This is a genomic window from Pseudomonas sp. MHK4 (genome assembly GCF_054600775.1).
Genome location: NZ_BAAIAK010000012.1, coordinates 1 through 108,693 on the forward strand (window position 1 = coordinate 1; position 108,693 = coordinate 108,693).

The 108,693-nt window shown below is 61.5% G+C and carries 114 protein-coding genes and 6 pseudogenes; 50 read left to right on the forward strand and 70 right to left on the reverse strand.

Annotated elements, in window-relative coordinates; all coding sequences use genetic code 11:
• The 4 genes from ACYP2Q_RS24555 to ACYP2Q_RS24570 form a co-directional block, all read right to left on the reverse strand.
• Nucleotides 1–152, reverse strand: a 152-nt coding sequence (locus ACYP2Q_RS24555) for a hypothetical protein (protein WP_459733030.1), incomplete at its 3' end; no start/stop codon positions are given.
• Nucleotides 153–161: 9 nt separating this feature from the next.
• The gene (gcvH, locus tag ACYP2Q_RS24560) at nucleotides 162–545 is read right to left on the reverse strand and encodes a glycine cleavage system protein GcvH (RefSeq protein ID WP_459732849.1); all 384 of its coding nucleotides are present in this window, start codon (nucleotides 543–545) and stop codon (nucleotides 162–164) included.
• 404 nt (nucleotides 546–949) lie between these two features.
• Complete coding sequence (locus tag ACYP2Q_RS24565) at nucleotides 950–2,458, reverse strand: sigma-54-dependent transcriptional regulator (protein WP_459732850.1); 1,509 nt, start codon at nucleotides 2,456–2,458, stop codon at nucleotides 950–952.
• A gap of 69 nt (nucleotides 2,459–2,527) precedes the next feature.
• Entirely contained in the window at nucleotides 2,528–3,442 is a 915-nt protein-coding gene (locus tag ACYP2Q_RS24570; RefSeq protein WP_459732851.1) for a LysR family transcriptional regulator, read from the reverse strand.
• 151 nt (nucleotides 3,443–3,593) lie between these two features.
• On the opposite strand from ACYP2Q_RS24570, the gene speB reads away from it, so the two are divergent.
• From speB to ACYP2Q_RS24595, 5 genes are all read left to right on the forward strand, one after another.
• A complete protein-coding gene (gene speB, locus ACYP2Q_RS24575) occupies nucleotides 3,594–4,595 on the forward strand; it encodes an agmatinase (RefSeq protein WP_459732852.1) in 1,002 nt (333 codons plus the stop codon).
• Between the two features lie 65 nt (nucleotides 4,596–4,660).
• Nucleotides 4,661–6,172 (forward strand): aldehyde dehydrogenase family protein, encoded by a 1,512-nt coding sequence (locus ACYP2Q_RS24580; RefSeq protein WP_459732853.1) that lies wholly within the window; start codon nucleotides 4,661–4,663, stop codon nucleotides 6,170–6,172.
• A gap of 225 nt (nucleotides 6,173–6,397) precedes the next feature.
• Nucleotides 6,398–7,972 (forward strand): purine-cytosine permease family protein, encoded by a 1,575-nt coding sequence (locus ACYP2Q_RS24585; protein ID WP_459732854.1) that lies wholly within the window; start codon nucleotides 6,398–6,400, stop codon nucleotides 7,970–7,972.
• A gap of 2 nt (nucleotides 7,973–7,974) precedes the next feature.
• Entirely contained in the window at nucleotides 7,975–9,663 is a 1,689-nt protein-coding gene (betA, locus tag ACYP2Q_RS24590; protein WP_459732855.1) for a choline dehydrogenase, read from the forward strand.
• Nucleotides 9,664–9,849: 186 nt separating this feature from the next.
• Entirely contained in the window at nucleotides 9,850–10,305 is a 456-nt protein-coding gene (locus ACYP2Q_RS24595; protein ID WP_459732856.1) for a GNAT family N-acetyltransferase, read from the forward strand.
• Between the two features lie 15 nt (nucleotides 10,306–10,320).
• Here ACYP2Q_RS24595 and ACYP2Q_RS24600 read toward each other — a convergent pair whose 3' ends face one another.
• The 3 genes from ACYP2Q_RS24600 to ACYP2Q_RS24610 all read right to left on the reverse strand — a co-directional run bounded on the left by ACYP2Q_RS24600 (nucleotide 10,321) and on the right by ACYP2Q_RS24610 (nucleotide 11,802).
• Nucleotides 10,321–10,512, reverse strand: coding sequence for a hypothetical protein (locus ACYP2Q_RS24600; protein WP_459732857.1), 192 nt, complete (start codon nucleotides 10,510–10,512; stop codon nucleotides 10,321–10,323).
• Nucleotides 10,509–11,297, reverse strand: coding sequence for a DUF2092 domain-containing protein (locus ACYP2Q_RS24605; RefSeq protein ID WP_459732858.1), 789 nt, complete (start codon nucleotides 11,295–11,297; stop codon nucleotides 10,509–10,511). Before ACYP2Q_RS24605 ends, ACYP2Q_RS24600 begins: the two co-directional genes overlap by 4 nt.
• Nucleotides 11,298–11,475: 178 nt before the next feature.
• On the reverse strand, nucleotides 11,476–11,802 hold the full coding sequence (locus tag ACYP2Q_RS24610; protein ID WP_459732859.1) for an NIPSNAP family protein: 327 nt from the start codon (nucleotides 11,800–11,802) through the stop codon (nucleotides 11,476–11,478).
• 366 nt (nucleotides 11,803–12,168) lie between these two features.
• Between ACYP2Q_RS24610 and ACYP2Q_RS24615 the strand changes: the two are divergent.
• Nucleotides 12,169–12,309 (forward strand): annotated as a pseudogene (locus tag ACYP2Q_RS24615) (SDR family NAD(P)-dependent oxidoreductase); the annotation flags it as partial.
• A gap of 65 nt (nucleotides 12,310–12,374) precedes the next feature.
• On the opposite strand, the gene ACYP2Q_RS24620 reads toward ACYP2Q_RS24615, so the two are convergent.
• Nucleotides 12,375–12,776 carry a cupin domain-containing protein gene (locus ACYP2Q_RS24620; RefSeq protein WP_459732860.1) on the reverse strand — a complete coding sequence of 134 codons (402 nt, stop codon included), beginning with the start codon at nucleotides 12,774–12,776 and terminating at the stop codon, nucleotides 12,375–12,377.
• Between the two features lie 18 nt (nucleotides 12,777–12,794).
• A complete protein-coding gene (locus tag ACYP2Q_RS24625) occupies nucleotides 12,795–13,541 on the reverse strand; it encodes an SDR family oxidoreductase (RefSeq protein WP_459732861.1) in 747 nt (248 codons plus the stop codon).
• A gap of 166 nt (nucleotides 13,542–13,707) precedes the next feature.
• Here ACYP2Q_RS24625 and ACYP2Q_RS24630 point away from each other — a divergent pair, with 166 nt between their 5' ends.
• A complete protein-coding gene (locus ACYP2Q_RS24630; protein WP_459732862.1) occupies nucleotides 13,708–14,091 on the forward strand; it encodes a c-type cytochrome in 384 nt (127 codons plus the stop codon).
• A 28-nt stretch (nucleotides 14,092–14,119) separates the two neighbouring features.
• Here ACYP2Q_RS24630 and ACYP2Q_RS24635 read toward each other — a convergent pair whose 3' ends face one another.
• The 6 genes from ACYP2Q_RS24635 to ACYP2Q_RS24660 all read right to left on the reverse strand — a co-directional run bounded on the left by ACYP2Q_RS24635 (nucleotide 14,120) and on the right by ACYP2Q_RS24660 (nucleotide 18,757).
• Nucleotides 14,120–15,004 carry a ChaN family lipoprotein gene (locus ACYP2Q_RS24635; protein ID WP_459732863.1) on the reverse strand — a complete coding sequence of 295 codons (885 nt, stop codon included), beginning with the start codon at nucleotides 15,002–15,004 and terminating at the stop codon, nucleotides 14,120–14,122.
• Between the two features lie 45 nt (nucleotides 15,005–15,049).
• Nucleotides 15,050–15,817, reverse strand: coding sequence for a heme ABC transporter ATP-binding protein (locus ACYP2Q_RS24640; RefSeq protein ID WP_459732864.1), 768 nt, complete (start codon nucleotides 15,815–15,817; stop codon nucleotides 15,050–15,052).
• Nucleotides 15,817–16,800 (reverse strand): FecCD family ABC transporter permease, encoded by a 984-nt coding sequence (locus ACYP2Q_RS24645; RefSeq protein WP_459733031.1) that lies wholly within the window; start codon nucleotides 16,798–16,800, stop codon nucleotides 15,817–15,819. The genes ACYP2Q_RS24640 and ACYP2Q_RS24645 overlap by 1 nt, the downstream gene beginning before the upstream one ends.
• Before the next feature lie 50 nt (nucleotides 16,801–16,850).
• The gene (locus ACYP2Q_RS24650; RefSeq protein ID WP_459732865.1) at nucleotides 16,851–17,750 is read right to left on the reverse strand and encodes a heme/hemin ABC transporter substrate-binding protein; all 900 of its coding nucleotides are present in this window, start codon (nucleotides 17,748–17,750) and stop codon (nucleotides 16,851–16,853) included.
• Complete coding sequence (locus tag ACYP2Q_RS24655; RefSeq protein ID WP_459732866.1) at nucleotides 17,750–17,884, reverse strand: hypothetical protein; 135 nt, start codon at nucleotides 17,882–17,884, stop codon at nucleotides 17,750–17,752. The genes ACYP2Q_RS24650 and ACYP2Q_RS24655 overlap by 1 nt, the downstream gene beginning before the upstream one ends.
• Before the next feature lie 87 nt (nucleotides 17,885–17,971).
• Nucleotides 17,972–18,757: an SDR family oxidoreductase gene (locus ACYP2Q_RS24660; protein WP_459732867.1), complete on the reverse strand. Its 786-nt coding sequence runs from the start codon at nucleotides 18,755–18,757 to the stop codon at nucleotides 17,972–17,974.
• A gap of 214 nt (nucleotides 18,758–18,971) precedes the next feature.
• Here ACYP2Q_RS24660 and ACYP2Q_RS24665 point away from each other — a divergent pair, with 214 nt between their 5' ends.
• Nucleotides 18,972–19,421, forward strand: coding sequence for a winged helix-turn-helix transcriptional regulator (locus ACYP2Q_RS24665; RefSeq protein ID WP_459732868.1), 450 nt, complete (start codon nucleotides 18,972–18,974; stop codon nucleotides 19,419–19,421).
• A 125-nt stretch (nucleotides 19,422–19,546) separates the two neighbouring features.
• Here the strand turns inward: ACYP2Q_RS24665 and ACYP2Q_RS24670 are convergent, their stop codons facing one another.
• From ACYP2Q_RS24670 to ACYP2Q_RS24690, 5 genes are all read right to left on the reverse strand, one after another.
• The gene (locus ACYP2Q_RS24670; protein ID WP_459732869.1) at nucleotides 19,547–20,989 is read right to left on the reverse strand and encodes a catalase; all 1,443 of its coding nucleotides are present in this window, start codon (nucleotides 20,987–20,989) and stop codon (nucleotides 19,547–19,549) included.
• 107 nt (nucleotides 20,990–21,096) lie between these two features.
• On the reverse strand, nucleotides 21,097–21,477 hold the full coding sequence (locus ACYP2Q_RS24675; RefSeq protein WP_459732870.1) for a response regulator transcription factor: 381 nt from the start codon (nucleotides 21,475–21,477) through the stop codon (nucleotides 21,097–21,099).
• Nucleotides 21,478–21,631: 154 nt separating this feature from the next.
• Nucleotides 21,632–22,162, reverse strand: a complete 531-nt coding sequence (locus ACYP2Q_RS24680) for a hypothetical protein (RefSeq protein ID WP_459732871.1) — start codon at nucleotides 22,160–22,162, stop codon at nucleotides 21,632–21,634.
• A gap of 125 nt (nucleotides 22,163–22,287) precedes the next feature.
• Nucleotides 22,288–22,992, reverse strand: a complete 705-nt coding sequence (locus ACYP2Q_RS24685; protein ID WP_459732872.1) for an AraC family transcriptional regulator — start codon at nucleotides 22,990–22,992, stop codon at nucleotides 22,288–22,290.
• Nucleotides 22,993–23,038: 46 nt separating this feature from the next.
• Nucleotides 23,039–24,415 carry a sensor histidine kinase gene (locus ACYP2Q_RS24690; RefSeq protein WP_459732873.1) on the reverse strand — a complete coding sequence of 459 codons (1,377 nt, stop codon included), beginning with the start codon at nucleotides 24,413–24,415 and terminating at the stop codon, nucleotides 23,039–23,041.
• Here ACYP2Q_RS24690 and ACYP2Q_RS24695 point away from each other — a divergent pair.
• Complete coding sequence (locus tag ACYP2Q_RS24695; protein WP_459732874.1) at nucleotides 24,405–24,563, forward strand: hypothetical protein; 159 nt, start codon at nucleotides 24,405–24,407, stop codon at nucleotides 24,561–24,563. The two genes, ACYP2Q_RS24690 and ACYP2Q_RS24695, sit on opposite strands and share 11 nt — an antisense overlap.
• A 121-nt stretch (nucleotides 24,564–24,684) precedes the next feature.
• Here ACYP2Q_RS24695 and ACYP2Q_RS24700 read toward each other — a convergent pair whose 3' ends face one another.
• From ACYP2Q_RS24700 to ACYP2Q_RS24720, 5 genes are all read right to left on the reverse strand, one after another.
• Nucleotides 24,685–24,945, reverse strand: a complete 261-nt coding sequence (locus ACYP2Q_RS24700; protein WP_459732875.1) for a transmembrane sensor/regulator PpyR — start codon at nucleotides 24,943–24,945, stop codon at nucleotides 24,685–24,687.
• Nucleotides 24,946–25,002: 57 nt separating this feature from the next.
• The gene (locus ACYP2Q_RS24705; RefSeq protein ID WP_459732876.1) at nucleotides 25,003–26,205 is read right to left on the reverse strand and encodes an NAD(P)/FAD-dependent oxidoreductase; all 1,203 of its coding nucleotides are present in this window, start codon (nucleotides 26,203–26,205) and stop codon (nucleotides 25,003–25,005) included.
• A gap of 158 nt (nucleotides 26,206–26,363) precedes the next feature.
• On the reverse strand, nucleotides 26,364–26,738 hold the full coding sequence (locus tag ACYP2Q_RS24710) for a response regulator transcription factor (RefSeq protein ID WP_459732877.1): 375 nt from the start codon (nucleotides 26,736–26,738) through the stop codon (nucleotides 26,364–26,366).
• Between the two features lie 98 nt (nucleotides 26,739–26,836).
• On the reverse strand, nucleotides 26,837–27,490 hold the full coding sequence (locus ACYP2Q_RS24715) for a response regulator transcription factor (RefSeq protein WP_459732878.1): 654 nt from the start codon (nucleotides 27,488–27,490) through the stop codon (nucleotides 26,837–26,839).
• A gap of 75 nt (nucleotides 27,491–27,565) precedes the next feature.
• Nucleotides 27,566–29,020, reverse strand: a complete 1,455-nt coding sequence (locus ACYP2Q_RS24720; protein WP_459732879.1) for a sensor histidine kinase — start codon at nucleotides 29,018–29,020, stop codon at nucleotides 27,566–27,568.
• Nucleotides 29,021–29,398: 378 nt separating this feature from the next.
• On the opposite strand from ACYP2Q_RS24720, the gene ACYP2Q_RS24725 reads away from it, so the two are divergent.
• Entirely contained in the window at nucleotides 29,399–30,373 is a 975-nt protein-coding gene (locus ACYP2Q_RS24725) for a LysR family transcriptional regulator (protein ID WP_459732880.1), read from the forward strand.
• Here the strand turns inward: ACYP2Q_RS24725 and ACYP2Q_RS24730 are convergent.
• From ACYP2Q_RS24730 to ACYP2Q_RS24750, 5 genes and pseudogenes are all read right to left on the reverse strand, one after another.
• Nucleotides 30,349–30,474 (reverse strand): annotated as a pseudogene (locus ACYP2Q_RS24730) (nuclear transport factor 2 family protein); the annotation flags it as partial. The gene ACYP2Q_RS24725 and the pseudogene ACYP2Q_RS24730 sit on opposite strands and share 25 nt — an antisense overlap.
• Nucleotides 30,467–30,577, reverse strand: a pseudogene (locus tag ACYP2Q_RS24735) (hypothetical protein); the annotation flags it as partial. The pseudogenes ACYP2Q_RS24730 and ACYP2Q_RS24735, both read right to left, overlap by 8 nt.
• Nucleotides 30,578–30,594: 17 nt before the next feature.
• On the reverse strand, nucleotides 30,595–31,164 hold the full coding sequence (locus tag ACYP2Q_RS24740; RefSeq protein ID WP_459732881.1) for a chorismate mutase: 570 nt from the start codon (nucleotides 31,162–31,164) through the stop codon (nucleotides 30,595–30,597).
• Between the two features lie 103 nt (nucleotides 31,165–31,267).
• Nucleotides 31,268–31,552, reverse strand: coding sequence for a DUF7693 family protein (locus tag ACYP2Q_RS24745; RefSeq protein ID WP_459732882.1), 285 nt, complete (start codon nucleotides 31,550–31,552; stop codon nucleotides 31,268–31,270).
• Nucleotides 31,553–31,707: 155 nt separating this feature from the next.
• A complete protein-coding gene (locus ACYP2Q_RS24750) occupies nucleotides 31,708–32,109 on the reverse strand; it encodes a hypothetical protein (RefSeq protein WP_459732883.1) in 402 nt (133 codons plus the stop codon).
• 236 nt (nucleotides 32,110–32,345) lie between these two features.
• Here ACYP2Q_RS24750 and ACYP2Q_RS24755 point away from each other — a divergent pair, with 236 nt between their 5' ends.
• Both ACYP2Q_RS24755 and ACYP2Q_RS24760 read left to right on the forward strand, forming a co-directional pair.
• Nucleotides 32,346–34,019, forward strand: a complete 1,674-nt coding sequence (locus ACYP2Q_RS24755) for a tetratricopeptide repeat protein (protein ID WP_459732884.1) — start codon at nucleotides 32,346–32,348, stop codon at nucleotides 34,017–34,019.
• A gap of 181 nt (nucleotides 34,020–34,200) precedes the next feature.
• A complete protein-coding gene (locus tag ACYP2Q_RS24760) occupies nucleotides 34,201–35,136 on the forward strand; it encodes a Ppx/GppA phosphatase family protein (protein WP_459732885.1) in 936 nt (311 codons plus the stop codon).
• Nucleotides 35,137–35,170: 34 nt separating this feature from the next.
• Here the strand turns inward: ACYP2Q_RS24760 and ACYP2Q_RS24765 are convergent, their stop codons facing one another.
• Both ACYP2Q_RS24765 and ACYP2Q_RS24770 read right to left on the reverse strand, forming a co-directional pair.
• Nucleotides 35,171–35,863: an RES family NAD+ phosphorylase gene (locus ACYP2Q_RS24765; protein ID WP_459732886.1), complete on the reverse strand. Its 693-nt coding sequence runs from the start codon at nucleotides 35,861–35,863 to the stop codon at nucleotides 35,171–35,173.
• The gene (locus tag ACYP2Q_RS24770; protein WP_408597362.1) at nucleotides 35,857–36,261 is read right to left on the reverse strand and encodes an antitoxin Xre-like helix-turn-helix domain-containing protein; all 405 of its coding nucleotides are present in this window, start codon (nucleotides 36,259–36,261) and stop codon (nucleotides 35,857–35,859) included. The genes ACYP2Q_RS24765 and ACYP2Q_RS24770 overlap by 7 nt, the downstream gene beginning before the upstream one ends.
• Before the next feature lie 234 nt (nucleotides 36,262–36,495).
• On the opposite strand from ACYP2Q_RS24770, the gene ACYP2Q_RS24775 reads away from it, so the two are divergent.
• The gene (locus ACYP2Q_RS24775) at nucleotides 36,496–36,939 is read left to right on the forward strand and encodes a hypothetical protein (RefSeq protein ID WP_459732887.1); all 444 of its coding nucleotides are present in this window, start codon (nucleotides 36,496–36,498) and stop codon (nucleotides 36,937–36,939) included.
• A 64-nt stretch (nucleotides 36,940–37,003) separates the two neighbouring features.
• Here ACYP2Q_RS24775 and ACYP2Q_RS24780 read toward each other — a convergent pair whose 3' ends face one another.
• Nucleotides 37,004–37,438: an MAPEG family protein gene (locus tag ACYP2Q_RS24780; protein ID WP_459732888.1), complete on the reverse strand. Its 435-nt coding sequence runs from the start codon at nucleotides 37,436–37,438 to the stop codon at nucleotides 37,004–37,006.
• A 15-nt stretch (nucleotides 37,439–37,453) separates the two neighbouring features.
• Nucleotides 37,454–38,407, reverse strand: coding sequence for a hypothetical protein (locus ACYP2Q_RS24785; protein WP_459732889.1), 954 nt, complete (start codon nucleotides 38,405–38,407; stop codon nucleotides 37,454–37,456).
• A gap of 160 nt (nucleotides 38,408–38,567) precedes the next feature.
• On the opposite strand from ACYP2Q_RS24785, the gene ACYP2Q_RS24790 reads away from it, so the two are divergent.
• Nucleotides 38,568–39,524, forward strand: a complete 957-nt coding sequence (locus ACYP2Q_RS24790) for a cupin domain-containing protein (RefSeq protein WP_459732890.1) — start codon at nucleotides 38,568–38,570, stop codon at nucleotides 39,522–39,524.
• A 68-nt stretch (nucleotides 39,525–39,592) separates the two neighbouring features.
• Nucleotides 39,593–40,456 carry a diguanylate cyclase domain-containing protein gene (locus tag ACYP2Q_RS24795; protein ID WP_459732891.1) on the forward strand — a complete coding sequence of 288 codons (864 nt, stop codon included), beginning with the start codon at nucleotides 39,593–39,595 and terminating at the stop codon, nucleotides 40,454–40,456.
• Between the two features lie 6 nt (nucleotides 40,457–40,462).
• Here the strand turns inward: ACYP2Q_RS24795 and ACYP2Q_RS24800 are convergent, their stop codons facing one another.
• The gene (locus tag ACYP2Q_RS24800) at nucleotides 40,463–41,380 is read right to left on the reverse strand and encodes a LysR family transcriptional regulator (RefSeq protein WP_459732892.1); all 918 of its coding nucleotides are present in this window, start codon (nucleotides 41,378–41,380) and stop codon (nucleotides 40,463–40,465) included.
• 126 nt (nucleotides 41,381–41,506) lie between these two features.
• Here ACYP2Q_RS24800 and ACYP2Q_RS24805 point away from each other — a divergent pair, with 126 nt between their 5' ends.
• From ACYP2Q_RS24805 to ACYP2Q_RS24830, 6 genes are all read left to right on the forward strand, one after another.
• Complete coding sequence (locus ACYP2Q_RS24805; RefSeq protein WP_459732893.1) at nucleotides 41,507–42,265, forward strand: 5-oxoprolinase subunit PxpA; 759 nt, start codon at nucleotides 41,507–41,509, stop codon at nucleotides 42,263–42,265.
• 92 nt (nucleotides 42,266–42,357) lie between these two features.
• Nucleotides 42,358–42,603, forward strand: coding sequence for an acetyl-CoA carboxylase (locus ACYP2Q_RS24810; RefSeq protein ID WP_459732894.1), 246 nt, complete (start codon nucleotides 42,358–42,360; stop codon nucleotides 42,601–42,603).
• Nucleotides 42,604–42,612: 9 nt separating this feature from the next.
• The gene (locus ACYP2Q_RS24815; RefSeq protein WP_459732895.1) at nucleotides 42,613–43,986 is read left to right on the forward strand and encodes an acetyl-CoA carboxylase biotin carboxylase subunit; all 1,374 of its coding nucleotides are present in this window, start codon (nucleotides 42,613–42,615) and stop codon (nucleotides 43,984–43,986) included.
• Complete coding sequence (locus ACYP2Q_RS24820) at nucleotides 43,983–44,855, forward strand: 5-oxoprolinase subunit B family protein (protein WP_459732896.1); 873 nt, start codon at nucleotides 43,983–43,985, stop codon at nucleotides 44,853–44,855. The genes ACYP2Q_RS24815 and ACYP2Q_RS24820 overlap by 4 nt, the downstream gene beginning before the upstream one ends.
• The gene (locus tag ACYP2Q_RS24825) at nucleotides 44,852–45,826 is read left to right on the forward strand and encodes a 5-oxoprolinase subunit C family protein (RefSeq protein ID WP_459732897.1); all 975 of its coding nucleotides are present in this window, start codon (nucleotides 44,852–44,854) and stop codon (nucleotides 45,824–45,826) included. Before ACYP2Q_RS24820 ends, ACYP2Q_RS24825 begins: the two co-directional genes overlap by 4 nt.
• A gap of 110 nt (nucleotides 45,827–45,936) precedes the next feature.
• Nucleotides 45,937–47,259 (forward strand): purine-cytosine permease family protein, encoded by a 1,323-nt coding sequence (locus ACYP2Q_RS24830; RefSeq protein ID WP_459732898.1) that lies wholly within the window; start codon nucleotides 45,937–45,939, stop codon nucleotides 47,257–47,259.
• A gap of 44 nt (nucleotides 47,260–47,303) precedes the next feature.
• Here the strand turns inward: ACYP2Q_RS24830 and ACYP2Q_RS24835 are convergent, their stop codons facing one another.
• Nucleotides 47,304–47,729 (reverse strand): hypothetical protein, encoded by a 426-nt coding sequence (locus tag ACYP2Q_RS24835; RefSeq protein WP_459732899.1) that lies wholly within the window; start codon nucleotides 47,727–47,729, stop codon nucleotides 47,304–47,306.
• Between the two features lie 145 nt (nucleotides 47,730–47,874).
• Between ACYP2Q_RS24835 and ACYP2Q_RS24840 the strand changes: the two genes are divergently transcribed.
• Complete coding sequence (locus ACYP2Q_RS24840) at nucleotides 47,875–48,558, forward strand: TetR/AcrR family transcriptional regulator (RefSeq protein WP_459732900.1); 684 nt, start codon at nucleotides 47,875–47,877, stop codon at nucleotides 48,556–48,558.
• 295 nt (nucleotides 48,559–48,853) lie between these two features.
• On the opposite strand, the gene ACYP2Q_RS24845 is transcribed toward ACYP2Q_RS24840, so the two are convergent.
• Together ACYP2Q_RS24845 and ACYP2Q_RS24850 are read right to left on the reverse strand one after the other, a co-directional pair.
• Nucleotides 48,854–49,738 (reverse strand): DUF2950 domain-containing protein, encoded by an 885-nt coding sequence (locus ACYP2Q_RS24845; protein WP_459733032.1) that lies wholly within the window; start codon nucleotides 49,736–49,738, stop codon nucleotides 48,854–48,856.
• Nucleotides 49,739–49,773: 35 nt separating this feature from the next.
• Complete coding sequence (locus ACYP2Q_RS24850; RefSeq protein WP_459732901.1) at nucleotides 49,774–51,297, reverse strand: DUF3300 domain-containing protein; 1,524 nt, start codon at nucleotides 51,295–51,297, stop codon at nucleotides 49,774–49,776.
• 323 nt (nucleotides 51,298–51,620) lie between these two features.
• Between ACYP2Q_RS24850 and ACYP2Q_RS24855 the strand changes: the two genes are divergently transcribed.
• On the forward strand, nucleotides 51,621–52,256 hold the full coding sequence (locus tag ACYP2Q_RS24855) for a DUF502 domain-containing protein (RefSeq protein WP_459732902.1): 636 nt from the start codon (nucleotides 51,621–51,623) through the stop codon (nucleotides 52,254–52,256).
• 87 nt (nucleotides 52,257–52,343) lie between these two features.
• On the opposite strand, the pseudogene ACYP2Q_RS24860 reads toward ACYP2Q_RS24855, so the two are convergent.
• From ACYP2Q_RS24860 to ACYP2Q_RS24875, 4 genes and pseudogenes are all read right to left on the reverse strand, one after another.
• Nucleotides 52,344–52,547, reverse strand: a pseudogene (locus ACYP2Q_RS24860) (hypothetical protein); the annotation flags it as partial.
• Between the two features lie 357 nt (nucleotides 52,548–52,904).
• Nucleotides 52,905–53,086 (reverse strand): annotated as a pseudogene (locus ACYP2Q_RS24865) (chorismate mutase family protein); the annotation flags it as partial.
• 102 nt (nucleotides 53,087–53,188) lie between these two features.
• Nucleotides 53,189–53,623 carry a GFA family protein gene (locus ACYP2Q_RS24870; protein ID WP_459732903.1) on the reverse strand — a complete coding sequence of 145 codons (435 nt, stop codon included), beginning with the start codon at nucleotides 53,621–53,623 and terminating at the stop codon, nucleotides 53,189–53,191.
• 59 nt (nucleotides 53,624–53,682) lie between these two features.
• The gene (locus ACYP2Q_RS24875) at nucleotides 53,683–54,624 is read right to left on the reverse strand and encodes a carbon-nitrogen hydrolase family protein (RefSeq protein WP_459732904.1); all 942 of its coding nucleotides are present in this window, start codon (nucleotides 54,622–54,624) and stop codon (nucleotides 53,683–53,685) included.
• Between the two features lie 105 nt (nucleotides 54,625–54,729).
• Here ACYP2Q_RS24875 and ACYP2Q_RS24880 point away from each other — a divergent pair, with 105 nt between their 5' ends.
• Nucleotides 54,730–55,413, forward strand: coding sequence for a winged helix-turn-helix transcriptional regulator (locus ACYP2Q_RS24880; protein WP_459733033.1), 684 nt, complete (start codon nucleotides 54,730–54,732; stop codon nucleotides 55,411–55,413).
• Between the two features lie 17 nt (nucleotides 55,414–55,430).
• Here the strand turns inward: ACYP2Q_RS24880 and gltS are convergent, their stop codons facing one another.
• Nucleotides 55,431–56,645, reverse strand: coding sequence for a sodium/glutamate symporter (gene gltS, locus ACYP2Q_RS24885; protein WP_459732905.1), 1,215 nt, complete (start codon nucleotides 56,643–56,645; stop codon nucleotides 55,431–55,433).
• A 223-nt stretch (nucleotides 56,646–56,868) separates the two neighbouring features.
• Here gltS and ACYP2Q_RS24890 point away from each other — a divergent pair, with 223 nt between their 5' ends.
• On the forward strand, nucleotides 56,869–57,327 hold the full coding sequence (locus ACYP2Q_RS24890) for a metallophosphoesterase family protein (protein WP_459732906.1): 459 nt from the start codon (nucleotides 56,869–56,871) through the stop codon (nucleotides 57,325–57,327).
• Nucleotides 57,328–57,350: 23 nt separating this feature from the next.
• On the opposite strand, the gene ACYP2Q_RS24895 is transcribed toward ACYP2Q_RS24890, so the two are convergent.
• From ACYP2Q_RS24895 to ACYP2Q_RS24920, 6 genes are all read right to left on the reverse strand, one after another.
• A complete protein-coding gene (locus ACYP2Q_RS24895) occupies nucleotides 57,351–58,244 on the reverse strand; it encodes a LysR family transcriptional regulator (RefSeq protein ID WP_459732907.1) in 894 nt (297 codons plus the stop codon).
• A gap of 63 nt (nucleotides 58,245–58,307) precedes the next feature.
• Entirely contained in the window at nucleotides 58,308–59,363 is a 1,056-nt protein-coding gene (locus ACYP2Q_RS24900; protein ID WP_459732908.1) for an alpha/beta hydrolase, read from the reverse strand.
• 56 nt (nucleotides 59,364–59,419) lie between these two features.
• Nucleotides 59,420–60,364, reverse strand: a complete 945-nt coding sequence (locus ACYP2Q_RS24905) for an alpha/beta hydrolase (protein ID WP_459733034.1) — start codon at nucleotides 60,362–60,364, stop codon at nucleotides 59,420–59,422.
• A 127-nt stretch (nucleotides 60,365–60,491) separates the two neighbouring features.
• A complete protein-coding gene (locus tag ACYP2Q_RS24910) occupies nucleotides 60,492–61,262 on the reverse strand; it encodes a carboxymuconolactone decarboxylase family protein (protein ID WP_459732909.1) in 771 nt (256 codons plus the stop codon).
• 67 nt (nucleotides 61,263–61,329) lie between these two features.
• Nucleotides 61,330–61,803, reverse strand: a complete 474-nt coding sequence (locus ACYP2Q_RS24915; RefSeq protein ID WP_459732910.1) for a (R)-mandelonitrile lyase — start codon at nucleotides 61,801–61,803, stop codon at nucleotides 61,330–61,332.
• Nucleotides 61,804–61,896: 93 nt separating this feature from the next.
• Entirely contained in the window at nucleotides 61,897–62,886 is a 990-nt protein-coding gene (locus ACYP2Q_RS24920) for an aldo/keto reductase (protein ID WP_459732911.1), read from the reverse strand.
• A 237-nt stretch (nucleotides 62,887–63,123) separates the two neighbouring features.
• On the opposite strand from ACYP2Q_RS24920, the gene ACYP2Q_RS24925 reads away from it, so the two are divergent.
• Nucleotides 63,124–64,332 (forward strand): patatin-like phospholipase family protein, encoded by a 1,209-nt coding sequence (locus ACYP2Q_RS24925; protein WP_459732912.1) that lies wholly within the window; start codon nucleotides 63,124–63,126, stop codon nucleotides 64,330–64,332.
• A 19-nt stretch (nucleotides 64,333–64,351) separates the two neighbouring features.
• Here the strand turns inward: ACYP2Q_RS24925 and ACYP2Q_RS24930 are convergent, their stop codons facing one another.
• The 5 genes from ACYP2Q_RS24930 to ACYP2Q_RS24950 all read right to left on the reverse strand — a co-directional run bounded on the left by ACYP2Q_RS24930 (nucleotide 64,352) and on the right by ACYP2Q_RS24950 (nucleotide 67,966).
• Nucleotides 64,352–64,624, reverse strand: a complete 273-nt coding sequence (locus ACYP2Q_RS24930) for a hypothetical protein (RefSeq protein ID WP_459732913.1) — start codon at nucleotides 64,622–64,624, stop codon at nucleotides 64,352–64,354.
• A 130-nt stretch (nucleotides 64,625–64,754) separates the two neighbouring features.
• Nucleotides 64,755–66,413 (reverse strand): arylsulfatase, encoded by a 1,659-nt coding sequence (locus ACYP2Q_RS24935; RefSeq protein WP_459732914.1) that lies wholly within the window; start codon nucleotides 66,411–66,413, stop codon nucleotides 64,755–64,757.
• A gap of 309 nt (nucleotides 66,414–66,722) precedes the next feature.
• Nucleotides 66,723–67,172, reverse strand: coding sequence for a hypothetical protein (locus ACYP2Q_RS24940; RefSeq protein WP_459732915.1), 450 nt, complete (start codon nucleotides 67,170–67,172; stop codon nucleotides 66,723–66,725).
• Between the two features lie 82 nt (nucleotides 67,173–67,254).
• Nucleotides 67,255–67,518: a hypothetical protein gene (locus ACYP2Q_RS24945; protein WP_459732916.1), complete on the reverse strand. Its 264-nt coding sequence runs from the start codon at nucleotides 67,516–67,518 to the stop codon at nucleotides 67,255–67,257.
• A gap of 175 nt (nucleotides 67,519–67,693) precedes the next feature.
• Nucleotides 67,694–67,966 (reverse strand): hypothetical protein, encoded by a 273-nt coding sequence (locus ACYP2Q_RS24950; RefSeq protein WP_459732917.1) that lies wholly within the window; start codon nucleotides 67,964–67,966, stop codon nucleotides 67,694–67,696.
• A gap of 295 nt (nucleotides 67,967–68,261) precedes the next feature.
• Between ACYP2Q_RS24950 and ACYP2Q_RS24955 the strand changes: the two genes are divergently transcribed.
• The 4 genes from ACYP2Q_RS24955 to ACYP2Q_RS24970 all read left to right on the forward strand — a co-directional run bounded on the left by ACYP2Q_RS24955 (nucleotide 68,262) and on the right by ACYP2Q_RS24970 (nucleotide 72,262).
• Nucleotides 68,262–69,623: an MATE family efflux transporter gene (locus tag ACYP2Q_RS24955; RefSeq protein ID WP_459732918.1), complete on the forward strand. Its 1,362-nt coding sequence runs from the start codon at nucleotides 68,262–68,264 to the stop codon at nucleotides 69,621–69,623.
• Between the two features lie 192 nt (nucleotides 69,624–69,815).
• Nucleotides 69,816–70,475, forward strand: a complete 660-nt coding sequence (locus ACYP2Q_RS24960) for a phosphoribosyltransferase (protein ID WP_459732919.1) — start codon at nucleotides 69,816–69,818, stop codon at nucleotides 70,473–70,475.
• Between the two features lie 125 nt (nucleotides 70,476–70,600).
• Nucleotides 70,601–71,170 carry a YceI family protein gene (locus tag ACYP2Q_RS24965; protein ID WP_459732920.1) on the forward strand — a complete coding sequence of 190 codons (570 nt, stop codon included), beginning with the start codon at nucleotides 70,601–70,603 and terminating at the stop codon, nucleotides 71,168–71,170.
• Between the two features lie 39 nt (nucleotides 71,171–71,209).
• Nucleotides 71,210–72,262, forward strand: coding sequence for a DUF2235 domain-containing protein (locus tag ACYP2Q_RS24970; RefSeq protein ID WP_459732921.1), 1,053 nt, complete (start codon nucleotides 71,210–71,212; stop codon nucleotides 72,260–72,262).
• 54 nt (nucleotides 72,263–72,316) lie between these two features.
• Here the strand turns inward: ACYP2Q_RS24970 and ACYP2Q_RS24975 are convergent, their stop codons facing one another.
• Nucleotides 72,317–75,739, reverse strand: coding sequence for an Ig-like domain-containing protein (locus ACYP2Q_RS24975; protein ID WP_459732922.1), 3,423 nt, complete (start codon nucleotides 75,737–75,739; stop codon nucleotides 72,317–72,319).
• 315 nt (nucleotides 75,740–76,054) lie between these two features.
• Between ACYP2Q_RS24975 and ACYP2Q_RS24980 the strand changes: the two genes are divergently transcribed.
• The 3 genes from ACYP2Q_RS24980 (at nucleotide 76,055) to ACYP2Q_RS24990 (ending at nucleotide 80,127) form a co-directional block, all read left to right on the forward strand.
• Nucleotides 76,055–76,564, forward strand: a complete 510-nt coding sequence (locus ACYP2Q_RS24980; RefSeq protein ID WP_459732923.1) for a sigma-70 family RNA polymerase sigma factor — start codon at nucleotides 76,055–76,057, stop codon at nucleotides 76,562–76,564.
• A gap of 3 nt (nucleotides 76,565–76,567) precedes the next feature.
• A complete protein-coding gene (locus ACYP2Q_RS24985; RefSeq protein WP_459732924.1) occupies nucleotides 76,568–77,521 on the forward strand; it encodes a FecR domain-containing protein in 954 nt (317 codons plus the stop codon).
• Between the two features lie 116 nt (nucleotides 77,522–77,637).
• Entirely contained in the window at nucleotides 77,638–80,127 is a 2,490-nt protein-coding gene (locus ACYP2Q_RS24990) for a TonB-dependent siderophore receptor (RefSeq protein ID WP_459732925.1), read from the forward strand.
• A gap of 163 nt (nucleotides 80,128–80,290) precedes the next feature.
• Here ACYP2Q_RS24990 and paoC read toward each other — a convergent pair whose 3' ends face one another.
• The 3 genes from paoC to paoA are packed head-to-tail and all read right to left on the reverse strand — an operon-like array spanning nucleotide 80,291 to nucleotide 84,074.
• Entirely contained in the window at nucleotides 80,291–82,489 is a 2,199-nt protein-coding gene (gene paoC, locus ACYP2Q_RS24995; RefSeq protein WP_459732926.1) for an aldehyde oxidoreductase molybdenum-binding subunit PaoC, read from the reverse strand.
• On the reverse strand, nucleotides 82,486–83,442 hold the full coding sequence (locus ACYP2Q_RS25000; protein WP_459732927.1) for an FAD binding domain-containing protein: 957 nt from the start codon (nucleotides 83,440–83,442) through the stop codon (nucleotides 82,486–82,488). Before ACYP2Q_RS25000 ends, paoC begins: the two co-directional genes overlap by 4 nt.
• Nucleotides 83,439–84,074: an aldehyde dehydrogenase iron-sulfur subunit PaoA gene (gene paoA / locus ACYP2Q_RS25005; protein ID WP_459732928.1), complete on the reverse strand. Its 636-nt coding sequence runs from the start codon at nucleotides 84,072–84,074 to the stop codon at nucleotides 83,439–83,441. The genes ACYP2Q_RS25000 and paoA overlap by 4 nt, the downstream gene beginning before the upstream one ends.
• A gap of 195 nt (nucleotides 84,075–84,269) precedes the next feature.
• On the opposite strand from paoA, the gene ACYP2Q_RS25010 reads away from it, so the two are divergent.
• Nucleotides 84,270–84,950, forward strand: coding sequence for a GNAT family N-acetyltransferase (locus ACYP2Q_RS25010; RefSeq protein WP_459732929.1), 681 nt, complete (start codon nucleotides 84,270–84,272; stop codon nucleotides 84,948–84,950).
• A gap of 115 nt (nucleotides 84,951–85,065) precedes the next feature.
• Here ACYP2Q_RS25010 and ACYP2Q_RS25015 read toward each other — a convergent pair whose 3' ends face one another.
• Entirely contained in the window at nucleotides 85,066–85,518 is a 453-nt protein-coding gene (locus ACYP2Q_RS25015) for a hotdog fold domain-containing protein (RefSeq protein ID WP_459732930.1), read from the reverse strand.
• Nucleotides 85,519–85,663: 145 nt separating this feature from the next.
• Here ACYP2Q_RS25015 and ACYP2Q_RS25020 point away from each other — a divergent pair, with 145 nt between their 5' ends.
• Nucleotides 85,664–86,287, forward strand: a complete 624-nt coding sequence (locus ACYP2Q_RS25020) for a TetR/AcrR family transcriptional regulator (RefSeq protein WP_459732931.1) — start codon at nucleotides 85,664–85,666, stop codon at nucleotides 86,285–86,287.
• A 387-nt stretch (nucleotides 86,288–86,674) separates the two neighbouring features.
• Here ACYP2Q_RS25020 and ACYP2Q_RS25025 read toward each other — a convergent pair whose 3' ends face one another.
• Nucleotides 86,675–87,805: a DmpA family aminopeptidase gene (locus ACYP2Q_RS25025; RefSeq protein ID WP_459732932.1), complete on the reverse strand. Its 1,131-nt coding sequence runs from the start codon at nucleotides 87,803–87,805 to the stop codon at nucleotides 86,675–86,677.
• A gap of 52 nt (nucleotides 87,806–87,857) precedes the next feature.
• Nucleotides 87,858–88,961 carry a polyamine ABC transporter substrate-binding protein gene (locus ACYP2Q_RS25030; RefSeq protein WP_459732933.1) on the reverse strand — a complete coding sequence of 368 codons (1,104 nt, stop codon included), beginning with the start codon at nucleotides 88,959–88,961 and terminating at the stop codon, nucleotides 87,858–87,860.
• 111 nt (nucleotides 88,962–89,072) lie between these two features.
• Here ACYP2Q_RS25030 and ACYP2Q_RS25035 point away from each other — a divergent pair, with 111 nt between their 5' ends.
• On the forward strand, nucleotides 89,073–89,849 hold the full coding sequence (locus ACYP2Q_RS25035; RefSeq protein ID WP_459732934.1) for a helix-turn-helix transcriptional regulator: 777 nt from the start codon (nucleotides 89,073–89,075) through the stop codon (nucleotides 89,847–89,849).
• On the opposite strand, the gene ACYP2Q_RS25040 is transcribed toward ACYP2Q_RS25035, so the two are convergent.
• The gene (locus tag ACYP2Q_RS25040; protein WP_459732935.1) at nucleotides 89,833–90,774 is read right to left on the reverse strand and encodes a class I SAM-dependent methyltransferase; all 942 of its coding nucleotides are present in this window, start codon (nucleotides 90,772–90,774) and stop codon (nucleotides 89,833–89,835) included. The two genes, ACYP2Q_RS25035 and ACYP2Q_RS25040, sit on opposite strands and share 17 nt — an antisense overlap.
• 276 nt (nucleotides 90,775–91,050) lie before the next feature.
• Here ACYP2Q_RS25040 and ACYP2Q_RS25045 point away from each other — a divergent pair, with 276 nt between their 5' ends.
• The 5 genes from ACYP2Q_RS25045 to ACYP2Q_RS25065 all read left to right on the forward strand — a co-directional run bounded on the left by ACYP2Q_RS25045 (nucleotide 91,051) and on the right by ACYP2Q_RS25065 (nucleotide 94,065).
• On the forward strand, nucleotides 91,051–91,668 hold the full coding sequence (locus ACYP2Q_RS25045; protein ID WP_459732936.1) for a cytochrome b/b6 domain-containing protein: 618 nt from the start codon (nucleotides 91,051–91,053) through the stop codon (nucleotides 91,666–91,668).
• Nucleotides 91,665–92,450 carry a molybdopterin-dependent oxidoreductase gene (locus ACYP2Q_RS25050; protein ID WP_459732937.1) on the forward strand — a complete coding sequence of 262 codons (786 nt, stop codon included), beginning with the start codon at nucleotides 91,665–91,667 and terminating at the stop codon, nucleotides 92,448–92,450. The genes ACYP2Q_RS25045 and ACYP2Q_RS25050 overlap by 4 nt, the downstream gene beginning before the upstream one ends.
• A 46-nt stretch (nucleotides 92,451–92,496) precedes the next feature.
• Nucleotides 92,497–92,763: a pentapeptide MXKDX repeat protein gene (locus ACYP2Q_RS25055; RefSeq protein ID WP_459732938.1), complete on the forward strand. Its 267-nt coding sequence runs from the start codon at nucleotides 92,497–92,499 to the stop codon at nucleotides 92,761–92,763.
• Nucleotides 92,764–92,943: 180 nt separating this feature from the next.
• Entirely contained in the window at nucleotides 92,944–93,351 is a 408-nt protein-coding gene (locus ACYP2Q_RS25060) for a response regulator (RefSeq protein ID WP_459732939.1), read from the forward strand.
• Nucleotides 93,352–93,450: 99 nt separating this feature from the next.
• Nucleotides 93,451–94,065 (forward strand): HAD-IA family hydrolase, encoded by a 615-nt coding sequence (locus tag ACYP2Q_RS25065; RefSeq protein ID WP_459733035.1) that lies wholly within the window; start codon nucleotides 93,451–93,453, stop codon nucleotides 94,063–94,065.
• A 106-nt stretch (nucleotides 94,066–94,171) separates the two neighbouring features.
• On the opposite strand, the gene ACYP2Q_RS25070 is transcribed toward ACYP2Q_RS25065, so the two are convergent.
• Both ACYP2Q_RS25070 and ACYP2Q_RS25075 read right to left on the reverse strand, forming a co-directional pair.
• Nucleotides 94,172–94,831, reverse strand: coding sequence for a methyltransferase family protein (locus ACYP2Q_RS25070; protein ID WP_459732940.1), 660 nt, complete (start codon nucleotides 94,829–94,831; stop codon nucleotides 94,172–94,174).
• A 27-nt stretch (nucleotides 94,832–94,858) separates the two neighbouring features.
• Nucleotides 94,859–95,803: a GlxA family transcriptional regulator gene (locus tag ACYP2Q_RS25075; RefSeq protein ID WP_459732941.1), complete on the reverse strand. Its 945-nt coding sequence runs from the start codon at nucleotides 95,801–95,803 to the stop codon at nucleotides 94,859–94,861.
• A 125-nt stretch (nucleotides 95,804–95,928) separates the two neighbouring features.
• On the opposite strand from ACYP2Q_RS25075, the gene ACYP2Q_RS25080 reads away from it, so the two are divergent.
• Nucleotides 95,929–96,720, forward strand: a complete 792-nt coding sequence (locus ACYP2Q_RS25080; RefSeq protein WP_459732942.1) for an SDR family NAD(P)-dependent oxidoreductase — start codon at nucleotides 95,929–95,931, stop codon at nucleotides 96,718–96,720.
• Between the two features lie 72 nt (nucleotides 96,721–96,792).
• On the opposite strand, the gene ACYP2Q_RS25085 is transcribed toward ACYP2Q_RS25080, so the two are convergent.
• Complete coding sequence (locus ACYP2Q_RS25085; RefSeq protein WP_459732943.1) at nucleotides 96,793–97,101, reverse strand: DUF2388 domain-containing protein; 309 nt, start codon at nucleotides 97,099–97,101, stop codon at nucleotides 96,793–96,795.
• A 101-nt stretch (nucleotides 97,102–97,202) separates the two neighbouring features.
• Entirely contained in the window at nucleotides 97,203–98,222 is a 1,020-nt protein-coding gene (locus tag ACYP2Q_RS25090) for a GlxA family transcriptional regulator (protein ID WP_459732944.1), read from the reverse strand.
• Between the two features lie 294 nt (nucleotides 98,223–98,516).
• On the opposite strand from ACYP2Q_RS25090, the gene ACYP2Q_RS25095 reads away from it, so the two are divergent.
• Nucleotides 98,517–99,446: a LysR family transcriptional regulator gene (locus ACYP2Q_RS25095; protein WP_459732945.1), complete on the forward strand. Its 930-nt coding sequence runs from the start codon at nucleotides 98,517–98,519 to the stop codon at nucleotides 99,444–99,446.
• A gap of 126 nt (nucleotides 99,447–99,572) precedes the next feature.
• Here ACYP2Q_RS25095 and ACYP2Q_RS25100 read toward each other — a convergent pair whose 3' ends face one another.
• A complete protein-coding gene (locus ACYP2Q_RS25100) occupies nucleotides 99,573–99,887 on the reverse strand; it encodes an NIPSNAP family protein (protein ID WP_459732946.1) in 315 nt (104 codons plus the stop codon).
• 12 nt (nucleotides 99,888–99,899) lie between these two features.
• A complete protein-coding gene (locus ACYP2Q_RS25105; RefSeq protein ID WP_459732947.1) occupies nucleotides 99,900–101,066 on the reverse strand; it encodes an iron-containing alcohol dehydrogenase in 1,167 nt (388 codons plus the stop codon).
• 155 nt (nucleotides 101,067–101,221) lie between these two features.
• On the opposite strand from ACYP2Q_RS25105, the gene ACYP2Q_RS25110 reads away from it, so the two are divergent.
• From ACYP2Q_RS25110 to ACYP2Q_RS25125, 4 genes and pseudogenes are all read left to right on the forward strand, one after another.
• A complete protein-coding gene (locus tag ACYP2Q_RS25110) occupies nucleotides 101,222–102,010 on the forward strand; it encodes an SDR family oxidoreductase (protein WP_459732948.1) in 789 nt (262 codons plus the stop codon).
• 258 nt (nucleotides 102,011–102,268) lie between these two features.
• Complete coding sequence (locus tag ACYP2Q_RS25115) at nucleotides 102,269–103,582, forward strand: MFS transporter (RefSeq protein WP_459732949.1); 1,314 nt, start codon at nucleotides 102,269–102,271, stop codon at nucleotides 103,580–103,582.
• Nucleotides 103,579–103,683, forward strand: a pseudogene (locus ACYP2Q_RS25120) (outer membrane lipoprotein carrier protein LolA); the annotation flags it as partial. The gene ACYP2Q_RS25115 and the pseudogene ACYP2Q_RS25120, both read left to right, overlap by 4 nt.
• A gap of 92 nt (nucleotides 103,684–103,775) precedes the next feature.
• Complete coding sequence (locus tag ACYP2Q_RS25125) at nucleotides 103,776–104,369, forward strand: DinB family protein (protein ID WP_459732950.1); 594 nt, start codon at nucleotides 103,776–103,778, stop codon at nucleotides 104,367–104,369.
• Here the strand turns inward: ACYP2Q_RS25125 and ACYP2Q_RS25130 are convergent.
• Together ACYP2Q_RS25130 and ACYP2Q_RS25135 are read right to left on the reverse strand one after the other, a co-directional pair.
• Nucleotides 104,290–105,210: a LysR substrate-binding domain-containing protein gene (locus ACYP2Q_RS25130; RefSeq protein WP_459732951.1), complete on the reverse strand. Its 921-nt coding sequence runs from the start codon at nucleotides 105,208–105,210 to the stop codon at nucleotides 104,290–104,292. The genes ACYP2Q_RS25125 and ACYP2Q_RS25130 overlap by 80 nt on opposite strands.
• Before the next feature lie 100 nt (nucleotides 105,211–105,310).
• Entirely contained in the window at nucleotides 105,311–106,291 is a 981-nt protein-coding gene (locus ACYP2Q_RS25135) for a LysR substrate-binding domain-containing protein (RefSeq protein WP_459732952.1), read from the reverse strand.
• Nucleotides 106,292–106,407: 116 nt separating this feature from the next.
• On the opposite strand from ACYP2Q_RS25135, the gene ACYP2Q_RS25140 reads away from it, so the two are divergent.
• The 3 genes from ACYP2Q_RS25140 to ACYP2Q_RS25150 are packed head-to-tail and all read left to right on the forward strand — an operon-like array spanning nucleotide 106,408 to nucleotide 108,662.
• The gene (locus tag ACYP2Q_RS25140; protein ID WP_459732953.1) at nucleotides 106,408–107,424 is read left to right on the forward strand and encodes an aldo/keto reductase; all 1,017 of its coding nucleotides are present in this window, start codon (nucleotides 106,408–106,410) and stop codon (nucleotides 107,422–107,424) included.
• Between the two features lie 2 nt (nucleotides 107,425–107,426).
• The gene (locus tag ACYP2Q_RS25145; protein WP_459732954.1) at nucleotides 107,427–108,224 is read left to right on the forward strand and encodes an SDR family NAD(P)-dependent oxidoreductase; all 798 of its coding nucleotides are present in this window, start codon (nucleotides 107,427–107,429) and stop codon (nucleotides 108,222–108,224) included.
• A 27-nt stretch (nucleotides 108,225–108,251) separates the two neighbouring features.
• Nucleotides 108,252–108,662: an SRPBCC family protein gene (locus ACYP2Q_RS25150; protein WP_459732955.1), complete on the forward strand. Its 411-nt coding sequence runs from the start codon at nucleotides 108,252–108,254 to the stop codon at nucleotides 108,660–108,662.
• Nucleotides 108,663–108,693: the final 31 nt, after the last annotated feature.

The window sequence follows — 108,693 nt, forward strand, 5'->3', positions numbered from 1 at the left end:
CTGGTGCCCTTGATGCTGTCGGGGATGACGCTGGCGCTCAGGGCTTGGAGGGAGTCGAAACCGAGGGTGTTGAGCATGGCCTGCTCGTCACCGGCGCGGGGGCCGATGTGGCGGGCGATGAATTCGTCATGGGTGTCGAGGCGGATGGTCATGGGTCATCCTCACGCGTCGGTCTGGTCTTGGATCAGGCGCTCGTAGGCGGCCTGGTCCAGCAGTTGGCTGACCGCGGCAGCGTCAGCGGGCTGGAAGCGGAAGAACCAGCCCTGGCCCAGCGGGTCTTCGTTGACCAGTTCAGGGGTGCTGTCCAGTTCCAGGTTCACTTCCAGCACCTCGCCGTCCAGCGGCATGCCGATGCTGCTGGCGGCTTTCACCGATTCCAGCACCGACACTTCGGCACCGGCATCAAAGCTGCCTAGCTCAGGTACCTGGACGAACACCACATCCCCCAAGGCCTGTTGGGCAAACGCCGTGATGCCAACGGTGACAGTGCCGTCAGCTTCGGTGCGCAGCCATTCGTGATCGACGGTAAAACGCAATTCGCTCATATCAACTCCTCATTGTTCAGACTCATCCGCTGCAGGTGGCGGAGGGCGATGGGCAGGCTCGTGTTGGAGCTTGGCTGGAGGAGAGATAGCAAGGGCGGTGCCAAGGTTGATTAATTGTTTTAAATCAATAACTTAGTGTTGAATAAGCTGATTGTAGGCGCAGCTGCCGTATTGAAATCAATACAGGCATGCGAAGGGAAGGCGCTGAAGCCCGGTCCAGACAGGTTGAGAGGGTTTTGTCTTGATTTCGATACGCTGTATCGATTTGCGTACTGTGGGAGCCAGCCTGCTGGCGATGCGGTGTGACAGGCAGCAAAGATGTTGCCTGACATGGCCCTATCGCCAGCAGGCTGGCTCCCACAGGAGTTTGGTGTTGATGGTGGAAATGTGTTTCGGCAATGAGATCAAGGTTTATTGGGTATGCCGTATTTGCGCAGCCGAATGGCAATCGCACTATGGGAAGTTTGCAGGCGCGCCGCGAGTAAGCGGCTGGAGGGATAACTTTGGTAAAGCTGTTCCAGCAGATTCCGTTCAAACCCTTCGACAGCTTCTTCCAGGCTACCCACCTCTCCATCGTTCTTGCGCTCCACCGCCGTGCGCGCAATGTCCAGATCATCAATATCCACCAACGGGTTCTCGCAAATCGCCGCCGCGCGAAAGATCACGTTTTGCAATTGCCGCACGTTCCCCGGCCAGCGGTTGCCGAGCAGGGCGGGAAAGGTGCTGGGCGCCAGGCGGCAGACCGGGCGCTGGATCTGCGCGCAGGCCTGTTGCATGAAGTGCTGGGCCATCAACAGGATGTCGTGGCCCCGTTCGCGTAGCGGCGGTACCTGCAGGTTGAGCACATTGAGGCGGTAGAACAGGTCTTCGCGAAAGTGCCCCTCGCTGACCATCTTTTCCAGGTCGCGGTGGGTCGCACTGAGGATGCGCACGTTGACCTTGACCTCACGATCGCCACCGACACGACGGAAGCAGCCATCGCTCAAGAAGCGCAGCAACTTGGCTTGCAGATACGGCGACATTTCCCCGACTTCGTCGAGAAATACCGTGCCTTGGTCGGCCAGTTCCAGCAGCCCGAGCTTGCCGCCCCGTTGCGCGCCGGTGAAGGCGCCGGGGGCGTAGCCGAACAGCTCGCTTTCGGCCAGGCTTTCAGGCAGCGCCGCGCAGTTCAAGGCCAGGAAGGGCTTGTCACGGCGACCACTGATGGCGTGACAGGCGCGGGCCACCAGTTCCTTGCCGGTGCCGGTTTCACCCTGGATCAACAGCGGAGCATCGAGGGCCGCCACCCGTTGCGCGCGGGCCTTGAGCGAGCGGATCGGCGGCGATTCACCGAGCAGCGCATCGAAACCTTCGGCGTGATCATGGTGCAGCGCCGACAGGCGTTCGCCGATGCGGTTGGGTTGATACAGGGTGAGCAGGGCGCCAGCATCGGTGATCGGCATGGCATCGAGCAGCAAGGTGTGGCCGCCGAGGCTGACCTCGTGCATGGGCAGGCGGAAGTGGTGGGCGATCAAGGTGCGTTGCAGATCGGCGTCGTCGAACAGCGCGCTCAGCGATTCACCGGCCGGTTCGCGACCGCACAAGGCGATCAACGCCGGATTGGCCAGCAGCACGTGACCGCGATCGTCCACCGCCAGCACCGGGTCGGAACTGGCGGCGAGCAGGGCGTCCAGTTGCAAGCGTCGACGTTGCCCCGGAAGGATGTCGACCATGGTCACCGCCTGCACGCCGCGCACGCCGAACAGTGCCTCGCGCAACTCTTCCAGTACTTCGGCGCCGAGGGTCGGGGCATCGATGTAGACGTTCGGCGGCACCATCTCCACGGCGTCCAGGTTGAAGCTGCGACCGCCGAGCAGGGCCAGCACTTCCTGGGTGATGCCGACGCGGTCGATGAAGGTGACGTGGATGCGCATGACGGACCTGCAAAAGTGGCAAACGAAAATCAGTATGCCGGGGCGAATTTGAATTTGGCGAGCGTCATGTCATCCGCTGGCCGTTTTGCGCGCACTGGCCGCCAGGTCCTCGAGGAACGCCTGCAGGATTGGCGGCGGTGCCACGCCGCGCCGGGTGATCACGTCGAACGGTGATCGCAAGCGCAAACTTCCCGGGGCCAACTGGTGCATCTCGCCACTCTTGACCCATTGGGCGGCGAAGTGCTCCGGCAGGAAACCCAGGTAGGCGCCGGAAATGATCAGGATCGCCGTGGCTTCGATGTTGTCCACGGTGGCGGCCGCCTTGCTGACGCCCAGGTGTTCGAGGTCGTATTGCTGCATGTAGCCGCGCACGACGATCCGCCCGGCGGCGACTTCTTCCAGCAGTTCCTCACCTTCAGCCTGGCTGCCATATAGCGGATGCCGGCGCCCGCAATACAAGCCCAGCGCTTCCTGGTACAGCGGCGATTGCAGCAGGCCCGGCACATGGATGGGAAAGTGCCCGATGGCCAGGTGCAGGCGGCCGTCGAGCACCCGTTCTTCCAGCTCGGCGGGGGTGCCGACGTACACGTTCAGGTGCACATCATGCCCGCGCGATACGAAGCGCTGGGTGGTGCGCGGAATGGGCGAGTCCGGGTCGGTGATGGTGGTGTCGATGATCCCCAGGTTGAGCTTGCCGCTGATGTGCTGCTTGAGCACGTCGGCGTCCATGCAGAAATTTTCCACCGCCGACAGCAGGCGCTGGGTGGCCTCGTGAATCGCCACCCCTTGCTCGGTCAGGCGGAAACCGCTGCGCCCGCGCTGGCACAGCTTGACCCCAAGACGGGTTTCCAGATGGGTCATCTGCTCGCTGATCGTCGACTGCCCGGCATTCAACGCCGCCTGGGCGGCCGAGAAACCGCCGCAGCGGACAATCGTGGCAAACACCCTGAGCAACTTCAGATCGACATCGTGCAGTTGAATCACGTTGACCTCCGGCCTGTGCATGCATCGGTAATACCGATATGAGTATCTGATGTTTAGCATTTTTTCCACGAAAACCTGCGCCCATAGTCACTCCAACGGCGGTCGCCTTGCAGTTCCGCCAAGCCGATAACAAAAAGTGGAGAGGCTAGAAATGTCGAACAACGGTTATGAATCCGGTCGTCTGAACCTGCCATTCGTGGGTCATTGCACCTTTGGCAAATCCCCGGTGTGCACCGATTGGGATGCCCTGGATGCCGACGTCGCGGTGCTCGGTGTGCCCAACGACATGGGCACCCAATGGCGCTCCGGCGCACGCTTCGGACCACGCGGGATTCGCGAAGCATCGACGCTGTTTTCCTTCGGCCACGCCGGCGCCTACGATCACGAAGATGACGTGATGTACCTCACCGCCTCGGACGTGCGCATGGTCGACGTCGGTGATGCCGACATCGTCCACACCGACATGGCCACCAGTAACAAGAACACCGAATACGCCGTGCGCAAGATCCTCGATGCCGGTGTGATGCCGGTGGTGCTCGGTGGCGATCACTCGGTGCACGCGCCGGTGATCAAGGCTTTCGAAGGCCGCGGCCCGATCCACATCATCCACTTCGATGCGCACCTGGACTTCGTCGACGAACGCCACGGCGTGCGTTACGGCCACGGCAACCCGCTGCGCCGCGCCTCGGAAATGAACCACATCGTCGGCATGACCCAGATGGGCATCCGCAACGTCTCCTCGTCCAACCGCGACGACTACGAAGCGGCCCACGAAGCCGGTTCGAAGATCCTCTCGGTGCGCGATGTGCGTCGCCTCGGCGTCGACGGCGTCCTCGCGCTGATCCCGCAGAACATCAACTACTACATCACCATCGACATCGACGGTTTCGACCCGTCCATCGCCCCTGGCACCGGCACTCCGAGCCACGGCGGCTTCCTCTACTACGAAGTGCTGGAAATCATCCAGGCCCTGGCCAAGCGCAGCAAGGGCAATATCGTCGGCATGGACCTGGTGGAGGTTGCACCGGTGTACGACCCGACCGGCATGACTTCGATCCTCGCCGCGCAGCTGCTGCTCAACAGCATCGGCTTCATCTTCCACGAGCGCGGCAAGGTGCGAGCGGCCGCCGAGAGTGAAACGACGCTGGCTTAAGAGCAGGCCTGAACATCGAAACCCATACCCCGGCAGTGCCTGACTGTCGGGCAGAGAGAATAAAAATGGACACGATCGTCAAGAGTTACCTGCAGAAGTTTGGCGTGAGCGAAGCCACCCAGACCTTCCTCAGCAAAGTACAGAAGATGTTCATTGGCGGTGCCTGGGTCGAAGCCAGCGATGGCCAGACTTCCGATGTGATCGAACCCTCGACAGAAGGCCTTATCACCCGCATTCCCATGGGCACCACCGCTGACCTGGACCGCGCCGTGCAAGCCGCACGCGCGCAGTTCGACGGTGGCGAATGGAGCCAGGCCAAACCGGCGCAACGGGAACGCCTGATCCAGCGCCTGGCGGATCTGATCGAACATAACGCCGCCGAACTGGCGCAGATCGAATCGATCGACATGGGCAAGTCGGTCGCCTTCGCCAAGGACGTCGACATCCAGGGCACCGTCGATACCCTGCGCTATTTCGCCGGTTGGGCCACCAAGCTCCATGGCCGTACCGTCGAGCCTTCGCTGCCGGGCAATTACCTGGCCTATACCCGCAAGGAAGCGGTGGGCGTGGTGGGTGCCATCGTGCCGTGGAACTTCCCGCTGCAAACCATGGCCTGGAAACTCGGCGCGGCGCTGGCCACCGGTTGCACCGTGGTGGTCAAGCCCGCCGAGCTGACCTCGCTGTCGGCCCTGCGTTTCGCTGAACTGGTGCAGGAAGCGGGCATTCCCGACGGCGTGATCAACATCGTCACCGGACGTGGCAGCGTGGTCGGTGCGGCCATGACCACCCACCCCGGCATCGACAAATTGACCTTCACCGGTTCGACCCCGGTCGGCCTTACCGTTGGCCGCGCGGCACTGGACGACATGAAGCGGCTGACCCTGGAACTGGGCGGGAAATCACCGGTCATCGTGTTTGCCGATGCCGACATTCCAGCCGCAGCGCAAGCGGTCGCCAACGGGGTATTTTTCAACTCCGGACAGGTATGCGACGCCGGCACGCGGGCCTATATTCATAGCAGCGTCTACGACGAGTTCCTGCGTGAGCTGATCGCCTACACGCGCACCCTGAAAATGGCCCCGGGCCTGGACCCGGACTGCTTCATCGGCCCACTGGTGTCAGCCCTGCAAAAGCAGCGCGTGACCGAGTACATCGAGACCGGCAAGGCCGAAGGCGCCGAACTGGTCTACGGCGGCCAACCGGTCGATGGCCCTGGCTTCTTCGTCGAGCCGACCATCTTCGCCAATTGCCGCAACGACATGCGCATCGTCCAGGAAGAGATTTTCGGCCCGGTGCTGGTCACCGCACCGTTCGAGGATGAGGAGGAGGCGCTGACCCTGGCCAATGACTCGGTCTACGGCTTGGCGGCGGCCCTGTATTCCAACGACCTGGGCAAGGTGCACAGCCTGATTCCACGCTTGAAAGCGGGCTCGGTCTACGTCAACGCCCACGGCACCCTCGACCCGTCTATGCCGTTCGGCGGCTACAAGCAGTCCGGGTTCGGCAAGGACCTGGGTGCGGAGCAGCTCGACTACCTGCTCGAAACCAAGGCCGTGTGGATCACGCTGCCAGCCTGACGCCAGCCCTTTGTAGGAGCGAGCTTGCTCGCGATGGTCGTTAACGAAAACGCGTGCTTGCCAGTTAAACGCGGCGCACTCGAGTTCATCGCGAGCGAGCTCGCTCCTACAGGTTTCACGCCATTTGCAATGTTGAAATTCAGAACGGCAAGGAGGCTCCCCGGGCGTCGTTCACCCGAAGAATGCGGTTATCTCGTCATGATCTTCCAACAATAAGAGTCCATCATGAACACAAACGCCAAGTCCGCCACGAGTGTGTCCTCCCTCGATGACAAGTCCGTCGTCGAGGGGCATTCGATTGACTTCATCCCCGAGGACGAACGCACCGACAAGCTGTCGAGCCAGGGCCCGTTCTGGTTTCTCGGCAACTTCACCTTCTTCACCATGACCATCGGCTTCGTCGGCCCCAGCGTCGGCCTGACCGCGCTCTGGACCACACTCGCCGGCACCCTGGGCATCATGTTCGGCACGCTGTTCATGGCGTTTCACGGATCCCAGGGCCCGCACCTGGGCTTGCCGCAGATGATCCAGTCCCGCGCGCAGTTCGGTTACCGCGGCGTGATCCTGGTGCTGCTGGCGACGCTGTTCGTGTTCGCCGGGTTCAACATCGTCAACCTGGTCCTGATGATGCAGGGCCTGCACACGCTGTTCGGTTTCAACCCCGCGGTGATCGCGGTGGCGGTGACCCTCCCGGCGGCGGTGTTGGCCATCCTCGGCCATGACTGGATGCACCGCAGCTTCAAATGGGCGTTGTACCTGTCGCTGCCGCTGTACGGCCTGGTGACCCTGGCGGTGGTGATGGGCTGGGTGCCGGATGCGGTCTTGCCGGCACTGGCGGAAGGCGAAGTGGCCCCGGCGCCGCTGGGCTTCAACTGGACCGGTTTCATCGCCCAGTTCGCGGCGGCGGCGAGCTACAACATCGCCTATGCCCCGTACGTGTCGGACTACTCGCGCTACCTGCCGAAGAACACCTCCAGCGGCAAGCTGATTGCGGTGGTGTTTCTTGGCGCTTCGCTGTCCGGTGCCTGGATGATTTCCGTCGGCGGCTGGCTGGCCGATCACCTGCATTCAACCGATGTGCTGGTGGCCCTGGGTCAAGTCGGCAATACCGTGTCGCCTTTGATCGGCACCGCGGTCGTGGTGGTGACCATCCTGGCGTTCCTGCCGGTGATCGCGATGAACATCTACAGCGCCAAGCTGACCACCCTGACCTGTGTCGATTCGATCAAGCACATCGAGCCGACCCGCAAGGCGCGGATCCTCGCCATCGCCTTCGTGATCCTGCTGCAACTGGGCGTGGCCCTGAGCATCCAGAGTTCCGGCAAAGGCCTGTCGGTGCTGGGTATCTACCTGGTGGTGATGCTGTACTTCCTGGTGCCCTGGACCTCGGTCAACCTCACCGACTACTTCTTCGTGCGCAAGGGCCGCTACGCCATCCCGCACTTCTTCATGCCCCACGGCAACATCTACGGCAGCTGGGGCCTGCGCGGTATCGCCGCCTATGCCATCGGCTTCATCTCGATGATTCCGTTCTTCTACATCTACGACGGCGTCGAACAGCGCGAAGTCTATGTCGGTCCGCTGGCCAAGGCGCTGGGCAGCATCGACATCGCCTGGCTGGTGGGGCTGATCGTCTCGGGCCTGGCGTACTACTGGCTGAGCCGTTCGATTGACCTCAAACGCGAAGAAGCGGTGATCCAGCAGATCGAGAAAAGCTCCCCGCAATACACCACCGGCGACACGCTGACCCACAAACAGTCACCACAACCGGTATTCACTGAATCGACGGTCGGGAGATGACCATGACTACGCAAAAATACGACTACATCATCATTGGCGCAGGCTCGGCAGGTTGTGTGTTGGCCAACCGCCTGAGCGAAGACCCGGCCACCTCGGTGCTGGTCCTGGAATTCGGCGGCAGTGACAAGAGCGTAGTGATCCAGATGCCCAGCGCATTCTCGATCCCGATGAACACCAAGAAGTACAACTGGCGCTACGAAACCGAGCCGGAAACCTTCCTCAACGGCCGGCGCATCCACTGCCCACGGGGCAAGGTGCTGGGTGGCTCCTCGTCGATCAATGGCCTGGTGTACATCCGCGGCCACGCGCTGGATTTCGACGAATGGGAATCCCTCGGTGCCCAGGGCTGGGGCTACAAGAATTGCCTGCCGTACTTCAAGCGTGCCGAAAGCTACGAGTCTGGTGGCGACAGCTATCGCGGGCAGACCGGGCCGCTGCACACCACCAACGGCAACAACATGAAGAACCCGTTGTACGGGGCCTGGGTCGAAGCCGGTGCCGAGGCGGGCTACATCAAGACCGAAGACTGCAACGGCTACATGCAGGAAGGTTTCGGCGCGATGCACATGACCGTGAAGAACGGCGTGCGCTGCTCCACCGCCAACGCCTATCTGCGCCCGGCCATGGGCCGTGCGAACCTGACAGTGATCACCCACGCGATGACCCGCCAGGTCATCCTCGAAGGCAAGCGTGCGGTAGGGGTCATGTATGACCACGGTGGCCAGACCCACCAGGTGTATTGCAACCGCGAAGTGCTGATCTCGTCCGGGCCGATCGGTTCGCCGCACCTGCTGCAACGCTCGGGCATCGGCCCGGCCGCGGTCCTGCGCAAGGCCGGGATCGGTGTGCGTCATGACCTGCCGGGCGTCGGGGAGAACCTGCAGGATCACGCCGAGGTGTACATCCAGTTCGGCTGCAAGGAACCGGTGACCCTCAACAGCAAGATGGACCCGCTGAGCAAGTTGATGATCGGTTTGCGCTGGCTGCTGTTCAAGGACGGCCTGGGCGCCACCAACCACTTCGAGGCCGGTGGTTTCATCCGCTCCGAGAAGGGCCTGCGCTGGCCGGACATCCAGTTCCACTTCCTGCCGGCAGCGATGCGCTACGATGGCAACAAGCCGATCAAAGGCCATGGTTTCATGGTGCTCACGGGTCCCAACAAACCGAAAAGCCGGGGTTATGTGCGGGTGCGTTCGGCCGACCCATACGAGCACCCGGAAATCCGCTTCAACTACCTGGAGCGCGAAGAGGACCGCGAAGGCTTCCGCCGCTGCATCCGCCTGACCCGCGAGATCATCGGCCAAAAAGCAATGGACCGCTTCCGCGACGGCGAAATCGCCCCCGGAGCGCTGGTGACCAGTGACGAAGACCTCGATGCCTTTGTCCGTGACAACCTCGAAAGCACTTACCATCCGTGTGGCTCGTGCCGCATGGGCGAGGACGACATGGCGGTGGTGGATTCCGAGCTGCGGGTGCATGGCATACAAGGGTTGCGGGTGATCGACTCTTCGGTGTTCCCGACCGAACCGAACGGCAACCTCAATGCGCCGACCATCATGCTCGCCGAGCGGGCTTCGGACCTGGTGCGCGGGGTGCAGATGTTGCCAGCGGCGGATGTGCCGGTAGGGCTGGTGGAAAACTGGGAGAACAGCCAGCGCACGACGTTGCCGGGGCGTAACGTGCGGGTCTGACTGCGACCGGCGCTCCAATGTGGGAGCCAGCCTGCTGGCGATGAGGACTTCAGATTCAACAGTGATGTTGACTGACAGTTCGCTATCGCCAGCAGGCTGGCTCCCACAGGAGGCGCGGTGCTTTCAGGAATTTTTTCGTGGCGGTTGCTAGGCTGTAGATCCCTGAGACCGCAATGGAGCACCCTCATGCCAATCAAGGCCCTGCGCGCCGACGCCTCGCACATCGAAAAAATCGCCCCACTATTCGACGCCTATCGCGGCTTCTACGGCCAGCCGTCGAACCTGCCACAGTCGCGCGACTTCATTGCCGAACGCATCGCCCGCGACGAGTCGGTGATTTTCTTCACCGAGGACAGCCACGGCGAAACCCTGGGTTTCGTGCAGATGTTCCCGACCTTTTCCTCCATCGACGCGCATCGCACCTGGCTGCTCGGCGACCTGTTCACCACGCCCGCCGCCCGGGGCAAAGGCGTTGGCACGCTGCTGATGAACACCGCCCGCGACTTTGCCCGGTTGATGGGTGCCAAGGGCATGACCCTGGAAACCGCTATCGATAACTTCAGTGCCCAGCGTTTGTACGAGTCACTGGGGTATGTGCGTGATCCGGGCTACTACACCTATTGCCTGGACTTGCAGCGTTGATCGTTTTGCAGGCTGTTAGTCACGCCGCGACGAGCGCCTCGCGACCCCGGCAACGCTGACCGGCGAGAGAGGACGCCCGACCACCGCCTCGGCTTGGGGAATAACACTGTGCACCCCGGGGATCGACAAGGTTTCTCCAAGCTCCAGCGCACACACTGCGACCAATCCCACCAGCAGGAAGCCGCAGGATTTCATCAAGAGGTTCATTTGGTTTTTCCTCGCACAAAGTTGCTGGGCAGGTCTTCGGCATTGGGCAGGTCTTTCAGATCGATTTTCTGCGCATTGGTCGAGTTGTTGAAAGCGAAATCATCTGCCGGGGCGGCATCGCCACTTTTAAAGTCGCTGAGCTGGATGCTGTACTGCGGACTACCGGTAATGGTTTTTGAAGTGATGGAATAACGGCAAGGGTAGGGTTTGTCGCCTTGTGCGATCCAGATCTGCCAATCCACCTCTTTCTTCCTGAAAGCCAGGTGATCGCATTCGGTACCGCCGATAACACCACTGCCCAGATCCTTGATGTCGGTCACGCCCGCCATCAATTGATCCTGGGGATCGGACATGAACAGGTCAGCGCCGGGAAGCGGCCTGTTGTATTTATCCCGCAGCGTATCGAGCAGATGATCCAGCGTGCCCGGTACTTCGACCTGGGTATAGATGTTCTTGCCTTTTCCCAAGAGGGTCAGGGTCTTGCCATCAAACACCATCTCCAGGTCGGCAAAACCACTGGCGCGGGTACTGCGTAACTTGTCAGGCCGGGTGAGAGCGAGTGTGCCGGAACCTGCCAGCGCCAGTCGTTGTTTATCTTTGGTGACAACTTCAAGGATGGTGTCGTAATTGAACGATATATTTTTTTGCGCTGACATATAGTCGGACATCTTCTTGATCAAGGTCCTGGCATAGGCCTCATCGGCCTGTGCCGCTAACGGTGTACTCAATCCAATGATCAGGGTTAGAACGGAAATGGCGTGCAACTTTGGGGCGAACTTTTCCATGGGAGGTCACCGCTGGAAGAATGCCGGGTGGGTAATGCGGACTTATAAAGTTAGCCCCATCAACAGCAACTCGCCGGGTATTGGCTGACCATTCATCTGACGTTTTATCAGGCGGTGCCCCCCCATGTTCGGGTAATAAAAAATGCCGCCAGATCGGCGACATTTTCGTTGACTAGAATCACGCGGTTTGCTGTTCCGGCTCACCGAACACCGGCCGGAAGAAGGAGCGTTCATAACTGAGGATGCAGCGGGTTTCTTCTGCATACTTGAAGGCCGCGATGCATTCCGGGTCCTTCATCGACTCTTGGCGATAGGTTTCGTAGTCCGCGAGGCTAGGGAAGGTGAACATGGCCAGGGCAATGTTGTTGGCTCCTTCGGACGGCAGGAAGTAGCCATGATGCTGGCCGCCGAATTTCTCCACCAGTGGAATCCACAGTTTGCCATAGTGTTCGAATGCTTCGAGCTTGGACGGGTCCAGCACATATTTCAGGTAACAGGTGACCATCGTTTTTCTCACTGACTGGGTTGATGAAGTGCTCGCCGCCGATGGTAGACAACAGACCTGGTGGACGCCACGGCGCAGAGCGATTTTGTGGGAGCTGGCTTGCCGGCGATGGCGACCTGACAGACGACCCATCGCTCGCGGCCGTGCCCGATCTTCTTGTAGGAGCTGGCTTGCCAGCGATAGCGCTCGAAAGACCAACACAATGCCCAAGGCCCCCTTCGCCGGAACGCCGCCCGCAGCAAGCCGGCGCCTACAATGGATTGCCCCCCCGAGCAGCACGGGCAAAGTCGATGAAAGCCTTGAGCGCTGCCGGCACATGCCGTCGGTTATCTGTGCCTTGACCATGTCCTCGAAGACGTAAGCCACGCCTACATGGGCTGGGGTGTGTAGGGTTCCACCAAGTTCGCGGTGGAGGGCATCACCGAGGCGCTGCACCAGGAACTGGCGCCGCTGGGCATCCACGCCACGGTGGTCGAACCTGGCTTCTTCCGTACCGATTTCAAGGACTGACTGCTGGCGCAATAAAAAATCCGGACCCCTTCACAGGGTTCCGGAATTTTTGTACAGGTGAATCAATCGACCGGAAGGACCGGCGGCTTGTTCTGATCCTTCAACAGAAAGACGACAAATTTCGCCGGCTTGTCCTTGCTCGCATTGCGGCCCACCGTGTGGATGTCATTGGGGCCTTCATGGAAGCTTTGCCCGGGCATCAGCGTGACTTCCTTGCCACCCTTGACCCCCATGACGATCGAGCCTTCGAGCACATAGATGAAACCGTGGGCGTCGTGCCGATGAACCGGGTCGGCACCGCCCGGTGGGTACTCGACGGTGAGCATCAGCACTTCCTTGCCGGGATAATCGGCAAGCGCGGTGACCGACACCTCCTTGACGTCCGGGGGCGGAGCGTCGGCGGCCAGGACCTGGGGCGGCAGGGTGGACAGTGCAAGCAGGGCGAGGAGAACGTGGGTTCGCATGGGACGCTCCTGATGAGATTAGCCGGCGCTCTTGATCCATTGATCGAAGTGAGTCTTGCCGAGTATGGGACTGGCGCCCGGGGTCAGTGACTGGTCGTTGATGATCGCGCCGAAGTAGCCGGCATTGTCATCGGTAATCACTTCCCGCTGATCCTTGTTGTGTTGCAGCCAGGTCTTGGCGAACGAGACCAGCGGCTGCTTGTCCGGACCTGCCACTTCCGAGGTCTTGTTGGTGGGTGCCGCCACGGCAATGGTTGCCAGTGCCGCGGCGACGTCGGCCGAGGCGATGGGTTGCAGCGCGGCAGAAGTCAGGTGAACGCTGTCGCCTTGTGCACCGGATTGCGCAATGGCGCCGATGAATTCGAAAAACTGCGTGGCACGCAGGATCGAATAGGGCACGCCGGCTTTCTTGATCAATTGCTCCTGGGCCATCTTGGCGCGGAAGTAGCCGCTTTCCAGCATCCGCTCGGTGCCCACCACAGAGAGCGCGACATGGTGCTTGACCCCGGCGGCCTTCTCGGTGGCGGCGAGGTTATGCCCGGATTTTTCGAAGAATTCGAGCACGGCGGCATCTTCGAACGATGGGGAGTTGGCGACGTCGACCACCACGTCGGCGCCTTGCAGGGCGGCCTGCAAGCCTTCCCCGGTCACTGCATTGACCCCCGATCTGGGCGAGGCGGGCAGGACATCATGCCCACCCTCGCGCAGTAATTCGCAGAGCTGGGTGCCGATCAACCCGGTTCCGCCGATAACGACAATTTTCATGATATTTGCCTCCGTCTGTTGGGGCCATCTGATGGAGATGGACTGACTTTCCAGTCTAGGCGGGGATAGCAGCGCCATGTATTGGCGGGATGGACGGCGGGCATTCATTTCGCGCGCGGCCGGATCATGATCAAATGGCGGCCATTTTTGCGTGGGTACAGGCTTGATGAACAAAACAGCGATGATGACGCTTGCCCTGAGCCTGGGCCTGTTCGGCATGCAAGCGAACGCCCAGGGTGATGCCGAGGCGGGCGGAAAACTGTTCAAGCGGGTGTGTGGCGGCTGCCATCAAATCGGCGAGGGTGCACGGCCGTTTTTTGGACCGCAGCTCAACGGCATTGTCGGACGCACCGCCGGGAGCACCACCGACTATCAATACTCCGACGCCATGAAGTCATCCGGAATCGTCTGGACCCGGGAAAAACTCGCGGCGTACATCGAGGATCCGAAGGCGGTGGTGTCGGGCACGCGGATGATTTTCTGGGGGATCAGCGATCGGGAGAAAATCGATGATTTGCTGGCCTACTTGCAGACCTTCCAGGCACCGTAAACCTGGCGGCAGCTCCACAGGGATCGTTTTAACGACGAAAATTCGCGCAGTGATCCTGCTCCGGTTGCGCCGCCGTATACCACACGTAATCCGCGCTATCGGCGCTTACCGTCTTGCCCACCTCGGCCAAAATCAGCACCGCGTTACCTTGGCCAGCGCCAAGATCCTTCAGGTGCAACGGCACGCCCAGGTCCTTGCGCACATGAAACGCCCCGGCCAGCAACAGGGCTGGCGTCGGTGCCGCCAACAGGCGCTCGGCCATGCGTCGGTCACGCTGCTGTTGCACGACGAGCATCGCCGGCATCTGCGCTTCGGGCAGCATGCCGCAATGGGATTCGCGGATGTCGTCCAGTAATGTCGCTTGCACCTGTTGGGTGGTGGACGCTTCGCCGCTGAGCGTCGGACGCTGTTTATAGATCTGCATGATCTGCGCCCGGTCGAGGTTGGCCGACAGCAGCGGGTAGGGTTGACGCAGGGCGTAAGTCACCAATGCGCCGTAGACGCTCCAATCCCAACTGGCTTGCCAGGACACTGCTTGATAGGGATCGGCCGACGGCTGACCGGCACGGTTGGCAGCCTGTGCCGCATCGACTTTTGCCTGTTGGTCGGGGTTGAGCATTTCCAGCAACAGGCTGCCTTGCGGACGTTGCGCCGCCAGTTGGCGCAGCAGCCACAGTTGCAAGGCATGGTGATCGGGATTGTCGTGCTGTTCACCGACCAGCACCCGCGGCGCAGCCGCCAGGCGCTCGACCAGTTCTTGCGGGGTGAGGGTGCGCCCGCTGGCGAGTTCGCGGATGACTCCGAGATCGGCGTGAGCTCGCCCTTGCGGGGAAATCGCTGGCGGTGGCGGTGCGACGTCATGGGATTGGCAGGCGGTTAGCAGGCCGATCAGGCATAGCAGCAGGATGCGCATCGGATCTCCTTGTTGGACACTTCTTACAGCAGGACGGTACGGGCGTCAGCGCGCGATAATCAACGGATGACCGCGTTCCGGGTGCCGCTGAATCAGCACTTGCAGCCCGTACACCGCTTGCAGTGCATCGACGGTCAGGACTTCATCCGGTGGCCCGTAGGCGTGCGCACGACCCTCATGCAACAGCAGCAACTGATCACAATATCGTGCAGCCAGATTCAGGTCGTGCAGGATCACCAGCACCGCCGCACCGCGCCCGGCGAAGTCGCGCACCGCTTGCAGAATGGTGTGCTGGTGCAGCGGGTCGAGCATCGAGGTCGGTTCGTCGAGCAGCAGGGTCTGGCCCTCGGCACCCGGCCACAATTGCGCGAGCACCCGTGCCAGGTGCACGCGCTGGCGCTCGCCACCGGAGAGGGCCAGATAACTGCGCCCCGCCAGGTGCAAGGCATCGGCGGCGCTCAGGGCTTGAGCGACGATTTCGGCATCGCGCACACGCCCGCTGGCATGGGGCAAACGACCCATGCCCACCACTTCATTCACCGAGAACGCGAAGTTCAGGCTAGAACTTTGCGGCAGTACCGCCAGGCGCCTGGCCCGTTCCTGACCGGGCCAGTCGGCCAGTGCGCGTTCGTCGAGGCTGACTGCGCCTACGCTGGCCGGCAACTCATCGCAGAGGGCGGCGAGCAGGGTGCTTTTGCCGGCACCGTTGGGCCCCAGCACGCCGAGGACCTGACCCGGATTCAACTGGATATCGATGTCCGCCAGCACGGTGCGACTGCCGCGCCGCACCAGCAAGTTATTGGCCCGCAGCATCAGGAACGCCCCCGTACCAGCAGATAAAGGAAGAAGGGGGCACCGATGAGTGCGGTGACGATGCCGATCGGCAGCTCCGCCGGTGCCAGCAACAAGCGGGCGACCAGGTCGGCCAGCAACAACAGGCTGGCCCCGGCGAGCAACGACGCCGGCAACAACACCCGATGATCCGGGCCGACCAGCAGGCGCATCAGGTGCGGCACCACCAGACCGATAAAGCCGATCAGGCCCGCCGCCGCCACGGCGGCACCGACGCCCAGCGCCGTGCACAACACCAGCTCAAGCTTGATCCTCTCGACATTGAAACCCAGGTGCCGGGCCTCGGATTCTCCCAGCAGCATCGCATTGAGCGCCGCCGCGCGACGCGGCAACCACAACGCCACGCCCACCGCCACGATCAACAACGGCCACAGGCGCGAGTAGCTGGCGCCGTTGAGGCTGCCCAGGTTCCAGAAGGTCAGGGTGCGCAACGTGGCGTCGTCAGCCAGATAGGTGAACAGGCCAACCCCGGCCCCGGCCATGGCCGTCATCGCCACGCCCGCCAGGAGCATGGTGGCGACGTTGGTCTGGCCATTGCTGCGGCCGAAGCGATACACCACCGCCGTGACGATCAGGCCACCGACGAAGGCGCTCACCGACAGCAGGTACGGTTCGATGGCCGGCGGCAATCCGCCCATCAGGCTGCCGCCGACAATGGCGACAGCCGCGCCCAGCGCTGCGCCGCCGGATACACCGACCAGACCCGGATCCGCCAACGGGTTGCGGAACAACCCCTGCATCGCCACGCCCGAGAGAGCCAGTACCGATCCGACCGCAATGCCCAGCAAACTGCGCGGCAGGCGGATCTGACCGAGGATCAGCTGCGCCTGTTGCGTGTCGCCACCATCAACCGGCATCCCAAGCAAGCGCAGCCCGGCCAGCAAGGTATCGCCCAACGGCAGGCTGACCGGCCCCAGGGCCAGGGACAGCCAGAACACCAGCAGCAATAACAGACCCAGGACAATCAGCATCGGCCGTGGCCGAACGATGGCCGTCATTGGTGGCTCTCGGTTGTCTGGCGTTCGGCAGTCTGCACCTGTGCCGACGGATAAAATGCCTTCGACAGCGTGTTCAGCGCGTCCGGCACGCGCGGACCCAGGCCGCCGACCAGTAGTGTCGGGTCGATCACCAGCACCCGGCCTTCGCGACCGGCCGAGGTTTGCGCCAGGATCGGATTCTGCTCGAGCAGCGCTGCCCGCGCGCCATCGCCTTCCAGCTTGGCACCGGCGAAAATGATCACCTGTGGGTCCAGGGCCAGCATGGCTTCGTTGGACACCGGCTTGTAGCCGTTGTGCTCGGTGAGGTTTTTCCCGCCGGCCCGCTCGATCATCCAGGCGGCCAGGGTGTCCTTGCCCGCGGCCTGGAGGCTGGCGCCGGCATGGCTGAGCACCAGCAACACCCGAGGGGCGGGGTTTTGCTGTTGTGCCTGCCTCACCCACGCTGCCTGCTGCTCCAGACGCTGCTGATAATCGGCCATCAGCGCCTGTGCTTGCGCCGGTTTGCCGAGCAGTTGCCCGAGTTCGGTCAGGTTATGTTGCAGCGAAGGCACATCCGGGCTGGCCGACAGTAGTTCGATGCGCACACCGGCGGCCTTGAGTTGCGCCAAAACCGGCGGCGGACCCATTTCGGCGCTGCCCACCAGAATGTCCGGCTTCAACGCCAGAATGCCTTCGGCCGCCAGCGCCCGCTGGTAACCGATGCTCGGCAGGTTGTGCAAGGAGCGCGGGTGCTGGCTGGTGCTGTCGACGCCCACCAGTTTGCCCTCGCCACCCAGGGCCACCACCCACTCGCTGAACGCGCCACCGGCGCTGACCCAGCGCTGGGGCAGGGCGTCGGCCAGGGCCATTTGGCTCAGGAGCATGCCGGCGCAGGCCAGCAGTGATTTGATACGCATCAGGACGCTTCCTTAGTCGATCTGGACGGTGGCGGTTTCGGCCAGTTTGCGCCGAACCACGGGATGACCCGTTCACCGTCGGCATCGAAACCTTCGAAGCGAGTGATGATGCCATCGACGCTCGGCTGGCGCACCCGTGATCCTGATATCCCATGGATCCTGTGGGAGCAGGCTGGCTCCCACAGGTCATGTTGTTCACCGGCCGAATGAGCGCCAGTGCCTCAAGCCTCCCAATTTTTCCGGTGAGCCGGTGCGCCCAAGGGAGCGCCTGTGGCGCCGCCATCCACCACGATCTCCGTACCCACGACGTTGCTCGAATCGCTGGACGCGAGGAACAGCGCCACTGTCGCCACTTCTTCGGCCTCGCCAATGCGACCGAGGGGAATGGTGGTCACCAGTTTCTCTTCCAGTGCATCCATGGCTGCCGAACTTGAGGCGAGCGGGTTCCACACCGGCGTACGCGCAGCGCCAGGAGTGATCTGATTGACCCGGATCCCGCGAGGGGCGAACTCTGCCGCCATGACCCGGGTCATCGAGCGCACCGCGCCTTTAGTCGCCGCATAAGCGCTGTAGCCTGGCCAGCCCATGTCGGCATGCACCGAGCCGTTCAAAATGATCGAGGCGCCGCGATTGAGGTGCTCTGCAGCGGCTTGCACGGTAAAGAAGGTGCCGGTGAGATTGGTCTGGATGATGCTCTGGAAGACCTCCAGGGTGGTCCCGCCGACAGGCGTCAGGTCGGCAATCCCCGCGTTGGCGAACACCACATCCAGTTTGCCGAACACCGCGACGGCCTCGGCCACGGCGCGCTCGATCGCCTTGACATCGGTCAGGTCGGCCTGAATCGCCAGCAGGTTCGGGCCCAAGGCTTCCCGCGCTTCATCCAGGGTTTTTTGACTGCGACCGGTGATGGCCACTTTGGCGCCTTCGGCGATGAACAGCCTGGCGGTCGCCAGGCCCAGGCCGCTGTTGCCGCCGGTGATGAATGCGGTTTTTCCTGCCAGTTTCATGGGGTGATTCCTAGTTCTGTTGGTTTCATGATGCAACCATTGAGGGCCATGCAAAAAGGTGCACCTGGCACCGGCTTCAATGGAGGGATCGGGCTTGTGGTTTTATAATAAAACCACTGGTGGAGATTATTAGCACTAGAGGTTGTATTATGCAACCACTAGCCGAGCGGCGTGGTTTGCGTCGATCCGGCAATTCATGGGTGGAGAACGTTAAGTGAAGCGCAAAAGCTTGCAGGGTGATCCTTGTCCGGTTGCCCGGTCCCTTGATCTGATCGGCGATTGGTGGTCGCTGCTGATCATTCGCGACGCCCTGGCCGGCACACGGCGATTCAGCGATTTCCAGAAAAGCCTGGATGTGGCGAAAAACATCCTCAGTATCCGCCTCAAAGGCCTCGTGGCGCAGGGTGTGATGGAAATGGTCCCGGCGGCGGATGGCAGCGTCTACAAGGAATATGTATTGACCGAAAAGGGCCGCGCCTTGCAGACCGTGCTGATTGCGTTGTCCCAGTGGGGTAATGAATTCATGTATGAACCGGGTGAACTCGGCTCGGTCATGGTCGATGCGAAAAATCGTAAACCGATCCAGAAGCTCGAGCTGGTTGCGGCGGACGGGCGGCATCTGGCGCCGGAAGAAGTGGCGACAAAACTGAGCGTGCCGCACTGAGTCATTGAATTCACCAATAACCCTGTGGGAGCGAGCTTGCTCGCGAAAGCGGTGTATCAGTTGCCATTTATGTTTGCTGACACTGGGCCTTCGCGAGCAAGCCCGCTCCCACAGGGGGGGTGTGTTTACCGGTCGAGCTCCTCCAACGCCCGGGAAACCCCCGCGCCATAGTACGGATCCGCCTTTGAGCAGTTCGCGATATGCCGCTGCTGAACCTCCTGGGAAACGCCACTGAGCGAACGCGCAGTGTTTTCAAACAGTGCCTGTTTCTGCGCGTTGGACATCAGGCGGAACAGGTTGCCCGGCTGTTCGAAGTGGTCTTCGTCCAGGCGATAATCCCAATGTCCGGCAGCGCCGGAAATCTTCAGCGGCGGTTCACGAAAGTCCGGTTGATCGGTCCAGGCGTCCTCACTGTTGGGCACGTACGCCAGTTGCTCACCGTAGTTGCCGTCCACGCGCATGGCGCCGTCACGGTGGAAGCTGTGTACCGGGCACCGTGCGGCGTTGACCGGGATCTGGTGGTGATTGACCCCCAGTCGATAGCGCGCGGCATCGCCGTAGGCAAACAGGCGCGCCTGCAGCATGCGGTCCGGTGAGAAGCCGATACCGGGCACCACATTCGACGGCGAAAACGCGGCTTGCTCGACTTCGGCGAAGACGTTTTGCGGATTGCGGTTCAGTTCGAAGTAACCCACTTCGATCAACGGGTAATCCTTGTGCGGCCAGACCTTGGTCAGGTCGAAGGGGTTGACCGGGTGGTCATGGGCCTGGTCTTCGGTCATGACCTGGATGTAGAAGGTCCAGCGCGCAAAGTCGCCCGCTTCGATGCTGTCGAACAGATCCCTATGGTGGCTTTCCCGGTCGCGGCCAATGAGGTGTTGAGCTTGCTCATCACTGAGATTCTGCACGCCTTGCTGGCTCTTGAAGGTGAACTTGACCCAGTGCCGCTGGTTATCGGCGTTGATCAGGCTGAAGGTGTGGCTGCCGAAACCGTGCATGTGCCGGTAGCTGCGCGGAATGCCGCGCTGGCTCATGACGATGGTCACCTGGTGCAAGGCTTCGGGCAATGACGTCCAGAAATCCCAGTTGCTTTGCGCATTGCGCATGCCGGTGCGCGGATCACGTTTGACCGCGTGGTTGAGGTCTGGGAAACGCAATGGATCGCGGAAGAAAAACACCGGGGTGTTGTTGCCCACCAGGTCCCAGTTGCCTTGTTCGGTATAGAACTTCAAGGCAAAACCACGGATGTCGCGCTCGGCATCGGCGGCGCCGCGTTCACCGGCAACGGTGGAGAAGCGGGTGAAGATCGGCGTTTGCTTGCCCACTTGCGCAAACAGCCGGGCTTTGGTGTAACGCGTCACATCATGGGTGACGGTGAAAGTGCCGTAGGCGCCGGAACCCTTGGCATGCATGCGCCGCTCGGGAATCACCTCGCGGTCGAAGTGGGCGAGTTTTTCCAGCAGCCAGACATCCTGCAGCATAGCGGGGCCACGAGGGCCGGCGGTCTGGATATTGAAGTTGTCGGCGACCGGTGCGCCGTTGATCGAAGTCAGTTTGTTCCTGGGCATGGCACGGCTCTTCAAGTTGAGTTTTTAGTTGAGGGGCGAGGGTAAAAGGCTTAATTGATCTACAACTTAAAAAGAAAACGTTATTGGTTATGGCGGCGTAACGCAGTTCACTTTAAAATCCGGCGCTTCAAGGCCCGTTCAATACACGCCAGCAGCGCATGGGTGTCGAAGGGCTTGGGGAAATAGCCTTCGGGTTTTCGCACGCTGGCACTGAATTGCGGCGGCAGGCCAGGCTTCCCGGTGATGAACAGCGTAGGGATATGGAGGTTTCTGCTCGCCAGCACCTCGTACATTTCCACCCCGCACATGCCGGGCATCTGAATATCCGAAATCAGGCAGTCGGTCTGCGCAGGTCCGCAGGATTCAAGAAAGGCATAGGCACTGTTGTAGGTGTTTACTGCATAACCGTAAGAACGCAACAAACTGTCCAGGGCGACAAGAATAAGTTCGTCATCATCAACAACCGAGATAATAGCTGAGTTGAACATGTAGAAACCTTGCGTCATTGCGATTGGCGCTAAGTGGCGCCCGCCATACTTGCAAGATACGCGCTGCAGAAAAGTGCAATAGTATACTTGGGTATGTTGGGTTGTTATTTCGCGTTAGTTGCGATGGGTTATCAATATCAGTGAGTGGGTTGCCTCACCCAGGTTGTTCATGGGGCAGGTTGTCTTCGATCACCGACAGGAAACGCGCGTTGTGCCGTGCACATTCTTCGAATAAGCGTCTGCTGGCGTTGTCCTGGTTGGCGATGGCGCGTTCAAGGTAGTCACGCAGCAAGGCATCGAGGGCCCGCAGGCGCTGCTTGCCCTGGCAAATGCCGGTCAGGCAGTCGGCAAAACACTGTGGCTCGCGGGTGTCGTTCAGGCGGTAGAGCGCCGCGGTTTCGATGTGGCCGCCCAGGTCGGTGATGCCCCTGGCGAGGAACTCGGCATACTCGGAGTTGGTGCGCACCAGGCGGTGGAACAGCTGTTGCACCGGCAGGAAACTGACGTTGCGCAGTGTCTGCTGGCCCCGCTTGAGTTGCGCGAGCATGCCCAGCGTGGTGCCCAGCGTCTGCGTCAATGCGTCGATGATCTCAACGCGCTCGGCGGTGGACAGGGAGGTATGCGCACCATAACGACTGATGCGCAGCGGATGACTGACGATGTACAGCTTTTGCAGTGCGTTCAAGGCAACCGTCCCCAGGTCAGCGCATCGGCGCGATGAGTTGATTCATTGGAGACCAGCCTAAATCGAAGGAGCGGTGATAACACTCCTACCTCAAGACAGCGCGCTAGCACATGGGGTCAGGCCCGTCATACCTGGGTATGAGCGGTGGGATACTGCGAGCGCAACAGCGGGTTCCATTGTTCCTGGTTGTCCGGCCGTCGGTAGTACACCACCATGCGCCGGGCGACCTGCATCGCCACATCACGACCGTGATCGGCCTCCACCAGCGCCAGGGCCAGATCGATCCCGGCGCTGACACCGGCAGAGGTCCATATCGTCCCTTGCTGGACGAAAATCGCTTCGCGGTCGAGCTCGACCTGCGGGAACAGGCGCTCGAACAGGTCGGCCATCAGCCAATGAGTCGCCACACACAAGCCATCGACCAAGCCGGCCCGGGCCAGGAAAAACGAGCCGCTGCATACCGACGTGGTGCGCCTGGCCGAGCTGGAAGCGGCGCGCAACCAGTCCACCAGTGGGGCGCTGTCGACCATGGCCTGGCGGATATGCGGGGAGCCTGGAACGATCAGCGTATCCATCGGGCTGCCGGCCAACTCACCCAAGCGCCGGGTCTGCACCTCAAGGCCTTCGCCCGTGCGGATGGACCCGCCGTCCAGACTGGCGGTGTGCAAGGCATAACCTTGCACACCGCGTTCGGCCAGGCTGCGGGTCGCCGCCCAGAACACGGTCTGGGCACCGGTCAGGTCGAGCAAGCCCATTTGCGGATAGGCCACGAAGATGACGGTGCGCGGTTGTGCCGTTTCTGGGTTGTCGTTCATTTCATTGATGGACACTGCTTGTCTCCATGTCGCCGGATCGTGGCGTCAGGTGTGGATGAAGTTATTCATCGTGTAGGGTGGGTGTCAGCGCAATTGCCAACAGCATCTGCGTGCCGACTCCTACCGTGCTGCTGACCCAGATTCGCCCGCCATGAAATTCAATGATCGAGCGGCAGATCGAGAGGCCCATCCCCAGGCCGGTGGGTTTGGTCGTAAAGAACGGATCGAACAACGAGGGCAGGATGTCTTCGGCAATGCCGGTGCCGGAGTCGGCGATTTCGAGCACGGCCTCGTTGTCCTGTACCGAGGTGTGAACCCGCAGCGTTCGCGCGCGGTCATGCACGCTGGCCATGGCCTGGCAGGCATTGATGATCAGGTTGATGATGACTTGCTGCAGCTGGATCCGGTCGCCTTTTATGTGCGCGCCGGGTGCGCCCAGTTGCAGGTGCGGGCGAACCTGATGGTTGCCGATGTCATGTTGCATGAGTGTCAGTGAGTCACGGACGATCTCGTCGAATGCTTCGGCCTTGCGTTGCACTTCACTCTGGCGCGACAGCGCCCTGATACAGGCGATAACGTCGGAAACCCGGGCTGAATTCTGGATGATCCGGTCCAGCGAACGGCGGGCTTCTTCGAGGTTCGGCTCAGGGCGATTGATCCAGCGTTTGCATGACTCCCCGCTGGTGATCACCGCCGCCAGGGGTTGATTGATTTCATGGGCAATGGAGGCGGCCAGTTCGCCCATGGAGGTCACCCGCGTGACATGCGCGAGTTTTGCCTGGGAGTGAAACAATGCTTCTTCGGCTTGCCTGGACGCGGTCACGTCCATCAATGCGCCGACGTATTCAATACGCCCGCCATGGTTGAACAATGGGTTGGCGAGCATCTGCACGTGCTTGATCCGCCCATCGGGCATGACCAGCCGATGCTCCACTTCGATCAGGTTCTGCCGGCGTGCGGACTGTTCCAGGACACTGTCGATAATGGGCAGGTCGTCGGGATGAGTGCGCGCCCTGACCATGGCAAGCGTCGGCGTCATGTCCAACGGGTATTCGAAAATGCGCGAGGCCTCGTCCGACCACGACACGCTCACTTCGTCATCGATGATCAGGCCGACGCTGCCGGTATGGCTAAGCTTTTGCGCACCCAGGAAGAACGCCTCCCTGCGGCGCAACGTGTCGGTGGCGCGCTTGCTGCGTAGCGCCAGCAAGGTGATGGTGGTGAGCGCGATCAGGCAACGCACGAAGCCGGCGATGAGCCTGTGATCACGATAGCCTTCTTCAATCATGAAACTGGCGGTGAGGATGGCTACGCAACTGAAGGCGACGGCCAGGAAAACCGGCACGGAAAAGATGTTCGCCGACATGAACACCAGCGTTATGTACAGCAGCGTCGGTGCGACATCCAGGTCGAGCAGCGAGTTGGTAATGAAGATCATGCTGCCAACTGCAATGGCGGCCAGCCAGGCGACGGGATCTGAAAAAAAAAGTTTCCTGCAACGTTTGATGATAGACATTTGTTCTTCCAGATTTTTGCTATCGAACGGCAACTCGCAAGGCATCGCTGATGCCGGGCAAACTCTTTGAGGGGGTGGTGCTTGATCGGACTGGAGAAAAAACGCCCGCCAGAAAATCCAGTGGCGGGCGCTTGGGAAAGGCCCCGGTCCAGCAAGGAGTGGGCTGGTCGGGATGCAGGCGAAACTTCACATCACCCGGCGAGGCCGGGTGGATGACTGAGTGGCTGGCGCCGCAGGCGATTGAGCGTCAGCAAGCGCGCCACATATCCGAGCTTGATGGCGGTCGGGCCGAGTATCGTCATGGCATGGGCCATGACCAGGCTGGTCAGTGACAGATGCTGGTCCAGGCCGTAGGCCAGGATGGCCCCGAGGACCAACGTAACCAGCCCGCCGATCAGCATGACGTGGGACAACGTCAAGACCCGGTACGGCTGCTCAAAAAAACCATACATATCGCTTACCTGTGTCGGGTGTCGCGACCGTGGTTGCCACGGCCGCATCGATCGTCGTCAGGCCACCGCATTCATCGGGTCGGCTGCGGCCAGCGCTATGGCGCGATCAGCCGCCGGTGGATAGATCCACATTGTGTTGATCTGGGTCTTGAGTTCCTTGGCTTCGTGCCCGACCAGTTTTACCTGGCGATCCCAGCCCTCGGTGAACACCGCGCCCCAGGCGCCCAGGTCCAGGCAGGTGACGTACTTGGGTTGGCTGTAGGTCATGGGTTCGACACCCAGGAGTTCGGCGGCTGCGTTGTTGCCGGCATAACGACCCAGGGCGATGGCGTGTTGGCAGGACATGGCCGCGAAGTTGCCCAGGTCATCGGTGGCGGCATAGGCCACGTCGCCGCTGGCGTACACATCGGCGTGACCGCGCACCTTGAGGTGCTGATCGACATGCAGTCGGCCCTGATGATCGCGGGTGCCTTGCACTTGCTCGGTCAGCGAGTTGGCACGAAAACCCACGGTCCAGATCACCGTGTTGGACTCGATGCGCTGGCCATCGGCAAGGGTGACGCCGTTGGCGTCGACCGCGGCGACGGTAGCGTTGAGTACCCACTCGATGCCCAGGTGTTGCGACGCTTCGACGATCGAGGGGCGGATGCCATCGCCCAGGGCGGCGGCGACTTGTGGGGCTCGGTCCACCACGATCACGCGGATGTCGGCGTTTTCACCGAGAACCGCCCGCAGGCGCGCCGGCATTTCGGTGGCGGTTTCGATCCCGGTGAAACCACCGCCGGCCACCACCACGGTGTTGCGGGCGGCACTGACTGGCTTGCCCTTCAGCGATTTGATGTGAGCTTCCAGGCGCGTGGCGGATTCGATCTCATCGACATCGAAGGCGTGTTCCAGCATGCCATCGACCGGCGGACGCATCAGCTTGCTGCCGGCGGCCAGTACCAGGCGGTCGTAGCCCAGCGTACCCTGGATTCCTGCAGCGTTGGTGTAGCTGACCTGTCTGGCTTTTTCATCGATGACCTCGGCGCAACCCTTGACGAATTTCACCCCCACGGCGTTGAACAGTTCGTCCAGCGGTGCCTGCATGGTGTGCACGTTCGGCTCGTAGAAACGCGGGCGGATGCGCAACTCGGCCTGAGGCGCCAGGACGGTGATCTCGACGTCATTGCGATCGTGCTTGTCCAGCAGGCGGGCAGCGCTCAACGCGCTCCAGACTCCACCGAACCCTGCACCGATAATCAAGATTTGCTGTTTCATTGTTTAGCTCCTGAAGAACAATCGAGGGCGTGAAAAGTTGATCTGGAACAGATGTTATTCGTGGGGTTTGAATCTGGCACTGCTACATAGGGTCAGCGCGGGCATGACTAGGTGTTAACCGGCCATACCAAAGTGTTAGTTGCTTGAATAAGCGCAGGTTAGTTGCCTCGCTCGAGCACCGATTCGATACAGGCGAGCAACTTTTCGGTGGAGAAGGGTTTGGGAAAAAAGGCCACGGGTTTCAAAGCATGGCTGCCTGGCATGCGCTGTGCGCCGGGGTTGCCGGTAATGAAAATGACCGGGATATGGATGCCCCTGGACGCCAGTTCTTCATACAGGCTGATCCCGTCCATTTCCGGCATTTGTATATCGGAAATCAGGCAGGAGGTAATAAACGGACCCTCGGAGACGAGGAATTCATAGGCCCCCGTATAAGTTCGCACGGTATATCCACTGGATCGCAATAAACTGTCCAGGGCCATTCGAACAGATTCATCGTTATCGACGACGGCAATCATTGCCTCTTTGTGCATGGTGATATCCTGCTCAGTAGCGCAGAGCACTTAGAGGCACTGCGCCATTATTGCAAGATACGCCGTCCTGAAAGGGTGCACAGTATACGTGGGTATAGTCAGCGGATAGCGGGCTGGGACGAGATCGCCTCGGCCATGCGCACCAGATCGGCAAAGGAACGCGCACCCATTTTGCGCATGGCCTGGCCGCGGTGGATCTTCACGGTGATTTCACTCAGGCCGATTTCCCCGGCTATCTGCTTGTTCATCAAGCCCGAGGCCGCCAGTGCCATCACCGTCTGTTCCCGCGCAGTCAAAGTTTGGTGGCGCGTCCGTAATTGTTCGGCATGCCGCGAGGACTCGCGACGCTGTTTGTCGCGGCCATGGGCGGCGCACACTGCATCGATCAGGTCCTGTTCGCGAAAGGGCTTGGTGAGGAAATCCACGGCACCGGCCTTCATCGCGCGTACCGTCATGGCGATGTCGCCGTACCCGGTGATGAACACGATGGGCACGTTGATCCCGGCGGCGACCAGTTCGTTCTGAAAGTCCAGGCCACTGCTGCCTTGCAACCGCACATCCAGCACCAGGCAACTGGCGGTGTCCGGGCGCGGGTACTTCATGAAGTCGGCGACCGAGCCGAACAGTTCGACCCGCAGGCCGATTGAGCGCAGCAGGCTGCCGAGCGCTTCGCGCAGCGGCGCATCGTCGTCGACGATGAACACCATGGACTCGTTGTGATTGATCTTGTTGAGCGGATGTTGTTCGTTCATGACGGGTTCCCAAGGGAGTAGACGTGCAAGCGCAACATGCCTGTAAGTCGCGATGGAGGCACTCATACCTGTGTATCAAATGGCCGCGGCGTACCCCGCATCGTTGGCGACCCGAATCGGCAGGGCAAACAGAAACGAACTGCCCTGGCCTGGTGTGCTGGTGGCCCAGATCCGGCCATCGTGGAAATCGATGATCGAGCGGCAGATGGCAAGTCCCATGCCCAGGCCGTTTTCCTTGGTGGTGAAGAACGGCGTGAACAGTTGCGGCAGGAGCTCAGCGGCAATGCCGGGTCCCTGGTCGGCCACTTCCAGCACGGCCTCGTTGTCCTTGACCCAGGTGCGAACCACCAATACCCGTTGCGCTGCGTTGATCGCGTCCATGGCCTGGCAGGCGTTGATGATCAGATTGATGATGACTTGCTGCAGTTGCACGCGATCGCCACTGACCTGGCCGCCGAACGCATTCAGCTCGATTTTCGGATTGATCTTGTGATGCACCAGTTCATGGCGGACCAGGCTCAAGGTCTCGTTGACAATGTCGTTGAGCGATTCGTTCTGGCGCAGCGGGTCGCTCTTGCGCGACAGGGCCCGAATGCGGCGGGTGATCTCGCTCGCTCGATGGGCGCTGGCGATGATCCGCTCCAGTGCCTGGCGTGCTTCGAGCAGGTCGGGCTGCGGGCGGCTCAGCCAGTTGCGGCAGGCCTCGCCGCTGCTGGTGATCGCCGCCAGCGGTTGATTGACTTCATGGGCGATGGACGCGGCAAGTTCGCCCAGGGAGGTCACGCGGGTGACATGGGCCAACTGGGTCTGGGCGCGGCACAGCGCTTCTTCGGCCTGTTTGCTGGCGGTCACGTCCATCAACGCGCCCAGGTATTCAAAGCGCCCGTGCCGGGTGAAGAGCGGGGTGGCCAACAGGTGCAAATGCTTGATGCGCCCGTCGGGCATCAGCAGGCGGTGCCTGACCTCGATCAGGGTCGCATGGCGCGCCGCCTTTTCGAAACCGGCCAGCACCAGGGGCAGGTCATCGGGGTGGGTGCGCTCCAGGTACAAGGCCGCAGAGGAGGGCGCGCCCACCGGGTATTCGAGCATGCGTGCCACCTGCTCCGACCAGCCCATGCTTGCGAGGTCTGCGCGAAAGCCGAAGCAACCGGTCTGGGTCAGGCGCTGGGCCCCGGTCATGTAGACTTCCTTGTGGCGCAGGCTGTCGGACACCTGCTTGCTGCGCAGCGCCAGAAAGATGATCGCCGCCAGCACGGTCAGGCTGCGCAGCAAGTCCATGGTCGACTCCCAGCGGTGAAAGCCACCCTGATACAGGCACGTCGACGTCAGCACCAGCATGCAGAACAGCGCGACCACGATCACCGCGCTGATCGACAACAGGTTGACCGCCATCAGCAGCAACGCGATATACAGCGTGGTCGTGGTGAGGTCGGTGCGGGTTTCGCAATTGAGCAGTATCCCGCAGGCCACGATCAGGCCCATCAGCCACACCAGCGCGTTTTCCACCGGCTTGAGACTGAAACCGAACAAGAGGCGAGAAGTCCTTTGGCCTGGGTTGAACAGCATTTTGCTGCAGATTCCTTTTTGGTTGTCGATCATGCGCGCCTCGTTTTTTGTTCGGGCTGGGGCGGAGAATCGGTTCAGTAATCCTAGAAGCACGGGGTCGCATCCCGTTAGGACAAAAAACCCGAAAAAGCTGCCATGGCGTCGACCTGGGCATTTTCGCAAGCAAGTGGAACTTCTTCATTACATTGGTTTTTTTTGCCTGGCGTCATACCCGGGTATCAACCTGCGCACCCAACGCATGAGTGCGCTGTCCCCATGTACGACAGACGTTTTTCCCAAGCGGCCATAACCTGTCCAGGCACCTTCACGAACTCAATGGCCGCGTGCCGGGTAGCCAACCTCATGAACAGAAATGACCTGCGTCGCGCCGACATCAACCTGCTGGTGGTTTTCGAGACGATGATGCATGAGCGAAATGTCAGCCGCGTCGGTGAAAAGCTGTTCCTCGGGCAGCCCACCATCAGCGGTGCCCTGGGCCGCTTGCGGGCACTGTTCGATGACCCGTTGTTCATTCGTTGCGGGCGGATGATGGAACCGACCGCACGGGCCGAGGAAATCTTCGCCAACCTGGCTCCGGCGCTGGACGGCATCGCCGCCGCGTTGAGCCGTTGCCAGTCGTTCGACCCGCGCACCAGCGAGACGACGTTTCATGTCGGCCTGTCCGACGATGTCGAATACGCGCTGCTGCCACGGCTGCTGCGACAACTGCGAATCGAGGCGCCGAACATCGCCTTGATCGTGCGCCGTGTCGATCAGCAGCAGATGGCGCAGCGCTTAGGCAATGGCGACATCTGCGTGGGTATCAGCCACACCCTCGACCTGCCGGCCAATGCCCGGCGCAAAGGCTTGCGGCCGATTCGCCCGATGCTGCTGCGGGCTGACACCCGGCCCGGGCCGTTGGAGCTTGACGAGTTTTGCCGACGGCCGCACGTGCTGGTGTCATCGATGGGCAATGCGTCCGATGACACAGACCATGCCCTGAGCCTGCTGGGCCGGCAGCGCAAAGTGGTGCTGACCGTGCCGCAGTGCAGTGCGTTGCCGGGATTGCTGGCGCAAAGCGACCTGCTGGCCATCGTGCCGGATTACGTGGCCAAGGCGATGGCCTCGGTGGCAGGCATGCGGGCCGAACCGGTACCGCTGCAATTGCCCGTGCCGGAACTGTCCATGGCCTGGCGCTCAGCGGTGCACAACGACCCCGGCCAGCGTTGGTTACGCTCGCGCTGCCGTGGGTTTCTCGGTGAGCCGGTCGAGTTGCAGGTGGTGCCCAAGGCTCGACCGACGTTGCACGATGATCAAGCTTTGCTGGCGGCCAGGTAAGCGCCGAGGCGTCGGCCCATTTCCTCTCCCAGCGCCTGCAGGCCACTGAGGGGACGGACCATTACTTCGAAATCGACGATTTTTCCCTGTTCGTCAAAGCGGAATGATCCACATCAAGCCCATCACCGGCCATACGCAGGTCCAGGAGATGTGGGGGAAGCCGACATTCTCCAGAAAACCATAGCTGAAGGTCAGCAGCGCGCAGACCGGCAAGCCAGGGCCTACAGATCCGTGACGCACAATTCCCCGGTCGCACGGATCAGCGCCTGGCCATGCAGGGCATCCTTGATCAGGCTCGAGCGCTGCTGAGCCAGCCATTCCGGGCATTGCGGATCAACGCGAAAGGGCACGAAATCGGCATATTGCTGCACCAGACGGGCTTGCAGCTCGTCCTGTTTTGCCCGCAGTTGGGTAAGGTCTGGTCGTGGCAAGTCGGGCGCCTTGTGCGCCGCCTGCCATTGCGCGATCAGTCCGTACTGCACCAGTTTGTTGGCTTCGATCTGTGCGGCGATAAAGTCGGCTGCCTCGTCCGGGTTCACGTTGCTGCCGGTTGCCTGCTTCCTCGCGTTATTGATGAGCAGGGTTTCCCGGGCGGTATCCTGGATCGGTTTGCCAGTGTCCCACTTGGTCAGCGCCACCTGATCGGAAATGTCGAGGCGCTCGTTGATGGTGTTCAGCAGTGGCTGCAGTGTTTCAGGTGCCGGGGAGGGCGTAGCAGCGTTAGCGACGCTGGCGAGTAAGCCGAACAGCGAGCAAGTCAGCGCTTGCGGCAAGCGTGGGCAGTGGAACATAGGCAACCTCTTGGGTGCGGGATGCGCGTCAAGTCTTATGTAACACAGCTGAGTCAGATGAACGATAGTTCAACGAACACTTTCGTAATGACCCTGGCCAGACTCAATCGCCAGCTAACAACCGCTCGATCTGCGCCAGCTCCCAAGTGCTGAGCAAACTCACCGGGTCAGTACCGAAACGCGGCACGCCATCGAACGCTCGGCCGTCCGCACTCTGGCAATGCAGGCAGTGGTGCAGGTGGGTGTCGTCGACATCGAGGCTCAAACGCCAGCCCTCGATGTCCACCTGTACCGTGCCGGGTTGCTGATCAAGGCGCTTGAACGGGCGCAGGCCCAGGGCGGCGTCACGCAGTTGCTGGTAAACCTCTCGGGCAGTCAGGGGCGGCACAGGTGTCTCCGGCGGGATGGCGGCACGGGTAGAATCGGGCCCACAGGATAGACGATCTCCAACCAGGGGAAGAACCCCGCAATGGCTTCATTGCAACGACGAAAAAGCCCGGCTGATCAGGCCGGGCTTTTTGTGGGTGCGGTGAAGCGATGGGGTCAGGCGACAGTGTTGCCTTGCAGGCGGTCGGAGCCATCGGCGGCGACAGTGTTGCCTTGCAGGCGGTCGGAGCCATCGGCGGCGACAGTGTTGCCTTGCAGGCGATCGGAGCCATCGGCGGCGACAGTGTTGCCTTGCAGGCGGTCGGAGCCATCGGCGGCGACAGTGTTGCCTTGCAGGCGGTCGGAGCCATCGGCGGCGACGGTGTTGCCTTGCAGGCGGTCGGAGCCATCGGCAGCGACGCGATTTTCGATCAGGCGGTCAGAACCACCCTCAGCCACACGGCTTTCAATCAGACGATCCGAGCCACCTTCAGCGACAACAGGCGCAACAGAGGTAGCGGCAAAAGCGTTAACTGCAAAAACCGAGAAAGCGATGCTGAGGAGAGTTTGGCGTTTCATGATCGTGTACTCCGGGGTGTTGTTGGTTGGTATGGAGCTGATGTTACGCCGCGGATTTTTTAAGAGAACTTCATTGACGTGATTGTGAACATCGACGGCATTGATATAGCCGGCGACATAGCTCTGGTAAACGTGATGACAGGGCGCAGCCTGTCGTCGGCTGTGGCGCCCGGCCAGGGACGCGGGGGTATGCTGGTTTTTCGCAGGTTCCGCACTCTGGTCGAGAGGATAAACCGATGCACGACTACTACGATCTGGGCACCTACAGCCGCCCCGTGACAACCGGTTCAGCCCAGGCCCAGCTGTGGTTCGACCGCGGCCTGATGTGGTGCTACGGCTACAACCACGACGAAGCCATCCGCTGTTTCCAGAAGGCCCTGGAACAGGACCGCAACTGCGCGATGGCCTACTGGGGCATCGCCTATGCCACCGGGCCCAACTACAACAAGCGCTGGGACGCCTTCATCGAACAAGAGCTCAAGGAGGCCGTGGCCCAGGCGCGCCTGGCGACGCAAATCGCCCTGGTGCACCTCGACGGCGCGACGCCCGTGGAAGAGGCCCTGATCCGCGCGCTGCAGCAACGCTACCAGGCCGAACAGGCGAGCAGCGTTGATGAACTCTTCACCTGGAACGATGCCTATGCGGCGTCCATGCGCGATGTCTACCAAAGCTTTCCCGACGATCCCGACGTGGTGGCGCTGTTCGCCGAAGCGCTGATCGACCGCACGCCCTGGCAGTTGTGGGACCTGAAAACCGGCCAGCCGGCAGCCGGAGCGGACACCCTGGAGACGGTGGCCGTGCTCGAGCGGGCCCTGCATCGCATGGAGCAACATGGCGACGCAGCGCACCCCGGCGTGCTGCACATGTACGTCCACACCCTGGAAATGTCGCCGTACCCGGAACGGGCCTTGCGCGCGTGTGATGTCCTGCGCGACCTGGTGCCGGATGCCGGACACCTGCGCCATATGCCGTCGCACATCGACCTGCTCTGCGGCGATTACCGCGGGGCCATGATCACCAATCACCGGGCCATCCAGGCCGACAGCCTGTATCTGGCCGAGGAAGGGCCGATCAACTTCTACACCCTGTACCGCAGCCACAACTACCACTTCAAACTCTACTCGGCGATGTTCCTCGGCCAATACCAGCCGGCCCTGGAGGCTGCCGAGCAACTGGCCGATACCATCAAGGAAGACCTGCTGCGGGTGGAAAAACCGCCCATGGCCGACTGGCTGGAAAGCTTCGTGTCGATGAAGCTCCACGTGCAGATCCGCTTCGGCAGATGGCAAGACATCCTCGCCACGCCGCTGCCCGCCGACCAGGCGCTGTACTGCGTGACCACGGCCATGCTGCACTACGCCAAAGGCGTGGCCCATGCGGCCTGCGGGCAGGTCGGCGAGGCCGAAACCGAGCATCACCTGTTCCTCGAGGCCTGGGCCCGTGTGCCGGACACACGCTACCTCTTCAATAATCAATGCAACGATATCCTGGCCGTGGCCGCAGGTATGCTGCGCGGCGAAATCGAGTACCGCAAAGGCAACTGCGACGAAGCCTTCGCGCATCTGCGTGAAGCGCAGTCGTTGGACGATCACCTGCCTTACGACGAGCCCTGGGGCTGGATGCAACCGGTGCGCCACGCACTGGGCGCGCTGCTGCTGGAGCAGGGCAGGGTGGAAGAAGCCCTGCAGGCCTATCGCGCCGACCTGGGCCTGGACAACACCCTCAGTCGCGCGTCCTGGCACCTGGACAACGTGTGGAGCCTGCACGGCTACGTGGAGTGTTTGAAGCGACTGGGCCGCGATGCCGAAGCGGCCGCTGCGCAGGTTCGCCTCAACCTGGCCATGGCCCGGGCGGATGTGGAGATTGCGGCATCGTGTTTTTGCCGGCTCGGCAAGCGTTGTTGTCCGTAGGTGCTTGAACGTCCTCCCCAGTCAGCACCCCTCCTGGAAATCGACAACCCGTACTGTATCAACTGGGGGCCCGAGCGTGCGCAGTGTCATCAGGGTGTCACTGAACCCATGGCAACATCCGCGCAACCGCCATGGGCGGCAGACCCGTCCACGGGCCGATGAATTTGCCAGGAACCCCACCATGAAAGGCGACGCCTCGCTGTTTGCGGCCATAGACCTGGGCTCCAACGCGTTTCGCATGATGATTGGCCAGCAAGTCCGGCGCAGCCAGCAGATCGTGATCCAGGAAGTGAAAACCCTGCGTGAACCCGTGCGTCTGGCGGAGGGCTTGCGGGGCGGCGCGCTTGACGAGCTGGCGCTGGACCGCGGCTGGCAAGCCCTGGCGCGCTTCGGTAAAAAGCTGCGCGGTTTCGAGGCTGGTCGCGTGCGGGCGGTAGCCACCAGTGCCGTGCGCGAAGCCGAGAATGCGCAACTGTTCCTCGCCAGCGCCGAGCGGCACCTGGGATTTCGAATCGACGTCATCACCGGGCATGAGGAGGCCCGGCTGGTGTATGCCGGGGTAGCCCATACGATTCCAGACCCTGCGCGCATGCGGCTGGTGGTGGACATTGGCGGCGGCTCCACCGAATTGATCCTGGGCAAGGGCACGCAACCCCTCGTCACCGAAAGCATAACCATCGGCAGCGGCACCCTGGGGGCGCGTTACTTTGCCGGCGGTGTGATCACGGCCAAGGCGCTGCTCGAAGCCGAGCGGGTCGCCACACTGCAGTTCGAAAAGGTCGCACGGCGTTATCGCGCGCTGGGTTGGCAGCAGGCCATTGGCTCTTCCGGCACTGCACGGATGCTGGCCAAGGTGCTCAAGGCCAACGGGCTGAACGACGACGGCCAAAGCGGTATCACCTACAGTGGCCTGCTGCGTTTGTCATTGCGACTGCTGGAGGTTGGGCACGTCAGGCAACTCAAGCTGGCGGGCCTGCAAGCCCATCGCCTGAGCATCCTGCCGGGTGGCCTGGTGGCGATGCTGGCGGCGTTCAAGGTATTCGGCGTGTTGCACATGACGCCCTCCGAACCGGGATTGAGGCTGGGCGTGCTGCATGGGCTGATGTCCAGGCACTGATTCCAGCTGCAAACGCATGTCCTGGCTTGTGACCTCAGGCCTCGCTGATCTGGTTGACGCTGGTGATCTGGCCGTTCCAGACCATCTCATAATGGGCAGTCTGGATGATCGAAGAGACAGGCCGGGGCGTCATCAACGCCCAGCAGATACTGCCCGGCAGGCGCACCGAGCGATAGCGCAGGCCAGGGCAACCGGCCTTCCTGATTGCCCGGCCCAGTGCGCGGGATTGGCTGTAATCGTCAGGTGCGTATACCGGATCGTTGATCGGCAGGGCGGTGGCGTCTTTCATACCCGTGTCCATGAACGAACAGGACAGGCCTCGGAACACAAATCGCTCGTAGTTCAGGCCAGGGACCTTCGACCAATACAGGCTCTGGTGATGCCGTACCTCGGCCAGGGCGGTGTCCATCGAATCGGCCAGGTACAACACGCCAAAGCTGCCATCGCTGAAGCGCGAGCCCGCCGGGTTGATGTGGGTAAAGGGCGCGGTGGCGTACGAGCAGCCGGCAATCCCGAACGGGATCTCGCCCCGCGGGATCAACTCAAGCTGACCGACCTCATTCTTCAGCCGGGGATTGGTCAGGGCCTGAATCTCGAATAGCACCTCGAATTCATCCGCGCTCGCCACGTCATCGAACAATGCAATTGGCGGAAACTTCGAATTGACCAGTCGATAAGCCTGCAACGCCTGCCCGGCAAATACTGCCAGCGCGCTCAACTTCACCATAACGCGCCACGCAGCATATCGATGCGCCGAAAGGTCTCATACAGCGAAACCATGTCGCCCTGGGCCATGATCGCCAGCGGCGAACGCCCATTGAAAAACTCGTTGTCGTTGGCCATCGACACGAAGCCATATACGTTGTCCGGATTGTCGAACACCAGGCGCAACGTGGCGTGGATGTTCAGCACAAAACTGATGCGCTGCATCTGATCGGCATCCAGCGCCACCGCCCAATCAGGGTCATGCTGGCGTGCGCGGGTGTAGGTGCTGCGGGAAATGCGCAGGATCTGGCAGGCCTGCTCGCTGCTGGCGCGCCACTTTTCCAGAATGCCCACGGCGGCGCGCAGGCCGGTGACGCACTGGTTTTTGCTGAAAGAGCGGGGCTGGGCGGCGACGGCCATCTGCATTACCTTTCATTGGGTCCGTAGAGTCAAATGTATGTCTTTTGCATCTGTAGAGCAAGGGCCTCTCGACCAGTGGCCGCTTTGCACCTGCCCTGTTGCACCGCGTTAACGTTTTTCGCGGGTAATCCTCTCCTTCCAAGACCACCCATCAGCCAGCGCCCGCGTCTGGAGCAGGCCACTAGACTTCACAGGGGGGATGACATCAACGCAACTCAAATCAGGAAACCTGTGATGAACAGAGCATCTTGGCTGGCGTTGGTAGTGGCGGTAGGGACGATTTCAGGCTGCGCGAGCAGAACTGATGTTGTCGATGTCCCCCTCGATGCTACCCCGCAAAACGCAGAACATATCGCTCGAGCCACCCTCAGCCCGGTGGGCAACCAAACCAGCATCTGGCTCACCGTCGGTGGGGTACCCCATGACATGGCCGTTTCCAGCCGCCTCGACACTGCTATCTACGCAGGCTCGTGCCAGCAGTTGGGTGCGCAACCGGCGTACGAAACCCGCCAGGCCAACAGTGTCGACTACCCCTCGCTGGCCCCGCGCACCCGGCATTGGGCCCAGGCCCCGGTGGCGCTGAGCGAACTGACCAAGGGCAGTTATGCCTTGCTGGTTCGTACCAGTCCGGCAGACGGCAGTCGCGCGCTGTTCTGCGGCAACATCAGCGCTGGCTAGGAGCGCATCAGGCAAGCTGTTCGGTACTGTGGCCTGGGCAACTTGCGCAGGCCATGGACTGGGTTCAGGTGGGGCTTGATGCGGCGTACCAGGCGGCTATGACCATGAGCGCAAGAAAACAGACCAACTGAACGAAGTAGAAGGTAAACCGAACCGCTACGAACCTATTGGTTTGCACATGGCAGACATGAACCAGAGACTGGCACACGCGAGTGACCAGGATGATTATCGACAAGCAGCTCACTGCCGGGCTGTCGATACCCAGGGCAGAAATCACGGCCACGATCGCAGCAAAGACCGGCAGGTTTTCCACGCAGTTCGCGTGAGCCCTTGCCCCACGCCGATACCAATCCTCGCCTTCGGGCTGATCGCTTCGAAAGGACGCAATCGGCACAGCCGAGAACAGTATCCTGACCCAGCGATACACCCCGACGGTTGCCATCAACAGCAGCAACGTCCAGGTCGAAAATCCAAGCAACATCCACATCGGTATCGTCATGGCTGCCATCCTCGATCAATGGCTGAAGATGGGTGCCAGTGCGCGCTGAATCCTCGACATCTGGGCTGGCGTTGTCATGCGCGTCAGCAGCCGGCCAAAGTGAGGATGCTGCACGCCCGAGATAATGTATTGCCAGCGGTAGGCGCCCAGCACGCAGGCTTTGATGCGCGCTGTCTGATCGACATTGAATGAGCGCGAAACATGGCCAATAAAGTACTCGGCATCGGACGCCGATTGGGCCTGCAGGATGGCATCGACGGCCGCCACCAACGCTATCAGGTCGTTCACGGCCTGGTCGCACTCAGCCGGCGAAAGTTTCGCGTGCTCGGCCTTCCACTCCAGTTCATCGAGTACGACGTGGCGGCTTTCATCCATCCAGTGAAATTTGAAGACGTCCTTGAACAGCGGGCATAACTCCTCGCGCGGGGCGATGCTTTTCGCGTAGTGGGTTTGCACGAACAGCTCGATATGACAGGTCAGCGCGAGCACCGACCAGGTGCTGGACGCCAGTACCGCGCGCGCCACTTCGTTGGGATCGGCCACCTGACGATAGCCCGTTGGCAGTTGCCCGGCCATCATCGTCTCGATGCGCCGGAACAGCTCCTGATGCTTGATCTCGTCGTTGGAAAAACGCACCAGCGCTTCGAGTGCGAGTTGATCGTCGAACACATGGGCGCGACCTTGATCGAGCATTTTGGCGCTGATGAAACGCTCGACCAGGCCAAACAGATACGCATAGGTTCGGCCTTGGATCTGGCTGAGCAAACGCGCCTCGTCCGCGGCGAGGAAGGTCAGGCGGTCGACCTGCGACAGGCCGTCGGGCAAGAATTTGCGCGAGAAGTCGAACTGCCGATCCCGGAGCAAATCGCGATCGATCTGCCATTCGGCCTTCTTCGATGACCTGACCATTTGCGCGTAACGGGCGGCGTTGGCCGCATCCGGGTTGGGTAAGATTGCGACGGTATTCATATCGATCTCCGGCTTCTCTGTTCGAGTTGCAATGGGCGGTCCGGGTTGACGTCGGCGCCAATGGGTCCGCGTTGGTGCTAATCTAGGCCTCGCGCTCCAGGCGAAGAATGACCGGTGCGCCGGATTACCTGCTCGAAACTCCGGAACGGAGGGCTGGCAATTGCTCGATGCGCTTTCTGATGTACTGCGTGTGATCCGATTGTCTGGAGGGGTCTTTCTCGAGGCGCAATTCACTGCGCCCTGGTGCGTCAACGGAAGCCTTTCCGCGGACGATTGCCTGCCGTACCTGGCGGCCCCTCGACATATCATTGCCTCGCATTTTGTCGCCGTGGGGCACATGCAATTGCGCATTGGCGATGGCGCCACTCTCCACGTTCGCGAAGGCGAACTCATTCTGCTTCCTCGCAACGACGTTCATACCTTTGGCAGCGACCTGGGCATTGCGCCCATGCCCGCGCGCGAAGTCATCCAGCCGCCAGACGTTGGCAGCATTTCACGAATCAAATACGGCGGGGGCGGTGAAGCCACGCAGCTGCTGTGCGGCTTCCTCGGCTCGCAAACCCCGTTCAACCCGCTGCTTTCGTCGCTGCCACCGCTATTGAAACTGGACGTGCGCGCGACACCTTCGGGAGCCTGGATCGAAAGCTCGTTCCGTTTCGCGGTCAGCGAGATCGCGGCGGGGCGTGTCGGCTCGACTGCGGTCATCGCCAAGCTGTCGGAATTGCTCTTCGTCGAAGCGGTCAGCCAGTATGTCACCAGCCTCCCGGCCGAGCGGAGCGGGTGGCTGGCAGGGCTGCGAGACCCGCAAATCGGGCGCGCACTGGCGCTGCTCCATTCGCGTCCAACCGAAGGCTGGACGGCGCAAGCGCTGGCGCTGGAAGTGGGCATGTCGCGCTCGGTGTTCGCCCAGCGGTTCGCGGCATTGGTCGGACAGCCACCGATGCAGTACCTGACGCTCTGGCGCCTGCACGTGGCAGCGCAACAGCTGCGCGAAGGACGCGGCAATGTGGCGCAGATCGGCTTTGCCGTGGGCTACGAATCCGAAGCCGCGTTCAGTCGTGCCTTCAAGCGCCAGTTCGGCGCGTCCCCTGGCACCTGGCGCAGACAATCGACATGAGAGCCCTAGCCGCCTCCCTTCGCGATCAGGCATGATCGGGGCTATATGAACCGGGACTGCCCTGACCTATGCCCGTCGACCTGCAAGCGCTCTACCCCAAACTGATCCACCTGATGCTGGACACGGTGTTCGTGGTCGACAGGGATAACCAGATCGTATTCGTCAGCGATGCCTGTGAGGCACTGCTCGGTTACCGTGCCGACGAGCTGACCGGTACCCCGATCACCAACTATATGCACCCTGACGACCTGGCGATCACACGGGCCTCCATTGTCCGGGTCATGAATGGCCAGCCTCACGTCGACTTCCGCAACCGTTATATCCGCAAGGATGGCGGCATCGTCCACATCCTGTGGGCGGCCTTCTGGTCCGAGGAGGTGGGCGCGCGGATCGGTGTCGCACGCAACGTGACGGCCCTCTGGCAGGCCGAGGAGGAACTGCGTTTCCTTGCCCATCATGATCCCCTGACAGGACTGGCCAACCGGGCGCTGTTCAATGATCGCCTGGACACGGCCCTGCGCGCGGCACGCCGCCACAACAGCACGCTGGCCTTGCTGTTCCTGGATATCGATGACTTCAAGGGGATCAATGACGTCCATGGTCATGCCGCGGGCGATCGCGTGCTGTGCACGATTGCGCGACGGCTGGAAGGCTGCGTGCGCGAGACGGACACGGTGGCCCGAATGGGCGGTGATGAATTCACTGTGCTGCTGACGGACATCCAGTCCGAGGGCGCCGTCAGCGAGACAGTGGCGCGGATTCTCGCGGTCATGGCCGAGCCGCTGGACGCGCAATCCGGCGCAGCCAACATGCCGTCCTGCAGTATCGGCATCGCCTGTTATCCCGCGGACGGGGAGGATGCCGATACGCTGCTCAGCCAGGCGGATGACGATATGTACCGGATCAAACGGCAGCGTTCTGCGGCTGGGTGACGAGCCTTAGCGCCGCGCAGACAGTTGCTGCGGCGCCAGGAATGCATCGTGGAAGTAGTTACGGAACGCTTGCATGGCCGGGCTGAAATCGCGCTCGCGGTGCCAGGCCAGGCCGACGCTCATGGGCGTTACCTTGTCGGTGACGGTCAGGGTTTCGATGCGCTTGCCTTCCAGCGACCAGGGGCGGTGCACCAGGTCCGAGAGGATCGCCACGCCGCTGCCATTGGCGACCATGCTGCGCACCGCTTCGACCGAACTGGTGCGCACCCGCACGTTGGGCTGCTGGTGTGCGTGTTCCCAGTAACGCATGGCGCTCTGTTCGGCTTCGTCGACCGTCAACAGGATATAGGGCTCCCGCGCCACGTCAGCCAGGCTGATGGCGGAACGTTCGAGCAGCGGATGATGGCTGGGCAGCCATAACCGGCGTTCGGAGTTGAAGAGGGTTTCCGAGACGATGTCCGGGTGCGTGAGGTTGGCGGTGAGCAGCACCGCCATGTCGAACTTTCCTTCCAGCAGGCCTTGCTCGATGGCCGTGCGTTCCTGTTCGTGGACCTCGATGGCCACATCCGGATGCCAGTGCTCCAGCCGTTGCAGATGGTGTGGCAGGAAGTAGCCGATCACCGTGTAGCTCGCGGCCAGACGCAGCACGCCACTGGCGCGGACGTCCGGCAGCGGGCTGTTCAGCGCGTCGTCGACGCTGCGCAAGATCACGTAGGCTCGGTTGAGAAAATGCCGCCCGGCATCGGTCAGGCTCATGCCCTGGGCCGAGCGCTGGAACAACAGCGTGCCGAGCATGGCTTCCAGTTCCTTGATCGCGGTGGTCACCGCGGATTGGGAAATGTTCAGGTGAATGGCCGCCTGGGAGATTTGCCCGATCTCGGCGGTGGCGACGAAATAGCGGACCTGGCGCAGGGTCAGTGACATGAAATACTCCGATCAACGAGGTATCTGTTTTTCAGAAGATGGCCTATCTGATAATAGATCTTCCCAAGGGGTTGGCTGGAATTTAACGTGGTCTGCATGAAGTCACAAGCGTCAGGAGCAAGCGTCATGCAGGCAGTAGATTTCAACTCGGACATGGGCGAAGGCTTCGGTCCATGGACCATCGGCGACGGCGTCGACAATGAGCTGATGGCCTTCATCAGCTCGGCCAACGTCGCCACCGGTTTTCATGCCGGCGACCCCGGCACCATGCGTCGCACCGTCGAACAGGCCAAGCGCCTGGGCGTGGCCGTTGGCGCCCACCCGGGGTTTCGCGACCTGGTCGGGTTCGGCCGCCGGCACATCAATGCACCGGCCCAGGAACTGGTCGACGACATGCTTTATCAACTCGGCGCCCTGCGTGAACTGGCCCGGGTCCAGGGCGTGGCGCTGCAACACATCAAGCCCCACGGCGCGCTGTACATGCACCTGGCCCGGGACGAGGAGGCCGCCCGTTTGCTGGTGGAGAATCTCCAGCGCCTGGAGCCCGAGTTGCTGCTGTATTGCATGCCCGGCTCGGTGATCTGGCGTGTCGCCCGGGAACTCGGCCAACCGGTGATTCGCGAGTTCTACGCCGACCGGGAGTACGACCTCAGCGGTTCCATCGTATTCACTCGTAACGTACGCGCCTACGACCCGACCCAGGTGGCCGCGCGGGTGCTGCGTGCCTGTCAGGAAGGCGTGGTGCGCACGGTCGAGGGCGAAGACCTGGCGATCGAATTCGATTCCATTTGCTTGCACAGCGATACGCCCGGTGCGCTGGCGTTGGTTGAAGCCACGCGCCGCGCCCTTGATACCGCAGGGATCAAGGTTCGCGCACCGCGCTAAATCAGCACGAGTCACCGGGCACACAGACGCCCGGGATTGCATATCGATTCATTTTTGCCTGCCTTTCTACAACTATTCCAAGAGGAACAGACATGGCCGAACATACTGTCATTACCCCATTGCCAGGGACCTTCTACCGCAAGGCCACTCCAGAATCGGCGAACTTCGTCGAGGAAGGCGCACAGGTCGGCGCCGACACCGTGATTGGCCTGATCGAGGTCATGAAGCAGTTTTCCGAACTGACCGCCGGGACGGCTGGTCGCCTCAGCGCCTTCCTGGTTGAAGACGGTGATCCGGTGGAACCGGGTCAGGTCGTCGCAACACTCGACGGCGAGTGAGGTGTGATCATGACCCAAGGTATTCGTAAATTATTGATCGCCAACCGTGGCGAAATCGCTGTGCGGATCATCCGCGCCGCCAAAGAGTTGGGGATTCCCACCGTGGCCGCCTGCAGCGAAGCGGACGTCGACTCCCAGGCCGCGCGTTTGGCCGACGAGGTGCACATCCTCGGCCCGGCCCGCGCCGACAAGAGTTACCTGAACGTCGAGGCATTGCTCGGCGCGCTGACGGCCACGGGGGCCAATGCGGTCCATCCCGGTTATGGCTTTCTCTCGGAGAACGCCGACTTCGCCGAAGCGGTACTCGCGGCCGGGGCGATTTTCGTCGGGCCGAGTCCGCAGACGATTCGGCGCATGGGCGACAAGGCCGAGGCGCGGCGCACCGCGCAAGAAGCAGGCGTACCGGTGGTGCCGGGTTCGCCCGGTGAACTGTTCGACGTCGAATCAGCGCTCAAGGCGGCCGAGTCCGTCGGCTTTCCATTGTTGATCAAAGCCTCGGCCGGCGGCGGTGGACGGGGTATTCGCCTGGCGGAAAACGCCCAGCAACTGAGCGAAGAATTTCCCCGTTCCCAGCGCGAAGCCCAGGCGGCGTTTGGCAACGGTGCGGTGTACCTGGAGCGCTTCATCGGCAGGGCACGGCACATCGAAGTGCAAGTGCTGGGCGATGGCAAGCACGCAGTGCATTTGTTCGAACGCGAATGCTCGTTGCAGCGTCGGCGGCAGAAGATCTTTGAAGAAGCGCCGTCACCGGTCCTCAACCCGCAGCAGCGCGAGACGCTGTGCGCCAGTGCCGTGCGCCTGACCGAGTCCCTCGGCTACAAAGGTGCGGGGACCCTGGAGTACCTGTACGACGATGCCACCGGCGAGTTTTTCTTCATCGAGATGAACACGCGTATCCAGGTGGAACACCCGGTCAGCGAGTTGATCACCGGCATCGATCTGGTCCAGGCCATGCTGCGCATTGCTGGCGGCGAACCCCTGGGCCTGAAGCAAAGCGATATCCAGCTCAATGGCGCCGCGCTGCAAATGCGCTTGAATGCCGAAGACCCGGCGCGGGATTTCTTCCCCAGTCCCGGCCTGGTCGAGTCACTGGCCTGGCCGCAGGGCGAGGGTGTGCGTGTCGATACCCATCTCTATCAAGGCTACCGCGTGCCGCCATACTATGACTCGCTGTTGGCCAAGCTGATCGTGCATGGCAGCGACCGCGCGCAAGCCCTGGCCCGTGCGCGCATCGCCGTGGCGCAAACCACGCTGACCGGCATGGCCAGCACCTTGTCGCTGCACGCCCAATTGCTGGAACAACCGTGGCTGCACAGCGCCGACTTTCACACCGGCACCCTGGAAACCTGGCTGGCCGAACGCCGCAGCGGAGATCAAGCATGAACAATCCAATCCGCTACAGTTTCGGTGCCGACGAGCATCTGTTCGCCGAAGTCAGCGACAGCATGTCCCTTGAAGCCTTCTTCAAGGGCATGGCGGTCACCCGCGCGGTGGAGCGCCTGGCGCTGGATGGCGTTCTGGACGTGTGCCTGGCCAACGCTTCCTTCCAGATTCGCTTCGACCCGGACCGCATCGCACCTCACGCCTTGCTCGAGGCCGTGCAGGGAGCCGAGGCAGAGGCGATCGCCGAACGCACCTTGCACACCCGGATCATCGAGATCCCGGTGCTCTACAACGATCCCTGGACCCATGAAACCCTGATGCGCTTTCGCGACCGCCACCAGGACCCGAGCGCGACGGACCTGGAGTACGCCGCGCGGATCAACGGCCTGACGGATGTCGATGCGTTCATCGCCGCCCACAGTGGTGCGCCGTGGTTCGTGTCGATGGTCGGCTTCGTCGCGGGCCTGCCGTTCATGTTCCAGATGGTCGAGCGCCAGCGTCAGCTGCAGGTGCCCAAATACCTGCGGCCCCGCACCGACACGCCGAAATTGACCCTGGGTCATGGCGGCTGCTTCGGCTGCATCTACTCGGTGCGTGGTGCTGGCGGTTACCAGATGTTCGGCGTGACGCCGGCACCGATTTACGACCCGCAGCAGAACCTGGCGTACTTGAAAGAGCACATGGTGTTCTTCCGTCCCGGCGACATCGTGCAGTTCAAGCCGATGGACCGCGAGGCCTATGACGTTGCCGTGGCCGATGTGGAAGCGGGGCGCTTCGATCTGCGGATTCGTCTGGTGGAGTTTTCCCTGGATGCCTTTCTCGCCGATCCCGTCGGCTATCCCAAGTCGCTGCAGGAGGTGCTGGCATGATCAAGGTACTCAAACCCGGCCTGGCCACCTCGGTACAGGACCTGGGCCGCGAAGGCTACTACCACCTGGGCATCCCGCCCTCCGGCGCGCTCGACCAGTACGCGTTGAGCGCAGCCAACCAACTGGTTGGCAACCCGGCCGGCGCGGCGGCGCTGGAATGCACGTTGCTCGGCCCGGAGCTTGAGTTTGCCCAGGACGCGTTGGTGGCTGTGTGCGGGGCGCACATGACGCCGCGGGTCGATGGCGTGGACATGCATCACGACACGGCGTTCACGGTGAAGGCCGGGCAAGTGCTGCGTTTTGACTTTCCCAAGGCCGGTGCGCGTGCCTATCTGGCGGTAGCCGGCGGGATCGATGTGCCGCTGGTGCTCGGCAGCCGTTCGACCTATGCGCTGGGCGGGCTTGGCGGTTTCCAAGGGCGTCGCCTGATCGCCGGCGATGAGCTGCCGGTGGGCATCGCCAGTGGCAAAAGTCGCGCCGGCGCCAGTTTGCCGATGGCGTTGCGCCAATCGCTGGGTGGCGAAATCACCCTGCGCGTGGTGCCGGGGCTGTACTACGACCGTTTGACGCCAGCGGCGGCGGACAGCTTTTTCGCCGAGGCCTGGACCGTGGGTTCCGAGGCGGACCGCATCGGCTACCGCTTCAAGGGCGGCAGCGCGCTGAGCTTTCAGCCGCGCGAGCAACCGTTCGGGGCCGGTTCCGACCCCTCGAACATCGTCGACAGTTGCTACCCGATCGGCTCGATCCAGGTGCCCGCCGGTCTCGAACCGATCGTGTTGCACCGCGATGCGGTGTCCGGTGGTGGCTACGCGATGATTGGCACGGTGATCAGCGCCGACCTTGATCTGATTGGCCAGATGCAGCCCAATCAGAAGGCCCGTTTTGTCGCGGTCACCCTGGAACAAGCACTGCAAGCACGACGTTCCTACAAGAAAAAACTCAGCTGCCTGAGCAAGCTGTTCCCTTCCTGATTCTGCCCGCCGCACGCGCGGGTCATGCCAAACGGTAAGCCAACGCCGCACTTCGGTGCGGTGGCGGCTGCCCGCGCTTCAACCTTTGACTGATTCTGGAGTTCACGCATATGGCTGCTTTATCGCAATCGAGTCAAACCGGGCAAGACCCGGCCAATTGCCCTGTCGCGCCCCAGGCACGCATGGGCCGGTTGTCACTGACCATGGCCTGGTGGGCAGTGTGCAGTGCCATGTTCTACATCGTGGTGGGGGCTTCATTGGCGCTGTCCTACGGCGCCCGCAATGCATTGATCGGCATGCTGTTGTCGGTGATCAGCTACGGCCTGGTCAACGCTGTACTCAGCCGCTTCGCGATCCGCAGCGGTTTGTCCGTGGCCTTGTTTTCGCGGTTGCTGTTTGGCAGCACGGGGGCGTGCCTGGCCACCTTGATCTTCTTCTCCACGGCGATCTATTACGCGGTGTTCGAGGGCTCGGTGATCGCCGTGGCGCTCAATCATCTCTACCCGGAACTGGTCTATCCGCTGGCCGCGCTGCTGGTGGTGCTGTACAGCGTGCCGATGATCCTGGGCAGCGTGCAGCACTGGCTGGACAAGCTCAATGGTGTGTTGTTGCCGGTCTACCTGGGTGGCTTGCTGGTGGCGGTGGGGCTGTCGATCAGTCGTTATGGCTACCAGCCGCAATGGCTGGATTTCGGCCCGGCGACGCCCAGCGCGACGGGCTGGTGGGATTGCTTCGTCGCCTACATGGGCGTCTGGGTGTTGATGCTGTTCACCTTCGACTATGCGCGTTTCGGCAAGCCCGAGGATGCCGGCTACCACGGTCGCTGGAACTTCGGCATGCCGTTCTACGCGGTGACGTTTTTGCTCAACGGCGCGGCTGGCATCTACCTGGTCAGCAGCATTCCCCATGAAGGCGCATTGAATGAAGTGTCGGTGGTCATGGCGATCCTGCAGTTGATGGGCCTGTGGGGGCTGTTGTTTGTCTGGGCCACGCAAACCCGCATCAATACCGCCAATTACTACCTGGCAACGCTGAACATGCAGGCATTCTTCGGGCGTTTTGGCGTGCGTGGTTCGTACCTGGTATGGGCCTTGGCGGTGGGGGTGATCGTGTACGGCCTGATGCTCGCCGACGTGTTTGCCTACCTGCTAAAGGCGTTGGCCTACCAGGGCATTTTTGTGGTGGCCTGGGTTGGTGTGGCGTTGGCGCAGATTCTTTATGGACGTAGCGACGAGGTGGCGCTGGAGCAGGTGGCCGCCTTCAATCCGGTGGGGCTGACGGCCTGGTTTGGCGCGACCGCGGCGGGACTCGCGTTGATGTATTGCGGGGGTGGCCTGGGCAGTTTTTCTGCCCCCTCGACCGTGGTATTGGCGTTTGCGCTGCAGGCCGGTTTGTCACGCCGCAGCCGGGTGCGCCTGCAGTTGGCGCAGTAGGGGAGAAACGCGGGTGCCTTGTCCATAGGGCACCCGCGGCAGTGTCACGACAGGCGTGATTCGCCTGTCGCGCGGCTCAAGTTTCCGGCAGCCACGCCGATGCGCGAAAACACCAGCCAGACAAACAGCAGCACGCTCAAGCCAATCAGGATCGATGCCACGCCAATCAGTGGCTCGAACGCCGCGAAGCCTTTCAGGCGCAGGGTCAGGGCGCCGAGCATCACCGGCACACCCAGGTTGTAGGTCCAGAACTGCACGGCGGCAATGCGACCTTCGGTCATGCACGGGTGCAGTGTGGCGATGACGCCGAACAGGGCCATCGACACCCATCCCAGCAGATTGACATGGGCATGTACCGCGAACAGCGAGTGGTCGCCGGAGGCGCCCATGGCCACCCCCAGCACCACGCCAACGGCGAAGTAGAGGGCTGCGAGCCGAAACCAGGTCCGCGAACGGGGAGTGTGATTCATGGCATTGACCTCAAGCGCCCTGAGGCGCGCTCAGTTGCTGGAAAATCCCTGAAATCGTGATGCCCGCAGGTGCGGTGGCAGGTCCGGTGCCGTGGGTCTATTATGAGACGCGAGTCTCATTACAAGGCAAAGTATCATTTATTCCATGTCCAGTTCCCAGTCAAGCCCGTCGGTCGGCGGCGGCGATCCAAAAGGCCGCGTCAACCAGAAGCTGCGTACCCGCCAGGCGCTGATCGACGCCGCCATCGCCTTGCGCGACGAGGGCCACCAGCCCACGGTGGCGCAAGCGGCCGAGCGCGCCAGGGTCTCGCGCGCCACAGCCTATCGCTACTTTCCCACGGTCGAGGCGTTGATCAGCGAGACGGCGGCCGATCGTGACATGCCGCCGCTGGAGCGCATCTGGCGGCCCGGCCAGGATCCGGTCAAGGGCATCGGCCTGGCAGCGAACGCGTTGAACAAACTCCTGCTCGACGACGAAGTCGGCCTGCACGTGATGGAGCGTTCGTTCATGACGGTGTGGCTCGACAACGCGTCCCACGAGCCCCTGCGGCCGGGTCGACGCCTGGGCTACATCGAGCCGATCGTCGACTCGCTGAAGGACGTGCTTGCCCCGAGGGCGCGCAGACGCCTGAAGCAGGCGCTGTCGATCGTCATGGGCACCGAGGCCTTGATCGCCGTGCGCGATATCAGTGGCGCGAGCCTCGAAGAATCACTCGACGCCAGCGCCTGGGCAGCGCGGGCGCTGGTTCGCCAGGCACTGGCGGAGGCTGAAAAAGCGCGACGAAAGCGAGATGAAACGGGGGGACTGATGCCAATCAAACAGGCCTGACGATGACCCTGTGGAGAGGGAGCTTGCTCCGGCTACACACGAGCACGGGACGTTTGAACGGGAGCAAGCTCCCTCGCCACAGGGTCATCGTTTTCTGTTTGGTTGAGGAGTATGCGAAATCGGAGAGAGAGTAGCTGTTGGCCATCACTGGTGAAGTGCGCGATGGCGTGGGTGGCGAACAATGTCAGATTTGGAGGCAACTAATGCGCAATTGGCGCAGGGCGACGCGAAGCGTCTCGGGATGCGTCCCACGCAGAGCGTGGGAAGGATCAATTCCACCCGCCAAAAACTTGCGTCAATCCGGCTTCTCTTGATCGTCCGGCACGTCCTTCCAGCTGTCATCGGGATCGAAGCGTTTCATCGTCTGCGCCAACTTTTCCCCACCGGGTCCCAGGTCCTTTTCGAAGACCTGACCATCGTGACTGATCATGAAACTCATCACCCCGGTTTCACCGTATTTCGCCGGCCAGGCGATCAGGGCGAAGCCCCGGCTCATCTTGTCGCCGATCAGGTAGCTGTAGGCCCCGCCCGGTGCCGAAGGACCCTGGCCCAGCAGGATGCGAAAGTGGAAGCCATGCCAGGGCTCGCCGGCAATGGTCTTGCCGAACTCGGAGCCCAACGGGCTGATCTGCCCGCTGTCATCGTCGGCCCAATAGAGTCCGTCGTGCTGGCCGGGGGTGCTGTAGATATTCTGCGCATACTCGAGTGCGCCGTCACCGTCACGATCCACCGAGGCATAGTCCATCTGGGCGTCGTGATAGGCCAGTGCCGCTTGCACCGCGGCCAGTTCGTTGCGGCCAATTTGCCGTGCACGGATTTCGCCACTACCGCCCTTGACGTCGAAGCGCCAGCCGTTCGCGCTTTTAACGATGGGAATAGGCAGCGTCCAGTGATCACTTCCCACCGATAGAATCGCCTTGTTGTCAGCGGTTTTTTCAATCTGGTGTTGTTGGTGGTATTGCTTGAGGAACGCCTCCACGTCTTCGCGTTCCGCGCCGTTGCGGGGGATGAAACTGCGCCAGTTTTCACCCAGCAACTCGGTCAGGCGTTTCTGATCGGCGTTTTTCGTACCCAGTGCTTCGACGAACGCTTGAGCGGCTTTTTCCGGTGTTGGAAAATCCTGCTGCGCCGTCGCGATGCACGACCAGGCCAGGCCAACGGTGATCGCCAAGGCATGCACAAACACGCCCCTTGTCTTTACTCGAGGATGGTTATTCAACGGCGGCCCCCCCTTGAACGCGCTGGTGGACTGGACGGCCGACTGACCTGGTGGCCGGCGGCTCGCGAGGCGTTGGGGCGCTGATAGGAAGCCTGGCTGGCCCGGCCGCGATTGGCTTGAACGTTGGCCTGGGACGGTGAACGCGCGCCGGCAAAGGCATTGTTGCGGGCACTGCCTCTATTGACGGCCGGTGTGGTCTGGCGTTTTTGCGTCGTCTGGCGTGCCTGCGTGCTGCGTTGATTCGCCTGATTCCTGGTTTGCTGAGTCCTTGGCTGCTGATTTCTCGCCTGCTGATTCTCCCGAGTGTTCCGGGCAGTGCCCTGGCTTCTGTCGGTCGCCCTCGGTCTTTCTGCACCGGCCTGCATCCGGTTGCTGGCCGAGGTCCGGGACTGGGCTTCGCGCGCCCGGTCACGGGCCTCCAGATTGCTGGTGGCGGGTCGTTCGATACCGTGCCGGTCCATTGAATTGCGGGCATTTTCACGGGCCTGGGTGCGCTGGGTGTTGTTGTCGCCGCGATAGGCCTGCCGCTGGTTGGCACCGTCCAGCTGCCGGCCGTACTGTTCGCGGCTCCTGTTGTCTCGATAGGGCACGCCATTGCGATGCGCAGAGTTGTGCTGCCATTTATTCTGATTGTTGCCGATTCGGTTGTTGGCGTTGATGTTGTTGTAGCGATTGACGTCGATGTCGACGTCGTTATTGCCCCAGTCACAGTCGCCCCACAACGCTCCGACGATCGCCACCCCGGTACCAAACGCCAGCCCGGCCATCAGCGCCTGGCCCGGGTAATAGGCGGGCGGCGGTGGATAGTAGGCAGGAGGTGAAGCGGGATAGGCCCAGGTGCCGTAGGTGGTTGTCGGGTTGTAGGTGGGGACATACACCACCTGCGGATCGGCGGGCTGGATGATGATGGTGGAGCTGCTACTGGCTGGAGCCTCAGCCGGCGCCGCAGTCGTGGTCGTGGCAGCCGGTGCGGGGGCCGCCGGCGCCACATTCTGGATCGTCACGTTCTGGTACTGGTTGCTCTGCAGGTTGCCGGCTGCCTGAGCCTGATGACGCAAGCGCTGCACCCCGTTCATGAGATCGTCGGGCTGCGCCAGGAAGGCATCACCCAGGTGTTGCACCCAGACGGGGTCCTGCCCCAGCGTCGCCAACACCTGCGGGAAGGCAACCAACGCCTGGACACTCGGGTCCCAAGGCTGGTTCGCCACTTGCTTGACCGCATCATCGCCCTTGGCGTCCGGATGGGCCTTGGACCAGGTGACCGCCTCGGCGACTTCCCCAGGGTAGGTGGACGCCATCAGTACCTGCGCCAGCAGCGGGTCCGGGTAGAGCGCAATGGGTGCCAGCATCTGGTCCAGCTGTTCCTGGGTAAATACGGGGTCTTTGGCGGGCGCCGCGACCGGCGCCGCACTGGGAGGATTGGCTGGCGGGGAACCGGCTGTACCCGCTGACTGCGCCATGAAGGGAGATCCGCTCAGTATAAGGACCGCTGACAACGCGTAAAAAAATGGAATGCGCATCACAGCTCCCTGTGGTCAGGCAGATTGCAATAAGTGGATCAATGCCAGGAAATGCCAGCCGACTGTGCAAACCCCGGACCCCAGCGTCGACGCCGTCCATTGATAGTAGCAAACAAAAAAAATCTGCTCGCAATACCTTCGGCTCCGAGGCCGATAGTCCCTCCAAGCCAACTTTTCCGGCCCGTGCTTGTGGGACAGCCCGGTGCGTACTATCGTCAAACATCCACATTTGCAGTGCTGTTTTTCAGGGCGCCGGCATCCAATTCAGCCTCCAGGCGCGAGAAGTCCTGAGCCATTCTGCCCATCCAGAAAAGGTAGCGCACATGAACCAGGCAGTGGGGTACTTCACTAAACGCGTCATTGCCGGCTTGCTGGTGATCATCCCCATCTACCTCGCCATCCTGGTCTTGCTCAAGGGCATGAAGTCCCTCGGGCAACTGGTCCGACCGTTTACGAAGCTGCTTCCGGAATGGCTGCCTGCCGAGCAACTCCTGTCATTGATACTGGTGTTGGTGATCTGCTTCCTGATCGGCGTGGCGCTGCGCACCCGATTGGGCGAGATAGCCCGCAAACGGGTAGAAACGGGCGTGTTCGAACGCATACCCGGCTATGGCTTGTTCCGCAGCCTGACCCAGCAGATAGCGGGAGACAGTCGCCAGACCGTGTGGAAGCCCGCGCTGGTCGAGATCGAAGACGCCCTGGTCCCGGCGTTCATCATCGAAGTGTTCGACGATGGCCGCTACACCATCTTCGTCCCCTCGGTACCCACACCCCTGGCCGGCGCAATCTACATCCTCGAGCCGAGCCGGGTGCATCCTCTCGACGTGTCCTTTACCGACACGTTCAAAGTCATCTCCAAATGGGGCGCGGGCGCCAAGGACCTGGTGGCGGCCATGGAAAAAGCTGAAAACCGGGGTGGGCCTGGAGTGGCGGTGAACAAGATGGATGCGGTGCCTTGATAGACAGGTAAAACGCAGTGAACACGAAAAAGCCCGGCTGATCAGGCCGGGCTTTTTGTTGGGTACTGCGGTGTAGCGATGGGGTCAGGCGACGGTGTTGCCTTGCAGACGGTCCGAACCATCGGCAGCGACGCGATTTTCGATCAGGCGGTCAGAACCACCCTCAGCCACTCGGCTTTCAATCAGACGATCCGAGCCACCTTCAGCGACAACAGGCGCAACAGAGGTAGCGGCAAAAGCGTTAACTGCAAAAACCGAGAAAGCGATGCTGAGGAGGATTTGGCGTTTCATGATCGTGTACTCCGGGGTGTTGTTGGTTGGTATGGGGCTGATGTTACGCCGCGGAGTTTTTAAGAGAACTTCATTGACGTGATTGTGAACATCGATGGTATTGATGGGGCCAGAAGCCCACCCGTTGTGGGCGTGATGATGTGGCGCCGAGCATTGATTACATTGCGCACCAATTGTAATGCGCGATCACTAATCCTGTAGGAGCCGGCTTGCTGGCGATCACGCCGGTACAGTCGACAAAGTCTTCGCCTGACAATCCGCAAGCGCCAGCAAGCCGGCTCCTACAGATCTGCGTAAGCCCTCGGCGTCCATTTTTATTCACGCCGCAGATTCAAGGGGACATCCATTACCTCAGAATCAGGTTTCGGGCAATTGCGCCGACCAGTGTTTCATCTCCTCGGCAATAAAATGCTTAACCAGATCGCTATACAATTTCTCGATCGCATCCGGGCTCAGACCTTCGGCCTCAGCCCACGCCCACGTATCGCCAGCATCGAATAGAACCGCTCCCGGGCACGCACCGAAGCCACAGAGGTCTTAATGCCTATGTAGGAGCGAGCTTGCTCGCGAAAAACCCAAGGATGTCGCAAGTATCCGGTCACGTAATATCGTTCATGATCTTTTCGCGAGCAAGCTCGCTCCTACTCATCCACGCTAACACCCGAACCCCCAAGTTCCTTCGGCACATCCTTGAACTTGGGCAACCCATCTTTGATGCGCAACACCGACTCCTGATAATGGACATGCACTCCTGGCGAATACTCAAGATCCGGGATGACCGCGGCATACACATCGATCAGCCCCATCCCCGGATGTTCGGTGAACAGATGCCCGCCGCATGTCTTGCACCACTTGCGGTAACTCTGTGGGGTCTTGTTGTAGGTGCCGATGTTGTCGGCGCCGAGAGTCACATGCACCGCCTCGGGTTTCCACAGGGTGAAGGCATTGACCGGCCCTGCGGACCAATGCCGGCACGACTCGCAATGGCAATAGCCCATCCCGGCCGGCTCTCCGCTGACGGTGAACTCGACTGCACCGCAAAAACAACTGCCTTTGTAAGACCGTTCAATGTTCATGGCATGACTCCTTGATCAATGGTCAGGCGATACCGACATCAGACAAAAGTTACCTGCCTTCACCCGTCGATGTAATGCACCGAGGTCGCCGGCGTACGCCGCACCCGCAGTTCGAAGATGTCCGGGCGCGCATAGTGCCCGGTGACGTCGAGCGCCCGCCGTGCTGGCGCCACGAGTGACACGTCGATGTCCGCATACAGGATGCCTGCCTCCCGGTGCAACGGACCGGCCACGATCCGGCCTTGCGGATTGACCACTACCGAGTCGCCGTCGTTGATCCACTCGTCCGGATCGGCAAACAGTTGCGCACGCGCCGGGAAGTCATCGGGAATGTCGCTGCCACGCAGCGCGGTGCCACTGCCGAGCACCCAGCAGCGGCCTTCGAGTGCGATGTGACGCATCGTGCTGATCCAGCCCTCGCCGGTGTCGTAGGTGGGGGCGACGTAGATTTCCACCCCTTGGGCATACAGCGCATAGCGCGCCAGCGGCATGTAGTTCTCCCAGCAGATGAGCGCGCCCACGCGGCCGACCGGTGTATCGACCGCACGCAAGCCAGACGCATCACCGAAGCCATGCACCATGCGCTCGGGATTGGTGGGCATCAGCTTGCGGTGGCGGTTGAGCACGGCGCCGCTCGCGCCGATAACGACTACGCTGTTATAGAGCGTGCCGCCGCCATTGCACCGGTCGCATTCATTGATGCCGCAGACGATCGTCACGGCGTGGACCCTGGCGGCCTCGCACAATTGGCACAGATCACCGTTGGTGATATCGACGGCGTTGGCCAGCAGCCGCGAGTGCAACTGACCCACTACAGCGCCGTCCTTTCCCGCCGCCAGCCGCCAGATCCATGACGGGTAACCTGGAATGAACGATTCGGGCAAAACGATCAGCGAGGCGCCCACCGCCGCAGCCTCAGCGACCGATTGCACGGCCCGGGCGATCGTCGCGCTGCGATCGAGCAACACGGGCGGGCGCTGAATGATGGCGATCTTGGTCATGGCGTTCTCCTGGGGCGGTTGGCTGTCGCAGACTTGAGCCTGCGCGTGGCGAAGTCGCGCGGCTAGTTCAGAATCTGAAGCGTTGTGACAGTGGGAGTGCAGGCGATGGACGAAAGCTACGGTCAGTTCTGCACGGTCGCGCGCGGTGCTGAAGCACTGTGCGAGCGCTGGACACCCTTGGTCGTGCGCGAGTTGCTGTGCGGCAGCAAACGCTTCAATGAACTGCACCGCGGCGTACCCCGGATGTCCACCAACCTGCTGGCGCAGCGGCTGCGCCATCTGGAAGAAATCGGTGTGGTGCACCGCACCGCTGTTGGCAAAGTCTGGGAATACAGCCTGACCGAAGCGGGTGAGGAACTGCGCCCCATCATCATGGCGCTGGGGCACTGGGGCGCGCGCTGGATCGGCAGTCGCCTGCGCGATGACCAACTCGACGCGGGCCTGCTCATGTGGGACGTGCGCCGGTTCGTGCGCATCGAGACATTCCCGGCGCGGCCGGTGGTCATCCAGTTCAAGTTCCGCGACGCGCGACCCGGCGAGCAGCAATGGTGGCTCGTGGTCGAAGAGGGCGTGGCAGACCTGTGCCGCGACGATCCCGGGCGCCAATTGACGCTCGTCGTCGACTCCAGCGTGCGCGCGTTGACCGAGGTGTGGGCGGGTGACCGTACACCTAAGGAGGTGCTCCAGTCGGGAGAGCTGCGTGTAGATGGCGCAGCGCTGGATGCGCAAAGCCTGTGGTGTTGGCTGGGTACGAGTGCGTTTGCCAGTACTCGCAGTGCTGCGCGCTAGCCTTCATACGAAAACCGCTACAGCCCACTAAACATCCCGATAATCACAGCATTAACCAGATCAATGAAAAACCCACACACCAGCGGCACGATAAGAAACGCCTGATGCGCCGCACCGTACTTCTGAGTCACGGTGGTCATATTTACGATGGCGGTCGCGGTAGAGCCGAGCGCAATCCCGCCAAAGCCTGAAGCGATCACGCTGGCTTCATAATTTCGACCCATGAAGCGAAACACCACAAAATACGTATAGAGCACGGTCAGCAGTATCTGCAAGGTCAACGCGCAAGCAATGAACAGCAGAGCGCCGCTGAGCTGCCACAACTGCAAACCCATCAGCGCCATGGTCAAGAACATCCCCAGACAGACATCGGAGATCAGCGACAAGCCCTGGCTGGCACCGCTCCAGGACTTCAGGCGCTGCTCGCCGATCAGTGCCTGGACGAGGTGGTGAATGACGATACCGGCGAACAGGCAACTGACGAACTTGGGCAGGGTGATCCCGCTGTCGACGAGGACCAGGTTGAGTCCGTAGCCCAGCATCAAGGTCAGGTTGAGCCACATCCACGCCCAGAGCACGTCGTAATAGTCCAGCGGCTTGCTTTGCTGCTGTTCAAGAATGCCGACTTCCAGCCCCGCATCTCGGGAGGGCGTGAGTTGATAACGACGGATCAACCGGTTGGCGATAGGACCGCCGATCACACAGGCGGCAATCAGGCCGACGGTGTTGCTGGCGATCCCCAATTCGTGCGCGTTCTGTATGCCCAGCTTTTCAACGAACAGCGGTGCCCAGGCCAGGCTGGTGCCAATCCCACCCGTGAGGGAAATGGAACCCACCATCAGGCCGGCTTTCGGATCAAGCCCGAATACCTCGGCCACCCCCATGCCCAGCGCGTTTTGCAGGAAGATAAACACTGTGGCGAGCGCCAGCAGAATCATCAGCGGCCACCCACCCTTGATCAACTGGCGCATGTCCGACTTCAAGCCGATGCCGGCAAAGAAGTACAGCAGCATGGTGTCGCGTACTTGCAGGTCGAATTCGACCTGGATGTTGAGACCGAAGTACAACAAACTCGTGACTGCCGCACAGACAAAACCGCCGACCACCGATTCGGGAATACAGTATTGGCGCAGCAAGGTGCTGTGCTGGACCAGCGTCTTGCCCAGGAAGAGCAGCAGGATGGCGAGCGTGAAACTCACCAGGCCATGAACAGCAAAGAGTTGGGCGGTCATCTATAGCCTATTGAAAAACCTGAAAAAAATATTATCCAGAGCTAATCTCACTGGTTTCAGACCTGAGTCAATGAAAGTGCAGATCGTGGATCAGGCCGGACTCGGCTAAGGTAGTGCTGGCAAACATCCCTGTCGTTGACCGTGTGCCGGAGTGAGTCAAGCAGCTGATCCCGGATCACGCAAACAACGCAATGGGTACCTGTATTCATTCCTGGAGCCTGGCATGAAAGTTGGCGTGATCTCCGATACCCACGGCTTGCTCCGTGCCGAAGCCCTTGCGGCATTGCAGGGCTGTGAACGGATCATTCACGCGGGTGACATCGGCAAGCCGCAAATCCTTGAACAACTGGCGGCGATCGCGCCCCTGCATGTCGTGCGCGGGAACAATGACCAGGCGATCCCGTGGGCGGAGCACATCGCCGATCACCTGAGTTTCGACCTCAATGGATGGTTGACCTTGCTGGTCCATGACATGGCCGATGTTCCGGCGATACTGGATGCAGGTACGAGATTGGTGATTACCGGGCATTCCCACAAACCACGCATTGAATGGCGCGGCGAACGGCTATTCCTTAATCCGGGTAGCGCGGGGCCGCGGCGGTTCAAGCTGCCGGTGACGTTGGCGTTGCTTGAAGTGGAAGAGGGCCTGATTGAGCCTCGGTTGGTTTCGTTGTTGGAATAAGCGTTTTCGGGAAGGCTGGCAGTTCAGCGTTTATAGAGCAGTGCATCAACCACAACGCCAAACGCTGACGAATGCTCACGGCGATTCGGATAGTAAAGATGGTAGCCCGCGAAGGGTTGGCACCAGTCCTCAAGTACTCGCACCAGATTGCCGTCAGCCAACTCCTTGGCGACCATATCTTCAGGCAGAAACCCTAAACCACATCCCGCCACAGCCGCACGCAGGATCGGCACGCTGCTGTTGAAGGTCCATTGCCCCTCGACGCGCGCCTTGAGTTCGTGTCCGTCCTTCTCAAAATCCCACTGCATCAGGCTCCCATGGGTGGGCAGGCGCAGATTGATGCAGTTGTGCGCAGCCAGGTCTCCTGGTTCCCTGGGAATGGCTCTGTGTTTGAAATACTCGGCAGAGCCTACGACCGCGATGCGCAACGGCGGGCCGATCGGCACGGCGATCATGTCCTTGGCCACCTGATCGCCCAGGCGCACGCCGGCGTCGAAGCGCTGTGCGACGATGTCGGAGAGGGCGTAGTCGACGGTGATTTCGACCTTGATATCCGGGTAGTCGGGAAGCACCTTCAACAGCTTGGGCCAAAGAATGTTGTTCGCCGCGTGTTCCGAAGCGCAGATCCGTACGTTGCCTGCCGGGGTGTCGCGAAACTCGCTGACCGCCGCCAGCTCAAGTTCAATCTCGTCAAAGCGCGGGGCCATGGTTTGATACAGGCGCTGACCGGCTTCGGTAGGGGAGACGCTGCGTGTGGTTCGGGTCAGCAGACGAACCCCAAGTCGGGTTTCGAGCGCACGCATGGTGTGGCTCAGCGCGGACTGCGAGACACCCAGCTGTGCCGCAGCGCGGGTGAAACTGCCTTCGCGGGTGATGACCACGAAGGCTTGCAGATCGTTGAGATTGGCGCGAGACATTGATGAGAGCCTCTCATGGGGAGCGCGTGATTATTCAATGTAAGCAGAGCCCCGAGGAATTGGTCAAAGGGTTCTTGCGTAGAACGCTGCCAGCTTGTCGATGGCCGCGTCGACATAACGCGGGACCCAGTAGGTGTCGATGTGGGTGGCGCCGTCGATGATGAACAGTTCCTTGTCATGGGTGCCGGTGGCCTTGGGAAACGCATCCCGGGTCATGTAAAGGCTGTCGGCCTTGCTGCCCGCGATCATCAGCAACGGTTGGTCGATCAGTTCGATCTGGTTGGTCGCGTCGAAACGCATCAAGTCCAGCAGGCTGCTCGTGGTGTACTTGAAGGTCGAATTCGGGTGCGCGTGGGTCTTCCAGTAGTACTCGTAGCCTTGGCGATACAGCTCGAAGGGCAGCTTGGCGATCTGCTCGTCGGTGAGGTTGGCATCACCCGAATACAGCACTGCGCCTGCGGCCGCCTCCTGCGCGCGCGCCGCTGATGCTTGTTGCAGACGTTGCTGAACGCTGTCCAGTTGCGAGTCGTTGTAGCCGTTGCGGCGCACCCGGCCGGAGTTGAACATGCTCACCGTCGCCAGTGATTTGAAGCGTTTGTCAGTTTGCGCCGCGGCCAACGAGTAGCCACCGCCGCCGCAGATACCGAGCAGGCCCAGACGTTTATCATCGACGCCAGCAAACTGGCTGATGAAGTCGGCCATGCCGTGGATGTCTTCGATGCGATATGAAGGTTTATCGATGCTGCGCGGCTGACCACCGCTGGCGCCTTGATAAGCCGCATCGGCGGTGATGGTGATGTAGCCCTGCTCGGCCAGACGCTGGGCATACAAACCGGCGACTTGCTCTTTCACGCCGCCATTGGGGTGCGCGACCACGACCGTCGGATAGGTCTTCTTCGCATCGTAGTTGGCAGGGGTGTAGACGTTGGCAGCGATGTCCAGGCCATTGAGCTTGTAGCTGACCGGGTGGATGTTGACCTTGCCCGGTTCGTTCTTGCTGATGGCGCCGTCGTAGGCCAGGGTGAACGGGTTCTTTTTGTAGTCGGCAGCCAAGGCTTCGCCCGCCGAGAGACCGACCAACGCCGACATGAGCGTGGCTTTCAGAATGGTGTTTTTCACTTGAATCTCCTGAGCAATCAAAGAGGGCGTTTCATAAAAATTGGCGTGGGCTCTAGTCAGTCCAGATGTTTTTCCTTGAGAAAACTCGACACCAGGTCGGCGATCTGCACGTTGTTCAAATCCGACATGGGAAAGTGGGTATTGCCGTTGATGCCGATCTGCGGCAAGTGGATCAGCCGTACGTCACCGCCGTGCCGATTGACCGTGTCACGCCATAGCCGGGCCATCTTCAGCCGAGCGCGCCAACTGTCTTGTGCGGGCAGGTCCACTGCTTGTTCCGGGATGTTGTCGCCGTAAAGGATCAGGATCGGAATGCGCGTGAGTGCCATGAATTGATCCATTGGCACCGCGTTTCCCTGCACCGTGTCGAACGCGCTGGGAATCGGCGCGGGTACTTCACCCTGCGGGAAGACGAAGCTACTGCCCGGTTCGAAAGCCACAATGGCCTTGACCTTGTCGTTCTTGATCGCCGTCAACCAACCCGGCCCGCCGCCCTGCGAATGCGTGAACAAGATGCCCGGGCCGATTCTGTCGAACAGCGCCGATACGCCATCGGAAACCACGCCCATGTCGAACGGCCCGGTGTTCGGCGTCATTGCACGGAAAAACTGCTCGCGGGTTTGCGCATCCTGAGCCACTTGCACGCCATTGAAGTAGTTGGGCCACAGGCCGATGCGGAACTGGTTGAACCACAGTTGCTCGTCCGGCACAGGTTTGATCGTCGTCTCGACCATGCTGCGCCCGGCATCGCCACGGCGAGGCTGATCGATCAGATAGACGCCGTAGTGGCGGCGCAGAAAGATGTTCTGAAAACCTTCGCGGCCATCGGCGGTGGTTTCCCAGGTCTTGGAAAACTGACCCGCGCCGTGCCACATGACAATGGGCAGTTTTCGCGCGTCGACCGGGATTTGGTAGAACGCGTAGGCGTGGTCACCGTGGTAGGTCTGACCTTGCGGCGACATCGGCTGGCGCGGGTTGAAAGTCCCCGGCGCGGTAGTCATGGTCCCCCCGGTGGCGAAGCTGCCTTGTGCCTGAATCAGCAATGGGCCTGAGTCATCGGGCTGGTTGGCACAGGCTGCCAACAGGCTCAGCAGGGTGATGCCCAGAAGGTTTTTTGCAGATTTCATGTCACTTCCCCGACGCAGCCAGTGCCTGGTTCAGCGCTGTATTTGCACGTTCGGCAGTCTGTGCATCGCCGTGTGCCTTCAGCACTTCAATGACCTGACGCAACTGTGCAGCACCAAGCCCTATGCGCAGGCTCGCCAGCATGTGCGAGCGCAATTGCGATTCCACCCCCGGCGTCGCCGCCAGCGCCCCGACGGTCGCCAGTTCGCGGCTTTGCCAGTCGAGGTTGTCGCGCTCGAAGATGTCGCCGAACAGGTGGGTTTGCAGAAACCGGTTGATCACCGGGGCGAACTCGAACACCGGCCCTTTGACCGGGCCACCGGAAATCTTCGTTTGATTGGCCGTGCCCGCCGCCAGCAGTTCGTCACCGGTTGCAATGGCTCGGCTCGGCTCACGCCCCGGCGCATCGTCGATGCCACGTTGTTTGCGTGCCTGCACCACTGTCATCAGTTCGTTCAAGGCATTGAGGCTGCGCGGGAAGCCGACATAGGCGTAGAGCTGCACCAGAATTTCCCGGGTTTCGCTGATGGTCAGGCCGGCATCGAGACCTTGGTTGAGCGCCGCGTTGAGATTGGGCATGTCGCTGGTCGCCATTAACGCTGCGATCAGGGGAATGGCCTGTTGTTGTCTCGACAGTGTTTCTGCGGTGGCTTGAGTGCTGGTCATGATTTGCGATGCCTCGGCTGTTTGAGTGGGAACGCTGAACATCGCCCCAAGGCTCAGAAAGAGCGCCAGTACGGGGAGGGGAATGGTCTTGCGTGCGTCAGTCATCATGAAAGGCTCCGTCGATTCGGGTCACTGCGTGCCGGGCGTGAGGCTTCAACACATTCCGTAACCTCATTTACTGCGCTTGTGCGGCGTATTGCGCGTCCGAGACTTTCTCCGCCCAGGTCACGGTCTTGCCGTCCTCGGCTTCAGCGATGGCGATGTGAGTCATGCCGTTGCTGGCTGTGGCGCCATGCCAGTGACGGGTACGCGGTGGGATCCAGACAATGTCGCCCGGACGGATTTCCTGACGCGGGCCACCCTCTTGCTGCACATAGCCGACCCCAGCGGTGACAATCAGTGTTTGCCCCAACGGATGGCTATGCCACGCAGTACGCGCGCCGGGTTCGAAGGTCACCGTGCCGCCGCCGATGCGCGCCGGCAGGTCCCCCTTGAACAGTCCGTCAACGCGTACCGAGCCGGTGAAGTTTTCCGCCGCGCCGTGGATCGAGGGCTGAGCGCCATTCTGGGTGATACGGATTTCGCTGGCGGCCTGGGCCTCTGCGTTCAAAAACGATAAGGCGATCAGTGGTGCGATCAAACGGTTCATCGGATGAACTCCGGTCAGACAGTGAAGCTGCTCCGCAAGCGGGGCAGAAGTGGGACGGCTCAGAGCCCGGTCATCTTCAGCGCCGATCGCTGCTCATCGCCCGACGCGCGCCTTGAGGGCCTCGGGATACCGGTCGCCTTCGATGGGGATCTGCACCAATGCTGTATCAATGGCCTTGAGCTCCTGCAAGTCGAGCGTGATGTTGCAAGCGCCGAGGTTTTCTTCCAGGCAATGCAGTTTGGTCGTCCCGGGAATCGGCACAATCCACGGTGCCTGGGCGAGTAGCCAGGCCAGCGCGATCTGTGCCGGTGTGGCCTGTTTCTGCGCAGCGATCTGACGGATCAATACCACCAACCCCTGATTCGCTTGCAGCGCCGACTGGCTGAAGCGGGGCACGATGCTGCGAAAATCGTCGCTGCCGTAAGTGGCCTCTGCCGACACGGCGCCAGTGAGAAAACCCTTGCCCAGCGGACTGAACGGCACGAAGCCGATCCCCAGCTCCTTGAGCGTCGGCAGAATTTCCTGCTCAGGCTCACGCCACCACAACGAGTATTCGCTTTGCAGCGCCGTGACTGGCTGCACCGCATGAGCGCGGCGAATAGTCTGCGCGCCGGCTTCCGACAGGCCGAAGTGCTTGACCTTGCCTTCGTCAATCAACGCTTTGACTACGCCGGCGACTTCCTCGATAGGCACGTCCGGATCAACCCGATGCTGGTAAAGCAAGTCGATGAAATCGGTCTTCAGTCGGCGCAATGAACCCTCGACGGCGAGTCGGATGTGCTCGGGGCGGCTGTTGAGAATCTGTTGTTTATTGTCGGCACCGAAGGTAAAGCCGAACTTGCTGGCGATGACCACTTGATCGCGAACTGGCGCCAGTGCCTCACCCACCACTTGCTCATTCAGGTAAGGGCCGTAAACCTCGGCGGTATCAAAGAACGTGACGCCTCGGTCAACCGCCGAGCGGATCAACGCAATGGCTTGTCGTGTGTCCGTCGCCGGGCCGTAGCCATGGCTCAAACCCATGCAGCCCAAGCCCAGGGCTGACACTTCGAGTGAACCGTTTGCGAGTGTGCGCTTGTGCATTTCGATCTCCCGACATTGGCGTGGGGGAACAGTAAGCGAGCTAACGATTGGGGACTAGATGGGTAAATCGGCAAGGGTTCATGAGCTGTGCTCATTAATCCCAAAAGAGGGGGGAGGTGGCGAGCCCCCCATGAGTTCTTTTATCAGGTAAAGGAGCGCAAACTGAGCGACCTGGCGTTCGAATGAGCTGTCGCGCTCGGCTGGCGTGCAGCCGGCTCACGCACCGGAGGAAGCGTTTTGAAACCATTCCCGCTCAAACCCGGCGACTTGACCCTGGACATGTTTCTTCAAGCCTGTCTGCCACGCCGTGACGCTGTTCCGCAAACCTTGACGGACAAAGCGGTCATCCCCGGCATTCCCAATGCCCGCTACCGGTTGGACCACGACCTCACCCCGTTCATCCAGGATGCGGTTCAGGCCAACAAACGTGAAAGCGAGGAGCTCGCCAAGGCCGGGGAACCGAACGATATCCTGCCGCTGGCAAGCATGCTGGCCGTTTCGGGTGGCGGTGATGCAGGCGCATTCGCCGCGGGGCTGATTGCTGGATGGACCACCCATGGAACCCGGCCCATGTTCAAGGTCGTCACGGGCATTAGCGCGGGAGCCCTGATCGCCCCGTTCGCTTACCTGGGGCCTGAGTACGACGGTGTGATTCGCTACGTCTCCAACGCAGTCGGTCCCAAAGACATCTTTCATTCGCGAAACGTGCTGACCCGTTTTGCCAGCGACGGAATAGCGGACAGCAAGCCCCTGTCGCGGCTCATTTCAAGGTACGTCACTACGCAGATTCTTGCGGCAATAGCTTCGGAATACGCCAAGGGAAGAATCCTGATGATCGGCACAACCGATCTCGATTCAGGGCGCCCCGTCACCTGGAACATGGGCGCCATTGCCGCCAGCCAGGCACCGGGAGCGCTGGATCTTTTTCGCAGCATCATGCTCGCGTCGATGAGTATTCCCGGCGCCGTGTCACCCGTCATGATCGATGTGGAAGTGGACGGCAATCAGTTTCATGAAATGCATGTGGACGGCGGGGTGATCACCCAAGTGTTTCTTTACCCGCCTGGCACCCTGGTGGGGCTGAACCGGGCCGCCGGAGTTCCTTTGCGACGGGAACGGCATTTCTATGTCATTCGTAATGGCACACTGGAGCCGCAGTGGTCCGGGACGAAGCGCCGAACATTGAGCATCGGCGGTCGGGCCATCAGTGCGTTGATTCAAACCCAGGGGATCAGCGACCTGGAGCGCATTTACCGTATGGCGCAGCAGGATGGAGCGGACTTTAACCTTGCGTATATTGGCGCCGATTTTCACTGTCCGCGCACGCAGAAGTTCGATGGCGAGTACATGAAGCGTTTATTCGATTACGCCTTTCAACTCAGCGCGAAGGGTTATCCGTGGCATAAATCGTCGCCGAACGAAAGCCGGCCAATCCCCGAACTATGAGACTTGCGACACAGCACCGTTATTTAATTTCGGTTCTGATTTCTGTTCCGGGCACGAAAAATTTACTGGGATCATCGACCTTCTTCAGGTCAACCAAGGCTCGGCAAACGCAATGTGAGAAATTTTCCTGCAATGTGTCGGGGTCTATGGATGCCACTTGCGACAGTTGTATGTGTTGTCCCTCAGGTGTTTTATAGCAGACACAATTATCCAGTTTGGTGATGCCGTAATCATCCGACTGACAAGCAGTGGTCAGTAAAGTGATCACGGTGAGCATGACGAAGCGTTTCATTGGCTCCCCTCCGAGGTTGTTGTGAAGAGCTCACTCCAGAGGAAGCTTAGCTGTCATTTTCCATCGCTCCATTCCCCGCGGCTTGCTAAATGGCGACTCCTGACGAAGTCGCCATTTTACGCCTGTTCGCTCAGTTACCCGCTGGCATCGGCAGGTTGATGCCTTCTTTTTTCAGGACGTCACGCACGTACTGGAATTTCTGGTACTGCGACAGCTCGATCGGCCCGTCGTAACCCATGCTTTGCAGTTTGCGGGGTGGATAATCGACGTAGGTTTTCATCAATTTGATGATCGCGCCTGTGATCGGCACCATCGTCCAGGTGCGCTCGGTAAAGTTGTTCATGAACAGGTCATAGCGCTCTTGCGGGTCTTGCCACAAGTCAAACACCTGCGGCACGGTGGCCACATATTTTTCTGCACCCTTCCACCCCAGGTTAGAGTCCACCGCCAGGCCACCGGTCAGCGCGCCATTGTCGCCGCGCAGGTTGAACACGGCCTTGTAGTTGCCGACACGGGCCGCCCCCGGCGATAGTTCGTTCTCGGTAAAGTAGAACCACTCCTTGCGCGGAGAAGGGCCACTGCCGGTGAGCACAGGGGTCATGTCGTAACTGTCGAAGATGATGGGCTGACCTTCGCGATCTTTTTCCGGCAACTTCACGCCGGCGACAGACGCGAACGTCGCCATCAAGTCCAGGCCACCCAGCATCTCGTGGTTTTTTGTGTCCGGCTTGATCTTGTCTGGCCAGACGGCAATGGCCGGTACCCGGTTGCCGCCTTCACGCACCGTGCCCTTGGTGCCGCGGAACGGGGTATAGCCGGCGTCCGGATACACGTCTTGCCAGGCCCCATTGTCAGTGGTGTAGACCACCAGGGTGTTCTTATCCAGGCCGAGCGCCTTGAGCTTGGCCATGATGCGGCCGATGTGGGTATCGAGTTCGACGATGGAATCGGCGTACTTGGACTTGGACATGGACTTGTGAACGAACTCCGGTGCCGGCATGTTCGGCTGGTGCACTTTCATGAAGTTGACGTTGATGAAAAATGGTTTGTCCGATTTGGCCGCCGTGTCGAGAAACTCCAGGGCGGCTTTTTCGACGTAGTTATCAAAGAAAGGAATGCCGACCACGCCGGGTTTGCCATCTACGACAGGCGTGTCCACGTACTGGCCATTGACCTTGAATTCTTCGACCGGTTTTTCACCCGCCTTGCCGGACAATGCGCCCTTGGTGACCCGTTGGAACATCTCGCGGGTCTCCGGATCCATGTCCGGGAACCAGGTCGGGTCAGCGTAGGTGTAGGCGTTGAGGTGGTACAGGCCGACGTATTTCATCACGTCATAACCCTGCGCATTGGGCAGCGCATAATCGGCTTCGCCCAAGTGCCATTTGCCGGTGAAGTAGGTGTCGTAGCCGCCGGTTTTCAACACCGATGCCAGTGTCCACTCGGCGGCAGGCAAGCCGCCGCCCTGGCCCTGGAAGGCCACGGTGGTCATGCCGCTACGATTGGGGATACGCCCGGTTTGCATGGCCGCCCGACCCGGTGTGCAGCTGGGCTGGGCATAAAACGAGTAAAAAGTGACCCCTTCTGCCGCCAGCTGATCGATGCTGGGCGTGGGCATGCCTCGACCGACCCCACCGCCGTAGGGGCCCAGGTCGCCATAGCCGGTATCGTCGGAGACGATAAACAGGATATTGGTCTTTTCCGTCTGGGCTGCGTGGGCAAGCCCGGTCAATGACAAAAGCGCGGCAAACACTATTGATAGCCTGAAACGATCCGATAGCTGTTCCATACCAGGATTCCTCGTTGATTCATGGTGTTGGCAACCGGGTGATAAGTGCGCATCAACATTTTCCCCAAGATGCATTGACCACCGAGTCATTAGCCCAGGTACTGCGTACAGAATCATTTCCCCCTTGTTGCATGACCGTGCACGGATTAAGGCGCAGGAAGGAGTCTAGTGCCGATTTGGCAAGTGGAAGAGGCGATTGCGGTGTTTTGTTGGTGTATGTAACGCAAGGATTACAGTCGGATAAACACCAACTGGATTCGCTAAACACAATCGCCGCCTTTAGCGCGCCTCGACTGAAAACTTGGCGTTTCAGCGAGCCGCATGCGCAACATCGCCGCAGAAAATATCGGCGTTGCCGTCCTCGGGTGACGTGCGCACGACAACGGCGTACTTGCCGGAAAGCAGGTCTGGCATGGCGATCGGCGCGCTTCTGTAGAAGGTCCAGCCCCCGGTACCGGCGTTGGGTTCAGTGTTGACCTTGTCATTCATCGCATACGCGACTGGCCCGGGCTGCTGGCAACTGCCTTTGTTGATGAAGGTGTAGAGGCGCGGCGGCAGGATGGTCCCGTTGGGAACGCCGGTCAGGTAGAAGTCAAAATTGGTTTGATTGCCTTCGCCGGTCAACGTGGTCGTGGCGGTATGGCCGGGGTTTCGCTGGGTCGCTGCCAAAGGCAGATTCATCGATGGGTGTGAAGAGCTGGAGCAGCCGAAGAGGGTTGTGGTGATCAATAACGCGGACAAGGGCAGACAGGGGTTCATAGCCAACCTCCAATAATGGAAGAAGTGCGTTGGGGGGTGACTATTGGGTATAGCTCAATAATGCGGCGCCGGGTTCTGGCGATCAGTACTTGATGTCCCTGGCCTGGCGACGGGTATCCTGTTTGGTACTGCGCTTGTCCTGGCGACACGCGGCATTGCTTTTATCATTGTCCTTCCTGCAGTCATATTTGGTTTGCCGGGCAGTGGAGCGGCCATCCTGCCGGGTATCGCGAGCTTCACGCCGTTGTTCACCCTGCTCGGTCGCGTAGACGGGTTGTGTCACCCACTGCACGCCAGCGGCGAGGATCAGCATTGCCAGAGCCTTGAGGTAATACTTGCGGTTCATGGTTTTTCTCCATTTCTTGATCGTTCAGGGCGCTCAATGAGGATTTGAGCGAACGGATCGAATGACACATTTACAATACTGCTAGCGTCAGGTTCCGGTTGCCATTCAGATAAATGGGACAGGAGTATTTTTCGACGGATCAAAGAAACGGGCGCCTTGGGCGCCCGTTTTTCATTTACTCCGCAGCCTGGGCCCGCAAGCGTCGTCCAATCACGTCCATCAAATCGCAACCATCGCGTAATGGGATTGCCAGCAATTTTGAGAAGTCTGAAAGCACCACCGTGTCGCAGCCAATTTCGGCGCGAAAGGCGATGTTTTCCAGCACCTGCGTGACGGTGCGGATACGGTAATCCGCCATGGCTTGCAGGACGTCGAGGGGGGCTTGGGTGTCGATGAGGTGAGAGGCCGGAATCAGGTCTATTGCGGTTAGAGGCATGTATCGATTCATTTTGAATGATCTCTGTTTGATTGGCTCAGGGCCGACAATTGGTCATTCTCTGTGATCAGGTCGCCAAACCCGAATCGCCATTTGGGCGACGGGACTGACTATAAGCTGCATGGGATCAGCGGGGTAGGTGAGGGATTCCGAGCTTTTTGTAGGACCCGTGACGCAAAATCTCGGACCTTTCTTTTCACTTCGCCGGGAAATTAAACACAGCGCCGAAATCTTCATTGCCCCTTGCCCTTAACTCACCGAAGCTATCCTCTATCAGCCCTCACGCCGTCGAGATGGACCTCTAGCAATGCAAACCCCAGCCCAACCGCAACGCGCCCTCTGGAAAACCTACCTGCTGTTCCTAGCCCCCATGGTCCTGTCCAATTTCCTCCAGTCCATGTCCGGTACCGTCAACAGCATCTACATCGGCCAGATGCTCGGCACCCAGGCGCTGGCGGCGGTGTCGGGCATGTTCCCCATCGTGTTCTTCTTCATCGCCCTGGTCATCGGCCTTGGCGCGGGGGCGGGGGTGTTGATCGGCCAGGCCTGGGGGGCGCGGGAGACGCATCTGGTGAAGGCCATTGCCGGGTCGACCTTGCTGTTGGGGTTGTTGATCGGGCTGGTGGCAGCGGTGGTGGGGAGTGTGTTTGCGCGGTCTTCGTTGGTGGGGTTGGGCACGCCGGGGGATGTGCTGGACGATGCGGTGGCGTATGCGCATGTGATGTTGTGGTTCATGCCGACGCTGTTGGTGTTCGTGTTGTTCACGCAGTTGCTGCGCGGGGTGAGTGACACGTTGTCGCCGTTGCTGGCGTTGGTGGTGTCGACCTGTATCGGCCTGGCGCTGACGCCGGCGTTGATTCGCGGGTGGCTGGGGTTGCCGCCGATGGGGATCCAGAGTGCTGCGTTTGCCGGGTTGGCGGGCAACCTGGCGGCGATGGGGTGGCTGGCGTGGCGCTTGATTCGCAAGGGCCATCCGCTGGCGCCGGACCGGGAATTTTTCGCGGCGATGAAGCTGGACATGGCGATCCTCGGCAAGGTGTTGCGCATTGGCTTGCCCACTGGCTTACAGATGGTGGTGTTGTCGCTGTCGGAGCTGGTGATTCTGGCGCTGGTGAACCAGCACGGTTCCCAGGCGACGGCGGCGTATGGGGCGGTGACGCAGATCGTCAACTACGTGCAGTTCCCGGCGCTGTCGATTGCGATCACGGCGTCGATCCTCGGGGCGCAGGCGATCGGGGCAGGGCGTATCGAGCGCATTGGGTCGATTTTGAAGACCGGGCTGATGATCAACGTGTGTTTGACCGGTGGCCTGGTGGTGCTGGGGTATTTGCTGTCGCACTGGCTGCTGGGCTCGTTCCTTACCGAGGATGCAACCCGCAGCATGGCCGAGCACTTGCTGCACATCATGCTCTGGAGTCTGTTGGTGTTTGGATTCCAGGCGATCATCGGCGGCATCATGCGCGCCAGCGGCACGGTGATGGTGCCGGTGGCGATCTCGATTGTGTGCGTGGTGGGCGTGCAATTGCCGGTGGCGTACTTGTTGGATGCGCGGTTCGGGTTGCAAGGGGTGTGGATGGCGTTTCCGGTGGCGTATCTGGGGATGCTGGCGTTGCAGACGCTGTATTACAAGCTGGTGTGGCAGCATCAGAAGATTGAGCGGTTGGTGTAGGTGTGCTCCCACAATATGTCGGGTACAGCCGCGAGAAATGGGTTGGCAGTGAGGCCGTCATCGCTGGCAAGCCAGCTCCTACAAGGGGATCGGGGTGGCAGTGAGTTTGGGCTTGATGGCAGTCACCGTCGAACCGACAATTGATGATGTGATGCGAACCGACAGGCGTTGATCGCCTGGGGAGGTTTTCAAATGAATCACTCATCACAAACCATCCTGCAAGACCGCGCGGCTGCCGGTCGACGCCTGGTGGAGCCGCTGCTCCCGTACGCCCACAGACCCGATGTGATCATCCTGGCCTTGCCCCGGGGCGGGGTGCCGGTGGCCTATGAAGTGGCCACGGCGCTCGGCGTGCGCCTGGACCTGTTGCTGGTGCGCAAGCTGGGTGTTCCCTCCCATCCGGAGTACGCCATGGGGGCTATTGCCAGTGGCGGTATTGAAATTCGCAATGAGCAGGCGCTGCGGGCTCACCCCATTGATAAAGAGGCGTTCGAGGCCGTGGTCGAACGGGAAACCCGGGAGCTGTTGCGCCGTGAGCAGGTTTACCGAGGCACGCGGGCGCAGGTAAAGCTCAAGGATCAGGTGGTGATCCTGATCGACGACGGGCTGGCGACAGGGGCCTCGATGCTGGCGGCGGTGCAGGCGGTACGGCTGCAGGGGCCGGCGCGGATCGTGGTGGCGGTGCCGGTGGCGCCGGTTGAAACCGCCGAGGCGTTGCGCAGGGAAGTGGATGAGGTGATCTGCCCGATCATGCCCGATTGGTTCATGTCGATCGGTTATTGGTACATGGATTTTTCCCAGACCTCGGATGCCGAGGTCATCGGGTTGTTGCAGCGGGCGTGGGCAGCGTAGGTGCGAACGGTCGTAAATGCATGCGGCCAGTGGAATAAACGGCCGTTCTTTGCTTTAGTCCTCCTGTTACTCAATTGCGTGTGTTCGACACTTTCCCAAGAGGGCGCGCCGGCCCGGAGTGTTCCATGAACTCTCGATTGCTGCGTTTCTCGTCCCTGGTTGCCCTGCTGGCGATGGGCGTTCCTGCGTCGGTTGGCGCCGTTGAATACGCAGATGTGAATCCCAATGCCAGCACCATCAGTTTCACCTACAACCAGGCGGGGTCGCGGGTCTACGGCACTTTCAGCAAGTTCGTCGCGGACCTTGATTTCGATACCGGCCACCCCGAGACAGCCCGCGCCAATTTGACCATCGACCTGGCCAGCATCGACGCCGGTAGTGAAGACGCCAATGCCGAGCTGCAAAAACCGGCCTGGTTCGACTCCGCCAGCTATCCGCAGGCGACGTTCGAATCGACTCGCGTCAAGGATCTCGCCAATGACCGCTACCTGATTACCGGCAACCTCACGCTGCGGGGCCTGACACGGAATGTGGAGGTGCCGGTTCAGCTCAAGGCCGAGGGCGGTATCGGGATCTTCGTCGGCCAGCTGTCGCTCAAGCGCAACGACTTCAAGATCGGTGAGGGTGAGTGGGCCGACAGCTTTGTTTCCAACGAAATCAATATCCAGTTTCGCATGGTCGCGCCACAGCGCTAGCGAGCGTGCAGGGGTAGTGAACAGTGACGGGAGATGAATATGCCAAAGAAAATCATCGTTGCCTTCGACGGCACCTGGAACCTGCCTGACCAGGCGCCGGAGATCGACGGAGACGCCAGCACCAACGTGGTCAAGCTGCATGACGCGATCCTCCCCAGCCAGAAAGACGGCACGCAGCAGAAGAAGATCTATGTCGCGGGCGTGGGCACCGACTGGTACGACAAACTCGAGGGCGGCGCATTCGGGGTGGGGCTGTCGAAGAAAATCAAGGATGGCTATGTCGCCCTGGCCAAGCAATACGAGGAGGGCGATCAGGTGTTCATTTTCGGCTTCAGCCGCGGGGCCTACTCCGCGCGTAGCCTGGTGGGGTTGATCCGCAACGTCGGGCTGCTGACGAAAAAGCACATCGACCGCATCGATGAGGCCTACACCCTGTACCGCACCCGCGATTCGAGCGCGGATACGGAAAACGCCAAGTTCTTTCGCCAGAGTTACTCCCGGGAAATCGATATCCATTTCCTCGGTGTCTGGGACACGGTCGGCGCCTTGGGAGTGCCGTTCAAATCGGCGGAGTGGTTCAACCACAAGTACTACGAGTTTCACGACACCGAGCTCAGCGGCATCGTGCGCAATGCCTTCCATGCCGTCGCCATCGATGAACACCGGGCCAATTACGAATGCACGCTGTGGGACCCGATTGCCAAGCCCAACCAGGTGATGGAGCAGGTCTGGTTCTGTGGCGCGCATGCCAATGTGGGCGGCGGCTATGCCGACAACTCGCTGTCCGATATCCCCTTGCGCTGGATGGCGAACAAGGCGATGGAGTGCGGACTGGAGCTCAATCCGAAAAAAATCCCGCGATTGCCGAGCGAGCTGCCGGCGATCACCGATTCCTATCAGGACTTCCTCGGTGGCACTTATCGACTGTTGAATGCACGCTATTTCCGCACGATCGGCAAGACACCGTTCGGCCAGGAATGCATCGATGACACCGTGCAGCAACGGGTGATCACGGTCGCGAATTATCGACCGAAAAATCACGTGGATGTCTATCTGGCAGGGACTTACAGGCCGGTGAACAAGATCGGTTGATGGTTTCGTCGGGTGGCGCCCGGTCCACGTTGCATGGACCGGGCGCCAAGCGCCTTAGTGCGCCACTATCGGCACCGTAACGGCTTGGCCGAAGGTCGAACGGATGGTCACCGTCGCGTTCGGTGTCGGCCCGGCGCCCGTGGTGCTGACCGACATCCTCCAGCGCGCTCCGGTGCCGGTTGGGGTGAGGATCGCATTACCCAGGTTAAGCGGCCCGGCGGTGGTGGTGACGGTTGCCGTCAGCGTGTTGCCCGTGCCTTTGGACGTCGTGCCGGCCAGGTCCCAGGTGTAGCGGTTGTTGCTGCGCGCGGTGACGGCCGCACTGGTGATCACCAGCTCTTCATTGACCGCCGGTGCCGGCGTGACCGCCACGGACACCGTCGCCGGTTCCGAGACCGCATTCTTGGCATCGCTGGCCTGGTAGGTGAAGGCCGCAGTGAAGGGCGCGGCGATGCTGGCCGGTGGCGTGTAGATCACGCGCACACCGTCAGTGATGACCGAGCCCTGGCCGGAGTCCGGTTGGGCCAGGCCCACCACTTTGAGCGGCACGTTGCCGTCCGGGTCGGTGTCGTTGGCCAACACGTTGATGGTCACCGGCTGGCCGTTGCTGCTGCTGGCGCTGTCGGGGTTGGCGAGCGGTTTTTGGTTCTGGCCTTCGTTGTCGTCATCATTACCGTCACCGCTGCCTGGGGTACGGAAGGTCGGCAGGGCAGCGGAGTTGACGTAGGTGACACCGTCCCAGCCGGGCAGCGGGGTTGGCATCAACTGGAACTGCCCCGGATGCTCGATATCCCAGCGCAACAGCATCGAGGTGTCCTCATGCTGGGTGTTGTGGCAGTGCTCCATGTAGGTCCCGGCGAACTCGCGGAAGTGGATGGCCATTTCCACGTCCACTGAACTGTCGATGCCTTCACCGATGCGGTACACGTCCTTGCGCGCCCATTTTTCCCATTCCGGTGGCGCCTTGCCGTCGCGGCTGAGGACGATGCCTTCTTCGAAATGCACGTGCACCGGGTGGTTCCAGCCGTTGCCGCCGTTCTTGATTTTCCACACTTCCAGCGTACCGTCGCCAGCGTAGCCGCCATCGGTCGGGCCGGTGGACAGTTGCGGTGCGGCGCTGATGCGCCGAGAGTCCATGTCGTAGCCAAAACCGCCGTCGGTCTTGATGGTCCACGGGGCTTCGTCGGTGCCGTCGGAGCGGCCGAAAATGAACTCGCGATGCCGCGCGGCCTTGATTTTGACCATGTCGGTGGGGTTATCGCGATCGAGGGTCAGCGGGATCATTTTCTTGCCCGCCGGTTTACCGGGTTTGGCGGGTTCATAATCGGCGGGGTTCATGCTCACGTCCTGGCCGGTGTAGGGCTGTACGATCATTTGCATGAACTTGCCCACCACCGGGTCGCCCTTGTCCCACTCCGGTCCTTTGCTGCCCTGCTTGATCACCGCCTTGTACTTCTCGGACAGCACGTCGGCCAGGCTCAGGCCGTTTTTCTCCGGCCCCTTGCCGGTCTTGTGTTCCATCAGGTTGACGAAGTACAGCTTGTCGCCGGTCTTGATCCCGTTTTTCGCAAAGTTGACGATGATGTCGAAGCGCTCGGCGATGCCTTGGGTCGGCAGGATGGCATTGTGGTTCTGTTTGTCGCCATCGCCGTCCAGGTCCATGCTGCCGTCGAACGGCACGGCGTGCTCCATGATGTTGCCGTCGTTGCCGATCATGTGGAATGGCACCCGGCTGTAGGACACCCCGGAGCCGGACGGCCCGGGAAACTCGCCGCCGTTGCCGGCGATTTCACGCACCAGGGCAATCCGCAAGTAGCGCGATACCGAGCCGTTGAGAATGCGGAAGCGATAGCTGCGGGCGCGCACTTTCAGGCGTGGCTCGTACTGCCAGTTGACCAGCACCTGGTCGCCGAGAAAGCCGTCGGTGTTGAACGGGTTGAACCACAACTGGCCGTTGGCGTCCCAGGCCTTGTCGGCGACCACCAGGTTGACGTCGTAGTCGCGGTTGCCCCAGGGCAGTGCCGAACCACTGGGCAGGCGCAGGTTGACGCCGTCTTCAATCGCTTCGTTGCCGCGATCCAGGGCGCTGTAGTAGTTCATCATCACCGCGTTGCCCTTGTAGACGTTCTGCGCGGTGAAATCGAGCATGTGGTCGTGGAACCAGTGGGTACTCATGGTTTCGCGCCAGTCGCCACGGATCTTGATCGTGCCGTTTTCGCAAGTCTTGAGGCCGGGGCTGGCGTCGTTGACGAACAGCTTCTCGCCCGGTGCGCAAGGGAACGCCGCGCGCGGGTCTTGCGCTGTGGTGTTGATGGTGTCGTAGCCGGCCAGCTGCAGCGGCCAGCGATAGTCGTAGTACTGCCCCGGAAAGAAAAACGCATTGGTATAGCCGTCGCTTTCGGCCGGGGAGTGGCCGTTGTGTTCATGGGTACTGATGGTGTGCAGGCCGAAACCCATGTTGGCCGCGGGGTCGATCGGCAAGCCGTTGTAGTGACGCATCAGCACGGGTTGGCCATAGCGGACCATTAGCAGTTTGACTGGAAAGGTGCCGTCGAAGGTCCACAACGCATTGTGATTCTGCAGCGGAAAATTGGGGTGGAAGCGGGTATCGATGCCTTTGGTGGTGCCCGTGGTGGTCGGGATGTCCGAGGTCTGGTAGTAGAGCCCGCCAGGGCCGAACTCACCGACGGCGTAGTTGTGCAATTGCCGGCGGTCGCGCATGCCGGTGTTGATCCGCGCACCCACTTGCACGGTCTTGTACGCGACCTGCGGGTAGAACTCGTTCCAGCGCTGGTGCGACCAGCCTTTTCCCGGTGGCCGCCCCTCGGCCGGCGAACCCACGGGTTGGCGGTTGAGGAAGGTTTCGATCTGCGCCTTCCACGGGTTGCGGTCCAGCACGTTGGAAAACTGCGACGGAAACGGGAACAGGCCAGGCTGGCGCATGAACGCATCCAGGGCCGAACCCGACGGGGCGCTGCGCGCAACGCTGTTGGGATCCTGGGCCGGTGCCGGGCCGACCGTGGGAACGGGGAAGGTCAGGGGCGGGGCCGGGATCGTCGGGTCGAGTTTTTCCGTACCGAATTCCTCGAACAGCAGCAGTTGCTGGGTGAACGGCAGCGCCCCGTACAGGGGGCTGGGTTTGCCGTTGGTGGGGTAATTGAACGAGGTCTGCAAACTCGGCGGCAGCACGTTGTCGGCACGCGGTGTGTTGCGGTCGCCAAACGCGCCGTTGGGCAGGGCCAGTGCGCCCTGGTTGGTCTCGGGCATGGTTTTCAGGGCATCGAGCGCTGCGGCGGCGGCAATCGGATCGGCAGGTGGAGTGTAGTAGGCCGAGGGGTCGGTCGGTGGCGGCTGGCTTTCATCGTCGAGCGGGGACGCGCTGACGGTGGCGAGGCTGGCGTTGATCAGAATCACGCAGGCCACACTCGACCTGCGTATGTAGCTCAAGGAACGGAATGCGGGTGGTGCACTTTTCATTTGGTTTCCCCTTGCGCGTGCCAAATTGGCGAAACCGACCGCCCCCGAAGTGGGGGACGACAACTGCGGTGCAAGGACCGGTGCAACAGCTGGGCCATGTCAAAACCGGGAATAAAAAATGTGATTAATTAATAAGTTGTTTCAGAGTGTTTCTAAAATGTATCAGTCAGCGGTGGGTGTAATTGCGCACAAGCGGGGAAAATTCCCTTATTTCATTGGGTTACTTTCACCAATGACGGGTGGTCTTGCCAAAATGTGTCGGCTTGGAAGAAAATGAGAGTCATTATCAAATAAATCTTGTGTCGGGCTTTCTCCATGTCCTCTGTCGATCTCTCGCTGCAACAAGCCGTGCATACGCTTTACGAGGACCATCACGGTTGGTTGTGTGGCTGGCTGCGCAGACGGCTCGGCTGCCACCACCATGCGGCGGATCTGGCCCAGGACACCTTCATTCGCGTGCTGACCCAGCGCAAGACTTCCGAGCTGCGCGAGCCGCGGGCTTACCTGAGCACCATTGCCCGTAGCCTGATGATCGACATGTTCCGCCGTCGCGCGGTGGAACAGGCCTATCTGGATACCCTGGCCAACCTCCCGGAGCCGGTGGCGCTGTCCCCGGAAACCCGCTCGCTGATCATTGAAACCCTGATGGAAATCGACCGGCTGCTCGATGGCCTGGGCGAGCGGACCCGGGAGATTTTCCTGATGGCGCAGCTTGACGGCCTGAGCTATGTCGAGATCGGCCGGTGCCTGAATGTCTCGGTGACCACGGTCAAGAAGCACGCGGTGCGCGCCCTGACGCACTGCCTGTTGCTGATCGAGGACTGAGCCGTGGCGCGCGCCCAACCGCTGGATTACGCCACCCTCGAAGCCGCCGCGCGCTGGTATGTCGATTTGCGCGGCGAGGTACCGGACGAAGCCCTGCGCGAGGCGCATCGACGCTGGCTGGAGCGCGATCCGCGCCATGTGCAGGCCTGGGAACGCCTTGCGCGCTTGCAGGACAAACTCGGGCAAGTCACCCCCGGCATCGCTCGCCCAACTTTGGCCAGCGCCCGTGCCAAACGCCGTGATGTGCTCAAGGTCCTGTCGATTCTGCTGATGACGGGCGGGGCAGGGACCCTGGCGTGGAACACCACGCCCTTGCCAACGCTCATGGCCGACCAGCGCACCGGCACCGGCGAACGCCGGCGTCTGCGGTTGGACGATGGCACGCAACTGCAACTGAACACGGCGACCGCGGTGGACATCCGCTACAGCGAAACGCTGCGTGAAGTGCGTTTGCTCGAAGGGGAGATCTTCATCGAAACGGCGCGGGACGAACGCGCGCGGCCGTTCCTGGTCCACACCGCCGAAGGCAGCATCCGCGCCCTGGGGACCCGTTTTGTCGTGCGTCGCGAAACGGACCTGACGCAGGTCAGTGTGCAGGCGCATGCGGTCGAGGTGCGCTCGGCCAACCTGCCGGACACCGCCGTGCGCGTCGACGCCGGCCAGCAAGTGCGTTTGCGCCAGGACATCATCGAACCCTGGCAACAGGCCAACCCCCAGGCCGATGCCTGGACCCGCGACATGCTGGTGGTCAACGACTGGCGCCTGGGTGAATTCATCCGGGAACTGCAGCGTTATCGTCCCGGCCATCTGGGTTGTGATCCGGCGGTCGCGGCGCTGCGCATCTCCGGGGCTTTCCACCTGGCCAGCAGCGACAACATCCTCGAAAACCTGGCTTCGACCTTGCCCGTGCGCATTCGTCGATTCAGCCGTTTCTGGACGCGGGTAGAGCCGGCTTGAGGGTTTCTCGAAAAAAATCCTGCGCAAGGGTTACTGATTTCGATTCTCGTTCGACTTAGGTGTTAGAGGCGCACACAGACGCCGCCATTGACTGCCAACGGGCGAAAGGAAACTGCATGACCCCTCGTAATCCCCAATACCGCATTTATTCTTCCAAGCCATCCATCAGACCCTTGACCCGAGCCGTGCATGCCGCGCTGCTCGGGATGGCGCTGGTCGTTCCGTTGGGCATGACGATGGCGGCTGCACCTGCCTGGGCGCAGACCGATGTGGAAACCGAATTCGACATCCCGGCGGGCCCCCTGGGTTCGGCCTTGACCCAATTCGCCGGCACGGCCGGGGTGACCGTTTCCTTCGAGCCAAGCGCTGCCAACGGCCAGCAAACCTCGGGATTGCACGGGCGCTACAGCGTTGACGCCGGCCTGCGTCAGTTGCTCGCCGGGAGCAGGCTCGAAGCCGTGCGCCACGACAATGGCAGCTATTCGCTGTTGCCGATCGTTGCTTCAGGCGCGGCCATGCAGCTGGGCGCCACCAGCATTTCCGGGGTGGCCATGGAGTCGGCCTACGGCCCGGTGGACGGCTATGTCGCCACCCGCAGCGCCACCGGCACCAAGACCGACACGCCGATCCTGGAAATTCCCCAGACCATCAACGTGGTCACCGCCGACCAGGTGCAAGACCAGGGCGCGCGCAACCTGACCCAGGCGCTGCGCTACACGCCGGGGGTGAACACCGGTGGCTTCACCGACCGCAACTCGATTGCCGACGAGATCACCAGCCGTGGTTTCGCGCCGACGCCGCTGTACCTCGATGGCGCCTACATTCCGTACGCCGGCAGCCTCGGTGGCGCGCCGCAAATCGATCCCTACACCCTGGAGCGCATCGAAGTGCTCAAGGGCCCGTCGTCGGTCCTGTACGGGCAGAACCAGCCGGGCGGCCTGATCAACATGGTCTCCAAGCGCCCGACCACCGAGCAGCGCAGCCAGGTGAAGCTGGGGGCGGGCAGTTACAGCCGGGTCAATGGCGCCTTCGATACCAGCGGCCCGCTCGACGATCAGAAGCAGTTCACCTATCGCCTGATCGGTGTGGCCGACAAAGGCAACGAAATGGTCGAGCACAACGAAAGTGAGCGCCTGCTGCTGGCGCCTAGCCTGACCTGGGCGCCGACTGAAGACACCTTCCTGACCTTGCTGGCGCAGGTCCAGCGCGATGACGGCGTGCCCGATTATCAATCGCTGCCCAGGATCGGCTCGCTCGACCGTGGTCCGAACGGCGAGCGCATCAATCGCGATTTTTTCTCCGGCGACACGAACTTCAACGACTACAAGCGTGACCAGTACATCTTCGGCTACGACTTCAGCCACAACCTCAGCGACGACCTCAAATACCGCTCCACGGCGCGCTACACCGACGTGCGCGACCGCTACAAGGGTTTCTACCTGCGCAGCTTCGTCACCGACGACGCCGGCGTGACCGATTACACCCGGGCCTACCGCACCAAGCTCGACTGGCGCCAGCACAACATCGCCTACACCGTCGATAACAACCTGGAGTACAAGTTCAACACCGGCGCCCTGGAGCACACCACACTGGCTGGCGTGGATTATCGGCACTTCAACCGCAAGTACGACGGCTACAACGCCTACAACGTGTTGCCGGTGAACCTCTACGGCAAGAACAACTTCGACACCAGCAGCGTCACCCCGGTACTCGATACCAAGTGGGATAACACCCTGCGCCAGACGGGCCTGTACCTGCAGGACCAGATCAAGCTCGACCGGTGGATCCTCACCATCGGCGGGCGCCAGGACTGGGCGGAAATCGACAACAAGGATGTGTTGGCCTCGACCCACGAATCCAAGCGCGATAACAAGTTCACCGGGCGGGTGGGCCTGACCTACGTCACCGATTTCGGCCTGGCACCCTATGTCAGCTACTCCGAGTCGTTCCTGCCCACCCTGGGCACCGCCGCACCCCAGCGCGGCGGCAAGGCCTTCGAGCCGACCGAGGGGCAACAATATGAAGTGGGCGTGAAGTACCAGCCGTTCGACAAGACCCTGATCACCGCTTCGGTGTACGAGATCAAGCAGAAAAACGTACTGACCGGCGACGACGACTATCCGGACTACATGTCCCAGAGCGGCGAAATTCGTTCGCGCGGCGTCGAACTGGAAGTCAAATCCAGCCTCGACAATATCGACCTCATGGCCGCGGCCAGCTACATGGACTCGTTCTACACCAAGGACACCTGGGGCAACGAGGACAACCGCAACGAAGCCCAGTCGCCGGTATCGGCCTCGGTGTGGGCCGACTATCACTTCACCCAGGCCAGCCTCAATGGCCTGACCTTCGGCGCGGGTGCGCGCTACACCGGTCGCAAACCGGGGGATGCGGCCAACTCGTTCGACGTGCCGTCCTACGTCGTCTACGACGCCACCGTCAGCTACGACATGGGCAAACTGGACCCGAGCCTGCGCGGTTTGCAGACCCGAGTGAACGTGCAGAATATCTTTGACCGCGAGTACGTGTCGGACTGCAACTACGCGTTCGGTTGCTACTACGGGCAGGAGCGGGTGGCTTCGGTCGAGATGACTTACGACTGGTAATTCAGCGGCGCCGCGTCGGACGCCATCGCCAGCAGGCTGGCTCCCACAGGGATTTTTGTTGTTGACTCATTTGTGCAACACCAAAAACCCATTGTGGGAGCCAGCCTGCTGGCGATAAGGCCGGGACAGGCAGCACAACCGCCAGCTGACCCACCACCAGCGCTCAAATCATCGGCGGCAATTTATCCAGCATCTTGTCCAGCGTGATCGGGTACTCGCGCACCCGAATCCCGGTGGCGTTGTACACCGCGTTGGCAATCGCCGCACTGACCCCGCAGATGCCCAGCTCGCCGACGCCCTTGGCTTTCATCGGTGAGGAAATCGGGTCGGTTTCATCGAGGAAAATCACCTCCTGGTGGGGGATGTCGGCATGCACCGGCACCTCGTAGCCAGCCAGGTCATGGTTGACGAAAAAGCCCAGGCGTTTGTCCACCACCAGGTCTTCCATCAGCGCCGCGCCGACGCCCATGGTCATCGCGCCAATCACCTGGCTGCGGGCCGAGGTCGGGTTGAGAATGCGCCCGGCTGCGCACACCGCCAGCATCCGGCGCACACGGGTTTCCCCGGTGGCGCTGTCGACCGCGACTTCGACAAAGTGCGCGCCGAAGGTCGATTGCTGATACTTCTTGCCCAGCTCGGCGAATTCGATGCTGTCCTCGGCGACGATTTCGCCGCTTTGCGCCGCATTGCGCAACGGAACGCTTGTGCCGCCAGCGTGTACCTCGCCACCAACGAATTCAGCCTCGTCGGCGTTCATGCCGAGGCGTTGCGCAACGGCCTCACGCAGTTTGACGCAGGCGGCATACACCCCGGCCGTCGAGCAGTTGCCGCCGAACTGGCCACCCGAGCCAGACGAGACGGGGAAGCTCGAATCGCCCAAGCGCACCACCACCTGGTCGAGACTGACGCCGAGCATTTCCGACGCCGTCTGCGCAATGATCGTGTAGCTGCCGGTGCCAATGTCGGTCATGTCGGTTTCCACGGTCACGGTGCCCCGGTCATCCAGGCGAACGCGTGCGCCGGACTTCACCAGCAGATTGTTGCGAAAGGCCACGGCGACGCCCATGCCGATCAGCCAGCGGCCCTCGCGCTGCGTGGCCGGTTGCGCATGCCGTTGGTTCCAGCCAAAACGATCGGCCCCGGTGCGCAGGCATTCGACCAGATGGCGCTGGGAAAAGGGCCGATCCGGTTTCGTCGGATCGACCTGGGTGTCATTGATGATGCGAAACTCGATGGGGTCGAGTTTCAGTTTCTCCGCCATCTCGTCCATGGCAATTTCCAGCGCCATCATGCCCGGCGTTTCACCCGGTGCGCGCATGGCGTTGCCTTCCGGCAAGTCGAGGGTCGACAGGCGCATGGTCACCCGGCGATTTTCCCCGGCGTACAACAATTTGCTCGGCTGCGCGGCCAGTTCCACCTTGCCGCCGGGCAGGTCGCCGGACCAGCCTTCGTGGGCCATCGCGGTGATCTTGCCGTCGCTGCCGGCACCGATGCGGATGCGTTGAATGGTCGCCGGGCGGTGCGTGCAATTGTTGAAGATCAGCGGCCGGGCCAGCGCCACTTTCACCGGCCTGCCGGCCATGCGCGCACCCAGGGCGGCAAGGACCGCGTCGGCGCGGATGAACAATTTGCCGCCGAATCCACCGCCGATGTACGGCGAGATCAGGCGCACATTTTTCTTGGGTATGCCGAGGGTGGTGGCGAGGTCCGTGACCGACCAATCGATCATCTGGTTCGATGTCCATAGGGTCAGCCGATCGCCGTCCCAGGCGGCCATCGAGGCCATGGGCTCCATCATGGCGTGGGCCTGGTCGGGCGTGGTGTAGGTGGCGTCGAGTTGCACCGGCGCCGCCGCGAAAGCCGTTTCGAAATCCCCGTGCAAGGTGTCCGCCATCTGCCCCTTGGGTTCCACCGCAGAGCCACGGGAGCTGGCGAGATCGAACGCGCCTTCGGTGGTTGAGTAGGTGATGTCCACCCGTTCCGCAGCGGCGCGCGCCTGTTCGAAGGTGTCCGCGACCACCAACGCCACGGCCTGGTGGTAGTGCTGGATCTCTGGCCCGCCGAGTAGCTTGGCGGTGTTGTATTTGCCCTTGCCGAGCTTGCCGGCATTGGCGGCGGTGACGATGGCGATCACCCCCGGTGCCGACTGAGCCGCTTGCAGGTTCATCGAAGCGATGCGTCCCTTGGCAATGGCCGAACCGACCACCACGCCGTAGGCCTGGTTCGGCGCGACGTCGTGGTGTTCGTAGGCATAGGGCGCCTGCCCGGTGGTTTTCAGTGGGCCTTCGATGCGCGGGGTGGGCTGGCCGATGACCTTGCCTTGGTCGATGAGGTTGGTGGTGGCCGGGGTTTCGAATTTCATGCCTGGGCCCTCGCTTGAGTCATCACCGAGGCGAGCGTGCGCTCGACCAGTGTCAGTTTGAAGGCGTTTTCCGGAGTGGGTGTGGCGCCGTCCAGCAGCTGTTCGGTCAGCGCTCTTGCACCTTTGGCCAGCGCTGCTTCAGCGCCTTCCACGCGCCACGGTTTGTGCGCGACGCCGCCGAGGGCAACGTGGCCGGAGCCGTCCTGCTGGATCACCGCGGCCACCGAGACCAGGGCGAATGCGTAGGAGGCGCGATCTCGCACTTTCTGGTAGAGGTGCGTGCCGCCAAGCGGCGCCGGCAAGGTCACGGCGGTGATCAGCTCGTGGGCCGCCAGGGTGGTTTCGATGTTCGGGGTATTGCCGGGCAAGCGATGCAGGTCGGCGATGGCAATCACCCGGGTCGTGCCGTCGGGTCGAACGGTCTCGACCTGGGCATCGAGCACACGCATGGCCACGGCCATGTCGCTGGGATGGGTGGCAATACAGGCGTCGCTGACACCGATGATGCCCAGTTGCCGACTGAAACCGCCGATGGCGGCGCAGCCACTGCCGGGCTGGCGCTTGTTGCAGGCTTGATGGGTGTCATAGAAGTACGGGCAACGCGTGCGTTGCAGCAGGTTGCCGGCAGTCGTGGCCATGTTGCGCAACTGGCCGGAAGCGCCAGCGAGGAGGGCGCGGGACAGCACGCCATAATCCTTGCGGATACGCGCGTCGGCGGCGAGGTCGGTGTTGCGCACCAGCGCGCCGATTCGCAGACCACCTTGCGGCGTGGCTTCGATGCGGTCCAGCGCCAGGTCGTTGACGTCGATCAGTTGCGTCGGCGTCTCGATGTCCAGCTTCATCAGGTCCAGCAGGTTGGTGCCGCCCGCGATAAAGCGCGAGCCATCGACCTGGGCGGCGAGCGAGGCGGCTTCGGCCGGCGACTTGGCGCGTACATAGGTAAAGGGCCTCATGCGCTGGCCTCCGCGACTTCGGTGATCGCCTCGATGATGTTGGAGTACGCACCGCAGCGGCAGATGTTGCCGCTCATGCGCTCTTGGAGTTCGCTGGCGATCAGCCTGGGTGGTTCGGTGAGACTCGCACTGGCGTGGCTGGGAATGCCGTCGCGGATTTCCCCCAGCACCGCCACCGCCGAGCAGATCTGCCCCGGCGTGCAATAGCCGCACTGATAACCGTCATGCTTGATGAACGCCGCCTGCATTGGATGCAGCTTGTCCGGCGTGCCGAGCCCTTCGATGGTGGTGACCTTCGCGCCTTCGTGCATCACGGCCAGGGTCAGGCAGGAATTGATCCGCCGGCCGTCGACGATCACCGTGCAGGCGCCGCACTGGCCGTGGTCGCAACCCTTCTTGGTGCCGGTGAGCTGCAGCTGTTCGCGCAACAGGTCGAGCAGGGTGGTGCGGGTGTCGAGCTCCATCACCTGTTGGGTGCCGTTGACCCAGATCGACACTTTGCCCTTGACCGGCAGCGCGGCGTTGGCGGCTGCTGCCTGCGCCGAAATGAACGGCGGAAGGATCACGGCCGCGGCTGTCACCACGCCCACGATCAGCAATTCTCGTCGGGAAATCTTCGTCACGTCGAGCATCGGTGCGTTTCCTATGGTTGATTGGCGATAACAACCCTCATCCATTGACTGACCCCGGTGGTATCGGAAATGTTCATGCGGTTTTCGGCTATAGAGTTATGCGTGAGGCTCATGAATCGATCATGGCGAGCGAGTAAACCGGTGCGGCGCGGTATGATAGGCGGGCGCACCCATTCCCCGGAGTCAGCCCCTGCAATGCCCCAGATCACCCACTACAAAACCCCATGCCCCGAGCAGGTCAATAGTCAGATCCTGCAAATGGTGGTCGACAACCTGACCGACATCAGCATGGTTGCCATCCCGCCAAGCAACCTGCTGTACAACGTCTACCAGTACGCGATCGGCTACGAGGTGCACCTGTATCTGGAGGCGTTGAACGGGGCAAAAGGGATCGGGGTGGAGTTGCTCGTCGCCACCGATCTGGATGACCCGGACAAGGTCGTCGGTTTCCTGCTGTACCTGCCGGTCAAGGACGATCCCGACGCCTGCAGCGTGGCCTACATGGCCGTGGATGCCGGCCATCGGCGACAAGGGATTGCGCGCAGGATGCTGCGCGAGATGGTCGGTCGCTACCCGCATGCGGAGCTTGCCTGCGCGGTGGCGAAGGTGCCGTATTTCGAAACGATGGGTTTTCAGGTGGTCGGTGTGCGCAGTACGCAGGTGCTGATGAACACCCGCGACCACGGCAGCGACGGCTTGATGGCGCTGCTGGATGTGGCACCGATCTACAGCTCGCTGGAGGTGCGGCAGATTCATACCTACCTGCTGCAAAAGCACGGCAAGCGGGCGATGATCGATGCGGAAAAGCAGCGAGACCGGCACCTGGATCAATTGACGCGCAAGGCCAGCGAGTTCGTCCGCGAGCGATTGGGATAAACGCGGTTAACTGTAGGAGCGAGCTTGCTCGCGATGAGGCCGCTTCAGCCAACATTGATATCGACTGACACGACCTCATCGCGAGCAGGCTCGCTCACATTGGTTTGCGTGATGCTCAGGACAACTTCACATTCATGGTGATCCGCGCCGTGAACACCTTCTTGCCTTCAACGTCGTGAATGTCCACCGGCACAATCTTGTCGCCTTCGGTGGTCCAGTCCACCGCCTCGCCGTCAGCCACCGCCGTCACATCGCTTTTGGCCTTGGCCAGGTACTCGACCGTCATGCCCTTGGGAATCCAGCGCGCGCCCACCGGGATGGACACGTCGGTCATCATTCCGGCCGCCAGTTCGGCCGCCAGTTCGGCCGCATTGCACATCGCGATCGCGTGCACGGTGCCCAGGTGGTTGGTGATTTCCTTGGCGAATGGCACCTGCACGATGGCCGAACCTTTGCGCAAATCGGAAACCAGCGGATTGATGGTGCTGAAGTACGGCGCCACCTGGCAGGCCATCTGGCTGAAGGCTTGCGGGCCGGCACTGTTGAACAGGCTGAGGAACTGACTCATGGGGTTGAAGCCTCACTGCGGGGTTGGTTAACAGAATGATGTTCCGTTACAGAATAATGTTCTGTGACGGAACAGTATTCTGTCGACGGGAAATCTGTCAACCTAGCGCCAGCCTCAACCGTTGATTTTTTGGACCGCATCCCGCATGGAAACTGCCGATTTACTCGAACGCTGCTACCCCGGCCGCCGCGCCGAACTCAAGCGCGACATCTTCAGAAAGGCCCTCAAACTGTTCAACGAGCAGGGTATCGAGGCCACCACCATCGAGATGATCCGGGCCGATTGTGATACCAGCGTAGGTGCGATCTACCATCACTTCGGCAACAAGGAGGGGTTGGTGGCGGCGCTGTTTTTCACCGCGTTGGATGATCAGGCCAAGTTGCGCGACAGCTACCTGGCCGACGCCCAAACCACCCAGGCGGGCGTGCACGCGTTGGTGCATGGCTACGTCGATTGGGTCGATAGCCAGCCCGAATGGGCGCGATTCCAGTATCACGCGCGATTTGCCGTCACCAAAGGGCCGTTCAAAGATGAGCTGGTCACGCGCAACAAGGCGCGCAACAAGCTGCTGTTCGAGTGGCTGGGGGCTTCGGCGCGGGTCGAGGTGTTGCGCGGTTATCCGCCGGAATTGCTGCCGTCATTGATCATCGGCCAGGCCGAGAGCTACTGCCGAGCCTGGTTGTCGGGCCGGGCCAAGGGCAGTCCCAAGGCGTATCGGGATCTGTTGGCAGACGCGGCTTGGCGCTCGATTGCCACCGAGGGTTACTGACGTCCACCTGTAGGAGCGAGCTTGCTCGCGATGGTCGTTAACGATAGCACTGCAACCCTGACACCTCGCGGCGTGCTCAGGTTTTTCGCGAGCAAGCTCGCTCCTACAGGGGGGGCGGTGGGTTTTGGAATGCACAAAACCCGGCCAGGTGCCGGGTTTTCAGCATCTGTGTTTCGCGCAGTTAAAAAAGAGCCTCAAAGCTCTTTGATGGGGAGAAGTGGAGCCGTTGAGGCTCAAGATGCGCATGAAGCAGGCGGTGAGCTTGATAGGGGTTCAGTGCACTCACCACCTGCGCAACGGCTTGGACAAGCAAGCGGCTGCGCAACTCCATCGTAGGAAGATGGGGGTTGCGCCTCAAGTACCGCTAGTCGAATCCCCCCACAACTGTCAGCTTCTACGATGGTGCTCACCGGGCCAACCGGCCTGATTCAGGGCCTTGAGCAGGATTTCGGCGTCCAGCCCCGGCACCGCGTGGCCGTTACCTTCGGTCGTATCGGCGGCGAGCAGGGCGTTGATGATGGCTTCTTCAACGGCTTCGGTGGCCGCCAGGAACAATTCGCTGATGTGATCGTTGTTGACCATCCTCAGGTTGTCGCAGGTCGGCGCTTTTTTGCTCTCGTAGGCCGCCGGTGGTACATGCTGGTTGCCGGTGGCGAACGCGATGAAGATGTCGCCGCTGTGGTCTTCATTGCCGCCCCCGGTGCGGGCCAGGCCGAGGCTGGCGCGCTGGGCCAGGCGCGTGCATTGGTGCGGCAGCAACGGCGCATCGGTGGCCAGGCAGACCACGATCGACCCCATGCCCGGATGCGGCAGGGAAGCCTTGAGAAACGGCGAGTCGACCTGTTCCATGTATCGGCCGACCGGGTAGCCATCGACACGCAACTCATTGCGAATGCCATGGTTGGCCTGAACGATCACGCCCACCGTCCAGCCGCCCTGGGCACTGTTCAAGCGTCGCGAGGCGGTGCCGATGCCGCCCTTGAACTCGTGGCAGATCATGCCGCTGCCGCCGCCGACATTGCCTTCGGTTACAGGGCCACCCACCGCCGAGCGCAACGCTTGTGCCACATGCTCGACCTTGACGTGAAAGCCGTTGATGTCATTGAGCAAGCCATCGAAGGTCTCCAGCACCACCGGCATGTTCCAGTACAACCGTCCGTCATCCGGTTGCTGCTCACGGTCGAGCACGATCAAGGCATCGCGCACCACGCCCAGGCTGTGGGTGTTGGTGAAGGCGATCGGGCTGGTCAACAGGCCCGCCTCGCGAATCCACTCCAGGCCCGTGGCATCGCCATTGCCGTTGAGCACATGGACGCCGGCGAAACACGGCTGCTGGCTGGTGGAGCCGGCACGGGGCTCGATCACGGTGACCCCGGTGATGATGTCGCGACCCTTGGCGCTGCAACCGCGCACATTGCTGTGGCCGACTCTTACGCCGGGTACATCGGTGATGGCGTTGAGGGGGCCGGGTTGCAGCTGGCCGAACTGGATGTTGAGGTCGCGGGCACGTGGTTTCATGGTTTCTCTCATCTTCATATTCATGGCAGAAAAAGTGGAGGTTTCGGTGTGCCTACTGGCCGTTCTTGACCTTGCTCCAGATCCGCGTACGCACCCGTTCGGTCGCAGGCGGCAGGGGCTGCAGGGTGAACAAAGTGGCCAGGGCCTCGGCCGACGGATAAACGGCCGGATTGGTCCGTGTCGCCTCGGCCACCAGCGCTGTCGCGTTGCGGTTGCCGTTGGGGTAGTTGAGGTGATTGCTGACCGGGGCGATGACTTCGGCGCGCATCAGGTAGTCGATGAAGGCCAGGCCCTGTTCGGGGTGCGGCGCGTCCTTGAGCAATACCAGCGTGTCGAACCACACCGGCGCGCCTTCCCTGGGCAGGCTGTAGGCGATCTTCACGCCATTACCGGCCTGCTCGGCGGTGGCCTTGGCTTCGAGCATCGCGCCGGACCAACCGACGGCGACGCAAATGTTGCCGTTGGACAGGTCGCTGATGAACTTCGACGAGTTGAAGTAGGCGATATGCGGACGCAACTTCAGCAGCAGCGCCTCGGCCTTCCTGTAGTCCTCGGGGTTGGTGCTGTTCGGTGGCAGGCCCAGGTAGTGCAGGGCGACCGGCAGCATTTCCGAGGGCGAGTCGAGCATCGCCACGCCGCATTCGCCGAGCTTGGCCAGGTTCTCTTCCTTGAACACCAGGTCCCAGGAATCCACCGGCGCCTTATCGCCCAATGCGGCGCGCACTTTGTCGACGTTGTAGCCGATGCCGTTGGTGCCCCAAAGATACGGCACGGCGTACTGGTTGCCCGGATCGTTGTTGGCCAGTTTCGCCAGCAGATCGCTGTCCATGTTCTGGAAATCCGGCATCTGCGCGTGGGGCAGCGGGGCGAGGGCGCCCGCCTTGATCAGGGTCGGCAAACTGAAGTTGCTGGCCACCACCACGTCGTAGCCGCTGCGGCTGGTCAGCAGCTTGCCTTCGAGGACTTCGGCGCTGTCGAAGGTGTCGTAGACCGGCTGGATACCGGTGTCGCGCTTGAAGTCATGCAGGGTGGTCGGGCCGATGTAGTCATACCAGTTGTACACGTGCACGGTCGGGCCCTCGGCCGCCACCGCTGTCAGCGAGACCGCCAGACAGGCGCCAAGCCCCAGATTGAAATACGAGCGGTGACCACTCATGATGCGGCACTCCTGGCCTGCTGCAGGCCGGTGATAATCAGGAGTTTGCAGCGTATCGATCGGGGTGCTCGTTACCCATTCCCATCATGGGTTACTCGAAAGGGGTAGTGCGTGGACGCGTTGTTGAAAGAGTTACCGCTGCACCAGGGATTGGCGCGAATGTTTGCCGCCGTGGGCCAGGACGGATTCTGGCGCGCGCTGGTCGACACCTTGCGCCTGCTCGTGCCGCTGGACAACGCGCTGGTGGCGGTGATGCAGGCCGGACGAGTACCGAGGCTGCTGATCGATTTCGACTCCCGCGGCAGTGCCCACGAGCATGAAGAACTGGCTGACTACAGCGCCGGCATGTACCTGCTCGACCCGTTTTACCTGGCCGTCTGCGCCGGTATCGCCGATGGCTTGCACAGCCTCGATTCGGTGGCGCCCGATCAGTTCCAGCAGAGCGAGTACTACCTGAGCTACTTCCGCACGGTAGTGGGCGGCGACGAGTTGCAGTTCATGCTCAACCTCGACGGCGCCGTCCTCGGTTTGTCCCTGGGCCGCTCGACCCGCTTCACCCTGGAAGAACAGGGCCGCTTGCTCTGCGTGCGCGACTGGGTGCTGGCGGCGATGCGTCGGCACCTGCAATTGCTCCCGCCGCAAGGCCCGACCGGCGAGGCGGTAGCCGGGGACCTGGCGACCTTGCTCGATCGCTTCGATGCACGCCTGTCGGTGCGCGAAATCGAAACCGCGCGCCTGATCCTCCAGGGCTTCTCCAGCAAGGCCATCGCCCAGCAGATGGGCATTTCCCCGGAGACGGTGAAGGTGCACCGACGCAATCTCTATCACAAGCTCAATGTGACCGGGCATGGCGAGTTGTTTGCGTTGGTGCTCAATCCGCCAGGGTAAATACCAACGCCTTCAATCCACACTCGAGATCGGCATCCGGAAACTCTGGCGGGTTGTCCAGGCGTTGCTCGAACCGCAGGCCCGGGGCTTCACGGGTGACGCCATCGATGAGGAAATCCGCACCGAAGGCCGGGTCGTTCATGCACGCCAGCACCGTGCCCTGGGCGCTGAGCAGTTCCGGCAGGCGGCGCAAGACGCGCTGATAGTCCTTGGTCAGCAGGAAGCTGCCTTTCTGGAACGACGGCGGGTCGATGATCACCAGGTCGTACGGGCCCTTGCCGATCACTTTGCCCCAGGACTTGAACAGGTCGTGGCCGAGAAAGGTCACCTTGCCCAGGTCATGTCCGTTGAGCCGGTGATTGTCGCGTCCACGGCTAAGGGCCGGGCTGGACATGTCCAGGTTGACCACGTGGGTCGCGCCGCCTTCGATAGCCGCCACGGAGAAACCACAGGTGTAGGCGAACAGGTTCAGCACCCGTTTGCCCTGGGCGTTGGCCTTCACCCAGTCGCGGCCGTAGCGCATGTCGAGGAACAGCCCGGTGTTCTGCTTGCGCCCCAGGTCCACCCGGTATTTCAGGCCGCCTTCGACAATCGTCAGCTCGTCGATTTCTTCCCCGAGCAACCATTCGGTGGTGCTTTGCAGCAGGTAGCGATGTTGCAGCAGCAGGGTGTGTGCGCCGGATTGGCTCCACTGCGGTGACTGGGTGATCGCCAGCAGCAACTGCTTCAAGTCCTCCAGCTGTTGCGCGTCCGGTTCCTTGAACAATGCCACCAGCACCACGCCCTGCAACCAGTCGACGGTCACTTGCTCCAGCCCCGGCCAGCAGCGCCCACGCCCGTGGACCAAGCGGCGGGTTTCGACGGGGGCGGTCGCCAGGGCGGTCAGCAGGTGTTCGTTGAGGGTTGAGAGGGCTTGAGTGTTCATCGGGTCTGGGTCGGCAATTTGCGGGGGCGGCATTTAACCATAGATGCGCTTGTTACAGATTACGCAAAACCCTGTAGGAGCGAGCTTGCTCGCGATGGTCGTAAACGATGACGCTGCAAGCCTGACACACCGCGGCGCTCTCAGGTTCATCGCGAGCAGGCTCGCTCCTACAGGATGCATCGGCGAGTTATCACGATTAATTTAACTTTACGTGAGGATTTGGCGATCTTGCGGCTCCCATACTCGGCCCCAACGAACAACAACCGGGAGCCGGACATGTCGCAGTCAACTGCTTCACCCAAGGCCAGCCATCCACGCTGGCTGCGGCTTACCCATTGGCTCAACGCCCTGGCGGTACTGGTGATGGTCACCAGCGGCTGGCGCATCTACAACGCCTCGCCGCTCTACGAGTTCAGCTTTCCCAACTCGATCACCCTCGGCGGCTGGCTCGGCGGCGCCCTGCAATGGCACTTCGCGGCGATGTGGTTCCTGGGCATCAACGGCCTCATCTACCTGGCCTGCAACCTGTTCAGCGGACGCCTGCAACGACGCTTTTTCCCGCTCTCGCCCAAAGGCGTGCTGCATGACCTGTGGGCCGCATTGCGCGGCAAGCTGGGGCATGCCGACCTGAGTCATTACAACCAGGTGCAACGGCTGGCGTACCTGTTCGTAATGGTCGACATCACGCTGCTGGTGCTCTCCGGACTGGTGCTGTGGAAGTCGGTGCAGTTCCCGCTGTTGCGGGAGTTGCTGTGGGGCTACGAAGGCGCGCGACGGGTGCATTTCTTCGCCATGGCGCTGTTGGTGGCGTTTGTCGCGGTGCATCTGCTGATGGTCGCACTGGTGCCGAAAACACTGCTGGCCATGATCGCTGGTCGCAAGGAGCCTGTATGAAAAAGCGCATTGTAGATTCCGGGCTGGACGAGTCGTCCATCCTCACCGACGCCCGGCAAATCCTCGCCCCGCAGATCGAAGACCGTTCGCGCCGCTCGTTCCTGCTGCGTGGCCTGACCCTGGGCGGTGTGGCCATGTTGTCCGGTTGCAACCTCACCGACAACGACAGCGTCGAGACCGCGTTGTCGTCCATGTCGCGCTTCAACGACCGGGTGCAAGGCTGGCTGTTCAATCCCAATGCCATGGCGCCGACCTATCCGGCGTCGATGATCACCCGGCCATTTCCCTTCAATGCCTTCTATGGCATCGACGAGGCGCCGACGGTGGAGGAAGAAAGTTATCGACTGGAAGTCACCGGCCTGGTCGCGGACAAGCGCACTTGGCGCCTCGAAGAGCTGCGCGCCATGGCGCAAACCGAGCAGATCACCCGGCACATCTGCGTCGAAGGCTGGAGCGCGATCGGCCGCTGGGGTGGCGTGCGCTTCAGCGATTTCCTCAACCGGGTGGGCGCCGATACCGACGCCAAGTACGTCGGCTTCAAGTGCGCCGACGATTACTACACCAGCATCGACATGGCCACCGCGCTGCATGCGCAAACCCTGTTGACCCTGACCTATGACGGCGCCGTGCTGCCGCGCGAGTACGGTTTCCCGATGAAGCTGCGCATGCCCACCAAGCTCGGCTACAAGAATCCCAAGCATATCCAGGCGATTTTCGTCAGCAACACCTACAGCGGCGGCTACTGGGAAGACCAGGGCTACAACTGGTTCGGTGGCAGCTGACGAAACCCCGGCAATTTCCCACACCCCTGCATCAAGGAGTTTCATCATGAAAAAGTTGACCACCGTCGTTCTGTCCATGTGCCTGGCCGTAGGCGCTGCCAGTGTTTTTGCTGCTGACACCATGAGCAACGATTCGATGTCCAAGGACGCCATGTCCAAAGACGCGATGAAGAAAGACACGATGTCCAAGGATGCAATGTCCAAGGACGCCATGAAAAAAGACGCGATGTCCAAGGATGCCATGAGCAAGGACGGTATGAAGAAAGATGCCATGTCCAAGGACGCGATGAAAAAGGACGCCATGTCCCAGTAACGCCAATCCTTTCCTTGGGGGGAGCTGGAGTCTTGCCCCTCAAGTACAAAGCCTCGCAAACACCGATTTCGTCGACCGCCTGCATCAAAAATGAATTTCCGCCGATACCGTTGCTCATACCTGTAGGTAGCGGATTTCGAGCCCGCGAAAATATTGGTGCGATCAGGGAGCAGCAAGGTCATGAGTCGAGTATCGACGGCGGGCGAAGACCTTCCTGGCGGGTTGATTCTGGTGGTTGAAGACGACCCGCTGATCCTGGAGTTTCTCTGTGAAATTCTTCAGGACGAAGGTTATGTGGTGCAGCCGCAATCGAGTGCGGATGCGGCGTCAGTGTATTTGCAGGGGCACGCCCCGGAAGTCGGGATGTTACTGACCGACATCACCATGCCGGGCACCCTCAACGGTGCCGATCTGGCCAACCTGTTCGGTGATCGCTGGCCGGACAAACCGATCATGATCATGTCCGGTTTTGAAACCCCGGAAAGTTCAGGGGTCAGGCATGAAGTGTCGTTCATCAAGAAGCCCTGGGCGCTGGGGCAACTGCTCGATTGTGTGGATGGCGCGCTGAAATCCCGCCGTACCTTGTGATCCTGTACATTGCAGTATCCGCTGATCCTTGAGAGGAAGGACCCTTTGCCTGCTTCCGACACCATTTTCGATGTTCCGTACCGCGCCTTCCTGTTCGACATGGACGGCACCATCCTCACCTCGATAGCCGCCGCCGAAAGAGTCTGGGCAAGGTGGGCCGTTCGCCATGGCGTCGATGTCGAGACCTTCCTGCCCACCATCCACGGCGCTCGCGCCATCGATACCATCAATCGCCTTGCCTTGCCCGGCGTCGATGGCGAGGCCGAAGCCGCGTGGATCACCCAGGCGGAAATGGAAGATGTAGACGGCGTTGAAGAGGTGGCTGGCGCGGCTGCTTTTCTCAAGTCGTTGCCCGCTCATCAATGGGCCATCGTCACCTCTGCACCGAGGGCGCTAGCGTTGCGGCGGATGGCTGCTGCGGGGATTCCCGAACCGGCTGTGATGGTCACCGCCGAAGATGTCAGCGCCGGCAAGCCCGACCCGGCGGGTTATCGATTGGCTGCGCAACGGCTGGGTGTCGAGATCAGGGATTGCCTGGTGTTCGAGGATGCGACGGTAGGCATCCTGGCGGCCGAGGCGGCGGGGGCGGATTTGTTGATCGTCACGTCGACGCATGAGCAGCCGATTGTGACGACGCATGCGACGTTGGCGAGTTATGACACGGTTGTTGCCCGCTTGGATGTGGACAGTTTCATCAGGCTGCAGAAAATCTGAATGTGGGAGCGGGCTTGCTCGCGAAAGCGGTGTATCAGTCGACATTTCTGTTGTATGACACGCAGCCTTCGCGAGCAAGCCCGCTCACAGTGGGATTGTGTATGGCTCAGTAGATTTTGGGGATCAATCGCCAGCTGCGGGCGCAATAAGCTTCGTATTCATCGCCAAACTGTGTCCGTAGCAGCGCCTCTTCCGAATGTATCCGCGCAATCAACGGAATCACCGTCAACGCCGCCAGCAACAATCCCACCCCCGAACGAAACGCCAGCGCCCAACCCACGGCAATCACCAGCATCCCCAGATAACTGGGGTTACGCAGGCTGCGATAGATCCCATCGGTCACCAGGCGATGGCCCGGCTGGATCGCCACCAGTCCACTGAAGCGTTTGCCCAGCACGAACACCGGCCACAGCCGCAGGGCGCCGCCGATGATGAACAGCAGCGCACCAAGCCAACGCACGCCCTCACCACCAAAGGTCCAGAAGTCGATCCGGTCGGTGTAGGCCGGCAGGAAACCACTCAACAATCCGATCACCCCGAACGCCGGCAGCACCCAGCGATTGGCCCGGTCCTCGCGTTCGCCGGAACTCAGGTTGACTTCGGTAAACAGCGAAGCGATGACCATGGCGAGCGTTGCCAGCGCCACTACCACCAAGGCTGCATGGGAGAAAAACGCTTCAAAGCCGCCCAGTGCCCAAATCGCCAGCCAGAGGTAGGCGAGGGTAGAGACGAAGGCGAAAAACGCCAGTTTGGCCGAGATTTTCATGATGTCTCCACAGGTGAACACACCCCGTCATTGTACCTCTGACCGCGCATTGCGCCTGATCACCTGGGGCGGCTGCCCGAACGCTCGAAGGAAGGCTTCGCGCATGCGCCGCGGGTCAAGAAAACCGGTTTCCACGGCGATCTGGTCAAGCGTCAGGCGCCCGCGTTCGAGCAGTTGCCGTGCCGCCTCCAGGCGCAGGTTTTCGATGGCTTTGGCCGGCGACTGGCCGGTTTCGGCGCGAAATGCCCGGCTGAACTGGCGCGGGCTCAGGCGCGCCTGTTGCGCCAGTTGTTCCACTGACAACGTCTGGGCCAGGTGTTCCCTGGCGAAGGTGAGGACCGTCTGGATGCGGTCGGATTTCGGTGCCAGTTCCAGCAGCGCAGAGTGCTGCGACTGGCCGCCGGCACGGCGGTGGTACATCACCAGCTTCTGCGCCACGGCACGCGCGAGTTCGGCACCGTGGTCCTTTTCCACCATGGCCAGTGCCAGGTCGATACCGGCGGTCATCCCGGCGGAAGTCCAGATCGCCCCGTCGATCACGTAGATCCGGTCCGCTTCCACCTTGATCGATGGAAAGCGTTCCTGCAGTTGCCGCGCGTAGGCCCAGTGCGTGGTCGCCCGGCGTCCCTCGAGCAGTCCGGCCTGGGCCATGACAAAGGCCCCGGAGCAAATCGACGCGGTGCGGCGCGCGGTCCTGGCGCTGGCACGCAAGTAGTCGAGTACGCCCTCGGGCGCCTGTTCGAGGATGGTGTCGCCGCCCACCACGATCACCGTGTCGAACAGCCGTTCACCAAACGCTTCGGTGCCGACATTCAGGCCACCGGAAGCGCGCAAGGTGCGACCGTCTTCGGACAGGACTCGCACGTCGTACAGGGCTTCGCCGGCGCTGAAGTTGGCGTACTCGAACACCGGCATCGCGGCCAGCGCCATGGACTGGAAACCCTCGAAAACCACGAATGCCACGCTGATCATCGCCAGGTCCTCAAAACGCTGATGGCAGAAAAACGTAGGTTAAACGTCATTTGAGACGGACGCGAGACCATTTATAACTGCTCACACCGGGCGATTGTCTCGCCTCACTGTGAAGGAAATTGCACATGGCTCTCTCTTCCAAGGGTACCGCACTGATCACTGGCGCTTCTTCCGGCATCGGCGCGGTGTATGCCGGCCGTCTCGCCCGGCAGGGTTACGACCTGATTCTGGTCGCTCGCAGCCAGGCAAAACTCGACGCCTTGGCCAATCGCCTCAGCGACCAGACTGGCCGCACCGTGGAGGTGGTCGCCGCGGATCTGAAAGACAAGGCTGATTTGCTGCGGGTCGAACAGATTCTGCGCAGCGACGCGAGCATCACCCTGTTGGTCAACAACGCCGGGGTTGGCGCGGTCATGCCGTTGCTCGGCAGCCCGGTGGATGACATGGAAGACATGATCAGCCTCAACGTCACCGCGCTGACACGCCTGGCTTATGCCGTGGTTCCGGGTTTCGTCGCGCGCGGAGCCGGGACCGTGATCAATATTTCCTCGATCGTCGCCATCGCCCCGGAAATCCTCAACGGCGTCTATGGCGGGACCAAGGCGTTTGTCCTCGGCCTGAGCCAATCGATGCACCGTGAACTGGCCGATAAAGGCATCCGCATCCAGGCGGTGCTACCGGGCGCGACCGCCACCGATTTCTGGAGCGAGGCCGGTAACCCGGTGGAGAATCTGCCGCAGGAGATCGTGATGTCCGCCGAAGACATGGTCGATGCTGCGCTGGTGGGGTTGGAGAAGGGCGAAATGGTGACCATCCCGGGCTTGCACGATGGTGTGCAGTGGGATCGTTATGAAGCACAACGCCAGGTGCTGTCCGGCTTGTTCGGTAGCTCGACGGCGGCGCCGCGTTATCGTTGATTGGAAAGATCGCAGCCTCGCTTCGCGAGACAGCTCCTGCAGCGAAGCGAGGTTGCGATCTTTTAATCCTGGTTACTGTCCTTCCTGAACAAGAATCGCGCGAGCCAGGTCTTCGTCGCTCGCGCTGTTGAGGTCGGGATGTTCCTGGCGGATCCGCTGCAGAACCTGCTCCAGGTAAACGCCGCGAATTGCGCCGTTACTGGCCACGAAGCTGGACGCGTCATCCCGGGCGGGAATCATCAGTTTGTGGTCCTTGAACGTCGAATACAGCGAGGCGGAAACCCCGGCCGAGGTGGCGACATCTTTTGCGTCGACATCAGCCATCGCGGAGCCGACGGGTAAGCACAGCAAAAGGGAAGAAATGATAATCAGACGGCGCATGGCGGTGTCCTCTGAAGGCGTGATGCAAAAAGGAAGTACCTCACTTTCTAGGATGCACGACGGTCGCCGAGAGTTCCCCTGTCGATGCTTGAGCCGGTTATTCAGCGCGAAAAACGGTTGCGATAATCCCGCGGCGAAACCCCCAGGTTGCGCTGGAAGGTCAGGCGCATGCGCTCTTCGTCACCGAAGCCACACAATCGGGAGATTTGATCGATGTTGCGCTCGGAGTCTTCCAGCAGGCGCCGCGCAGCCTCCACGCGCAGCACTTCCACGGCCTTGGCCGGGGTGCGGCCGGTCTTGAGTTTGTAGACCCGGGCAAAGTTGCGCGGGCTCATCCGCACCTGTTGGGCGAGTGTCTCGACGGTGAGGTCGGCACCGGACAGGTTCTGCGTGATCCACAGGTGCAGGTCGTCGAAGGCCGCGCCTTCGCTGGTTTGCGCTTGCAACAACTGGCTGTACTGGGCCTGGCCACCGGGGCGCTTGAGGAACACCACCATTTCCCGAGCCGTGAGCAGTGCCAGTTCCCGTCCGCAATCTTCTTCGACCAATGCCAGTGCCAGGTCGATGCCGGCGCTGACCCCGGCGGAAGTCCAGACTGAACCCTGCTGGACAAAGATCGCATCGTGATCGACCTCGATGGACGGATGACGCTCCTTGAGCATCCCGCACATCGCCCAATGGGTGGCGGCGCGCCGGCCTTCGAGCAAGCCGGCCTCGGCCAGCAGGAAGGTGCCGCTGCACACCGACGCGGTGCGCCTGGCTTTGCTCGAGGCCTGTTTGAGCCAGTCGACCAGGCTCAGGGAGTTGGTCATCGCCAGGATAATGGCCGGGGCACCGGGAACGATCAGGGTGTCGATCGTTTGATCGTCGAAGGCGCTCAATGGCAGGGTATCGACGGCCAGGCCCTCGGCAGTCTGGATCAGGCCACCGGTCAGGCTGGCGGTCTGCAGCTTGTAACCTTGCAGGTTGCTGCTGTCGAGGTAGCGGGATGCGGCCCAGAACACGGTTTGCGCGCCGGTCAGGTCCAGCAGGCCCATCTCGGGGTAGGCCAGGAATACGATCAAGCGCGGTTGGTCGGTCATTGATTCGAGGGTGATGGGGGGGCTGGCGATATCGTTCATGGGCTTGTGCATTAACTCGTTGGAATAATGATAATTCTCAAACGGTATAAACGTTATCGCAGCTGGTCGGCTGTCCGGATTTCAGGGTTTTATGTCCCTTGTCGGGACTGTACGAGCTGCCGCAGGCTGCGATCTTTGATCTTGATCTATAAAAAGCAAAAGTCAAAAGATCGCAGCCTGTGGCAACTCCTACAGTGAATATCCGGAACAATTGAATTGTCGATAGCTGTCTGTTTCCGCATAAAGGGCCAGCGTACCCTTGACGATTCGCTATTGAATCGAGCACCCACAGACATGGTTCCTTCTCTTGGCAGCATCGCTTCACGCTTGCGCCTCAAACAACTGCGCCTGCTGATCGCGCTGGATGACCGCGGCTCCCTGCACAAGGCCGCCGAGCAGATTTCTATTTCCCAGTCCGGCGCCACCAAGGCCCTGCAGGAAGTCGAGTCGTTGCTCGGCATGCCGCTGTTCGAACGCCAGCCCAAGGGCCTGGTGGCCAACGAAATGGGGCGTTGCATGATTCGGTATGCGCGGCTGATCTACAGCGATGTGGAGCACCTGCGCGAGGAAATGGTCAGCATCATGCGCGGCCAGGGCGGGCGATTGTCGGTGGGGGTGATCATGGGCGCGGTGCCGTTGCTGACCCGGGCATTGACCGAGCTGCGGCTCAAGCAACCGGAGCTGTCGGTGGAACTGGTGGAAAACACCAGCGCCACCTTGCTTGGTCTGCTGGATCAGGGGCGACTGGACCTGGCCATCTGTCGAACCAGCGTCGGCCAGCGCTCGGACGCCTATGACTGCATCGAACTGAGCGAAGAACCCCTGGCCGTGGTCGCCAGCAAGGATCATCCGCTGGCGAGCGCAGAGTCGTTGCAGCTGGCGCAATTGAGCGATTATCGCTGGGTGGTCTATCCCAAGGACATGCCGATGCGCCAGGCCCTGGAGCGGGAACTCAACGAGGCAGGGCTGGAGATACCGCGTTATCCGCTGGAAACCTCGTCGACCTTCGGCACCATTTTGCTGGTGCAACAGGACCCGACGTTGCTGGCGGTGATCCCGGGGGAAGTGGCCGAGTTCTGCGAAAAATTCGACCTGTTGGTGAAGTTGCCGGTGTCCTTGCGCGCGCTGATCGAGCCTTACGGCGTGATCAGCCGGGCCGGCGCCAATCTGTCACCGGCGGCGACCCTGCTGATCAACGAGTTGCAGCGCGATCTGGTGACTTGATGATCCTGTAGGAGCGAGCTTGCTCGCGATGGAGGTCAACGATGACGCGGGAAGCCTGACACCCCACAGTGCTCTCAGGTTTTTCGCGAGCAGGCTCGCTCCTACAGGGGGAGTGGTGCTTGAGGACTATTTGATCGGCGAAAACTGTGCCGGCATCAGCAGCTTCGATTCCATTTTTTCCAGCATTGGGAATGCGATCGGCACGAAGCCTTCAAGCCAGTCCGGGTCCTGGTACAGCGCGGCGCGTTTGTTGATTCGCTCGTCCAGGCTCTGGTAGGCCCAGATGTGAATGACCTGGTTGAGCTCGCCGATTTCGGTGTACCACCAGCCCACCAGCGTGGCGTAGCGGGAGATCACCGGCAGGCCGTTTTCCTCGAAGTGCTTGAGGTAGGTCTGCATCGTGCCGATCTTCAGGGTGTAGGTGCGCATTTCGTAGAACATGGGAGGGGTCTCTCAGGAATGAATGCCGTGGAAGGCGTTGCCGATGATTCGCTCGACGTCGGCAGCGGTGGTCAGGCGCGGGTTGACCAGCACGTTGCCGCTGCGCATCGAGTCGCTGACCATTTGCGCCATGTACTCCAGGTCCACGCCCAGGTCCTTGATGTTGTCGGGGATGCCGATGGCCTTGTTCAGCGCCATTACGTGCTCCACCACCTTGTGCCCGGCACGGGCAGGGCTGAGGCCGCTGACGTCTTCGCCCATGGCGATGGCGATCTCGCGGAACAGCTCCGGGCAGGCCGGCAGGTTGAATTCGATGACGTAGGGCAAAAGCGTGGCGTTGGCGATGCCGTGGGGGATGTTGAACACGCCACCGAAGGTGTGGGAAATCGCATGCACGTTGCCCAGTTTCGATTGGGCGAACGCGACCCCGGCGAGGAACGAAGCGAGCAGCATCTGTTCCCGGGCGTGCAGGTCTGTGCCAGCGAAAAAGGCCTTGGGCAGGTGCGTGCAAATCATCTTGATCGCGTGCAGGGCCAGGGCCTGGCTGATCGGGTTGGCCTGCTTCGATACATAGGATTCGATGGCGTGGGTCAGGGCATCCATGCCGGTGGCGGCGGTGATCGACGGCGGCAGCTTGAGGGTCAGTTCGGCATCGAGAATCGCCAGTTTGGGGAACAGTGCCGGGCTGATGATCACCGTCTTGAACAGGGTCCTGGTGTTGGTGAACACCGTGGACGCCGTGCACTCGCTGCCGGTGCCCGAGGTGGTCGGGATGGCAAAGATCGGCAGCGGCGGGTGCAGCAGTTTGTCGTAGCCTTCGTAGTCGAGGATGTTGCCAGGGTTGGTGGCCATGGCCGCGACACCCTTGGCGGTGTCGATGCTGCTGCCGCCTCCGACGCCGATCACCGAGTCGCAATCGTGATTCTTCAGGAAGGCGACGGCGCGCTCCAGCACATCCGTAGTGGGATTCGGTTCGACGCCGGCAAACACTTCGTAGCCAATGTCATTCTCGGCCAGCGAGGCGAAAAAGCTGTCCATCACGCCCGACGCCATCAAGCCTTGGTCGGTGACCACCAGCAGTTTTTTGCGAACATGGGGCTTGAGCAAAGCGCCGGCCTGACGCACCAGTCCGATGCCGCTTTTCAGGGTCGTGGGGAAATAAAACTGGAACGGGTTCATGGGGATCTCCGGTTTCTTGTTGGTCCGGCAACAGTAATGAGCGCCGCTGGCTGTCGATAATGAAAAGGCCTGATCCGCCGATCACTCTTTGTCATCCCCAAAGTGAGGGGTGTGCGGTGGTAACGTGAGCGCTTTGAACAGTCAGGAGCATGGTCATGGATTTGGGTATTTCGGGGCGCTGGGCGATCGTCTGCGCCGCCAGCAAGGGCTTGGGCCTGGCCTGCGCGCGGGCCTTGGCGAAGGAGGGCGTCAACCTGGTGATCAACGCCCGTGGCGATGACACCTTGCAGCGCGCCGCTGATGAGTTGCGCGGCCTGGGGCCGAACATCGAAGTGCGCACCGTGGCCGGGGACATCAGCACACCTGCGGTGCGCGAACAGGTTCTGGCGGCGTGTCCGCAGGTGGACATCCTGGTCAACAACGCCGGCGGGCCGCCACCGGGAGATTTTCGCGACTGGCACCGCGAAGACTGGCTCAAGGCGCTGGATGCCAACATGCTCACGCCCATCGAGCTGATCAAGGCCTGTGTCGATGGCATGGCCGAGCGCGGTTTCGGGCGCATCGTCAACATCACCTCCGGCGCGGTGAAGGCGCCGATCGACGTCCTCGGGCTGTCCAATGGCGCGCGCAGTGGCCTGACCGGGTTCATCGCCGGGCTGGCGCGTCAGGCGCGACTGGCGGGCAACAACGTCACGGTCAACAACCTGCTGCCGGGGCCGTTCGAGACCGAACGCCTGCACAAGACCCTGACTGCCGCCGCCGAAGCCAACGGCTCCAGTGTCGAAAGCATCGCCGAGCAACGGCGTAAAAACGTACCGGCGCAACGCTTCGGCCAGCCCGATGAGTTCGGGGCTTATTGCGCATTCATCTGCAGCGCGCAATCGGGTTTCCTCACCGGGCAAAACCTGTTGCTGGACGGCGGCAGTTACCCCGGTACGTTCTGATCGCCAGGGGATGACCGATGGTGATCCCCCAATCAGAACCCATCATTATTCAGCACTCGGGGGCGTGATTAGAGTGGGGGCGCTTGCCTGGTGCTGGTTAATCAAGACGCAAAAAACTGTGGGAGCCAGCCTGCTGGCGATAGCGGTGGGTCAGTCACATAGATGTTGAATGTGCTGCCACCATCGCCAGCAGGCTGGCTCCCACAGGGGATTGCGGGCATCGGGCAGCTCTTCTCCACAACAATAAGAGCGCCCCACATGAACAATCCGAGTGCCGAAAGCCTGGCGTTGCCAGCCGCGTCCGCTTTGATGCGCGCCACCAACGTGCGTTGGCGAATTTTCCTCATCATGCTGTTGCTGACTGCGATCAACTACATCGACCGAGCCTCGCTCTCGGTGGCCTTGCCGCTGATCTCCAGTGAGTTCCAGATCCCGCCGGCCCTCGAAGGCCTGATGCTCAGCGCGTTTTTCTGGTCTTACGCCTTGATGCAGATTCCCGGCGGCATGCTGCTGGACCGCTTCCACACCCGCCGCGTCATCGTCGTCGCCACCGTCGCCTGGGGCGCGTTCCAGGCCCTGGCTGCCGGGGCGCACAACTGGATCACCCTGTTGATCACGCGCATGGGCCTGGGCGTCGCCGAGTCGCCGATCATGCCCGCTGGCGCCAAACTCAACGGCGCCTGGCTGACGCCCAATGAGCGCGGACGCGGCGCGGTGCTGGTCGATGGCGGTGCGCCGCTGGGCAGCGCCTTCGGTGCGATCATCATTGCCGGGCTGATCGGCTGGTTCGACTCCTGGCGCATCGCGTTCGTGATCGCCGGGGTCGGCACCATGCTCGCTGGCGTGCTGGCCTGGAAATACATTCGCAACCACCCCAGCGAACACCCCGGTGTCAATGCCGCTGAACTTGCGCACATCACTGCAGGCAACGCCACGGTCAGCCAGCCCGGCGCGGTCACCAGCATCGCGTTCAAGGAACTGCTCAAGGACCGTTCGGTGCTGGCGATGTTCGCGGGCTACTGCTGCATTCTCAGCGTGTTCTATGGCCTGTTGACCTGGATGCCTAGCTACTTGCACCAAACCCACGGCCTGAACATTTCCGGCATGGGCGGTGCGACCTTCCTGATTTTCATGTGCGGTTTCATCGGCGAGCTGGTCGGCGGCTATCTGGGGGATAAATGGAAATCCAGCGGCGCCTCGCCCAACCTGGTCATGCGCAGCATGTTCAGCGGTTCGGCGCTGGTCGCCGCGTTGTGCATGCTGGCCACGGCCTATACCGCCCAGGCCAGCCAGGCGATCGGTCTGCTGTGCGTGGCGATGTTTTTCATTCGCTGGTGCGGCATGTACTGGTGCATTCCATCGATCCTCGGCGGCACGTCGAAAACCGGGGTGCTGGCCGGCACCATGAATTTTTGCGGGAACATGGCCGGGGTGATCGTACCGATCCTGATCGGCCTGATCGTGCAGTTCACCGGCTCGTATTTCCTGGTGCTGATCTTCTTCGTGGTCATGGCCATGCTACTGGCGATATTCTCCAGCCTGATCGATTACCGGGAACGAGGGCTGGTCTGACTGTAGGAGCGAGCTCGCTCGCGATGGTCGTCAACGATGACGCGGGGTACCTGACTCCCCGCGGTGCCCTCAGGTTTTTCGCGAGCAAGCTCGCTCCTACAGGGGGAGGGGTGACCGATGATCAGCGGCTGCGCCGTAGCCCCCGGATAGCGCTATCCTTGGCAGATGTGCTCTTCGCCATCGGAGAAGTCTGATGATCAACGTACGCACTGCCCGCATGCTTGCCGATTACAGGCAATGGGCCAACCAGCGCCTGTTCGAGAACCTGGCGCTACTGCCGCCGGGGGAAGTCGAAAAAGAACGCGCCGGGGTCTTCAAGAACATCATCGGCACGCTCAATCATATCTACGTGGTGGACCGAATCTGGCAGGCTCACCTCGAAGGCCGAGGGCACGGCTTCAAGACCTCCCATGACCTGGTGCACCCTGAACTGGCGGTGCTGCGTCTGGCGCAACAGGACGTGGATCGCTGGTACTGCAACTGGAGCGCGCGGCAAACCGATGCCTCGCTGGACAAACCCGTCAGGTTCACTTTCGTTTCCGGTGAAAGTGGCACCATGAGTGCCGGCGCGATGCTGATGCACGTGGTCAACCACGCCAGCTATCACCGCGGCTGGGTGATCCAGATGTACTTCGACATCCCGGCCATGCCGCCAATGACGGACATGCCGATCTACCTGCGCGAGAACGACCCGCACTTCAACTCGCTCAATGCCCCGGCAGTGGCGCCGACATGTGCTCCACTATTCGCGAGCGCAACCAACGTTCTGCCGGATCGTTATCGTTGACGCCGTTCCAGACCATGGACAGTTCGGACAGGTTGATCTCGAACGGCGGGTCGTCGGCGCGCAGCTGGCTGCTGCCATCGATCAACGCGCAGGCGGCGTAATCGGGCACCGAGGCCAGCATGTCGGTGCCTGCCAGCAAGGCGCGCAAGCCCGAGAACTGCGGTACTGCCAGCACTACCCGGCGCGACCGTCCGATACGCGCCAGGTCATTGTCAATGGCGCCGCTCAAGTCCCCGGAAAACGACACCAGCGCGTGGGGACGCTCGCAGAACTCATCCAGGGTCAGCGGCCCGGGCCGGTCATCGCCACGCAACACCTTGACGCTCAGGTCCCGCAGTTTCTTGCGCTTGGCATTGGCCGGTAATTCCGTGGTGTAGCTGATGCCGACGGAAATCTCACCGCTGCCGAGCATCGACGACATCAACAGGTAATTGACCCGGCGCACCACCACCACGACGTTCTGTGCTTCTTCGCGGATCTGCTTGAGCAGCGGCGGAAACAGGCCGAACTCGGCATCGTCGGACAGACCGATGCGAAACACATCGCGGCTGATCGACGGGTCGAAATCCTTGGCCCGGCTCACCGCCCCGGAAATGGTGTCCATCGCCGGTTGCAGTTCCCTGAGAATCACCAGGGCCCGCGGGGTTGGCTCCAGCACACGGCCGTTGCGCACCAGCAACGGATCGTCGAACAGATCGCGCAATCGCGCCAGCGCCGCACTGACGGCGGGCTGGCCGAGGAACAGCTTTTCTCCGGCGCGGGTCAGGTTTTTTTCGAACATCAGGGTTTCGAAAATCACCAACAGGTTCATGTCCACGCGGCGCAGGTCGTTGCGGTTCATGGTGAAGGCTCGTTGGGTTTGAAGACTTTTTAGTAAAGCACCAAACCCTCAGGAGAGACGCGCAACCTGTGGGAGCGGGCTTGCCCGCGATGGCGGTGTGTCAAACGACATCAGTGTTGTCTGACACTCCCTCTTCGCGGGCAAGCCCGCTCCCACGGGGATTGCATTCAACCGACGGATTTCCGTCAGCCGCACCCGGCTCCGTCAGCATCTTCCTGAACGTCTCCACCAACGGCCGCAGATTGATCCGGTGCCATGCCGCCCACAGCGGCCTTGTGAGGGCGATCCACGGCACTTCCCGCAGCACCACGCCCGGTGGTGCGTTGCGGCTCAAGCCTTTCTGGATCATGGCGATGCCCAGTCCCGAGGCCACCAGGGCCATGGCGGTGAAGGGGCCGGTGGCTTCCATGTGGATGTCCGGAGTGAAACCGGCGCGGATGCACGCGCTGACGAAGTTTTCGCGGCTGCTGACATTCTGGTGGTGTTGCACGCCGATCCATTCCTGAGCGGCGAGATCTTCAGGGGTCAACAGGGTCTTCTGTGCCAGTGGATGGTGCTCGGGCAGGGCCAGCAGCATCGGATCGTCCAGCACCTGGAAACCCAGCAGGTCGGGGTCATCGTCTGTCGGCGGTTCGCTGACCAGGGCGATATCCAGACTACGCTGACGCAGGCCTTCGAGTTGTTCGGCGGAACTCTGGTTGTACAGCGCGACGTGCACGTTCGGCCGGCTTACCCGCAGCACGCGCAAGGCATTGGGCAGGACGCCGGCGTGCATGGCGTTTTCGATGTAGCCGATGCACAGGCCGCCTTCTTCGCCACGGCCCAGGCGTTTACCCAGGGATTCCAGGCGATTGGCGTGGGTCAGCAGGGCGCGGGTTTCGGCGAGGAAGGTCTGGCCGTCGCGGGTCAGGCGGATGCGTTGCTGGCTGCGCTCGAACAGGGTCAGGCCCAGGCGCTCTTCGAGCTGGGCGATCTGCCGGCTCAGGGGCGATTGGGAAATGTGCAGGCGTTCGGCGGCGCGACCGACGTGTTCTTCCTCGGCGACGGCGACGAAGTAGCGCAATTGGCGGATGTCGATCATGTCAGACCTCTGGGGACTTAAGTGCTGCGCATTATGTCTTGGACGGTCCGATCGTCGCAATCTAGGATTTGCTCAACGGTCAGCCACTGACCTCTGAAACTGACGAGGATTGAATCATGAGCTTGAAAGACAAACTGCCCGGCGCGCTGGGTTTTGGCACTGCGCCGTTGGGCAACATGTTCCGCGCCATTCCTGAAGAGGAAGCGCAAGCCACTGTCCACGCTGCCTGGGAGGCCGGCGTGCGTTACTTCGATACCGCACCGTTCTACGGTTCGGGCCTGTCGGAAATTCGCCTCGGCCAGGCGTTGTCCCGCTACAACCGCGACGACTATGTGCTCAGCAGCAAGGTCGGGCGGGTGATCCTCGATGAAGTCGAGGACGCCGCGGCCCGCGATCTGGGCGAGAAGAGCGGGGTGTTCGAACACGGACGCCCGAACAAGATCGTCAATGACTACAGCGCCGACGCGACCCTGCGTTCCATCGAAGACAGCCTCAAGCGCCTGCAGACCGATCGCCTGGACATTGTCTGGGTGCATGACATCGCCCAGGACTTCTACGGCGATCAATGGCTGGAGTACTTCAACCAGGCCCGCACCGGCGCCTTCAAGGTGCTGACCCGTCTACGCGAGGAAGGCGTGATCAAGGGTTGGGGCCTGGGGGTGAACAAGGTCGAGCCGTGCGAATTGACCCTTGATTCGAGCGAAGCGCAGCCGGACGGATTTCTCCTGGCGGGTCGCTACACTCTTCTCGACCATGAGCGCGCGTTGCAGCGTTTGATGGACGCAGCCCTGGCGCAGAATGTCGAGATCGTGGTCGGCGGTCCGTACAGCTCGGGCATCCTGGCCGGTGGCGCGCATTTCGAATACCAGAAGGCCAGCCCGGCGATCGTCAGCAAGGTCGATCAGATCAAGCGCATCGCGACGGCTCATGGTGTCGACATCAAGGCGGCGGCGTTGCAGTTCTCCTTGGCCAACCCGGCCGTGGCAGCGGTGATTCCAGGCGCCAGTCGCCCAGAGCGGATTGCCGAAGACGTGGCCGCCTTGTCGGCGGTGATTCCCGCCGCTTTCTGGCAAGCGTTGCGTGAAGCGAAGCTGGTGTCCGAGCGCGCACCCTTGCCGATCATTGGAGCTTGAGCATGAAAATCGATCTGAGTGGAAAACTGGCGATTGTCAGCGGCAGTACCGCGGGCATTGGCCTGGGCATCAGCCAGGCACTGGCCGAGTCTGGCGCCACGGTGGTGGTGATCGGCCGCGAGCCGGCCAAGGTCGAGCAGGCGCTGGCGAGCATTCGCCAGCAGGTGCCTGCTGCGCAACTGCGCGGGCTGACGGCCGACCTTGGTACGGCTGAAGGCGCGGAACAACTGTTCGCCGCCGAACCACGGGCAGACATCCTGGTGAACAACCTGGGGATCTACAACGCGGTGGATTTCTTCGACACACCCGACAGCGAGTGGACGCGCTTCTATGAGGTCAACGTGATCTCCGGTGTGCGCCTGTCCCGGCATTACGTGCCGGACATGGTCAAGCAGGGCTGGGGGCGGGTGATTTTCCTGTCTTCGGAATCCGGCATCGCGATCCCCGCGGACATGCTCAACTATGGCGTGACCAAAAGCGCCAACCTGGCGGTGTCCCACGGCCTGGCCAAGCGGCTGGCGGGCACTGGGGTGACGGTCAATGCGATACTCCCGGGCCCGACCTTGACCGACGGCGTGGAGCTGATGCTCAAGGATGCCATTGCCGCGTCCGGTCGTAGCGTCCAGGAAGAAGCCGACGACTTTGTACGCAAGGCGCGGCCGACTTCGATCATCCAGCGCGTGGCGAATGTCGAGGAAGTGGCAAACCTGGTGGCGTATATCGCTTCGCCGTTATCCTCGGCCACCACGGGCGCGGCTTTGCGAGTCGACGGCGGTGTCGTCGACAGCATGGCCATCTGAACCTTATTCATTGAGAGAGAGCTTTACATGGCAACTGCATCAGCAACCATCGATATCCCGGCCTCGGCCGATCAGGTCTGGCAATTGATCGGCGGCTTCAACTCGCTGCCGGACTGGCTGCCGTTCATTCCCCAAAGTGAACTCAGCGAAGGCGGGCGGGTGCGCAGCCTGCAAACGGCGGACGGGGCGGTGGTGATCGAGCGTCTGCAAGCGTTCGACAACGAGGGCAAGACCTACAGTTATTCGATTGAGCAGGCGCCGTTTCCGGCGACGCAGTACCTGGCGACGATCAAGGTCGAATCTCAGGGCGACGGGGCGCGGGTGACCTGGTCCGGGCGGTTTGAGCCGGTGGGTGTGAGCAATGAGGAAGTGGTGGCGTTATTCACCGGGATCTACCAGGGCGGCCTCGAGGCCCTGCGGGCCAACTACCCCGCCTGACCCCGCACACTTGTAGGAGCTGGCTTGCCGG

Coding starts and splice junctions, on each gene's coding strand:
- gcvH (WP_459732849.1), bottom strand. CDS start 545: ATGAGCGAATTGCGTTTTACCGTCGATCACGAATGGCTGCGCACCGAA.
- ACYP2Q_RS24565 (WP_459732850.1), bottom strand. CDS start 2,458: ATGCGCATCCACGTCACCTTCATCGACCGCGTCGGCATCACCCAGGAA.
- speB (WP_459732852.1), top strand. CDS start 3,594: ATGTCGAACAACGGTTATGAATCCGGTCGTCTGAACCTGCCATTCGTG.
- ACYP2Q_RS24580 (WP_459732853.1), top strand. CDS start 4,661: ATGGACACGATCGTCAAGAGTTACCTGCAGAAGTTTGGCGTGAGCGAA.
- ACYP2Q_RS24585 (WP_459732854.1), top strand. CDS start 6,398: ATGAACACAAACGCCAAGTCCGCCACGAGTGTGTCCTCCCTCGATGAC.
- betA (WP_459732855.1), top strand. CDS start 7,975: ATGACTACGCAAAAATACGACTACATCATCATTGGCGCAGGCTCGGCA.
- ACYP2Q_RS24595 (WP_459732856.1), top strand. CDS start 9,850: ATGCCAATCAAGGCCCTGCGCGCCGACGCCTCGCACATCGAAAAAATC.
- ACYP2Q_RS24600 (WP_459732857.1), bottom strand. CDS start 10,512: ATGAACCTCTTGATGAAATCCTGCGGCTTCCTGCTGGTGGGATTGGTC.
- ACYP2Q_RS24605 (WP_459732858.1), bottom strand. CDS start 11,297: ATGGAAAAGTTCGCCCCAAAGTTGCACGCCATTTCCGTTCTAACCCTG.
- ACYP2Q_RS24610 (WP_459732859.1), bottom strand. CDS start 11,802: ATGGTCACCTGTTACCTGAAATATGTGCTGGACCCGTCCAAGCTCGAA.
- ACYP2Q_RS24620 (WP_459732860.1), bottom strand. CDS start 12,776: ATGCGAACCCACGTTCTCCTCGCCCTGCTTGCACTGTCCACCCTGCCG.
- ACYP2Q_RS24625 (WP_459732861.1), bottom strand. CDS start 13,541: ATGAAAATTGTCGTTATCGGCGGAACCGGGTTGATCGGCACCCAGCTC.
- ACYP2Q_RS24630 (WP_459732862.1), top strand. CDS start 13,708: ATGAACAAAACAGCGATGATGACGCTTGCCCTGAGCCTGGGCCTGTTC.
- ACYP2Q_RS24635 (WP_459732863.1), bottom strand. CDS start 15,004: ATGCGCATCCTGCTGCTATGCCTGATCGGCCTGCTAACCGCCTGCCAA.
- ACYP2Q_RS24640 (WP_459732864.1), bottom strand. CDS start 15,817: ATGCTGCGGGCCAATAACTTGCTGGTGCGGCGCGGCAGTCGCACCGTG.
- ACYP2Q_RS24650 (WP_459732865.1), bottom strand. CDS start 17,750: ATGCGTATCAAATCACTGCTGGCCTGCGCCGGCATGCTCCTGAGCCAA.
- ACYP2Q_RS24660 (WP_459732867.1), bottom strand. CDS start 18,757: ATGAAACTGGCAGGAAAAACCGCATTCATCACCGGCGGCAACAGCGGC.
- ACYP2Q_RS24670 (WP_459732869.1), bottom strand. CDS start 20,989: ATGCCCAGGAACAAACTGACTTCGATCAACGGCGCACCGGTCGCCGAC.
- ACYP2Q_RS24675 (WP_459732870.1), bottom strand. CDS start 21,477: ATGTTCAACTCAGCTATTATCTCGGTTGTTGATGATGACGAACTTATT.
- ACYP2Q_RS24695 (WP_459732874.1), top strand. CDS start 24,405: ATGAAGATCATGCTGCCAACTGCAATGGCGGCCAGCCAGGCGACGGGA.
- ACYP2Q_RS24690 (WP_459732873.1), bottom strand. CDS start 24,415: ATGATCTTCATTACCAACTCGCTGCTCGACCTGGATGTCGCACCGACG.
- ACYP2Q_RS24700 (WP_459732875.1), bottom strand. CDS start 24,945: ATGTATGGTTTTTTTGAGCAGCCGTACCGGGTCTTGACGTTGTCCCAC.
- ACYP2Q_RS24705 (WP_459732876.1), bottom strand. CDS start 26,205: ATGAAACAGCAAATCTTGATTATCGGTGCAGGGTTCGGTGGAGTCTGG.
- ACYP2Q_RS24710 (WP_459732877.1), bottom strand. CDS start 26,738: ATGCACAAAGAGGCAATGATTGCCGTCGTCGATAACGATGAATCTGTT.
- ACYP2Q_RS24715 (WP_459732878.1), bottom strand. CDS start 27,490: ATGAACGAACAACATCCGCTCAACAAGATCAATCACAACGAGTCCATG.
- ACYP2Q_RS24725 (WP_459732880.1), top strand. CDS start 29,399: ATGAACAGAAATGACCTGCGTCGCGCCGACATCAACCTGCTGGTGGTT.
- ACYP2Q_RS24740 (WP_459732881.1), bottom strand. CDS start 31,164: ATGTTCCACTGCCCACGCTTGCCGCAAGCGCTGACTTGCTCGCTGTTC.
- ACYP2Q_RS24750 (WP_459732883.1), bottom strand. CDS start 32,109: ATGAAACGCCAAACTCTCCTCAGCATCGCTTTCTCGGTTTTTGCAGTT.
- ACYP2Q_RS24755 (WP_459732884.1), top strand. CDS start 32,346: ATGCACGACTACTACGATCTGGGCACCTACAGCCGCCCCGTGACAACC.
- ACYP2Q_RS24760 (WP_459732885.1), top strand. CDS start 34,201: ATGAAAGGCGACGCCTCGCTGTTTGCGGCCATAGACCTGGGCTCCAAC.
- ACYP2Q_RS24765 (WP_459732886.1), bottom strand. CDS start 35,863: ATGGTGAAGTTGAGCGCGCTGGCAGTATTTGCCGGGCAGGCGTTGCAG.
- ACYP2Q_RS24770 (WP_408597362.1), bottom strand. CDS start 36,261: ATGGCCGTCGCCGCCCAGCCCCGCTCTTTCAGCAAAAACCAGTGCGTC.
- ACYP2Q_RS24775 (WP_459732887.1), top strand. CDS start 36,496: ATGAACAGAGCATCTTGGCTGGCGTTGGTAGTGGCGGTAGGGACGATT.
- ACYP2Q_RS24780 (WP_459732888.1), bottom strand. CDS start 37,438: ATGACGATACCGATGTGGATGTTGCTTGGATTTTCGACCTGGACGTTG.
- ACYP2Q_RS24785 (WP_459732889.1), bottom strand. CDS start 38,407: ATGAATACCGTCGCAATCTTACCCAACCCGGATGCGGCCAACGCCGCC.
- ACYP2Q_RS24795 (WP_459732891.1), top strand. CDS start 39,593: ATGCCCGTCGACCTGCAAGCGCTCTACCCCAAACTGATCCACCTGATG.
- ACYP2Q_RS24800 (WP_459732892.1), bottom strand. CDS start 41,380: ATGTCACTGACCCTGCGCCAGGTCCGCTATTTCGTCGCCACCGCCGAG.
- ACYP2Q_RS24805 (WP_459732893.1), top strand. CDS start 41,507: ATGCAGGCAGTAGATTTCAACTCGGACATGGGCGAAGGCTTCGGTCCA.
- ACYP2Q_RS24810 (WP_459732894.1), top strand. CDS start 42,358: ATGGCCGAACATACTGTCATTACCCCATTGCCAGGGACCTTCTACCGC.
- ACYP2Q_RS24815 (WP_459732895.1), top strand. CDS start 42,613: ATGACCCAAGGTATTCGTAAATTATTGATCGCCAACCGTGGCGAAATC.
- ACYP2Q_RS24820 (WP_459732896.1), top strand. CDS start 43,983: ATGAACAATCCAATCCGCTACAGTTTCGGTGCCGACGAGCATCTGTTC.
- ACYP2Q_RS24825 (WP_459732897.1), top strand. CDS start 44,852: ATGATCAAGGTACTCAAACCCGGCCTGGCCACCTCGGTACAGGACCTG.
- ACYP2Q_RS24830 (WP_459732898.1), top strand. CDS start 45,937: ATGGCTGCTTTATCGCAATCGAGTCAAACCGGGCAAGACCCGGCCAAT.
- ACYP2Q_RS24835 (WP_459732899.1), bottom strand. CDS start 47,729: ATGAATCACACTCCCCGTTCGCGGACCTGGTTTCGGCTCGCAGCCCTC.
- ACYP2Q_RS24840 (WP_459732900.1), top strand. CDS start 47,875: ATGTCCAGTTCCCAGTCAAGCCCGTCGGTCGGCGGCGGCGATCCAAAA.
- ACYP2Q_RS24850 (WP_459732901.1), bottom strand. CDS start 51,297: ATGCGCATTCCATTTTTTTACGCGTTGTCAGCGGTCCTTATACTGAGC.
- ACYP2Q_RS24855 (WP_459732902.1), top strand. CDS start 51,621: ATGAACCAGGCAGTGGGGTACTTCACTAAACGCGTCATTGCCGGCTTG.
- ACYP2Q_RS24870 (WP_459732903.1), bottom strand. CDS start 53,623: ATGAACATTGAACGGTCTTACAAAGGCAGTTGTTTTTGCGGTGCAGTC.
- ACYP2Q_RS24875 (WP_459732904.1), bottom strand. CDS start 54,624: ATGACCAAGATCGCCATCATTCAGCGCCCGCCCGTGTTGCTCGATCGC.
- ACYP2Q_RS24880 (WP_459733033.1), top strand. CDS start 54,730: ATGGACGAAAGCTACGGTCAGTTCTGCACGGTCGCGCGCGGTGCTGAA.
- gltS (WP_459732905.1), bottom strand. CDS start 56,645: ATGACCGCCCAACTCTTTGCTGTTCATGGCCTGGTGAGTTTCACGCTC.
- ACYP2Q_RS24890 (WP_459732906.1), top strand. CDS start 56,869: ATGAAAGTTGGCGTGATCTCCGATACCCACGGCTTGCTCCGTGCCGAA.
- ACYP2Q_RS24895 (WP_459732907.1), bottom strand. CDS start 58,244: ATGTCTCGCGCCAATCTCAACGATCTGCAAGCCTTCGTGGTCATCACC.
- ACYP2Q_RS24905 (WP_459733034.1), bottom strand. CDS start 60,364: ATGACTACCGCGCCGGGGACTTTCAACCCGCGCCAGCCGATGTCGCCG.
- ACYP2Q_RS24910 (WP_459732909.1), bottom strand. CDS start 61,262: ATGATGACTGACGCACGCAAGACCATTCCCCTCCCCGTACTGGCGCTC.
- ACYP2Q_RS24915 (WP_459732910.1), bottom strand. CDS start 61,803: ATGAACCGTTTGATCGCACCACTGATCGCCTTATCGTTTTTGAACGCA.
- ACYP2Q_RS24920 (WP_459732911.1), bottom strand. CDS start 62,886: ATGCACAAGCGCACACTCGCAAACGGTTCACTCGAAGTGTCAGCCCTG.
- ACYP2Q_RS24930 (WP_459732913.1), bottom strand. CDS start 64,624: ATGAAACGCTTCGTCATGCTCACCGTGATCACTTTACTGACCACTGCT.
- ACYP2Q_RS24935 (WP_459732914.1), bottom strand. CDS start 66,413: ATGGAACAGCTATCGGATCGTTTCAGGCTATCAATAGTGTTTGCCGCG.
- ACYP2Q_RS24940 (WP_459732915.1), bottom strand. CDS start 67,172: ATGAACCCCTGTCTGCCCTTGTCCGCGTTATTGATCACCACAACCCTC.
- ACYP2Q_RS24945 (WP_459732916.1), bottom strand. CDS start 67,518: ATGAACCGCAAGTATTACCTCAAGGCTCTGGCAATGCTGATCCTCGCC.
- ACYP2Q_RS24950 (WP_459732917.1), bottom strand. CDS start 67,966: ATGAATCGATACATGCCTCTAACCGCAATAGACCTGATTCCGGCCTCT.
- ACYP2Q_RS24955 (WP_459732918.1), top strand. CDS start 68,262: ATGCAAACCCCAGCCCAACCGCAACGCGCCCTCTGGAAAACCTACCTG.
- ACYP2Q_RS24960 (WP_459732919.1), top strand. CDS start 69,816: ATGAATCACTCATCACAAACCATCCTGCAAGACCGCGCGGCTGCCGGT.
- ACYP2Q_RS24965 (WP_459732920.1), top strand. CDS start 70,601: ATGAACTCTCGATTGCTGCGTTTCTCGTCCCTGGTTGCCCTGCTGGCG.
- ACYP2Q_RS24970 (WP_459732921.1), top strand. CDS start 71,210: ATGCCAAAGAAAATCATCGTTGCCTTCGACGGCACCTGGAACCTGCCT.
- ACYP2Q_RS24975 (WP_459732922.1), bottom strand. CDS start 75,739: ATGAAAAGTGCACCACCCGCATTCCGTTCCTTGAGCTACATACGCAGG.
- ACYP2Q_RS24980 (WP_459732923.1), top strand. CDS start 76,055: ATGTCCTCTGTCGATCTCTCGCTGCAACAAGCCGTGCATACGCTTTAC.
- ACYP2Q_RS24990 (WP_459732925.1), top strand. CDS start 77,638: ATGACCCCTCGTAATCCCCAATACCGCATTTATTCTTCCAAGCCATCC.
- paoC (WP_459732926.1), bottom strand. CDS start 82,489: ATGAAATTCGAAACCCCGGCCACCACCAACCTCATCGACCAAGGCAAG.
- ACYP2Q_RS25000 (WP_459732927.1), bottom strand. CDS start 83,442: ATGAGGCCCTTTACCTATGTACGCGCCAAGTCGCCGGCCGAAGCCGCC.
- paoA (WP_459732928.1), bottom strand. CDS start 84,074: ATGCTCGACGTGACGAAGATTTCCCGACGAGAATTGCTGATCGTGGGC.
- ACYP2Q_RS25010 (WP_459732929.1), top strand. CDS start 84,270: ATGCCCCAGATCACCCACTACAAAACCCCATGCCCCGAGCAGGTCAAT.
- ACYP2Q_RS25015 (WP_459732930.1), bottom strand. CDS start 85,518: ATGAGTCAGTTCCTCAGCCTGTTCAACAGTGCCGGCCCGCAAGCCTTC.
- ACYP2Q_RS25020 (WP_459732931.1), top strand. CDS start 85,664: ATGGAAACTGCCGATTTACTCGAACGCTGCTACCCCGGCCGCCGCGCC.
- ACYP2Q_RS25025 (WP_459732932.1), bottom strand. CDS start 87,805: ATGAAACCACGTGCCCGCGACCTCAACATCCAGTTCGGCCAGCTGCAA.
- ACYP2Q_RS25030 (WP_459732933.1), bottom strand. CDS start 88,961: ATGAGTGGTCACCGCTCGTATTTCAATCTGGGGCTTGGCGCCTGTCTG.
- ACYP2Q_RS25040 (WP_459732935.1), bottom strand. CDS start 90,774: ATGAACACTCAAGCCCTCTCAACCCTCAACGAACACCTGCTGACCGCC.
- ACYP2Q_RS25045 (WP_459732936.1), top strand. CDS start 91,051: ATGTCGCAGTCAACTGCTTCACCCAAGGCCAGCCATCCACGCTGGCTG.
- ACYP2Q_RS25050 (WP_459732937.1), top strand. CDS start 91,665: ATGAAAAAGCGCATTGTAGATTCCGGGCTGGACGAGTCGTCCATCCTC.
- ACYP2Q_RS25055 (WP_459732938.1), top strand. CDS start 92,497: ATGAAAAAGTTGACCACCGTCGTTCTGTCCATGTGCCTGGCCGTAGGC.
- ACYP2Q_RS25060 (WP_459732939.1), top strand. CDS start 92,944: ATGAGTCGAGTATCGACGGCGGGCGAAGACCTTCCTGGCGGGTTGATT.
- ACYP2Q_RS25065 (WP_459733035.1), top strand. CDS start 93,451: ATGGACGGCACCATCCTCACCTCGATAGCCGCCGCCGAAAGAGTCTGG.
- ACYP2Q_RS25070 (WP_459732940.1), bottom strand. CDS start 94,831: ATGAAAATCTCGGCCAAACTGGCGTTTTTCGCCTTCGTCTCTACCCTC.
- ACYP2Q_RS25075 (WP_459732941.1), bottom strand. CDS start 95,803: ATGATCAGCGTGGCATTCGTGGTTTTCGAGGGTTTCCAGTCCATGGCG.
- ACYP2Q_RS25080 (WP_459732942.1), top strand. CDS start 95,929: ATGGCTCTCTCTTCCAAGGGTACCGCACTGATCACTGGCGCTTCTTCC.
- ACYP2Q_RS25085 (WP_459732943.1), bottom strand. CDS start 97,101: ATGCGCCGTCTGATTATCATTTCTTCCCTTTTGCTGTGCTTACCCGTC.
- ACYP2Q_RS25090 (WP_459732944.1), bottom strand. CDS start 98,222: ATGAACGATATCGCCAGCCCCCCCATCACCCTCGAATCAATGACCGAC.
- ACYP2Q_RS25095 (WP_459732945.1), top strand. CDS start 98,517: ATGGTTCCTTCTCTTGGCAGCATCGCTTCACGCTTGCGCCTCAAACAA.
- ACYP2Q_RS25100 (WP_459732946.1), bottom strand. CDS start 99,887: ATGTTCTACGAAATGCGCACCTACACCCTGAAGATCGGCACGATGCAG.
- ACYP2Q_RS25105 (WP_459732947.1), bottom strand. CDS start 101,066: ATGAACCCGTTCCAGTTTTATTTCCCCACGACCCTGAAAAGCGGCATC.
- ACYP2Q_RS25110 (WP_459732948.1), top strand. CDS start 101,222: ATGGATTTGGGTATTTCGGGGCGCTGGGCGATCGTCTGCGCCGCCAGC.
- ACYP2Q_RS25115 (WP_459732949.1), top strand. CDS start 102,269: ATGAACAATCCGAGTGCCGAAAGCCTGGCGTTGCCAGCCGCGTCCGCT.
- ACYP2Q_RS25125 (WP_459732950.1), top strand. CDS start 103,776: ATGATCAACGTACGCACTGCCCGCATGCTTGCCGATTACAGGCAATGG.
- ACYP2Q_RS25130 (WP_459732951.1), bottom strand. CDS start 105,210: ATGAACCGCAACGACCTGCGCCGCGTGGACATGAACCTGTTGGTGATT.
- ACYP2Q_RS25135 (WP_459732952.1), bottom strand. CDS start 106,291: ATGATCGACATCCGCCAATTGCGCTACTTCGTCGCCGTCGCCGAGGAA.
- ACYP2Q_RS25140 (WP_459732953.1), top strand. CDS start 106,408: ATGAGCTTGAAAGACAAACTGCCCGGCGCGCTGGGTTTTGGCACTGCG.
- ACYP2Q_RS25145 (WP_459732954.1), top strand. CDS start 107,427: ATGAAAATCGATCTGAGTGGAAAACTGGCGATTGTCAGCGGCAGTACC.
- ACYP2Q_RS25150 (WP_459732955.1), top strand. CDS start 108,252: ATGGCAACTGCATCAGCAACCATCGATATCCCGGCCTCGGCCGATCAG.